Source organism: Streptomyces sp. ISL-96 (genome assembly GCF_018614035.1).
GTDB lineage: Bacteria > Actinomycetota > Actinomycetes > Streptomycetales > Streptomycetaceae > Streptomyces.
Window position 1 is genome coordinate 170,507 of the sequence record NZ_JAGGPA010000025.1, and the last position, 111,763, is coordinate 282,269.

The window sequence follows — 111,763 nt, forward strand, 5'->3', positions numbered from 1 at the left end:
GCCGGCCTGCGGGCGTACGCCGCGTCACACAGCGCCGACGGCCGACGGCGCGTCGCCGACGCGATCGGCGACGCGTCGGCGTCCGTCACCCTCTCCGGGCTGGTCGCCGGGTCCGAAGGCCCCGGCCGGGACGAGGACGGCACGCTCGCCCTCGATCTGCTGGTCGTGCTGGACGCCCCGCAGCTGGACGTCGAGACCGCCGCGATCCTCGTGGAGTCGCTTGCGGACGGCACCAGGCTCGTCCTCAGCGGCGACCCCGGCATCCTGTCGTCCGCCGGCGCGGGCCGGGTCTTCGCGGACCTGCTGGCCGCCCGCGCGTGCCCGCATGTCGTTTCGCGTACGCCCGATCCCGGGCCGATCGGCGAGCTGGTCTCCAGCATCGGGATCGGGGAGCTGAACCAGGTGGAGGCGCCCGGCAAGGAGGTGGTGATCGTCCCCGTCCGTGACGCGGGCGAGGCCGTGCACCGTACCGTCCAGCTGGTCGCCGACTCGGTGCCGCGCGCCTTCGGGGTCTCCCCCGCGCAGACCCAGGTGATCACCCCTGGCCACGGCGGCTCCGCGGGCACCCGCGCGCTGAACGCCGCGCTCAAGCAGCGGCTCAACCCCGGCCCGGGCCGGTTCGGCGGCTTCGACCCGGGAGACCGGGTCGCGTACGTCCCGGCGCCCGGCCGGACGCTGCCCGGCACGGTCGTGTCGGCAGACGCCGACGGACTGCACCTCGACTGCGAGGGCACGCCCGTCGTCGTACCCAAGGAGAGAGTGGAGAGCGCGGTGCGGCACGCCTGGGCGCTCACCGCGCACCAGGCGACCGGGATGCGGTGGCCCGCGGTCGTGGTCGTGCTGCCCGGCGACGCCGCCCCGGCGCTGAGCCGCCCGTGGATCTACACCGCGTTCAGCCGCGGCGAACGGCACCTGTCCGTGGTCCACGGAGTCGACCAGGCCCTGCCCCGCGCGGTGGCCGAAATCCCGGACCGGCCCCGCACCACGCGCCTGCGCACCCTGCTCCAGCCCCCGGCCGAGCAGCCGGCGACGTAGCGAACACCCGGCGCAGGCCGGCGGTCAGACCTGGTCGGGACCGTCGGCCTCGTCGAACTCGTCGTCGAAGACCGAGCTGACATCGAAGCGGCACACGACCCGCTGCGGATCGATCTGCTCGAAGGGGGCGCTCAGCCACTCCCCCGGCTCGGGCAGGTCTTCCGAAGCGGCCACCCACAGGGTGGAGTCGCCCTCCTCCAGGCCGAATTCCTTGTGCCGGGAAGCGATTTCATCCGGTTCGTACTCCCCGAAGAGCACTCCGAGGGCGGCATGAACGCTGCCGCCGACGATCGCCACCGCGTTGCCGCGCTCCTCGGCGCCGACCTCGGCATCGACCTCCACCTCGATCGGCGGGGCGTCGACGTCCGGGTCGAGATCGGCGATCCGCTGCGCCTGGGCGAGCAGCCGCTGCGTCTCCACCACCGCGTAGTCACGGCGGATCAGGACGCTGACCGCGTTGGGCTCCTCCGGCCCGGTGTAAGGCGGCAGGGAGTCGTCGGATCCCGGAATCTCGAAGGGCGTGACCTCGTCGTAGCGGTCGTAGAGCCGCTCGTCGTACGCCTCAGCGGCCGCGGCAAGCGCGTTGAACGCGTCATAGACGGCAGGGTCGTCGTCCCCGGTGCGGCGTTCGACCGCGTCGAGGTGACGGTCGAGCGCGACTTTGACCGCCTCGGCGGCGGCGCGTACCTCGGCAGCGGTGGGCTGCGCAGCATCAGACATAGTGCAGACGCTATCCGTACTCGGGCTCTGGACGCACAATAGATGCGATGCCGGAATACGAATTTGTCGACGTGTACGTGCCACGCGGGGTCTCCCGCAAGGATGCGACGCGCCTGCTGACCGACCATGCCGAGTACGGACACTGGGAGTTGGACCGACTGACTCTGCGCCGGGACGGCAGCCGCCGCGTGCGGCTGCGCAGGCGGATCATCCGCCAGCCGCGTCCCACCTGGTGAAGACGGAGCGGGCCGCCGCACTCGCGGGGCCCGCTCCGTCGCATGCCGGCCGTACCGGCACATTTCCTGCCTTACGTCGCCGACCGCGACCGGCGGTACAGCACCGCACCGGCCAGCAGCAGCCCCGCGCCTGCCGGGATCACCACGCCGAGCGGAGCGTCGGCGCCGGTCTGCGCGAGCACGTCGCTGCCCTTGGGCTGGGTGACGGTCTGGGTGTCCGGGCCGTTCTGGCCGGCCGGGTCGTCCGGGCTGCCGGGCGTCGCCGGCTCGTCCGGGTCCGCCGGCACACCGGGCTCCGTGGGTTCGCCGGGAGTCCCCGGCTTACCCGGCTTGCCCGGCTGCGTGGGCTCCGTCGGCTCTCCGGGCTTGCCCGGCTCACCCGGCTTTCCCGGCTTTCCCGGCTCACCCGGCTTGCCCGGAGGCTTCCCGGGGCCCTGACCCGGCGGGGTGCCGGTCGAGTCGTTGGCGCAGTCGTTGCCCGTGGCCGCGTTGCCGAGGCCGCCGACGGTGACCGTGTTCCCGCAGGCGTTCACGGGCACGTGGACCGGTGCCTGGACGTTGTTGCCCGAGCCGACACCGGGTGAGTCGCTCGTGCGCCCCTCGGCCGCCGATCCGCCGCCGTTGCCCTTGCCGGGCCGCGGGCTCTTCGAGCCGTTGGCGCAGCTGTTGCCCATCGCCGGATTGAGCACGCCGATGACGTTCACGGTGTTCCCGCACACGTTGACCGGGACATGCACGGGAGCCTGCACGGAATTCCCGGAGAGTACGCCCGGGGAGCCCGAGGCGGACCCTTCGGCCCCTGAGCCGGCGTGCGCGTTGCCGCCGCTCATGGCCAGCAGACCACTCGCGGCCGCCACGGTGATCAGGCTCTTTCTCGTTACCTGACGCATTGGTACGTTCCTCTGCCTTTTGCCTTCACCGAATGCCCGCGGAACGTTGTGCCGGCCGCGGGCCGAATTCCCAGGTGGCCCCGGAGTGCGTTGCAGCGCACTCCGGGGCCACCTGGGACTCAGACCCTTACGGGTTCACGCACAACGTCACTTGTTGACGCAGGTGTTGCCGAAGGCGGGGTTCAGCAGCCCGATCACGGAGACCGTGTTGCCGCACACGTTCACCGGCACGTGGATCGGGGCCTGAACGACGTTGCCCGAAAGCACACCGGGGGACCCGACAGCAGCACCCTGGGCACCCGAGTCAGCGACGGCCATACCCGCGCCGGCGAGAACCAGACCACCAGTAGCAGCCGCAGCAGCGACGACCTTCTTGATCATTACTTTTCCTCCTAGTTGGCAAATGCGATCCCAGCCGCGGACCGCACACCCTGTAACGAAGGGAAAGCAACGGAGCTACTAGCGTATGGTCTCATTCACTCTTTTCAGTCAAATAGCACGTCCGGCCGATTAGTTGGAAAGTCGTTTCAGCACTTGTCCAGGAAGCGGTCCAGGACGCGTACGCCGAACTTCAGCCCGTCCACCGGGACTCGCTCGTCGACGCCGTGGAACATCCCGGCGAAGTCGAGCTCGGGCGGCAGCTTCAGCGGCGCGAAGCCGAAGCAGCGGATCCCCAGGTCGTCGAAGGACTTGGCGTCGGTGCCGCCGGAGAGCATGTACGGGACGGCCCGCGCGATGGGGTCCTCGGCCCTCAGCGCCACCTGCATCGCTTCGACGAGGTCCCCGTCGAAGCTCGTCTCCAGGGCCTTGTCGCCGTGCACGTCCTCGCGCCGCACGCGCGGGCCGAGGATCCGGTCGAGGTCGGTGAGGAACTCGTCCTCGTAACCGGGCAGGAAGCGCCCGTCGACATGCGCCGTGGCCTGCCCCGGGATCACATTCACCTTGTAGCCCGCGCCGAGCATGGTCGGGGCGGCGGAGTTGCGCAGTGTGGCGCCGATCATCTTCGCGATGCCGCCGAGCTTGGCGAGCGTCGCGTCCATGTCCTCGGGGTCGAGCGGGGTGCCGAGCGCGTCCGATAGCTCGTCCAGGAAGGACCGTACGGTCTTGGTCATCCGCACCGGCCACTTGTGCCGCCCGAGCCGCCCCACGGCCTCGCACAGCTCCGTGATCGCGTTGTCGTTGTTGGTCATCGAGCCGTGCCCCGCCGTGCCGTCCACGGTGAGCTGCATCCAGTGCATGCCCTTCTGCGCCGTCTCGACGAGATACAGCCGCAGGTTCTCGTTGACGGTGAAGGAGAAGCCGCCGACCTCGCCGATCGCCTCCGTGACGCCCTCGAAGAGGCCGGGGTGCTTGTCGACGAGATGCCGCGCCCCGTACGTACCGCCCGCCTCCTCGTCGGCGAGGAAGGCCAGCACGATGTCGCGCGGGGGTTTGCGGCCGCTGCGCATCCTGTCGCGTACGACCGCGAGGGTCATCGCGTCCATGTCCTTCATGTCGACCGCGCCCCGGCCCCACACGCAGCCGTCCGCGATCTCGCCCGCGAAGGGGTGGTGCGTCCAGTCCTGGGCGTTGGCCGGTACGACGTCGGTGTGCCCGTGGATGAGCAGCGCCGGCTTCGACGGGTCCTCGCCCTCGATCCTGGCCACGGTGGAGGCCCGCCCCGGGTGGGACTCGAAGATCTGCGGTTCGAGCCCCACCTCGGCGAGCTTTTCGGCGATGTACTCCGCGGCGGCCCGCTCTCCGGGGCCCGAGTGGTCTCCGTAGTTGCTGGTGTCGATCCTGATCAAGTCACGACAGAGATCGACGACCTCGTCCTCGCCCGAGACCGTCCTGTCCTGGCCGGCCGTCTTCGACTCGCTCACGCTGCTTCCTCCCACTGGCGTTGCTGGTGGTCCCCCTCATCCTCCCGCTGCTGACCAGGGGGTGTGATCAGGGGGTCTGAATGTTTGCTATGGTTTTCCACGTCGGAACGGCCCAGGGCCGCAAGACAGACACCTTGTCCGGGTGGCGGAATGGCAGACGCGCTAGCTTGAGGTGCTAGTGCCCTTTATCGGGCGTGGGGGTTCAAGTCCCCCCTCGGACACCAGCGAAGAACCCCCAGCTCAGCTGGGGGTTCTTCTGTTTTCAGTGCCCCCTGGTGATCCACTCCTGGAGGTGCGGGGCCTCCGCGCCGATGGTGGTGGCGTCGCCGTGGCCGGTACGTACCTCCGTGTCCGGCGGGAGGGTGAGCAGCCGGTCACGGATCGAGTCGACGATCGTCGGGAAGTGGGAGAAGGACCGGCCGGTGGCACCGGGGCCGCCCTGGAAGAGGGTGTCGCCGGTGAAGACGGTGGCCAGCTCCGGCGCGTACAGGCAGACCGCGCCGGGTGCGTGGCCCGGGGTGTGCAGGACGGTCAGCGTGGTGCCTGCGACGGTGAGGGTCTGGCCGTCGGTGAGCTCGCCGTCGGGGGCGCGGTCGGGGTGGGTGTGCTTCCACAGGGGCAGGTCGTCGGGGTGGAGCAGGATGGGGGCGCCCGTGGCGGCGGCGAGGGCCGGGGCGGCGTCGATGTGGTCGTTGTGGGCGTGCGTGCAGACGATCGCGCGCAGGGTACGGCCGCCGAGTGCGGCGGCGATGGCGTCAGAGTCGTGGGCCGCGTCGATGACGATCGCCTCGGTGTCGTCGCCGACGATCCAGACGTTGTTGTCGACGTCCCAGGTGCCGCCGTCGAGGGAGAAGGTGCCCGAGGTGACCAGGTGGTCGATGCGTGCGGGTGCGTTCGTCATGCGAACTTCACCACCGAGCGCAGTACGTCGCCCTCGTGCATGCGCGCGAAGGCCTTCTCGATGTCGCCGAGGCCGATGGTCTCGGTGACGAAGGCCGCGAGGTCGATACGGCCCTGCTGGTGCAGGTCGACGAGCATCGGGAAGTCGCGGGAGGGCAGACAGTCGCCGTACCAGGACGACTTGAGGGCTCCACCGCGGCCGAAGACGTCGATGAGCGGCAGTTCGAGCCGCATGTCCGGGGTGGGGACGCCGACCAGGACCACGGTGCCGGCCAGGTCCCGGGCGTAGAACGCCTGCTTGTACGTCTCGGGGCGGCCCACCGCCTCGATGACGACGTCGGCGCCGAATCCGCCGGTGAGCTCGCGGATGGCTTCGACGGGGTCCGTGGTGCGGGAGTTGACGGTGTGGGTGGCGCCCATGGTGCGGGCGGTCTGAAGCTTGCGGTCGTCGATGTCGACGGCGATGATCTTCGCCGCGCCCGCGAGCCTGGCGCCCACGATCGCCGCGTCGCCGACGCCGCCGCAGCCGATGACGGCGACCGAGTCGCCGCGGGCGACCTGGCCGGTGTTGATGGCGGCGCCGATGCCGGCCATGACGCCGCAGCCGAGCAGGCCCGCGACGGCGGGCGAGACGGACGGGTCGACCTTGGTGCACTGGCCGGCCGCGACGAGGGTCTTCTCGGCGAACGCGCCGATGCCGAGCGCCGGGGACAGCTCGGTGCCGTCCAGCAGGGTCATCTTCTGCTGGGCGTTGTGGGTGTCGAAGCAGTACTGGGGACGTCCGCGCAGGCAGGCCCGGCACTGGCCGCACACCGCACGCCAGTTGAGGATGACGAAGTCGCCGGGGGCGACGTCGGTGACGCCTTCGCCGACCGACTCGACGATGCCCGCCGCCTCGTGGCCGAGGAGGAAGGGGAAGTCGTCGTTGATGCCGCCCTGCTTGTAGTGCAGGTCGGTGTGGCAGACGCCGCACGCCTGGATCCTGACGACGGCCTCACCCGGTCCCGGGTCCGGGACGAGGATGGTCTCCACCCGCACCGGCTCGTTCTTCCCCGGTGCGATTACGCCTTGGACCTGCTGTGTCATACGTGAACTTCCTTCCTCGCGCGACGAGTACGCCCCGTTTTCCCGACCGTACTCGCTCTACAGACCGGCGTCGTAGACCTGCTGCCCGCCGATGTAGGTGCGGGCGACGCGGGTCGCGGCGATTTCGCCGGGGGGCGCCGCGTACGGGTCGCGGTCCAGTACCACCAGGTCCGCGAGGGATCCGGCGCGGACGCTGCCGGTGTCGTCGAGGTGGTTCACGTGGGCGGAGCCCGCCGTGTACGCGGCGAGGGCGGCGGTCAGGCCGATGCGCTGCTCCGGGAGGAAGACGGGTCCGGTGCCGCCGGGTTCGACGCGGTTGACGGCGGTGTGGATGCCGTGCAGCGGGTCGGGGCTGCTGACCGGCCAGTCGCTGCCCGCGGCGAGGGTGGCGCCGGAGCGCAGCAGCGCCGCGAAGGGGTACTGGTGGCCGGCCCTCTCCGGCCCCAGGAAGGGGATGGTCAGTTCGTCCATCTGCGGTTCGTGCGCGGCCCACAGGGGCTGGATGTTGGCGGTGGCGCCGAGCTGCCGGAAGCGGCCGATGTCGTCGGGGTGGACGACTTGCAGGTGGGCGAGGTGGGGGCGGGTGTCGCGCCATCCGTTGGTGCTGCGGGCCGCTTCGACGGCGTCAAGGGCCTCGCGTACGGCGCGGTCGCCGAGGGCGTGGAAGTGGGCCTGGAAGCCGAGTGCGTCCAGCTCGGTGACGTACCGGCGCAGGTCGGCGGGGTCGATGAAGCTGGTGCCCCGGTTGGCGGTGGGGCAGCCGCAGCCGTCCAGGTACGGGGTGAGGAGGGCGGCGGTGCCCGTCTCGGCGACTCCGTCCACCATGATCTTCACCGATCCGGCGCGGAAGCGTCCGTCGCTCAACTCCTGGCGCCGGGCGACGAGTTCCGGGATCTGCTCGGCGCCGCGTTCGCGGTCCCACCAGAGGGCGCCGGTGACCCGGGCGGTGAGGGAGCCGTCGCGGGCGGCGGCGACGTAGGCGTCGGCGGGGTCTTCCATCGCACCGAACGTGCCGACGATGGCGTCCTGCCAGGCGGTGATGCCGTACGAGTGGAGCAGTCGCTGGGCGCGGAGCAGGGCGGCGAGCCGGTCGGCGGGCGTGGAGGGCGGGGTGAGGCGGGCCACCAGGTCCATGGCGCCCTCCTGGAGGAGGCCGGTGGGCTCGCCGTGGGCGTCCCGCTCGATCCGGCCGTCGGCGGGGTCGGGGGTGGTGCGGTCGATGCCGGCGAGGGCGAGGGCGCGACTGTTGGCCCAGGCTCCGTGGTGGTCACGGTTGGGGAGGTAGACGGGGCGGCCGGGGACGATCGCGTCGAGCAGGTCCTTGGTGGGGGCGCCTCCTGCGAAGGCCTCCATGGACCAGCCGCCGCCGGTGATCCACTCCTCTTCGGGGTGGGTTTCGGCGTACGCCCGTACCGCTGCGAGGGTTTCCGCGGCCGTACGGGCGGCCGTCAGGTCGCACCGGGCCATTTCCAGGCCGGCTGAGACTGGGTGGATGTGGGCGTCCTGGAAGCCGGGGATGAGCAGTTTCCCGGCGAGGTCGACGACTTCGGCCTTCGGGCCGATGAGGTCGCGTACCTCGTCGTGGCCGACTGCGGTGACGCGGTCGCCGGTGACGGCGACGGTGGTGGCGCGGGTGCGGGCGGCGTCGAGGGTGAGGACGGGGCCGCCGGTGAAGACGAGGTCGGCGGGGTGGGTTTTGCGCATGGGTGTGATTCCGATCGTGAGCGCTGGTGGCGGCGCGCACATCGAACTCTCCCGGCCCTCTACAGGTCAACGGTGTTGTCGTAAGGTCCGCGCATGGGTGAGCGAGTGGTGGCGGAGGAGGCGCGCCGACGCAGGAGGCCCACGAAGCAGGGCACGGTGCTGTCGGAGCAGCTGATCGTGGAGACCGCGCTGCGGCTGATCAGGGAGCACGGGGCGGCGGCACTGACAGTGCGGCGGCTCGGGGCGGCGCTTGGGGCCGATCCCAGTGCGCTCTACCGGTACTTCCGGGACACTGATGATCTGCTGCTCGCGGTCGCGGACGAGCTCATCGGGCGTACGCTGCGGCGGTTCCGGCCGAGTGGGGAGTGGCGGGCGGATCTGCGCACGCTGGGGCTGATGATGCACGCCGAGTACCAGGCGCATCCGCAGGCGGCGATGCTGACGTGTGCGCGGGTTACGGGGCGGGCGTATGAGATCCAGGCGGTGGAGACGATCCTCGGGATCCTGCGCGGGGCCGGGTTTCCGGACGCGGAGGCGGTACGGATCTACCACGTCTTCGTGGACCAGACGCTGTCGTTCGCGGCGCTGGACGCGGTGGCGCCGGCGCTGCCGGCGGGGGCGCGGGAGGCGGAGGAGCGGGCGTGGCGGGGGACGTACGCGCGGCTGCCGGCGGACAGCTGTCCGCACATCGCCGCGACTGCGGGGGTGCTGGTGGCGGAGAATTCTTTCCCCACCCCGCCCCGCCCCTTCCCGAAACTGGGGCTCCGCCCCCAGACCCCGGTCCTCAAACGCCGGACGGGCTGAAATCGGCGGGGGTGCTTCGGCGCAGGCGAAGCGGCTGCCTTCGCCGGACACGGCCGAGCTCGCCGAAGCGGCAGCATTGTGCGGCGCGGCCGCGGCGCGCGGCTGTTGTGGGGCTTGCCGACGCGGCTCTGGTTGAGCCGCGTCGGCCAATCGGGTCCCGGGCGGGAAATCAAGCCCGTCCGGCGATTGAGGACGCGCCCGTAGTGCGTCCGGGGGCGCGTCCTAGGCGCGGTCTGCTGCCAGCGCCGCGACCCGCTTGCGGACCACGAACCAGCCGCCCACCAGCGCCGCCGCGATCAGCGGGAGGCACATCACGGTCGTACGGCCGACTCCGCCGCCCCACCACATCAGGACGACGACGCTGGCGAGGAAGAACAGGGTGACGATCTGCGTGTACGGGGCCCAGGGGAGACGGTACGACGGGCGCGTGACCCGGCCGTCCTTGGAGCGGTGCCAGAAGAGCAGCGAGCAGAGCATGATCATGCCCCAGGTGCCGAGGATGCCGATCGACGCGAAGTTCAGGACGATCTCGAAGGCCTCGCCCGGCATCACGTAGTTCAGGCCGACGCCCAGGACACCGAAGCCGGCGGTGAGCAGGATGCCGCCGTACGGGACCTGGCCCTTGTTCATGCGGCCCGTGAACTTGGGCGCGGAGCCCGAGAGGGCCATGGAGCGCAGGATGCGGCCGGTGGAGTACAGGCCCGAGTTCAGGCTGGAGAGGGCCGCCGTCAGGACGACGAGGTTCATGACGTCCGCCGCGCCCGCTACGCCGAGCTTGTTCATGACGGTGACGAAGGGGCTCTCGTTGCCGGAGTACGACGTGTACGGGAGCAGCAGCGCCAGGAGGATGACCGAGCCGACGTAGAAGATGCCGACGCGCCACATGATCGAGTTGATCGCCTTCGGCATGATCTTCTCGGGGTTCTTCGTCTCGCCCGCCGCGACGCCGCACAGCTCCACCGAGGCGTACGCGAAGACGACACCCTGGATGACCAGGAGCATCGGCAGCATGCCGACCGGGAACAGGCCGCCGCCGTCGGTGATCGTGGAGAAGCCGGGGGTGTGGCCGTCGAGCTGGTGCTGGGTGGCGACCAGGTAGATGCCGATGGCCATGAAGACGACCAGCGCGGCGACCTTGACGATCGCGAACCAGAACTCCATCTCGCCGAAGTACTTCACCGAGATCAGGTTCGCGGTCAGGACCACGGCGAGGGCGATCAGGGCGAGCACCCACTGCGGTACGTCGCTGAACATGGCCCAGAAATGGGCGTACGTCGCGGCCGCTGTGATGTCTGCCACTGCCGTGGTCGACCAGTTGAGGAAGTACAGCCAGCCGGCGGCGAAGGCGCCCTTCTCCCCCATGAATTCACGGGCGTACGAGACGAAGGCGCCGGAGGAGGGGCGGTACAGGACCAGTTCGCCGAGCGCGCGCACGACGAAGAAGGCGAAGACGCCACAGACCGCGTAGGCGATGGCGAGGGACGGGCCCGCTCCGGCCATGCGGCCGCCGGCGCCCAGGAACAGGCCGGTGCCTATCGCCCCGCCGATCGCGATCATGTTGATGTGGCGGGACTTCAGGTCCTTGCTGTAACCCTCGTCACCCGCGTCGACATGTGGGGATGTCGATACGGGATCGGCGGGACCGGCGGGGGCCGCAGTCAGGGTGCGGTCACTCATGCTGTTTCTTCGCCTTCATCTGGGGGGGGTGCTGTGCGGTACCGGGCCGCACGATCGTGTTGAGCGTGATCTCGACGTGTTCGAGGTGCGCGGCCATGGCCTGCACCGCCGCTTCCTCGGAGCCGCCGACGATCGCCTCTACGAGCGCCCGGTGCTCAAGGTCCGACTGGCGTCGTCGGTCCCCGAGTTGGTTCAGGAGGGTGGACTGCCGGGCAAGGGCGTCCCTGATCTCTTCGATGATCTTGAGGAAGACAGGGTTGCCCGACGCCTGGGCGACGGAACTGTGGAAGAGCGTGTCGAGCGCCACCCAAGCGGTGGGGTCGGGCTCCTGCTCCATCTTCCCGATCAGGTGGGTCAGCAGGTCTACGTCGTCCTGCGTTCGCCGCGTAGCAGCGTAACCCGCCACGGGGATCTCGACGTGCCGTCGCACTTCGATCAGGTCCCGGGCCGAGTACGCACCGAAGACCGGGTTCTGGTCGGCGCCGCTGGCCGCGACGTACGTGCCCTTGCCGGCCCGGGACACCGTGAGGCCGAGCGCCTGGAGGGCGCGCAGGGCCTCGCGTACGACGGAGCGGCTGACCTCGAAGTGCTTTCCGAGCTCTGCCTCCGTCGGGAGCTTCTCGCCGACGACGAGTTCACCCCGCTCTATGGCGTCCCGGAGGTGGGTGAGGACGGCTTCCATCGCGCTGATGCGCCGGGGTGCGCCGCCACCTGTCCGGCTGTCTGACAAGACCATGCGGAGAATGCTCGGAGGTCGGACATACAAGCGTCAAGAGTGTTCGATGAGTTGATTTGAAGTGAATGGGAGGGTAATGAGGTGGACATTCCGGGCGAATTATGGGGCCAGTACGTCGAGCTCCTGGAGTGCCCCGACCGCGATCTCGCGGGTCAGCCGTTCCGCCCGTACCGCGTCGCCTTCCCTTACCGCTTCGGCGACTTGGACGTGCAGCGTGACGGCCGCGGGGTCCGGATCCTCGAACATCACCTGGTGCCTGGTGCGTCCGCTGAGCACCTCGGCCACCACATCGCCGAGCCGCGCGAACATTTCATTGCCCGATGCACGCAGTACGACGCGATGGAAGGCGATGTCATGCACGAGGTACGCGTCGAGCTGGCGGCCGCGTGAGGTCGCGACCATGCCCAGGGCGTGCTCGGTGAGCGCCGCGCACTGCTCCGGCGTCGCGAACTGCGCGGCGAGCCCGGCCGCCACCGGCTCCACGGCCGACCGCAGGACGGTGAGGGAGCGCAGCTGGCGGGGGCGGTCGGCGCCGGCCAGCCGCCACCGGATCACCTGCGGATCGTAGACATTCCACTCCTCGGTGGGGCGTACGGTCACGCCCACCCGGCGGCGGGACTCCACGAGGTGCATCGACTCCAGGACCCGGACCGCCTCGCGGATCACCGTGCGCGACACGTCGAAGCGCTGGGCGAGCTCGTCCGTACGCAACACGCTGCCGGGCGGATACTCACCGGCTGTGATCGCGGGACCGAGGCTTTCCAGCAGCTGGGCGTGCAGTCCCCGGGCCTGGTTGGTCATGGGGATCAGCCTACGGGGCGACCTTCGCCAAGAATAAGTACGACGTTTATGTCACGGGGCTTGAATACGTCGTACTAATGGGTTTCAGTAGCGCGACGGACCGATGTCGAAGAAGACAGCGAGGCACTCCACTCATGAACAGTCCCCACGTCGTCGTGGTGATGGGCGTGGCAGGGACCGGCAAGACCACCATCGGTCCCCTGCTCGCCGCCCGGCTCGGCGTCCCGTACGCCGAGGGAGACGACTTCCACCCGCCGGCCAACATCGCCAAGATGTCGGCCGGCACCCCGCTGGACGACTCGGACCGGTGGCCGTGGCTCGACGCGATCGGCCAGTGGGCACACAGCAGGGCCGGGCTCGGCGGCGTCGTGAGCAGCTCCGCGCTCAAGCGGGCCTACCGCGACCGGCTGCGCGCGGCCGCCCCCGACGCCCTATTCGTGCACCTCACGGGCGACCGGGAGCTGATCGAGGAGCGGATGCGGGAGCGCAGGGGCCACTTCATGCCGACCGCGCTGCTCGATTCGCAGTACGCCGCCCTGCAACCGCTCCAGGAGGACGAGGCGGGCGTCTCCGTGGACGTCTCGGGGTCTGTGGACGACATCATCGAACGAGCCGTCGCGGCCCTGCGCCGGCTCGACAGCCAAGACTCCCCAGACTCCCAAGATTTCAGAAAGTAGAGAGCCGTGACCAGTCTCAGCGTCGAGACGCTGGCAGCGGGCGCCGTCGAGCCGATCACCTCGGCGGGCAACGGCCAGCTGGGGATAGCCGTCCTCGCCGGCATCGCCGTCATCGTCCTGCTCATCACGAAGTTCAAGCTCCACGCCTTCCTGGCGCTGACCATCGGCTCGCTCGCGCTCGGAGCGTTCGCGGGCGCCCCGCTCGACAAGGCCATCACCAGCTTCTCGACCGGCCTCGGCAATACGGTCGCGGGCGTCGGCGTGCTCATCGCCCTCGGCGCGATCCTCGGCAAGCTGCTCGCCGACTCCGGCGGCGCGGACCAGATCGTCGACACGATTCTTGCCAAGGCGAGCGGCCGTGTGATGCCGTGGGCGATGGTGCTGATCGCGAGCATCATCGGTCTGCCGCTCTTCTTCGAGGTCGGCATCGTGCTGCTGATCCCGGTGGTGCTGCTCGTCGCCAAGCGCGGCGACTACTCGCTCATGCGGATCGGCATCCCGGCGCTGGCCGGCCTGTCCGTGATGCACGGGCTGATCCCGCCGCACCCCGGTCCGCTGGTCGCGATCGACGCGATCGACGCCAACCTGGGCCTCACGCTGGGGCTCGGTGTGCTCGTCGCCATCCCGACGGTGATCATCGCGGGGCCGGTCTTCTCGAAGTACGCCGCCCGCTGGGTCGACGTACCGGTGCCCGAGAAGATGGTTCTTCAGCGTCCGTCCGAGGACCTGGAGCGCCGTCCGGGCTTCGGCGCGACCGTGGCCACCGTGATGCTGCCGGTCGTGCTGATGCTGGCCAAGGCGCTGGTGGACATCGTGGTCGACAACCCCGAGAACGCCGTTCAGCGGGTTACGGACGTCATCGGCTCGCCGCTGATCGCGCTGCTCGCCGCCGTACTGGTGGGACTCTTCACGCTGGGCCGCGCCGCCGGGTTCACCAAGGAGCGGCTGTCCTCGACCGTCGAGAAGTCACTCGCGCCGATCGCGGGCGTGCTGATGATCGTCGGCGCGGGCGGCGGCTTCAAGCAGACGCTCATCGACGTGGGCGTCGGCCAGATGATCCTGGACTTCTCCGCGGACTGGGCGATTCCGACGCTGCTGCTGGCCTGGCTGATCGCCGTCGCCATCCGGCTCGCGACGGGCTCGGCGACCGTGGCCACCATCTCGGCCGCCGGTCTCGTCGCCCCGCTCGCGGCCGACATGTCGGCGTCGCACGCGGCGCTGCTGGTGCTCGCGGTCGGTGCGGGCTCGCTCTTCTTCAGCCACGTCAACGACGCGGGATTCTGGCTGGTGAAGGAATACTTCGGCATGGACGTCGGCCAGACGATCAAGACCTGGTCGGTGATGGAGACGATCATCTCGGTGGTCTCGCTGGGCTTCGTCCTGCTGTTGTCACTCGTCCTTTAGGTCTGGGGAGTGGCTGGGGGACTTTTTCAACTCCTCCGCCCACAGCGGGTGTTCCAGCTCCGCCCATTCGCGGTCGACAGTCCCGGTGCGCATGCCGCGCCGGGACTCCGGCCGCATCAGGGCCATCCCGATGTGCCCCGCGATCACGATGCCCATGGCGAGGGCGAGCCAGTCGTGGACGAAGGTGGCGCTCGTACGCCATACCAGCGGGGCCAGGTCGGTGAACCACATCAGCAGCCCGGTGCCGAGCATCACCAGCACCGCGCCCGCGATCCAGCCCGCGTAGAGCTTCTGGCCGGCGTTGGCACGGTGCACTCAGGGCTCGGAGCGGCTGAAGCGCCTGAGACGCGTGGGCGGTCCAGACCGTAGGAGCATCGTCGCGTCCGTTCGAACGGCCGACCCACGCGCCGACGTCATAGCCGCGCTGCTCCCAGTGGCCGGGCCGCACCTCGGGCGTGACGGTGATGCCGGAGAGCCATTTCGCCGACTTTTGAAGCTCTCTCCCGGCTGAAGCCGGGAGATTCCCTCCTGGATTGCTCCGGCGGGTTTGACGGCTCTTACGTCCGCCCGTACGACGATCCTCCCGACCGCCGGGCAGGTCGGTGACCTGCCGAGTTTCGCCAACTTGGTTATCGCTAGCGCTTATTCGTACCCTAGCAGGGACCTGCGGCGCTTCGTGCCTCCGGTGGCAAAGATGGCCTTCACCCCCGCCCTGAAGGTAAACGGCGGAGCACTGGCCAAGATCAGAGGTAGAAGTACATGGGCGCGACGTACAGCCGCACCGGGCCGCCGTGCGAGTGGCTGAGTGGCTTGTCCTGCATGCGCAGGGCGACCAGTACGTCTTTCCTGCGGGCCTGCTGGAGTGTGAGGCTCTCGCTGTATGTACCGTCGAAGCAGGTGAAGCGGATCGCCTTGGCTCGCGGCTTCACACCTGCGGCGGCCAGCAGCCGCGACAGCTGTACGCCCTCGAACGGCGTCTGGGGCACCCGCCATCCCGTGACGCACTGGACGTCACGCACGATGCGCGTCTGCTCCATCGCGCGCAGGTCGTCGAGGGTGTACGTGGTGGGCCTGTCGACCAGGCCGTCGACCTTCAGCCGGTAGTTCTCCGGGCCCTTGCGCGGCACGGAGGAGGCGACCGAGTAGTAAGCGGAAACCGCCGCCGTTCGGGAGGAGGCCGGTCAGGCCGGTGGGGTCCTTGTCGGCGGCGGAGCCGAGGACGGCTTCGAGGCCGTTCTGGAGGTACGGCGCGGTGGCCAGGCCCGCGGCACCGAGGCCGAGCATGCCGAGGACGACGCGGCGGCCGACGGGTGCGCCACCGCCGTCCGGGCCGGCGGCCGGTGGTTGAGGAGTCACAGAACAATTCGGACACCCGCGGCCGCCAAGAGCCAGCGACCACGGGTGTCCGTCAGACTTCCGTCAGACTTCCGTGGCCTGCTTCTCCAGCTGGAACGCCTCGTTGCCCAGCCCGATCCGGGCATGCACCTCGGGCTTCACCGAGCGCAGCACCGCGCCGTACACCAGGCCTCCGACGAGCGCGACGCCGATGATGCCCGGCAGGATCCAGCTGAGGGCGGAGCCGGGGCCCGCGCCCACCAGCACGTCGAAGTCCTTGACCGTGTAGAAGGCGATGACCAGCAGAGCGACTGCCGCGATGCCCGAGGCCACCAGGCGTCCCGCCTGCGCGCGGCCGGCCCCGCGGCGTACGAAGAAGGCGATGACCGCGAACGACGCGGCGGCCATCAGCAGGATGACGCCGAGCGCGCCGACGTTGCCCATCCACGTGAACAGGTGCAGCACGGGCACGGTCGGGTCGCCGGCCTGGGTGTCGTCGGTGAACGCGAAGGCGAGGACGATGACCACGGACACACCGGACTGGAGCAGGGAACCGGCGGCGGGTGCGCCGCTCGTCTTGTTCGTACGCCCGAAGGAGGCCGGCAGCAGGCCCTCGCGGCCCATGGCGAACGCGTACCGCGCGACGACGTTGTGGAAGCTGAGGAGAGCGGCGAACATGCCGGTCACGAAGAGGATGTGGAGTACGTCGGTGAAGGTGGAGCCGAGCCTGCTCTCGGTGAGGGTGAAGAGGAGTCCGGGCCCCTGCTCCCCCGCGACCTTGACGATCTGGCCGGGCCCGGTGGCGACACTGAGCGCCCACGCGCTGAGGGCGAGGAACAGCGCGGCGTACCCGACGGCGAGGAACATCACGCGCGAGACGACGATCTGCGGGCGGCTGGTCTCCTCGGCGTACACCGGGGCCTGCTCGAAGCCGACGAAGGCGGCGATGCAGAAGCAGAGCGCGGTGCCGAGTCCGGCGCCGGTCAGGGTCTCCGGGTTGAACGCCTGGAGGGACAGGCCCTCCTTGGCCGGATCGGCGATCGCGGCGACGTCGAAGATCACGACGAGCGCGCATTCGACGACCAGCAGGACGCCGAGCACCTTGGCGTTGAGGTCGATCTTGAGCCAGCCGAGCGCGCCGACGACCGCTACCGCGACGAGGGCGGGGATCCACCAGGCGATGGTGATGTCGAGGTAGGTGGCGAAGATCCCGGAGATCTCGAAGCCGAGGATGCCGTAGATGCCGACCTGCATGGCGCTGTACGCGACGAGGGCGACCAGGGAGGCTCCGGCGCCGGCGGTCGGGCCGAGGCCGCGGGCTATGTAGGCGTAGAAGGCGCCGGCGTTGTGGACGTGCCGGCTCATCTCGGCGTATCCGACGCTGAACAGCATCAGGACCACGCCGAGGATCACGAAGAGGAGGGGCTGGCCGACGACGCCCATCAGGCCGTATGTGGTGGGCATGACACCGGCGACGACCATGAGCGGGGCGCTCGCGGCCAGTACCGAGAGGAGGAGGCCCGTGGTGCCCAGACGGCCGGCTCGCAGGGCCCGCTCCTGACCCTTGTACGTACGGATCTCGCTGGTGCCGGTGTCTCTGCTTCTTTCGCTCGTGCTCGAACTGCCCGTCGACATGGCGGGATTGTCCCTTCGCTTCGGTGGGTGAGGTCGGACTGCTGGGTCCTGCGCTTGCGTCATGCGATCCCGAGCGCGGCGCTGCGCGCGGCGCGGAAGGCCTGCTGCGGGTCCCGGTCGGGGTACGACCACGGGGCCTCGGTGGCGTGCGGGCCTATGCGGTTGAGGAGGGCGGCCGCCTCGGCGGGCCTGCCCTCGCAGAGCTTCGCGTGGGCCAGGTAGTTGAGGTCGATGAGGCGGCGCGGGTGGCCCTCGTGCTCCCACTCCAGCCACCAGTCGAACGCCGCCTTCATCACCTGGCGGGCGCGGCGGCCGGACCAGTGGCCGGAGGCCGCGGGGTCCTTCGGCACCTGGCCCGCTACGGCGAGGGCGCGGTAGCGCTCGGCGTGGGCCACCACGGGGAGTACGGCGAGCGGGGAGTCGGCGGGGGCCTGTTCGGCGGCCCAGGCGGCGAAGTCGTACACCTCGTGGAGGGGGTCGCTGCCTATGTCCGGTCTGCGTTCGGCGAGGCGGGCGGCCATCAGGTGGTGGGCGTGGTGGTGCTCCGGGTGGCGCAGCCGCACCTGGTCGAAGAGCTGGGCGACCTCCTCCTCCGTACCGAGCCAGCGGGCCAGGAGCAGCAGGCCGAGCCACGGGGTCGGGTCTGCCGGTGAACACTCGGCGGCGCGGCGGCAGGCAGCGCGCGCCCGGTCCTCGGGTTCCTTGCGGCGCAGTGCGCCGAGGACGGTGGCGCAGGCGATGAGGGTGACGGCGTCGGCGCTCTCGGGTTCGGCGAGCAGCCAGTCACCGGCCCAGGCGGCGGCGCCGGTGGCCTGGGCGAGTACGACGAAACGGTGGCTCCGGCGGTCCCAGTCGTCGCCGGTCTCGGCGAGCAGGGAACGGGCTCTGGTCCAGCGGCCCTGGGCCAGCTGGGCGCGTACGGTGACGAGTTCGGCGTCGTCGAGGGCCGGGTCGAAGAAGCGGTCGGTACGGCGGCGTGAGCGGCCGAGGGGTGGCGGAGGTGGGGGCATCCGCGGGTCCTCCACGGCGCAGAGTGCGAGCGTTTGATCACGCACAGCAAAGCGGTAGGGGGTACTCCACGTCAAGGGCGGTCTAAACCAACTTTGCGCGGTGCCGGGGTAGTTGAAACGGCACTGACCTGCCGTAACCGCTTACCCGGCTCTCCGCAGGGCCTAGTCTTGGCCCATGACTCAGCACTCGTCGCTGCCACCGTGTCTGCTCGCCTTCCCCGGGCCGCTGCGGGACCGGCTGGTCGCAGCCGTACTGGACGGCGAGAAGGTCTCGACGACCGGTCTGCTCGCCGAGTACGAGGCGGAGAAGGAGGAGCTGCCGCCGGTCGGCGAGCGCTCCGTGGTGATCGACTCCGGCGGCCGCGAGGTGGCGGTGATCGAGCTGACCGAGGTGCGAGTGCTGGCCCTCGGCGACGTCGGTCTCCAGCACGCGCTGGACGAGGGCGAGGGTTACACGTCGGTGGCCGACTGGCGTGCGGGGCACGAGAGGTTCTGGCACGGCGAGGAGATGCGGGAGGCGCTGGGCGACCCGGAGTTCACGGTCGACGACACGACGATGATCGTCGCGGAGCGCTTCCGGGTCGTGGAGCGGCTGGACGGGGCGGCGGGGCCGGCGTAGGCGGGGCGACTGCGACGGGCTTCTTCCCGCTGGATGTCGCGCAGTACCTCAGGACGTGGGTGCCCGGCGGATCTCCCGCGTGAGGAAGCGGGAGGTGCCGGGGACGATGGCCCCGCCGCGTCCGGCGTTCACGCCACCGCCCTCGCCGCCGCACGGCCCGCCGTACGGCCGGAGAAGAGGCAGCCGCCCAGGAACGTGCCCTCCAGGGAGCGGTAGCCGTGGACGCCGCCGCCACCAAAGCCCGCCGCCTCCCCCGCCGCGTACACGCCCGGCAGTACGCCGCCGCCCTCCGTCAGCACCCGCGAGGACAGGTCGGTCTCCAGGCCGCCGAGCGACTTCCGGGTGAGGATGTGCAGGCGTACGGCGATGAGCGGGCCCGCCTTCGGGTCGAGGATGCGGTGTGGCGAGGCCGTACGGATGAGCTTGTCGCCCAGGTAGTTGCGCGCGCCCCGGATCGCCATCACCTGGAGGTCCTTGGTGAAGGTGTTGGTGACCTCCCGGTCGCGGGCGATGATTTCACGGCGCAGCTCCGCCTCGTCGATCAGCGGCTCCTCGGTGAGCGCGTTCATGCCGCGGACCAGCGCGGACAGGTCCTTCTCGACGACGAAGTCCGCGCCCTTGTCCATGAACGCCCTGACCGGGCCGGGGACATCGGCCCGTGCGCGGCCGATGACGTCGCGGACGGACTTGCCCGTGAGGTCCGGGTTCTGTTCGGAACCCGAGAGCGCGAACTCCTTGCCGATGATCTTCTGGTCGAGGACGAACCAGGTGTAGTCGTACCCCGTCTTCATGATGTGGTCGAGCGTGCCGAGGGTGTCGAAGCCGGGGAAGAGGGGTACCGGCAGCCGCTTGCCGCGGGCGTCGAACCAGAGGGAGGAGGGGCCGGGGAGGATGCGGATGCCGTGCTTGGCCCAGATCGGGTTCCAGTTCTGGATGCCCTCCGTGTAGTGCCACATCCGGTCGCGGTTGATCATGCGCCCGCCGGCCGCCTCCGTGACGCCGAGCATCAGGCCGTCGACGTGCGCGGGTACGCCGGAGAGCATCGAGGCGGGCGGGGTGCCCAGCCGCTGGGGCCAGTTGGCGCGTACGAGATCGTGGTTGCCGCCGATGCCGCCCGAGGTGACGATCACCGCCTGCGCCCTGAGCTCGAAGGACCCGGTCGCCTCGCGACTGCTGGCGGCCCCGCGCTCGGCGGCCGAGGGCTCCAGGATCTCGCCGGTGACGGTGTCCACGGACCCGGCGCTGCGCGCGAGGCCGGTGACGCGGTGGCGGAACCTCAACTGGACGAGGCCACGGGCCACCCCGTCGCGCACGCGGCGCTCGAAGGGGGCGACGATGCCGGGGCCCGTGCCCCAGGTGATGTGGAAGCGGGGTACGGAGTTCCCGTGCCCGGTGGCGTCGTAACCGCCGCGCTCGGCCCACCCCACCACCGGGAAGAAGCGCACGCCCTGCCCGTGCAGCCACGCCCGCTTCTCCCCGGCCGCGAAGTCGACGTACGCCTCGGCCCACTTGCGCGGCCAGTGGTCCTCCTCGCGGTCGAAGCCGGCCGTGCCGTGCCAGTCCTGGAGTGCGAGGTCGCGGCTGTCCTTGATGCGCATGCGGCGCTGCTCGGGCGAGTCGACGAAGAAAAGCCCGCCGAAGGACCAGTGCGCCTGACCGCCGATGGACTGCTCGGGCTCCTGGTCGAGCAGGATCACCTTGCGGCCCGCGTCGACGAGTTCCGCGGTGGCCGCCAGGCCTGCCAGGCCGGCCCCGATCACGATCACATCAGCGTCGTACGCCATGGTTTCCGTCCTTGCCGGGGCTAAGTGGAGTGAGAAGTTACTCGTGCGTCAGATCTTCGGCAGAGGCGGGCGGGGCGTCAACCGGTGGGTACATGGCGGTGAGGTTGGATGGGCCGTATGACTCCCGTGACTCCCGCTGACGAGATTCTGGACGTCGTCGACGCGAACGACGAAGTCGTCGGACAGGCCCCGCGCGGCGAGGTGTACGCCCGCGGCCTGCGCCATCGCTGCGTCTTCGTCCTGGCGCGGGACGGCGAGGGCCGGTACTTCGTGCACCGCAGGACGCCGGTGAAGCTGGTCTTCCCGTCGATGTACGACATGTTCGTGGGCGGGGTCGTCGGCGCGGGCGAGTCGTACGACGAGGCGGCGCTGCGGGAGGCGGAGGAGGAGCTGGGCGTGTCCGGGCTGCCAGCGCCCGTACCGCTGTTCAAGTTCCTTTACGAGAGCGCGGACGGCACGCAGACCTGGTGGTCGTACGTCTACGAGGTGCGGTGCGATCTCCCGGTGAATCCGCAGGCGGAGGAGGTCGCGTGGCACGGCTTCCTGACCCGAGCAGAGCTGGAGCGGCGGCTCGCCGAACCGGAGTCGGAGTGGGAGTGGGTGCCGGACGGTCTCGCGGCGTGGGAACGGCTGCGCGCGTACGCAGGCCCCGGTCCGCTGCCCTCGTCAGACCCCGGGCAGGCCTGACCGCACCTCCTCCGCCCGGTAAGGTGCGGCGCGTGATCGAGTTCGTGCGGAGTCTGCGGCTCTGGTTCGCGCCGCAGCGCATCCGGGAAGAGGGCGAGACCCCCGACTACCGCTTCTCGCTGGCCAACGAGCGCACCTTCCTCGCCTGGATCCGTACCGCGCTGGCTCTCATCGGCGGCGGCTTCGCGGTCGATCAGTTCCTGCCCGGACTCTCCTGGGGCGTGCGCGCCGGCATGGCGCTCGGACTGCTGGCGGCCGGTGTGCTGTGCGCGCTGCGGGCGGTCAATTACTGGGTGCGCTGCGAGCAGGCCATGCGGCGCGGTGACGACCTCCCGGTCACCCGCTTCCCGACCGTGCTGAGCCTCGTGGTGGCCCTCGTCGCCGTCGTCATGGTCGTGGTCGTCCTCTTCGGCCGGGACGGCCGCAATTGACCGGCCCCACCGACCCCGACTCCGCAGCGGGCCCCGCCAGGGACCCCGGTCTTCAGCCGGAGCGGACCCGGCTCGCCTGGCGCAGGACCACGCTGGCCTGCACGGTGGTGGCCGTACTGGCGGCGAAGCAGGCGGTCCATGACGAGATCGGCGCGGCCGGGGTAATCGCCACGGCGCTCTGCGCGCTGGTCTGGCTGGGCTTCCTGCGGGTCGCCCACCACCGCATCCAGGCCGTCGGCAGCACGGCCAGGCCGGCGCCGATGTCGGTGCGCGCCGCGATGACGGTGACTGCCTGCACGATCGCCCTCGCCGGGTTCGCCGTGGCGATCGTCGTCTGACGAGCCGGGCCGTAGCTCAAGGGGTCAGGCGGTGGCCGCCTCCAACGGCGGCAGCATCCGGCGCGGGTCCTCGCCGCTCACCCACAGCCCGATGAGGAAGGCCGTCGCGGTCTCGACGTACACCGCCCGGTCGAGGCCCCCCGCGGCCAGCGGCACGCAGCCCATGTCCCGGACGAGCGTCCGTACCGTCTCCAGCGCCCCCTCGTCGTCCCCGCACAGCGGCACAGCCAGCGGTCCGTCGGCGAAGGCGGGCGGGGTCAGCCGCCAGACGCTGTCCGCGCAGTGGTTGAAGGCCTTGACGACGTGCGCGCCGGTCGCGCCGGCGATACGTTCGGCCGCGCCTGGGCCGCCTTGTGTCGTCAGGACGAAGCCGGGACCGACCGCGTTGGTGCAGTCGATCAGGACGCGGCCGCGCAGTACGCCGCCGCCGCCGCTTTCGTTTGTGCCCGCCGCCTCCTTCAGGACCGCGGGCACACTGTCGTGCGGGACGGCGAGCAGCGTCGCGTCCCCGAAGGCGGCGGCCTCGCGCAGCGTGCCCGCCCGGCCGCCGATACGGCCGGCGAGTCCGGCCGCGCGGTCCGCCGAGCGGCCGCCGACCAGCACCTCGTGGCCCGCCCTGGACCACTGGGTGCCGAGTGCGTCCGCCATGCTGCCCGTACCGAGAATTCCGATGCGCATGTGTGTTCCTCTCCCGCGTAACGTGTCGGGACAGGACGCTAGGAGATCCGTTGGTTACCGATCGGTGCCCAACGGACCGTGCGGGGGGAGTGGTTGTGAACGGCTTGCTCGCGGACTGCCGGGCCAGGCTCGGCTTCGACCTGCTGGCGAACACCTGGAACGCCGTCGTCATCTACGCGCTCGGCGAGGGCCCGCGCCGCCCCGGCGAGCTGCGCGCCGAGATCGGCGGCATCAGCGCCAAGGTCCTCAACCAGACGCTGCGCCGCCTGGAGGGTTACGCCCTGGTGGAGCGCCGCGCCTACGCAGAGGCGCCGCCGCGTGTCGAGTACGGGCTGACCGAGCTCGGCGCCGGCCTCCTCGAACCGATCCGGGCGCTGGGCAAGTGGTCCGCGGAACACGGTGACGAATTCGCCGCGGCGCAGGGATGGGAGACGGATGAAGCGGTCGTCCGGGACTAGCCTGGAGCTATCGCAAAGTATCCGGAATCGCACCAGAGGTGAGCATAATGACCGCCCTTCATCAGGAGCACCCCACTCACGAGCACGTGCACGGTCCGGTCTGCGGGCACGTCGCGGTGCCGCACGGCGATCACACCGACTACGCGCACAACGGGCACATGCACCGCGAGCACTCCGGACACTGGGACGAATGCGAGTCCACGGATCACGTCACGCACGGCAGTCACACCCATGAGCACGGCAAGAACTGCGGGCACAGTGCCGTCACACACGGCGATCACGTCGACTACGTACACGACGGCCACCGCCACGCAGCTCACGACGGCCACTGGGACGATCACTGAGCGGGAGGCCCCTGACCCGGACGTCCCTTCCCCCGGGCGGGCACGAACTGGCAGGCTCTCCCTGGCCAGTTCGGCCATTGACCAACCCAACCCAGCCCAACCCGACCCGACCCGGGGGAACCTCAGTGCCTGCCACGGACCCGTACGTCGTTCAGCTCGCACCCGAAGTGCACGCGTACATCCAGCCGGACGGCGGCTGGTGCCTGAACAACGCCGGGTTCGTCAGCGACGGCACTTCGACCCTGCTCGTCGACACCGCGGCCACCGACCGCCGCGCGCACGCCCTGCGCGAAGCGCTCCTGGCGACCGGCGCGCCGCTCCCCCGCACCGTCGTCAACACGCACCACCACGGCGACCACACCTACGGCAACAGCGTCTTCGTACCCGAAGCCACGATCATCGGGCACGACACCTGCCGCGCCGAAGTCCTCGCCGCCGGGCTCCAGCTGCACCTGATGTGGCCGGACAACGACTTCGGTGACATCACCGTCACCGCCCCCGCCCTCACGTACAGCGAGCGGCTCACCGTTCGCGCGGGCGGGACAGAGGTGCGGCTGATCCACCCGGGCGTCGCGCACACCACCGGCGATTCGATCGTTCACCTGCCGGAGTACGGGATCGTCTTCACCGGTGATCTGATCTTCCAGGGCGGCACGCCGTTCGTCCCGATGGGATCGCTGAGCGGGTCGCTCCGTGCCCTCGATATGCTCCGCTCGCTCGGCGCCGAGACGGTCGTCCCCGGCCACGGCCCCGTGACGGACCCGTCGGCGTACGACGCGACGGAGAGCTATCTGCGGTACGTCGCCGAGCTCGCCGAGGCCGGGCACGCCAAGGGCCGTACGCCCCTGGAGACCGCCCAGGAGGCCGACCTCGGCGCCTTCGCCGAGCTCCGCGAGAGCGAGCGGCTCGTCGCCAATCTGCACCGCGCGTACGCCGAACTGGACGGCCTGCCGGAGGGCTCGCCGCTCGATCCGGTCGTCGTCTTCGGCGACATGGCGGCGATGAACGGCGGGAAGCCGGTCGCCTGCCACGCGTGATCCGCGTCTCGGGGTACGTCGGCACACTGGACGGCATACCGACTGGTCGGCATGATGAGTCGCGACGCTGTTCTATTCGCCCTCGGAGGTGCCCCCATGAGCGCAGTCCACCCGCCAGGTCTCGATCCCGAGCAGCTGCGCGGTCATCTCGACCGCGAGCGGCCGGGGCTGGTGAGCGGACCGCTCAGCGTCCGGCTCATCGAGGGCGGCCGGTCGAACCTGACGTACGCCGTCACGGACGGCACGTCCCGGTGGGTGGTGCGGCGGCCGCCGCTCGGCCATGTGCTGGCTACCGCGCACGACATGAAGCGCGAGTACCGGGTGATCAGCGCGCTGCACCCGACCGATGTGCCGGTGCCCGCGCCGCTGCTGCTGTGCGAGGACGAGTCGGTCATCGGGTCGCCGTTCTACGTCATGGAGTACGTCGAGGGCGTTCCGTACCGTACGGCCGACGAGCTCGCCGCGCTGGGCGCCGAACGTACCCGTGCCGCCGTACTCGGCCTGGTCGACACCCTCGTCGCCCTGCACGCCGTGGATCCGGAGGCGGTGGGTCTGGGCGACTTCGGCCGTCCCGAGGGCTTCCTCGACCGGCAGCTGCGCCGCTGGGGCAAGCAGCTCGACGCCTCCCGCAACCGCGAACTGCCCGGCATCGACGAGCTGCACGCGGCGCTCGGGCGCTCGCTGCCCGACTCCCCCGCACCCACGGTCGTACACGGCGACTACCGTCTCGACAACGTCCTGATCGGTGGCGCCGACGACCGGATCAACGCCATCCTCGACTGGGAGATGTCGACCCTCGGCGACCCGCTCACCGACCTCGGGCTGCTCGTGATGTACAGCCACGAGCTGGAGCTGCCCGACTCCCCCGTCTCCACGACGGCCGGCGCGCCCGGTCACCCGTCGGCCCGCGAGATCGTCGAGCGGTACGCCGCCGGGTCCGGCCGGGACACCTCAGCCATCGCCTGGTACACGGCGTTCGCCTGGTTCAAGCTCGCCGTGATCCTCGAAGGCATCCACTACCGCTACACGCTCGGGCAGACCGTCGGCGCCGGGTTCGACCGGATCGGCGACCTCGTGCCCGTCTTCATCGAGCACGGCCTGACCACCCTTCAGGAAGGCTGAGACACCACCATGGATTTCGCATACGACGCACGGACCGAAGAGCTCCGCGGCAAGCTCCTCGCCTTCATGGACGACTTCGTGTACCCGGCCGAGACGGTCGCGCACGAGCAGCGTGAGCTGCTCGCGTCGCCGTGGGACACGCCGCAGGTCGTGGAGGACCTCAAGGCGGAGGCGCGCAGGCAGGGCCTGTGGAACCTCTTCTTTGTAAACCAGCACAGCCTGCCGGACGCGGAGTACGGCGCCGGGCTCACCAACCTGCAGTACGCGCCGCTCGCCGAAATCACCGGCCGCAGCCCGCAACTGGCGCCCACGGCGCTGAACTGCGCGGCGCCGGACACGGGGAACATGGAGCTGCTGGCGCAATTCGCGTCCGACGAGCAGAAGAAGCAGTGGCTGGAGCCGCTGCTGTCGGGCGAGATCCGGTCGGCTTTCGCGATGACCGAGCCGGAGGTCGCCTCGTCGGACGCGACGAACATCGAGACGCGGATCGAGCGGGATGGCGATGAGTACGTCGTCACGGGGCGCAAGTGGTACATCTCCGGGGCGATGAACCCCGACTGCAAGATCTTCATCGTGATGGGCAAGACCGATCCGGACGGTTCGGACGTCCGCCGTCAGCAGTCGATGGTGCTGGTGCCGCGTGACACGCCTGGCGTCGAGATCCGGCGCGCGATGCAGGTGTACGGGTACGAGGACCACTACCACGGCGGCCACGCGGAGGTCGTCTTCGACGGGGCGCGGGTGCCTGCCTCTGCCCTGATCGGCGAGGAGGGCGGCGGCTTCGCCATCGCCCAGGCGCGGCTCGGCCCCGGCCGGATCCACCACTGCATGCGGCTGATCGGCATGGCCGAGCGGGCGATCGAGCTGATGTGCCGCCGGGCGGTGTCGCGCGAGGCCTTCGGCAAGCCGCTCGCCCAGCAGGGCGTCGTACACAACTGGATCGCGGACGCGCGGGTGAGCGTCGAGCAGCTGCGGCTGCTGGTGCTCAAGACGGCGTGGCTGATGGACACGGTCGGCAATCGCGGGGCGCACGCGGAGATCCAGGCGATCAAGATCGCTACGCCGCGGGCGGTCGTCGACATCATCGACAAGGCGGTGCAGCTGCACGGCGCGGGCGGAGTCAGCCAGGACTTCCCGCTCGCGGAACTCTGGGCGGGGGCGCGGACGCTGAAGCTGGCGGACGGGCCGGACGAAGTGCATCAGCGGTCGCTGGCGCGGCGGGAGCTGGGGCGGTACGTCTAGCCCCGGCCGGGGGTGGGGCGGGCCGGGTTGCGGTGCGCCTGCGGCGGGCTTCTTCCCCACCCCGCCCCTTCCCGAACTGGGGCGCTGCCCCAGACCCCGCTCCTCAAACGCAGGAGGGGCTGGATTTGGCTGAGCTGGATTTGAGGCCACGCCCGGGGAATGCCCCGCGGCGCCAGCCCCCTACGGCCGCAGCGCCCGCAGCAGCAGATCCGCCAAATGGTCCGCCACCTGCTGCGGCGTCAGCGGGCCGTCCGGCCGGTACCACGTCGACAGGTGGTGGACCGACCCGAAGTGGTAGTCCACCACCAGATCCGCCGGCGTCGCCGTCGAGAAGACCCCCGCCTGCTGCCCCTCCTCGACCAGCGCCCGGAACCGCTCGTGATACCGCCGCCGCTCCGCCCGCACCTGCTTGTCCTTCTCCGGGCTCAGGTGGTGCATGGACCGGAAGAAGATCGACGCGTCGTCGAGGTTCTCGATGGTCGTGACCACCACATCCGCCGCCGCGTCCCGCAGCCGCCGCTCCACCGGCGCGTCCGCGTCCGCGAACGCGTCGAGCCGCTCCTGCTGGAGCCGCAGGACACGGGCGTACACCTCGTGCAGCAGGTCGTCCTTGGACCCGAAGTAGTGGTAGAGGGCGCCCTTCGTGACGCCGGCCGCCTCGACGATCTCCTGCACCGACGTGCGGTCGTAGCCGCGCTCGGCGAACAGGCGGGTGGCGGCGGCCAGCAGCCGCTGGGGGACGGGGATGCCGCTTCCGTCCGTCGTCCTGGCCATGTGCCGCCACCTGCCTTTCGTCGAAACAACCGAAAAATGAGGGTTCAGGAACGGGAACGCAGTTCCCGCCTGAGGATCTTCCCACTCGTCGTCTTGGGAAGTTCCGGCAGGATCTCCACTTCGCGCGGGTACTTGTACGCCGCAAGCCGCTCCTCGCAGTACGCCGAGATCTCCGAGGGCGCGACCTCCGCTCCGGGGCGCAGACTGACGTACGCCTTCACGCTCTCCCCCCGGTAGGCGTCGGGAATGCCGACGACGGCCGCCTCGCGCACCGCCGGGTGGGTGTAGAGGACGTCCTCGACCTCGCGCGGCCAGACCTTGAAGCCGGACGCGTTGATCATGTCCTTCTTGCGGTCGACGACGTAGAGCCAGCCGTCCTCGTCCATGAACCCGATGTCACCGGTACGCAGTTCGCCGCCCGGAAAGGCCTCGGCGGTCGCCTCGGGGCGGCGCCAGTAGCCGGGGACGACCTGTGGGCCGCTGACGGCGATCTCGCCCTGCTCGCCGAAGGGCACGTCCGCACCCTTCTCGTCGACGATACGTACGACCGTGTCCGGGCCGGGCACGCCCACCGAAAGCGTCCCCGAGGCCGGGTCCACCGGGGCTTCCTTCTCCGGCGGCACGGACGCGCAGGGCGCGGTGCACTCGGTGAGGCCGTATCCGTTGCGGATGTAGGGGCCGAATCCCGCCCGGAACTTCTCCACCAGGGCCGGCGGCACCGGCGCGCCGCCCGACGAGATCACCTCGAAGGACTCGAAGTGCTCCCGTGTGACTCCGGGGGTCGCGGCGAGCGCCATGAAGGCGGTGGCGGGGCCCACGGTGTAGGCGGGGCGGTGCTCGGTGAACGCGTCGAGGACGACGCCCGGCTGGAAGCGGTAGGCGAGGACGAGCGTGCCGGCGTTGGCGACGCAGACGGCCAGTTGGCAGACCATGCCGGTGATGTGGAAGAGGGGCGCCAGTGCGAAGTACGCCGAACCCCCGGCGATGCGGTGTCCGATGCGCTGGCGCTCGGCGTTGTGCATGATCCCGCCGTGGACGTTCATGGCGCCCTTGGGGGTGCCGCTGGTGCCCGAGGTGTAGCTGATCAGCGCCACGTCGGTGGCCGTGAGCTCGCGGTCCGCCGGGGCCGTGAGGCCCTGGCGGGCGATGGTCAGCAGGTCGTCCGCGTCGGAAGCCGGAGCCGCCCGCTCGAAGTTCAGGACCCGGGTGTCGTTCCTGGTCTGGAGGTCGAGTTCGCAGGCGGTGAGGGCGATGCGTACGGAAGAGGCCGGCGCGGTCTCGCGCAGGTACGCCTCCCACGCGCGGTCCGAGCAGATCAGCGCGGTCGCCTCCGCGTCCCCGAGCGCGTGGCCGACCTCGGCCGACTTGTACATCGGGTTGAGCGGTACGACGACGGCGCCGGCCTTCCAGGCGCCGAGCAGCGCGATGACGAAGTGCGGGCTGTTCTGGAGCATGACCGCCACCCGGTCGCCGTGCCGCAGACCCTTGGCGGCCAGGTGGCCGGCGACGGAGTCCGAGAGCTCGTCGGTCTCGCGATAGGTGAGGCGGCCGTCGAAGTAGGTGAGGGCCGGGTGGTCCGGCGCGCGGTTCACCGCGTTCTTCAAGGCGTGCAGCAGGGTGGCCGGCGGATCCACGGGCGCCCGCTGGGCGTCGGTGAGCTGGGCGAGCCAGGGCTTGGCGGAATAGATCGACCGGCTCGTCGTCCCGCTCACCGGGCTGCCTCTTCCCACTTCTGCTGAAGGCGGTTCATGTTGCCCAGCCAGCGGTCCGGGTCCCCGGCACGTGCCTGGTAGTACCCGGCCACCTCGGCGTGCGGCAGGATCAGGAAGCGGTCGGCCGCCATGCCGTCGAAGAGCGCGTCGGCGACGTCCTCCGGCTCGATCGCCGTGGGCGCGAGGACCAGCTCGCCGGCCGAGCCCGCGGCGGTCAGCATGTCGGTGCGTACCCCCTGCGGGCAGATCGCGTGGACCTTGACGCCGCGGTGGCGGTAGGTCAGCGAGAGCCACTCGGCGAAGGCGAGCGCGCCGTGCTTGCTGACGCTGTACGGGGCCGCGCCGACCATGGTCAGCAGGCCGGCCGCCGAGACGGTGGAGACGAACCGGCCGCTGCCGCGCTCCAGCCAGTCGGGCAGCAGCGCCTTTGCCGCCCTCACGTGGGCCATGACGTTGACGTCCCAGGCCGCGGCCCAGACCGCCTCGTCGGCGAAGGCGTCGCCGGGCGAGGCGAGGCCCGCGTTGGCGCAGTACACGTCGACCTTGCCGCCGAGTGCCTCCCGGGCTTCTTCGACGATCGCGGAGGCGTCGCCCGCGACGGCGGTGGCGCCGGTCTCGTCGGCGATCGCCTTGATCTTCTGCGCGTCGAGGTCGTTGACGACGACCCGTGCCCCCTCGGCCGCGAATCTGCGCGCGAGGGCGGCTCCGATGCCGCCTCCCGCACCGGTGACGACGACTCCCGCGTCCTGGAACTGACTCAACTGGCTCATCCTTGAGGCCCACCTCTCCTGCCGACAGCCTCGGCAGACTAACCGGTCGGTATGGAGCAGCGGAAGGGGCCGGGCACCGCCAACCCGCCGTGCCAGCCTCGTTCCCCGGCGCCGCCGCGCGCGCTAGCGTGCGTGGCCATGACAGACGGCGCCGATCACGGAGGTCCTGGGATGAACCTGTCCAGACGCGGATTGCTGGCCGCCACGGGGGCGGCGGGAGCCGTGGGAGCTGCCGGAGCACTCGGCGCCGCGGCCCCGTCGGCCGCCGCCGGGCACCCCGGCCGCCCCGAGCACCTGCGGGTGCGTACCGGCTTCGACCGGCTGGCCGCCGACGGTTACGCGCTCCTGGCGGGGCAGAAGGTCGGCGTCGTCACCAATCCGACCGGCATCACCTCGGACGTACGCCACATCGTGGACGTCATGCACGCCGACGACCGGGTGAACCTGACCGCCGTCTTCGGACCCGAGCACGGCTTTCGCGGCACGGCGCAGGCGGGCGGCTCGGAGGGGCGTTACGACGATCCGGCGACCGGGCTTCCGGTGTACGACACGTACCTGAAGAGCGGGCAGCCGCTCGCGGACATCTTCACGGCGTCGGGCGTGGACACGATCGTTTTCGACATCCAGGACGTGGGCGCGCGCTTCTACACGTACATCTGGACGCTGTACGACTGCATGGTGGCGGCAGTCCTCGCGGGCAAGCGGTTCGTGGTGCTCGACCGGCCGAACCCGGTGACGGGGCGCGCCGCGCTCGGTCCGGTGCTCGACAAGAAGTTCGCGACGTTCGTGGGGCGCGAGCCGATCGCGCAGGCGCACGGGATGACGGTGTGCGAGCTGGCGCGGCTGTTCAACGGCGAGTTCCTGGCGCGGCCGGTGGCGCTGGAGACCGTGAGGATGACGGGCTGGCGGCGCGGCGACTTCTTCGATTCGACGGGGCTGCCGTGGGTGCCGCCGAGCCCCAACATGCCGACGCCCGACACCGCGCTCGTGTACGCGGGCACCTGCCTCTTCGAGGGCACCAACCTGTCGGAGGGGCGGGGCACGACGCGGCCGTTCGAGCTGCTGGGCGCGGACGGCGTCGACCGCCGGTGGGCGGAGACCGCGAACGCCGCCGGGCTGCCCGGTGTGCACTTCAGGGAGGCGTACTTCGCGCCGACGTTCTCCAAGTTCCAGGGGAAGACGATCGGCGGCGTACAGCTGCATGTGCACGACCGGGAGGCGTACGACCCGGTGCGCACCGGCATCGCGCTGCTGATCACCGCGAAGAAGAGCTGGAGCGGCTTCGCGTGGCGGGCCGACAACTGGATCGACAAGCTGACGGGCAATACGCGGGTCCGCACGATGATCAACGCGGGGGCGGGAACGGGCGAGGTGGTGGACGCGTGGCGGTCCGACCTCGCGGCGTTCAGCTCCGTACGCCGGGAGTATCTGCTGTACCGCTGAGGGTGCTACGACGCCGCCGATCTGCTCCGACGGGGCGTATGGCCAGTCCTGCGGTCCGGCGGGATGCTGAGCCTGCGGGTAGCAGGCCCGCACGGACCCGAGGGGTGCGCCATGGCGGGTGTGAGTGTGGAGCCGTACCGGGAGATCACGTTCGACGCGGACGGTGATGTGAATGCGCGTCAGCGCGAGCGGCTGGCGGAACTCGATGTCACCGACCTGGTGATGTTCGCGCACGGCTGGAACAGCAACCGCTCGGTGGCGACCAGGATGTACGACCGTTTCTACGCCCCCTTTCCCGGTCTGCTGGCGGACTCGCCCGGCGTACGGCTCGGCTATGCGGGCATCGTGTGGCCGTCGATCCGGTTCGCGGACGAACCGGTCCCGGACTTCGACCGGAGCGCCGTCCCGGCCGCCGACGCCGGTCCCGGTCCCGGACTCGACCAGCACACCCGGCAGGCGCTGGCCGAGGCCTTTCCCGGCCGCGGGCAGATCGTGGAGCGGCTGGCCCAACTGCTCGACGAGCGGCCGGAGGAAGCGGCGGCGTTCGAGGAATTCGGGATGCTCGTGCGCGAGTTGGCCGGGGTAACAACCCCAGCGGGAATCACGGCGGTGCACGCCTCCGACGCCTCCGACGCGTCCGACACGGAGTCGGAGGCGCTGCCGCGGATGCTGTACGACGACACGCTCACCGTGTGCCGCGACTTCACCGCCGCGCTGGCGGAGACCGGTGCCGCGGAGCCGGAGTCGGAGTCGGAGCCTGCGGCGCAGACCCTGTCGCTCGGCGGCGGCCTGAAGAAGTTCTGGAGCGGGGCGAAGGAACTGCTCCGCCAGGCGACGTACTACGAGATGAAGCGGCGGGCCGGGACGGTCGGCCGGCTGGGGCTCGGGCCGCTGCTCGGGCAGCTCGCCCGGTCGTCGCCGTCGACGCGGGTGCATCTGGTCGGGCACAGCCAGGGGGCGCGGCTGGTCGCCTTCGCGCTGCGGGGGCTGCCCGGCGACGTACGGAACGTGAAGTCCGTGACGTTGCTCCAAGGTGCCTTCTCGCACTACGCGTTTGCCGCGCGGCTGCCGCACGCGGTGCGCAGTGGTGGGGCGCTGCGGGGGATGGAACGGCGGGTGGACGGGCCCGTGGTGGCCTGTTACTCGCGCCACGACTCGGCGCTCGGCGTCATCTATCCGCTGGCGTCGCGGCTGGCGGGTGACTCGGCGGGGGTGGTCGGGCTGGGTGCCAAGTGGGGCGCGGTCGGCTTCGACGGGATACAGGCGGTCCGGGACACCCCGGTGCTCACGCTGGCGCGGGCGCTGCGGGACGGGGTTCCGGGCTCGGGGTGCGTGAATGTGGACGCTGCGGCGGTCGTACGGCGCGGGGGGCCGCCGTCGGGGGCGCACAGCGACATCCTGCACGCGGAGCTGGCCCGGGTGGTGTTGGCTGCGGGCCGGATCGGGGGCTAGCGCCGGAGGGGCCGAGTGCGGCCACAGTGCGGCCACACTCAGCCCGTCCGGGGTCCGGTGTGGGTTCCCTCAGCGGTGCGACGGGTACTCGATGACCATCTGGTAGGTCGGGCGGTTCTGCCAGTGCATCGCGGGGTGGGTGAGGCCACCCACCGCCCGGTGGACGATCGAGTCGGCGCACCACTGCTCCCCCGCCTTGCAGCTGTCGTCGCCGGGGTAGACCTCCGTCGCGGGCTTGGCGACGGCTTGTTTCAGGGTGGCGAGGAGCGTGTCGCGGCAGGCCGCGAGGTTCCCGTTGCCGCAGTACGTCTTCGCCAGCGGCCCCTTGACCTCCTGCCCGAGGACCTCGCGCAGGTCCTTGTCGACGTAACTCCACCAGCCGTACTGGAACGCGGAGCCCGCGTGCGCCCCCGTCGGGCCGTGCCCGGCCGACGGCGCCTCGTCGGTGGTGAGGCTCCTGGTGAGTTCGCCGTAGAGCTCGTCACCGAGGCCGGGCCTGAACTCGGCCTCGACGAGCAGCGGCCACCAGGCGTCCATGATCCGCACCGCGTCGGGATGGGTGTACGTGCGCGATCCCTGGGCCGTCTCCCTGCGCTGGGAACCGCCGGCGCGCCACGACTCCAGCTGCTGGATGCCCCTGGCCACGTCCGGGTCGGTGACCGGCTTCGAGCGCAGCACCTTCAACAGCTCCGGCAGTACGTCCTCGCCCCGCAGGTCCGTCACCGCCGCCTCGGCCATGGCGCGTGTGAGCGACGCACGCGTCACGCCGCCCTCGCCGACCAGCTTCCGCACCCGGTCGTCGAGGAGATCGCCGCGGTGTACGGAACCGTTGCCGAAGCCCGCGGCGGTGAAGTCCTTGGCCTGCTTGTTGTTCCAGGAGATGTAGTAGTCCTGGCCGGTGGACTGCGGGTGCTCGGCGGGCGGGGTGTAGGCAGCGGTGTTGAACCGGGGGTCGAAGTCCAGCCATTCGTACGCCTTCTCCGCCTTCACCGGCAGCGACGCGTCGACACCTTCCGCCCGCACCGGGTTCATGCCGCTGTTGTAGTACGCGGCGGTGCGTGAATCGGCGTAGAACCAGTTGAAGGCGTAGTCGATGTTCTGCGCGGCCCGCTGGAAGGACGCGGCGTCCTTCACGTACGACGGGTCGTTGAACATCTGGAAGCCGATGATCGAGTCGGCTTCGTGCCGGTAGGTCGAGCGCAGCGAGGTGTACGCGACGGGCTTGCCGCCGATCGTGGCGCGGTGGGTGACCGTGCCGTACTTCGTGCGCCAGACCTGCATCCGGTACGAGCCGGCCGCCGTGGAGTCGGCCAGGGTCGGCTTCCAGGCGTTGCGCTTCTCCAGCTTTTCCATGGGGGTGCAGGTGCCCCGGAAGAGGTAGTGGGCGGAGGATTTGGACGGCGCGCCGCCGCCCGGTTCGCACAGCTCCACCGCGTACGTGTCGGTGATGTCCTGTCCCGCGGAGGTGGCCGACCAGGCGTAGTCCTGGCCGCGGCCGAGCTGGACGTACATGCCGACGCCCGCGAAGGAGGCGCCGCGGGCGCTGATGCCGGGGCCCTGGAGCTCCTGGAGCATGAGCAGCTGCGGGGCGAAGTAGCCGGTCTGGGGGCCGAAGACGGCGACCGGGTTTCCGCTCGCGGTGTGCTCGCCGGAGACCAGCAGGGCGTTGGACATGCCGCGCTTCTTCGTGAAGTCGGCGCCGGGGAGCACACCGTCGTCGTACATGCCCTGGAGTGGCTTGAGCCTCTTCGGTGCCTTCACCGGGTCCTTCTCGCCCGCCCTGGCTGTCTTCGCGGCACCCTCGCGGTCGTAGACGAGCTGCTCGGGTGTCACGGAGCCGCGGTCGGGCATGGCCACCCCACGGGGGTTCTCCGGCTTGCCCGCGTACGGGAAGCTGGTGCCGTCGTGGACGGTGAGGACGGCCTCGGGGTCGTTGCGCTGGCGGAAGGACTCCCATACCTCGGTGCCTTCGGCGACGCCGTACTTCTGCTGCGCGGCGAGCAGCGAGATCGCGGACTGGACCTCGCCGCCTCCGCCGCCGCCGAAGAGGCCGCCGACGACGGAGGCGAGCGCGATCAGGTCGGTGACCTTGAAGGGTTTGATCTCTCCGATGTTGGTGACGGCGTCGACCTTGCCGGTGAGGACGTATTCGCCGGGGAAGTAGCGGCCGTTCTTGGCCTTCTCCCGGTAGGAGTTGATGCCGTCGACGTACGCCTGGGCGTCCGCCATGGCCTGCTCGCCGCGCGCGCCCTTCGTGGTCCGTATGCGGTCGATCTGGGCCTGGAGGTCTTCCTCGGTGTACGGGGCCTGCGGCCAGAACTGCTGCTCCAGGCCCTGATTGGCGAGGGCGCCGCCCGCGAACGAGGTCAGTTCGCCGCGGCCGATGTGACGGAAGAGGTCCATGAGCCAGAGCCGGTCCTGACCCGCCGCGTAACCGGCGCCGAATTCGGTGCCGTAGCGGGTGGTGCCCTTGATGTGCGGGACGCCGGTCGCCTTGTCGCGGGTGATCGTCACGTCGTCGCGGGGGCGGATCACGGAGCGGATCTGGTCGTCGGGGACGCCGAAGGAGGCGTCGTTGAAGAAGGTGGTGAGTTTGTCGTCGGTCAGGCCCTGGTGACCCGCGACCAGTGCGTCGTACTTGGCTATCTGGTCGGAGCTGTGCGCGGGGTGGGTGCCGAGGAGGCGGTGGGCGAGAATCTCGGCCAGAGTTGCGTTGCCGTTCTGACCGGGCGGCAGGATGTCGTCGCACTGGCTCTGGCAGTGATCGGTGACAGGGGCGGGGCTCTGGGCGGTGTCGGCCCTGGCCTGCGGCAGGGGGGAGAGCATGCCTGCGGCAAGTGCGATTACCGCTGCTGCCAGGGCTGTTCTGTGCTGGGCGGGACTGGGACGGCGTCGTCGTCGCATACGTGCTCCTTGGAGGGGAGGCCGGTGCGACGGACGTTACTGGCGGTACGTGTCCGCCGGAAAGTGAGCATGCGTCACCTTTTCGAAATCGCCACTGATGACGTCCATTCGATTTTCGATGGAGCCGAATGGGGCACCCGTACGTCCACTCTGTGACGCCGAAGTACCAGCGACGGAGGTGGCAAGTGCTATGGCCGGTTTCCGAAGTCTTGCGAGACAGGTGCGCGACCCGCGGTGTGACCTGGCACTGCGGCGGTATTCACTGCGCAAATGCCTTGAACGGTTTGCCCCTTATGGGCATCGGGCGACCTGGGATCATCTGTGCTCACGGCACAGGATCGAACCAGAGGACAGGGCGCCCGATCCGGCGCGGCTGGTGGCCGCGCTCGACGAGTTGGAAGAGGCGCGGGCTGTCTGGCTCGCGTACGAAGTGGAGTTCGCCCAGCGCCGCAAGCGCGAGAAGCACGACGGGCTGCGGCGCCCCGGCTCCTTCGACGACTGGCACCGCCGCACCTGGGGAGGGTGCGGAGTTGCCTGGTGCGACGATCCCGCCGTCCATCCGGTGGCGCCGCTCGGCGGCGTACTGCGCCGGCTGATAGCCGCCCTGGAATCCGAGCCCGGGGCGAACTGCCCGGTGTGCGGGGAGAGCAGGATCGTCTGGAAGCAGGAGCTGGCGCATGAGCCGTGGTTCGGCCCGGTCTGTACGGGCTGCGGCATTCTGGTGCCGCAGCCGGTTCTGACACCCGAGGCACTGGCGAAGGCCAAGAGGGCACGGCGCAGGGAGCTGGCGTCGGTGGCGTGAGCGCGCGGGGGCGCGGCGCTCCTTCCGCTGCCGTGCCTCCGCGTTGTCAGTGGTGGCTGGCACCATCGACTGCATGAGTCGGCTTCAGGGTCAGGATCACGTTCAAGTCTGTCTGAACGGCCCGCGCGGCGCCCGTGACGGTGCTGCCGTGCCGGTGTCGCCCGGTGCGATGGCCGAGGCCGCTGCCGCCGCTGTCGCCGCCGGGGCCTGTGACGTGCATGTGCACCCCAAGTCCCCTTGCGGGCAGGACACGTTGTCGCCACGTGCGGTGGCGGCGGCGCTCACCGCGATACGGGCCGCGCTTCCGGCTCGCGTGCCGGTCGGGGTGACCACGGGCGCCTGGGCGGAGCCCGATCCCGGGCGCCGGGTGGAGTACGTGCGTTCCTGGACGGTGCTGCCCGATCACGCGTCCGTGAACTGGCACGAGCCGGGCGCGGAAGAGCTCGCGGCCGCCCTGATGGAGCGGGGCGTCGGCGTGGAGGCGGGCCTCTGGTCGGGCACCGACGGCGTACGCCGCTTCCTCGGCTCGCCGCTCGCCGCCCGCGTCCTGCGCGTGCTCGCCGAGGTGACGGACACCGACCCGGCCACCGCGGAGGGATCGGCCCGCATGCTCCTGGCCGAGCTGGGCGATGCGCGGGGCAGGCCCGTACTCCTGCATGGCGAGGACGGCGGCGCCTGGCCGGTGCTGCGGCTGGCCCGCCGGCTCGGCCTGGCGACCAGGGCCGGTCTGGAGGACACCCTGCTGCTTCCCGACGGCCGGCCGGCGGCTTCGAACGCCGAACTGGTGCGCGAGGCCCTGCTGTAGCGGCCTGCCCGGTACGGAACGGCTCAGGCGCTCGGCTGCTTCTTGCGTTCCTGCGGGCTCCGGCCTTCCGGAAGCAGCCGGGAACCGGTCATGCGCTCGCCGAAGACGTCGTCCGGGTTGGACAGCACGCAGGTCTCCAGCGACAGGCAGCCGCAGCCGATGCAGTCGGTGAGGTGGTCGCGGAGGCGGCCGAGCTGTTTGATGCGCTCGTCCAGCTCCGAGCGCCACGCCTCGGAAAGCCGTGCCCAGTCCTCGTGGTTGGGCGTGCGCTCCTCGGGCAGTTCGGCCAGCGCGTTCCTGATCGTGGCGAGCGGGATGCCGACGCGCTGCGCCGCGCGTACGAAGGCGACGCGGCGCAGCGCGTCACGGCTGTAGCGTCGCTGATTGCCCGCAGTCCTGCGGCTGCTAATGAGGCCCTTGGACTCGTAGAAGTGAAGGGCGGACACGGCGGCGCCGCTGCGCGCGGACAGCTGGCCGACCGTGAGCTCGTGGATCTTCTCTGGTATCTGCGGCACCCCTCGAACCCTACTGGGCTCCGTCGACGGCTTCCGTCGACAGCTTCCGTTGACAGAACACAGCAGTGGAACCCATGCTGAGCAAGCGCTTAGACATGAGCTTCAGGAATGTAGCCGCACGAGAGGCAGGAGCCGGGACATGGCAGAGCCGAGGATCTTCACTTCCGCCGAGGAGCTGCGCGCCGGGGTCGGCGAGCAGTTGGGGCACAGCGAGTGGCTGGACGTCGACCAGAAGCGGATCGACCTCTTCGCCGAGGCGACCGGCGACCACCAGTGGATCCACGTGGACCCGGAGAAGGCCGCGGCGGGCCCGTTCAAGACGACCATCGCGCACGGTTATCTGACGCTGTCGCTGTTGCCGGCGCTCGTACCGCAGATCCTCCGGGTCGAGGGCATGAAGATGGGCATCAACTACGGCGCCAACAAGGTGCGCTTCCCGTCCCCCGTGCCGGTCGGCTCGCGGCTGCGGGCGACGGCGGTGCTCAAGGAGGTCACGGCGGCGGGCGGCGGCGTGCAGGTGACGGCCGTCGTCACGGTGGAGCGCGAGGGCGGCGACAAGCCGGCGTGCGTGGCGGAGTCGGTGTCCCGCTACTACTTCTGAACCACCGCGACTGTTCCGCGGCTGCTCCGCCACCACTCCCCGGCTACTTCTGGGCGGCGACCATCCGCAGCACGAGGTCGGCGTACAGCGCGCCGACCTCGTCGGGTGTCCTGCGGCCCTGGGCGTTGAACCAGCGCGCCACGTCGATGCACAGCGACAGCACGGCGAGGGTGGTGCCGGGGACGTCCGGGACGTCGAACTCCCCCGCTTTCACGCCGTCGTTCAGGATGTGGCGTACGGCGGCGTCAGTGCGCCTGCGCAGCTCGACGATCTCGGTGCGGTGCTCGTCGCTGAGCGCGTCGAGTTCGTACTGGACGACGCGCGCGGTGGTGTGCCGTTCCGCGTGCCAGCGGACGAAGGAGCGTACGGCGCGGTCGAGCCGCTCGGCGGCCGTGCCCGGCCCTTCCGCCGCGGCCAGCAGAATCTGCAGGGCCCTGTCGTGCCCGACGCGGCTGATCCGGTGGAGCAGCTCTTCCTTCGTCTTGTAGTGGATGTAGAGCGCCGCCGGGCTCATCCCCGCGCGGCCCGCGATGTCGCGGGTCGTGGTCGCGTGATAGCCCCGCTCGGCGAACGCCTCGACGGCGGCGACCAGCAGCTTCCTGGCCGCCTCGGGGGTGACCTCGCTCCACGGCTTGTCTGTGTCGTGATGGTTGTCGTGGTTGTCGCGTGGCTCGGCCATCTCGTCCGCCGTACTCATGGCTCGCCCCTTCCGTCCAACAGGAACGAACACCATACCCCGAAGGTGAGCAAGCGCTTAGAGCTTCTGGAACGGGTCGTGCTCGGCGAGCAGCTTCTCCAGGCGGGCCTGGTCGACGCGGCTCACGATCTGCCCGGCCTCCTGCCGGTCCCTGATCACCTTGGCGAGGGTGAACGCGGAGGTCACCAGGTACAGGATGCCGATGCCGAGGAAGGCGCGCACCCAGGCGTCGGCGTCCATGTAGAGGATGCCGAGGGTTACCGCGCCCAGGGCTGTGACGAAGGCGGCGACCGCCTGCCCGTAGTACGCCGTCGTGTTCTGTTGCTTTACCGGTGTGTCACTCATGACCGACAGCATGGGCGAATGCGACGCGGCTCACATCCGCTCACGTACTTACCTCACGTACTCAGATGTCAGGCGCTCAGAAGCCGGATCGGATTCCCCTCCAGGAACGCGGCGATGTCCTCCACAGCTTGGCAGCGAGCGGAACTCGTGTCCGTCGGGGAGCGGCTCCGTTTCGAACACGTCCACACCGGCGCCCGCGATCCACCCGTCACGCAGCGCCCGCGCGAGCGCCGCCTGGTCCACGATGGCGGCGCGCGAGGTGTTGATCAGGTACGCCGAGGGCCGCATCCGCTTCAACTCGTCCGGGCCGAGCAGCCCCCGGGTGCGGTCGCCGAGTACCAGATGGACCGAGACGAAGTCGCTGCTCTCGAGCAGCTCCTCCTTGGTGAGCGCGAGCCGGACGCCGGCGGCGTCCGCGCGCTCGGCGGTCAGGTTCTGGCTCCAGGCCATCACATCCATGCCGAAGGCCTGGCCGATCCGCGCGACCTTGCTGCCGGTCTTGCCGACGCCGAGCAGGCCGAAGCGGCCGGCCGTACAGGTCGGTGCCGACGGTGCTCTGCCAGGGCCCGTGCTCCCGCAGGGCACCGCTCTCCCGTACCACCTGCCGGGCCAGCCCGAGGATGAGCGCCCAGGTGAGCTCGACGGGCGGCTCGGAGTTGCTCGCCGTCCCGCACACCGTGACTCCGTGCCGCGCGGCGGCGCCGAGATCGATGGACGCGTTACGCATGCCCGAGGTGATCAGAAGCCTGAGGCGGGGCAGCCGGGCGAACAACTGGCCGCTGAACGGCGTGCGTTCCCTCATCACGACGGCGATCTCGCAGTCACCGATCGCTTCGACCAGTTCGTCCTCGCCGGTGAAGTGCTGTCGGTACGACGTCACTTCCACCGCGTCGGCCACCCGGGACCAGTCGGCGGTGGACAGCGCGACGTCCTGATAGTCGTCGAGTACGGCACAGCGCAGCTTCATCGTCACCCTCTGATTGTCCCCGCCGCTCAGAACGCGGAGACTCCTGTCAGTGCCCGGCCTATGACGAGCTTCTGGATCTGGCTGGTGCCTTCGTACAGTGTCATCACGCGGGCGTCGCGCAGCAGCTTGCCGGCCGGGTACTCGTCGATGTAGCCGTAGCCGCCGAAGACCTGGAGCGCGTTGTTCGCGGCGCGTACGGCGGCCTCGGAGGCGAAGAGTTTCGCCGTGGAGGCCTCGGTGACGAACGGTCGGCCGCGGTCGATGAGATCGGCGACGCGCCAGGTCAGCAGGCGGGCGGCGTCCACGTCGACCGCGATGTCGGTGATCAGTTCCTGTACGAGCTGGTGGTGGGCGATGGTCTTGCCGAACTGCTCGCGCTCGGTCGCGTACTTCACCGCCGCGTCCAGGGCGGCCTGGGCGATGCCCACACAGCCCGCCGCGACCGACATGCGACCCTTCGCGAGAGCCGACATGGCGACCGAGAACCCCTTGCCTTCCGGCGCCATCATCGCGGAGGCGGGGACCCGTACATCCTCCAGGAACAGCTCGGCGGTGGCCTGGCCGCGCAGGCCCAGCTTGCCGTGGATTTCGCGGCGGGTGAGGCCGGGGGTATCGGTGGGCACCAGAAAGGCCGAGACGCCCTTGTGGCCGGGCGCGTCCGTGGAACGGGCGAAGAGCAGCACGACATCAGCCCAGGTCCCGTTGGTGATGAACATCTTGGAGCCGTTGATGACGTACTCGTCACCGTCGCGGACGGCGCGGGTGGTGAGGTTGCCCGCGTCGGAACCCGTGCCCGGCTCGGTGAGGCCGAAGCAGCCGACCAGCTCGCCCGACGTGAGGCCGGGCAGCCACTGCCGCTTCTGCTCCTCGGTGCCCCAGTGCGCGGTGGTCTTCGCGACCAGACCGAGCGATACGGACACGATGCCGCGCACCGAGGAGTCGCCGCGGCCCAGTTCCTCGGTGACGAGGCAGTACGCGAGGTGGTCGCCGCCGGAGCCGCCGTACTCCTCGGGGATCGTCAGGCCGAGGAACCCGAGCGCGCCGAGCTTCTTCACGATGGCCCGATCGACACTCTCGGCGCGGTCCCACTCGACGACGTGCGGGGTGATCTCGCGGTTGGTGAAGTCCTTGGCGAGCTGCCGCACCGCGGTCTGCTCCTCGCTGAGCTCCAGATTCATCCCGGCACCCCACTTCTGGTCAGCTTTGATCAGCGTTAAATTAGCACTGCTAGTTTCTTGCTGCACGGCCTACTATGTGCCGCATGGCCCGACCGCGCAAGCCCCTCCTCAGCCGTGACCGCATCGTCGGGGCGGCGAGTGCGCTCGTCGACGCGGAAGGTCTCGACGCGGTGTCGACGAGGAGGCTCGCGGCCGAGCTCGGGGTCAGCGGGCCGTCCCTCTACAACCACTTCCACAACAAGGACGAGATCCTCGACGCGGTCGCCGACGGGGTGAGCGCGAAGGTCGACCTGTCGATGTTCGACCCGGCGGACGGCCGCGACTGGCGGACCGCGCTGCACGATTACGCCGTCTCCTACCGTGCGGCGCTCACGGAGCACCCCAACATCGTTCCGGTACTGGCGCGCGGGCCGGGGCGACGGCCGGCCGGCCTGCGGGTCGCCGACGCGGTGTTCGGTGGGATGGTCAGGGCGGGGTGGCCGCCGGCCCAGGCGACGTACATCGGCGCGCTGATGCGGTACTTCATCACCGGCTCGGCGCTCGGCTCGTTCGCGAGCGGCTTCGTCGACGACGAGACGGCGTACGATCCGGCGGACTATCCGCACCTCGGCCAGGCCCATCTGCTCGCGGAGCGGCGGCAGAAGGTCGACGAGGGCGCCTTCGAGACGGGGCTGCGGGCGCTGATCGACGGTTTGGCGCTCCAGTACGAGCAGTGGGGGGCGGTTCGGCGTACGCCGAACAATCCCTGACGCATTCTGGAAGGCATGGCGCAAGACAACTCCCACCACTCCTCCCCCGCGAGGCGCCTGGCGTCACTCGCCGCACTCCTCGCCGACGAGACCCGGGCCTCGTTCTGTCTGGCGCTGCTCGACGGGCGCGCCTGGACGGCCGGCGAACTGGCGCGCCACGCGGGGGTGGCCGCTTCGACCGCGAGCGAGCACCTCGGCAAGCTTGTCGCCGGGGGGCTGCTCGCGGAGGAGCGGCAGGGCAGGCACCGGTACGTCCGGCTGGCCGACGCGGGCACGGCGCACCTCGTCGAGGACCTCGCCGCACAGGTGGCGCCCGTGTCACCCCCGGAGCCTCCCCGTTCGCTGCGGGCGGCGAGTACGAGCAGCGCGATGGCGCGTGGCCGCACGTGTTACGACCACCTCGCCGGGCGGATCGGCATCGTGATCGCGGACGCGATGACGGCACGTGGCCTGCTGCGGCAGGACACCGGCTTCGCGCTCACGGAGGAGGGGCTGGGCTGGTTTGGCGCGCTGGGCATCGGCCTGGAACGCACGGGCCGGCGGCCGCTCGTACGCTCCTGCCTCGACTGGACCGAGCGCCGCCCGCATCTGGCGGGGGTGGCCGGGGCGGCGCTGTGCCGTCATGCGCTGGATGCGGGATGGTGCGTACGGATCGGCTCGGAGCGGGCGGTGAAGGTCACGGAGCCCGGGGAACGGGCGCTGCGCGAGGCGCTGGGCATCGAGCCCGGGACGCTGTAACCGGGCCTCCGCCCGACCTCCCGCATCCTTCGGCGGTGGCCGAACCGTCGCGGCGGTACGTTCAGCGGCATGACAACGCCCACTCCCGACGCCCGCACCGTGCTCTGCGACCCCCGCTTCCTCGTACCGGAAGCGCCCGCCGGCGGCGCACCCGAAACCATGCGATGGCTGCGCGGCGCCGTGGCCCGCTTCAGCAACGGCGCGGTGCACGCACGGCGCCGCGCCCTGGCCGAGGGCGAGTTAGGACGCCTCGACCCCAACCGGCTGCGGGAATCGGCCAGGATTCTGACCCGTCAGGCCGCATCACCCGACGCGGCGCCCTACATCCCGGTAGCCGTCCTCGGCACCGCGCTCGGCGCCCAAGCGGACGTCGTCCCCGCGACCCGCGCGGTCGCGGCGGCGTACCGGCCGGGCGCGGCGCCGGAGGTGATGGCGCGCGCGGACGAGGGCGTACGCACCCTGGTCGGCCTGCTGCCGGACGACGAGCCGGAGCGCGTCGCGAACCGGATCGGGTTGCTCGTGCAGACCTGCGACGCCACGGCCGCGCTGATCGCCAACGCCCTCGAAGCCGCCGCCGGGCAGCAATCCGCCCTCCCCGCCGACGAGTTGGTGGCCGAAACCCTCCGCCTGGCCCCACCCGTCCGCGCCACGCAGCGCGTCGCCGCAGCCCGGGCGGCGCTGCACGGCCGGCCCGTGCCCGAGGGCACCGACGTACCCCTGGACCTGGCGTCCGCCGACGCCCCCTTCGGCCACGGCATCCGCCCGTGCCCCGGATCCCGGCACGCCCTGGCGGCGTACTCGACGTACTACTGGAGGAGACGAACTCGTGAGCCGTTACGACGAATTCCGCGCCCTGCACCACCGCCCCGGCACGCCGCTCGTCCTCCCCAACGCCTGGGACCACGCCTCTGCCGCCGCCCTCGCCGAGGCCGGTTTCGCCGCCATCGGGACGACCAGCCTCGGCGTCGCGTCGGCCGCCGGCAAGCCGGACGCGACCGGCACCGCACGCGAGGAGACGCTCCACCTCGGACGCGGGCTCGCGCGACTGCCGGTCCCGGTCACCGTGGACATCGAGGGCGGGTTCAGCGCCGACCCGGCCGAGGTCGCCGCGCTGGCCGCCGATCTCGTACGGGCGGGGGTGGCCGGGGTGAACATCGAGGACGGCCGCACGGACGGCACGCTCGCGCCGCTGGCGCACCAGCGCGAGGTGATCCGTGCGGTGAAGGAAGCCGCGCCGGCTCTGTTCGTCAACGCGCGCACGGATACGCACTGGCTGCCGGGCCACGCGGACGAGACGGCGCACCGGCTGTCCGCCTACCAGGAGGCGGGCGCGGACGGCCTGTTCGTACCGGGCCTACAGGACGAGTCCGTCATCGCCGCCCTCACCACCGAGTACGAGACGCCGCTCAACATCCTTTACGCCCCGGGCCGGTTGACGGTCGCACGGCTGGCGGAGCTGGGGGTGGCCAGGGTCAGCACGGGCTCACTGCTGTTCCGGGCGGCTGTGCGGCATGCGGTGGATGTGGCGGCGGCGGTGGCTGGGGGCGGCGTGGTGGATATGGCGACCGTGCCGGCGTATGCGGTGGCGGCCGGGTGGGCGGACCTGTACGGGAAGTAGGGCAGCGCGGGTGCGGGCGGGCCATGGCTCACTGGCCGGACCATGTTGCTGGAACGGTGCCGACCAGCAAAGGCGTCCGGCGCTTCGTGAGGAGGTTGTCCGTCCAGCGGACGAGAGGGGGAAGGAGGGGTACCCACTCCTTGCCACTCTTAACTTATAGCGCACTGGGGGGCTTGCGGCAAGGCCCCGGTCGTGCCGCAGAATCACCGGCCTAAGCCAGAATCTGCGGAAGTGAGAGTCACTGCATGCGTGTGTTGTTGTCGACGTACGGGTCGCGTGGGGACGTCGAACCGCTGGTGGGACTCGCGGTGCGGTTGCGGGCACTCGGCGTGGAGGTGCGGGTGTGCGCGCCGCCGGACAAGGAGTTCGCGGAGCTGCTGGCCGGTGTCGGCGTGGAGCTGGTGCCGTTCGGCCAGTCGGTGCGCGAGCTGGTGACCGGGGTGACGCCGCCGTCGGCGGCGGACGTCCCCCGGATCGCGGCCGAGTTGGTCGCCGCGCGCTTCGACACGGTCGCCGCGGCCGCCGAGGGATGCGATGCGCTGTTGGCGACCGGCCTGATGCCGGCCGGCGCACGGTCGGCGGCCGAGAAGCTGGGCATCCGCTACGTGTACGCGTGCTTCCATCCGTTCGAACTCCCGTCGCGGAACTACCCGCCGCAGCAGCGGGCGGGCCGTCCGTTCCCACCGGGAGAGACCGACAACCGGGTGCTCTGGGACCTGGACGCCGAGAAAGTGAACGCGCTGTACGCTGCGCCGCTCAACACCCACCGGGCAGCGATCGGCCTGCCACCGGTGGACAACGTCCGCGACCACGTCTTCACCGACCGGCCGTGGCTCGCGGCGGACCCGACCCTGGGCCCGTGGCAGGATTCGACGGACCTCGACGTGGTGCAGACCGGCGCGTGGATCCTGCCGGACGAACGCCCGCTGCCGGCCGAGTTGGTGGCGTTCCTGGACGCCGGTACACCACCGGTGTACGTGGGCTTCGGCAGCATGCCCATGCGCGCCGCGAAGGACGCCGCCCGGGTGGCCGTCGAGGCGGTCCGCGCGCAGGGCCGCCGCGCGGTCGTCTCCCGCGGCTGGGCGGACCTGGCCCTGAGCGACGACCAGGACGACTGCTTCGCCCTCGGTGAGGTCAACCAGCAGGCACTGTTCCGCCGGGTGGCGGCCGTCGTGCACCACGGCGGCGCGGGCACCACGACGACCGCGGCCCGGGCCGGCGCGCCCCAGGTGGTGGTGCCCCAGATGGTAGACCAGCCGTACTGGGCGGCCCGGGTGGCCGTGTTGGGCATCGGCGCGGCACACGACGGTCCGACTCCGGCCTTCGAGTCCCTGTCGGCCGCCCTCAGCACGGCCCTGACCTCCGAGACCCGCGCACGAGCAACCGCCGTGGCCGGATCGATCCGCACCGACGGGGCGACGGTGGCCGCGAAACTGCTGCTCGACGCGATCAGTTGAGAAGGGCCGCCCGTGCCCGCTTGAACCACCAGGCCTTGCTGCGCGCGATCAATGGTTGCAAGCGGCCTCATACCGGAGCTCATGACGTGAACCCTTTGACTACCAGCGCTTTTGACCTTCCCGGCCGCCTCTCCCCCAAGGCCGACCCGACGCTGATCGCCGGCGACGAGCAGCATTTCGCGGCCATCGCGGAGTGCCTTGAGCAGTCGATCGCCGAACTGACCGACCAACTCGATGCCGAGCGCAGGCGGCCCGGAGGCACCGGTCGGCAGGCGATGGACCGGGACATGGAGATCCACCGGCTGACCGCCCGCCTGCGCGCACTGCGTCGCTTCGGTCTGGACCTGTGCCTCGGACACATGGTCGGCGCGGACCATCCCGAGCCCGTGTACGTCGGACGACTTGGCCTTACGGACAGCACGGGCCGACGGCTGCTGCTCGACTGGCGCTCCCCCGCCGCTGAGCCGTTCTTCGGAGCCACCCACGCCAACCCGATGGGGCTGGCAAGCCGCCGCAGGTATCGCTGGACCCGCGGCCGGATCAGCGACTACTGGGACGAGGTGTTCACCTCGGACGGGTTCGCCGGGCACGCCGCGCTCGACGACCAGTCCGCTTTCATCGCCAGCCTGGGCAGCAACCGGTCGCCCCGGATGCGAGACGTGCTCGGCACCATCCAGGCCGACCAGGACGCCATCATCCGCGCGGGATCGCGCGGCGCTCTCGTCGTCGACGGCGGTCCGGGTACGGGAAAGACCGTCGTCGCTCTGCACCGCTCCGCCTATCTCCTCTACTCCGACCCGCGCCTCGCACGCCGCCGGGGCGGCGTGCTGTTCGTCGGTCCGAGCCGGCCCTACCTGGGCTATGTCGCCGACGTACTCCCCAGCCTCGGAGAGGAGGGCGTGCAGACCTGCACCCTGCGGGACCTCGTCACCGAGGGAGCCGCGGCAGGGATCGAAGCCGACCCGGACGTGGCCCTCCTGAAGTCGTCCGCGAACCTGGTGAAGGCGATCGAGACGGCCGTCAGGTTCTACGAGGAGCCTCCCACCAAGGGGATGACGGTCACGACCCACTGGTCCGACATCTGGCTGAGCGCCGACGACTGGGCCGTGGCGTTCGAAGCGGCACCCGGTATTCCGCACAACGAGGCGCGCGACCAGATCTGGGAGGAACTGCTCAAGATCCTGGTGGACAAGCACGACGGCGACGTCTCGCCCGAGCTGCTCCGCAAGTCGCTGGGCCAGGACAGGGAACTGCTCACGACCTTCGACCGCGCGTGGCCGCTGCTCGAAGCGGCCGACCTCGTCGCAGACCTGTGGTCGGTACCCGCCTACCTGCGGAAGTGCGCTCCCTGGCTCAGCCCCGACGACGTACGGAAGCTGCAGCGCGTGGACCCCCAGGCCTGGACCGTGTCCGACCTGCCGCTCCTGGACGCGGCACGGCAGCGGCTCGGCGACCCGGAGACGGCCCGGCGGAAGCGCCGGCACGAGGCCATCCTCGCCACCCAGCGCGAGCGCATGGCGCAGGTCGTCGACCACCTGATCGAGGCCGCGGCCGACTCCGGCGCCGACGGTGACGACGGCGAAGGCCTGGTGACGATGCTGCGCGGCGAGGACGCCCGGGTCAGCCTGGTCGACGAGTCCGAACTGCCCACCGCCGACCCGGATCTGCTCGCCGGCCCGTTCGCGCACATCGTCGTGGACGAGGCTCAGGAACTGACCGACGCACAGTGGCAGATGTTGCTGCTCCGGTGCCCGTCCCGGAGCTTCACCATCGTCGGGGACCGCGCCCAGGCCAGGCACGGGTTCACGGAGTCGTGGCAGGAACGGCTGGAGCGGATCGGGCTCGACCGGATCAGTCTGGCCTCCCTGAGCATCAACTACCGGACGCCGGAAGAAATCATGGCGGAAGCCGAGCCGGTCATCCGGGCCGTGCTCCCGGACGGCAACGTGCCGACCTCCATCCGCAGCAGCGGCGTCCCCGTCGTACACGGGTCCGCTGCGGAGCTGAGCTCGATCCTCGACACCTGGCTCACCGCACATGCCGACGGGACCGCCTGCGTCATCGGAGACCCAACCTTCCGGACGACGTCCCGCGTCCGGTCACTGACCCCGGAGCTGACGAAGGGTCTGGAGTTCGACCTGGTCGTCCTCATCGACCCCGAGGCGTTCGGCAAGGGCATCGAAGGAGCGGTCGACCGCTATGTCGCGATGACCCGGGCGACCCAGCAACTCGTCATCCTCACGAGCGCTTGACGCCGGCCGGGCGAACGCCCGTGCCTGCCCCGGCCGACCGGACCGGGGCAGGCACAAACGCCCCGCCCTAGTCGGCCGCGGCGGCTGCGGCGGCTGCTGCGGCCGCCCGGTTCGACAGGATCTTGATGGAGATCAGGGCGATCACCGCCAGCCCGATGATGTACGCCGACACCGCCATCGACGTACCGGTCGCCTCAAGAAGCAGCACCATCATGAACGGCGCCAGCCCGCCCCCGAACACCGCCGCGATCTGGTACCCGAGCGACGCGCCCGTGTACCGCATCTCCGCCGTGAACAGCTCGGCGAACAGCGCCGCCTGCGGCCCGTACATGATGCTGAGGAAGCAGCTCGTCACGAACGTCCCGACCGCCAGCCACAGCAGCGACTTCGTGTCGATGAGCAGGAACATCGGCACCGCCCACACCAGCAGCCCCACCGCCCCCAGGGCGTAGATGCGCAGCCGGCCGATCCGGTCGGAGAGCGCCGCCGACGCGGGGATGAGAACCAGTTGGGTGAGGCTGACGCACAGCGAGACGGTGAGGACCGCGCTGCGCTCCATTTCCAGTTCGCGGGTCGCGTAGTCCAGGACCCCGGTGATGATGATGTAGAAGGTGGCAGTGTTGACCGCGAAGGAACCGCCGGCCAGGAAGACCGTGCCGAGGTGCTTCGTCAGGATCGTACGGAGCGGAGAGCGCGCCGCCCCCTTCTCCTGCTCGGCCAGCGCGCGCTCCGCCTCGCGGAACGCCGGAGTCTCCTCGACCCGCGTGTGGATGTACCAGGCGAGCACGAGCACCAGCACGCCGACGAAGAACGGCACCCGCCAGCCCCACGACGCGAACGCGCTCTCGCTGGTCGTGGCGCCCGCGATGAGAAAGACCGTGTTCGCGGTGACGACGCCGATGGGTACGCCGAGCTGCACCAGGCTGCCGTACAGCCCGCGCTTGCCCTCGGGGGCGTACTCGGTCGCCATCAGCATCGCGCCGCCCCACTGGGCGCCGACGGCGATGCCCTGGAGGACGCGGAGCAGGACGAGCAGGATGGGCGCTGCGATGCCGATCGTCTCGTACGTCGGCAGGAGACCGATGCCGGTGGTGGCCAGGCCCATCAGCGTCAGGGCGAGGACCAGCATCGGCTTGCGGCCGTGCTTGTCGCCGAAGTGGCCGGCGATGACGCCGCCGACCGGGCGGGCGAGGAAGCCGACGGCGAAGGTGGCGAAGGCGGCGAGTACGCCGGCGGACGAGTTGCCGGAGGGGAAGTATAGGTCGCCGAGGACGAGGGCCGCGGCGATACCGAAGACGAAGTAGTCGTACCACTCCACGGCGGAGGCGAGGGCGGCGGCAGTCGCCACCTTGCGCCGGTTGCGATCGGTGGCCGGCGCGTCCGGCGTGGTGTCCTTGAGCGGGGAAGCTGCCGTGTCCATGCGGTGCACACTCCGGTGGGTGCGGGGACGGAGAGGGGGGAGAGGGGGTGGCTCCGAGATGTGCCGGGAACGTACCGACCGGATGGTACGGAGGTCAACGGGTCTGGCGGCAGGACTTTCCGCCGCACCGGCTGGAGCCTGAGAGGGTGCCCCCGTGACGGATGACGAGATCGTCGAAGCAGTCCGCGACCACGCCAGGGCAAAACGCTTGCCGACCCCAGCAAGACCGGCGGCGGTCACCGAAGCCGAGCAGGCCATCGGCTTCCCGCTTCCGCCGCTACTGCGGCGCCTCTACCTTGACGTGGCGAACGGAGGCTTCGGCCCGGCCGAGGGCATCCTCGGCGTACGCGGAGGAGCTCCCCAGGGCGACTGGAGCGACCTCTCAGAGATCTACGACGACGGACCCGACCCCTCCAGTCGGATCCCCACCGGTCTCGTGCCGGTTTACGACTGGGGCTGCACCATCTGGTCCCTGGTGGACTTCCGCGATCCCGCCGGGCCGATGTGGTGCACCCACGACGGCGAGTGCCGGCCCCAAGGAATCAACTTGTCCCAATGGCTGGCCGAAACCATGGCGGGCACGCTCACCGTCGACAGCCTTCTCGCCGGCCAACCCGCGCATTGAGCAGCCAGCACCAGCACCCCGGACGCTCACTCGCAAGCGTCCGGGGTGCTGGAAGCGCGTGGTCCGGTTCGGTCCTAGACCCGTACTTCGCAGGTCACCCGATCGTGAAGATCAACTGGTCACGACCGATCGCCGCTCAGTCCGGTCCGCAACGGCGATCGCAATGCCGGTCCGATCCGGTCGGGTTCGGACGCCGAAGAGCCGCTGCGGCGAACCTTTTCAGCGACCCGCGAAGTCCGGGCCTAGAACACGACCAGGGCCCGGCCTCCCTTGCCCGCCAGCATGTTGTCGAAGGCGGCCGGAATGCCGTCGAGGCCGATCTCCTCGGTGACCATGCTGCTCAAGTCGAGGCGGCCGGCGCGGATGTGGTCCGCGAGTACGGGCAGGTCGCGCCCGGGGTCGGAATTCCCGTAGACGCAGCCCGAGAGCGTACGGCCGAAGTGGAAGAGCTCCAGGGCGTTGAACGTGACCTGCTGGTCCTTGCCGCCGATGCCCACGACCGTCGTGCGGCCGCCCCGGCGCGTGGAGTCCCAGGCGGTGCGGATGGTGACGGCCCGGCCCACGCACTCGACGGCGACGTCGACGCCCTGCGCACCGCCCGTGAGCTTGCGGATCTCCTTCGCGGTGGCGTCGGAAGCGACGACGAAGTCCGTCGCCCCGGCGGCCCGCGCCAGCTCCTCCTTCTCCGGCGAGACGTCGACGGCGACGATCTGTCCCGCCCCCGCGATACGCGCCGACTGGAGGACGGCGAGACCGACGCCGCCGACGCCGAAGACCGCGACCGACTCGCCCTCGCGGACCCGCGCGCTGTGGTGGACAGCGCCGTATCCCGTGAGGATCGCGCAGCCGAGCAGCGCGGCCTCCGTCAGTGGGATGCCCTCCGGGACCGGCAGCACGCAGTTGGCCGCGACGACGGTCTCCTCGGCGAACGCCGCGACGTTCAGGCCCGGGTGGAGGTCGGTGCCGTCCGCGGTACGGGCGTACACGCCGCCGGCGCCGGACAGCGCGTTGGCGCACAGCCACACCTCGCCGATGCCGCAGTGGTGGCAATTCCCGCAGGAAGGCGCCCAGTTGAGTACCACCGGGTCACCGGGGGCGACATGCGTGACGCCCTCCCCCACGGAGACGACCGTACCGGCGCCTTCGTGGCCGAGTACGGCGGGAACCGGCACGCGCATGGTGCCGTTCGAGAGGGAGAGGTCGGAGTGACAGACACCGGCGGCGGCGAGACGGACCCTCACCTGGCCGGGACCGGTATCGGGGAGCTCAATGTCGGTGATTTCCAGGGGAGCACCGACGGCGGACAGGACTGCGGCGCGGACTCGGTCGCGGGCCATGGTGGGTTGCTCCCGGATCAGAACTGGAGGGACTTGGTCTGGAGGTACTCGGAGAGGCCGTGCGACCCCAGCTCGCGCCCGACGCCCGACTGCTTGTAGCCGCCGAAGGGGGCGAGGGGGTTGAACCGGCCGCCGTTGATGTCGACCTGCCCGGTGTCCATGCGGCGCGCGAAGGCGACGGCCTCGGCGTCGTCCGCCGCCCAGACCGCGCCCGCGAGGCCGTAGACGGTGCCGTTGGCGATGCGCAGTGCGTCGGCCTCGTCGGCGTACTTGAGGAGGGAGACGACCGGGCCGAAGATCTCCTCCTGGGCGATGGTCATGTCCGGGGTGACGTCCGCGAAGACGGTCGGGGCGACGTAGTAGCCGGTGTCGGGGAGCGGGGTTTCGGGGCCGCCCGCGACGATGCGCGCGCCTTCCGCGACCCCCTTCTCGATGTAGCCGCGTACGCGCGCCTGCTGCTTGGCGTTGACCAGCGGGCCGACGCGTTCGCCGACGGTGTACTTCGCCACGGCGGCGGTGGCGACGGCCACCGCCTCGTCGTACTGGTCCTCGTGTACGAGCATCCGCGTCCACGCGCTGCACGTCTGGCCGGAGTTGCCCATGACGTTCGCGATGCCGACACTGACCGCCTTGGCCAGGTCCGCGCTCGGCAGGATGACGTTGGCGGACTTGCCGCCCAGCTCCAGGGCGACGCGCTTGACGGCGGCCCCGGCCGTCGCGCCGATCTGCTTGCCGACGGCGGTGGACCCGGTGAAGGACACCAGGTCCACACCCTCGTGCTCCGCGAGCGCCTGCCCGGCGACCGGGCCGAGGCCGGTGACGAGGTTGAAGACACCGGCGGGAATGCCGGCCTCGTCCACGGCCTCGGCGAAGAGCTGAGCGGTGAGCGGGGTGTCCTCGGCGGGCTTGAGGACGACGGTGCAGCCGGCGGCGAGGGCGGGGGCGACCTTGGCGACGATCTGGTGCAGCGGATAGTTCCACGGCGTGATGGCACCGACCACACCCACGGGTTCCAGGAGGACGGTGGAGTTCCCGACTTTCTCCTCGAAGGCGTACGTCGCGGCGAGCTCGGCGTACGACCCGGCGACCAGGATCGGCACACCCGCGTGCACCATCTGCGAGAAGCCGAGCGGCGCGCCCAGCTCGGCGGTGACGATGTCCGCGATCTCGTCCTTGCGGGCCACCAGCACGTCGCGGAGCGCGGCGATCTTCGCGGCGCGCTCGGCGGGCGGGGTCGCCGCCCAGCCCGGGAAGGCGTCGCGTGCGGCCCGTACAGCCGTGTCGACGTCTTCGGCGGTGCCGGCCGGGACGTGGCCGATGACCTGCTCGTCGGCCGGGTTCACGACCGCGATCGTGTCCTGACCTGCGGCGGGCCGCCACTGGCCGCCGATGTACATCGCGTCATGGGCCTTCATCGCAATCCTCCAGAGCGCCGAGCTGGGTGGTCTTCCCGAACCCCAAACTAGCGCTGTTAGTTTTTACGCGCCAGAGGCCCCCGCGAATGTGAGGAAGGCCGCCCAGGCGCGGGGCGGGAGGGCGAGGACGGGGCCGGACTTGTCTTTGGAGTCACGTACGTGGACGGTGCCGGGGCAGGCGGCTACCTCTACGCAATTGTCGCCCTGGGTCCCGCTGTGGCTGGACTTGTGCCAGGACAAAGCCACTTCGACGCAGTCATCGCCCTGCGTCCCGCTGTAACTGCTCTTGAACCAGGCCAGTCCAGTGCTGCTCATAGCGCTCCTCGCATCCGCTCCAGCAGCCCTCTGGAGTCCTTGGGCGAGAGGGCCTGCGAGCGCAGTGTTGCATACCGCCGATGGAGAAGGACGGCCTCTTTTGGGTCAGCGATCAACCGGCCGTTCTGCTGGCCCTCCGAGTAGGCAAGTCGCCGTCCGTCCGGGGTTCCAACAGCCGCACCGGCCCGTCCAGGCAAGCATGAAACTCGCTGTCCGTCGGCATGACTTGGAGTCCTACGTTCCGTGGCTCAGTACAGGCCAGCACATGGTCAATGAGCCCGCGCGTGACCTCCGTACCGCCCAAGCATCGCTGGAACACGTGCTCCTCCACGATGAAGCTGAACGACGTGTCAGGCCGCTCGCGAAGCATCCGCTGACGCTCCATACGAGCCGTGACCTGTGCTTCCAACTGCTCGTCGAGCAGCAGCGGAATGCTGTTCCCGAACACGGCGCGCGCATACGTCTCCGACTGCAACAGCCCCGGCACCAGCCTGCATTCGTACGTATCCAGGCTGACGGCCGTCTGCTCCAGCCGTGCCCACTTCCTGAACCACGCCGCCAAGCCCGGCTGCCGCGTCAGATGACCGAACGCCCTCCGCAGCGCGCCCGTACCCCCCAGCGCCAGCTCCGCCCGTTCCACGAAGTCCTTGTCCGGCATCCGCCTCCCCAGCTCGATCGACTCGATCGTGTGCTTGGAGAACTGCACCAGCTGCCCGAACTCCTCTCTCGTGAAGCCCGCGTGTTCCCGCAACCCCTGGACGAACGCCCCGAACGTCTTCAAGCTGTCTGACGATTCCGGCTCGTCGTGTTCCCAGTCCCCAGCCATGCCAGGCCACCTCCCGGTGAGTGAATCTCCCCGCACTCAGCTCACCCAGGGTTACGGCATGCGCCACCGTACTGTCCACTCCGTGTGTCCGTACGGTGGCGCAGCGTACGGACGTGTTCGCTGGTGAACCGCCAAAAGCCCACGTCACAGTTGCCCTCATGCCTACCCAACAGCCCGTTACCGTACGTGTGTTCCAGCAATGCTTCTCGTCCACCCGCAAAGCCGCCAGGCTGGCGAGACTGCTGGCGGTGCACCAGTTGCACGAGTGGGGCGTTCCGTACGGCAGCGACTCCTCCGACATCGCCGCGCTGATCGTCGCCGAGCTCGCCGCGAACGCCATCACCCACGGCCGCGTACCCGGCCGCGACTTCGAGCTGCGACTCGCGATCGACGCCCTCGGCCTCCTGCGCATCGAGGTCACCGACGCCCGCACGGAACGCCGTCTGCCCCCGCCACCGCCTCTCACCCCACCCACGGACCTGGAGACGGGCCGCGGTCTTCTCCTCGTCGAGGCGCTGGCCGAGACCTGGGGCGTAACCGAACGGCAGGTCGGCAAGAAGGTGTGGGCGACGCTCCGGACGGCGGCGACGGGGGCCGGGTGAGGTCAGAAGTCGGCGCGGATCGGGTCGTCGAGGCGGGCGACGGACTCCTGGGCGTACGTGCGCTCGTAGGCGTCGCGGATGCGCTCGATCTGCGGGTCGCGGGCCTTGGCCTGAGATGCGGGGTACAGCAGCGTCAGTTCGTACGAACGCTCGCGCTCGATCGTGCCGTTGGTGTCGCGCCACTGGCCTCGGCCGTTCTGCACGGTAAGCCCGTCCGGGAAGCTGCGTGTCACGTGCCGGTCGATGAAGCCCATGAATGTCTTGTCGGTGACGTCCGGACCGCCGTCCGGCCGCTCGGTCCCGAAGAGCAGCCGCGTTTCCACGTACATCGTTCCCCGCGCGGCGGCGGCCGGTTCGTCGCCGAGGGTGGCGTACGCGGCGGGGGCGCCGGCGGCGAGAAGTACGGTCGCGGTGGCGGTGACCAGGCGTCGCGGGGTGATCCGCAGAGGCATGGCGAAGTCCCTTCGGTGGAGGCTGCTCACGCGCGGAAGCCCCTCGACCGGACCGACGGCCTGGGCGAGGGGCGCTGTTACGCGTATTTCACGTCCGTGAGGTGGGCGAAAACGACGACGTTGGAGGCGTATCCGGTCTTCTTGTCGAAGGCGCCGCCGCACGTCAGGATCCGCAGTTCCGGGCGTCCGGCTTTGGCGCCGTACACCTCGGCGTCGGGGAATGCCTCCTTCTTGTACGTCCGCACGGCGTCGACGGTGAACACCGCGGTCCGGCGGTCCTCCCGTACGACGTGGACGACGTCGCCGGTGACGAGGGCGTTGAGGTTGAGGAAGATGGCCGGTCCGGTCCGGGTGTCCCGGTGGCCGACGAGGAGGGAGGTTCCCGCCTCTCCGGGGGTCGGGCCGTCCCGGTACCAGCCGACCAGGCGCGGGTTGTCGACCTGCGGGGCGGCCAGGTGGCCCGCCGGGTCCAGTCCGAGCCCGACGATGGGCGACTCGATGGTGATGGCCGGGACGGCCACACTCAGCGGTGGCGAGGCGGGCAGCGGCGGATACGTCGTCTGGACCGGCTTCGAAACCGGCTTGGGCACCGGCTTCCGAACCGGCTTGGGTACTGGTTTCGAAGCCGGCGTCGAAACCGGCGTCGGGACTGGCTTGGGCACCGGCGTCGGGACCGCCGTGGGCACCGGTTTCGGAGCCGGCTTCGGGACCTGCTCCGGCGCCGGTTTCGGGACCTGTTCCGGCGCCGGGTCCCGTACCTTCGCGGCATTCGCAGCAGGTTCCGGCGCCGGGTTCTTGGCCGCCGTATCGTGAGCTGCCGTGTCGTGGGCCGCGGTGACCGGTGCGTCGGGGGGCGAATCGCCGCACCCCCGGACGACACCGGTCACCAACGTCACCGTCACAGTCGCGGTCATAGCGAGGCGCACGCCCCGGCTCGGACCGCTCCGACGGCGGTAGCGGGTGTTACGCGGCGCCATTTGCGCGGCGGCGGGCCCGACGGACGAAGATCAGCCCGGCCACTCCCGCAGCACCCGCGACCAGGGCGGGCGCCATGCTCGACGACGAGCCGTCGTCGGTCTCGGCGCCGGTGCCCGTGCCGGTACCGATGTCCGCGGCCCCGCCGCCGCCCGCGGGTACGGCGCCGCGCGGAGCCGGCTTGTCGTCCTGCTTCTTCGCGCAGTTGACCTTGAAGATCTTCTGCTTCGGGACGCCACCCGGGAACGTCCAGCTGAGCTGGTAGTGACCGTCCGGGAGCGAGTAGTCCGCGGTGTTTCCCTTGCCGTTCATGAGGACGAGGCCGCCCGACAGGATGGGCTCGACGGGTGTCTTCGGCTGCGGGGGCGTGACCGTCCAGTTGACCAGCTTCACCGATTCGAAGTTGGACGCGGACAGCTTGAACGTACAGACCTCGTAGTGGTCGTTGGTGTCGGCGGCGCGGGTTCCGGACTTGTGGATCTTGATTTCACCGCTGTCGCCCTCCACGGCGAACGCCGCCGACGCGCCCCACAGGGACACCCCTGCGAGGGCCAGCGTGGCGAGGGCTGCCGTGCCCGAGCGGACACCGTGGGAGCGAAGAGATGTCGTGGTGGTCATGCGGGCTCCTTCAAGCCGAGATGATTGTCGTACTGATCACTCGATCGCCTGATTAGATGTCACATATCGGGCGTGAAGAAGCGTCGAATCGCTGAGAAAGCATCAGATATGACCTGACTGGCCCACAGGGGGTGTACGCCGCCGGAGCGAACGGTGCCCTGCGGGGCGGGGCCCCTGCCCACCACGCGGCTACTTCGTCCGCGCCCGGCGAGTCTCACGTGACGCGGCGCGGCCACCGGCGGCCCGCCTCGAACCGCCACCACGCCTCGAACCGGCCCCGCGCCCCGGATCCCGCAGCGCCAGCGCCGACGCCCCCAACAGCAGGACCCCGAGCATCGTGAACGGCGCCGCCGTGCCCGCCACTGCGGCCACCAGGCCCGCCGACGCCGGCGCGGCGACCTGCCCGAGGCGGTTGCCGGTCAGGCGCAGTGCGAGCGCCGTCGAACGTGCCTCCGGCGGCGCCGCCTGGACCACCGTCGTCATCGACAGCGGCTGGCCCACGCCGAGGCAGAAGCCGAGCACGGCCAGCATCACCGCGAGCGCCCACACCGGCACCGGCAGCGCGATCCCGGCGCACAGCAGCCCGGCCACAAGACACGTGACGGTCATCAGGGCCGTACGGCCGAGCACCCGGGTCATCGGCGTCATCACCAGCCGGCAGGCGATCGTCGCCGCGGCCCGCAGGCTCAGCAGCAGGCCGACGACCGAAGGGGCGATCCCCCGGTGTTCGCCGATGACCGGCAAGTACGCCGTGAGGACGTCCGTCGCGGAAAGGACGGCGAGGCTGATGAAGATCCCCGCCGGCACGCCCCGCGTCCGCAGGATGCGGTGAACCGGAACCTTCGCCACACCGGCCGTACGCACCGCACGCCCCGCCCGGTGCTCGATCCGCCACAGAGAGCTGAACGACACCGCCGCGACGCCCGCCGAGACGACCAGTGCGAGCGCACTGGTGCGGGCCATCGCACCGTCCTGGCCGGAGACCAACAGGCCTGCCGCGACCGGTCCGACGAGCTGGCCCAGAGACGCCCCGATGGTGAAGTGGCCGAAGTTACGGTCCTGTTCGGCCGGCGCGGACTGCCGGGCGACGATCGACTGGGCGCCGATGACGAAGCAGAGGTGCCCGAGACCCATCACCCCGCTCCAGGCAGCCATCGCGGCAAGGGAGTTCGCCGTACCGCTGAGGGCGCACCCGGCGGCGATCAGGACAACACCGGTAGGAAGCAGGGGTGCACACCGCCCGTGGTCCGTCCTGCGCCCCAGCGGTACGGCGGCGAACAGGGGAAGCAGCGCGTACACGCCCGCGATCACACCGACCGCGCGCTCGTCCGCGCCCAGGGCCATGGCCCGGTAGGAAACGGCCGGGCGCGCCATCGACACCGCCGCCTGCGCGAAGCCGAAGGCGATGACGAGGCGCACCAGCCAGCCCCTGCCCGGCATCATCAGATGATGCCGAAGGCGATTCCGGCGGCGAGCACCACCAGCGACGTGAGCGCGGCCCACTTCACGGTGAACTTCGTGTGGTCGCCGAACTCCACCTTGGCCATGCCGACCAGGACGTACACGGCGGGCACGAGCGGGCTCGACATGTGGAGGGCCTGCCCGACGAGCGACGCGCGGGCGATCTCCAGCGAGGACACACCGTGCGCCGCGCCTGCTTCCGCCAGCACCGGCAGGACACCGAAGTAGAAGCCGTCGTTCGACATGAAGTACGTCAGCGGGAGGCTCAGGAGGCCGGTGACGATCGCCATGTGCGGGCCCATGCCCTCGGGGATCGCGCCGACGAGCCAGTCCGCCATGTGCTTGACCATGCCGGTGCCGGTGAGGACGCCGGTGAAGACGGCGGCCGCGAAGACCATGCCGGCGACGTTGAGGACGTTGTCCGCGTGGGCGGCGATACGGGCCTTCTGGTCGGTCATCTTCGGGTAGTTGACCGTGAGGGCGAGCGCCGCGCCGAGGAGGAACAGAACCGGGATCGGCAGCAACTCCATGATCATGGCTGCGAGCAGCACGACGGTGAGCCCGGCGTTGAACCAGTAGAGCTTCGGACGAAGGGTCGCGCGGTTCGGGTCGAGCCCTTGGAAACCTTCCCCGTCAGCGGAGTACGCCGGTCCGGCCTCGGCACCGGCATCGGCGCCGCCGCCCACACTCTTGCGTGGCTCTCCGCCACCGCCACCTGCCGTGACGAGGACCTCAGCCTCCGTCTCGACCACCTCGTCCAGGGTGAGATACCCGAGCCTCTTGCGCTCCCGCCGGCCCAGCACGTACGCCAGCACGAAGACGAAGAGCAGGCCCACGGCCAGCGCCGGGATCATCGGCACGAAGATGTCCGCCGCGTCCAGCTTCAGTGCGGTGGCGGCGCGGGCGGTCGGCCCGCCCCAGGGCAGCGTGTTCATGACGCCGTTCGCGGTGGCGGCGATGCCGGTCATCACGACCAGGCTCATCCCGAGCCGCTTGTACAGCGGGTACATCGCCGAGACCGTGATCATGAAGGTGGTCGAGCCGTCGCCGTCGAGCGAGACGATCGCGGCGAGCACGGCCGTTCCGACCACGATCCGCAGCGGGTCCGCCTTGCAGAAGCGCAGGATGCCGCGCACGATCGGGTCGAAGAGACCCACGTCGATCATCACGCCGAAGTACACGATGGCGAACATCAGCATCGCGGCGGTCGGCGCGAGATTGCCCACACCTTCGAGGACGTAGTCGCCGAGCTTGGCGCCCTGTCCGACGAGCACACAGAACAGTGCCGGGATCAGTACGAGCGCCGCGATCGGCGACATCTTCTTCATCATGATCAGGACCAGGAAGGTCGCAATCATGACGAATCCGAGGATTGTCAGCATTTGGGGTACCTAACGTTCGCCCTTGAACTCCACCAGACCAGGCGGTGGCGTTGACGTTAGGTCGCGTCCCGACGCGTTAACAAGATGTTGACACGCGAGCAATAAGCGCAAAACCCCAGGTCACGATATGGGTGTTACCTCGACGGGGAATCCGTTGAGCACAGCTGTGCCCGACAGCGGGTCGAGTCGGCTCCCGTCGAGCAGCTGGTTGACGTTGACGCCGGGAGTGGCCGCGGCGACCCCCATCCGGACGCCTTCGCGGTCGTGCCCCCAGCCGTGCGGCAGGCTCACCACTCCGGCGCGTACCGCGTCCGTCACCTCCACCGGAACCTTCAGTTCCCCTCCCTCGGCGGCGATACGGGCGTCCCCGCCGTCCGTGAGGCCGAGCCGGGCCGCGTCGTCGGGGTGGACCTGGAGGGTGCAGCGGTTGCTGCCGCCGTTGAGCGAAGGGATGTTGTGCAGCCAGCTGTTGTTGGAGCGCAGGTGGCGGCGGCCCACGAGCACGAGGGCGGCGGGCCGTTCGTCCAGCGTGCGCCGCAGCCTCGGCAGGTCGGCGGCGATGGGTTCCGGCAGCAACTCGACCTTTCCGCTGCGGGTTTTGAGCACCTGCGCCAGGCGCGGCTTGAGCGGGCCGAGGTCGACGCCGTGCGGGTGCGCGAGCAGGTCGGCGAGGACCAGGTCGTACGGGCCGAGGCGCAGCATCATGTCCAGGCGCCGCTCGGGTCCGGTACTCCCGGTGAGTACGGCGGCGAGCTGCTCGGGGTCGCCGCCGTGGAGGGGCGAGTGCGGTTCGGCGACCGCCTTCGTGAGGGCGCGCTCGATGACGAGGTCGTCGACGGACGCCGGGTCGGCGCCGTGCATGCCACTCACCGCGAGGATCAGCCGGGCGTGGATCTCGCTCTCGTCCATCCGTCCGTCCTCCAGGGGGACGGCGGCCGGGCTGTAACGCGCCTGGTTGTGAACGGCGAAGCCGTTGAAGGCGAAGTCGAAGTGCGCGCTCTGGGACGGCGGCGGCGGGGGCAGCACGACGTCGGCATGCCGGGAAGTCTCGTTGAGGTACGGATCGACGCTGACCATGAAGTCGAGGTGCTCGCTCAGGGCGCGGTCGAGGCGGAGCCCGTCGGGCGCGGAGAGCACGGGGTTGGCGGCGATGGCGATGACCGCACGCACCCGCCCCTCCCCCGCGGTGTCGATCTCCTCGGCGAGCGCGGACAGCGGCAGTTCGCCCTTGGCCTCCGGGTGGCCGCTGACCCGGCTCTTCCAGCGGCCGAGCGCGAATCCCTTGCCGGGGCCGGCGGGGCGGGGCGAGGGCACGGTCGCGGAGAGCGGGAAGAGGGCGCCGCCGGGGCGGTCCAGGTTGCCGGTGAGGATGTTGAGTACGTCGACGAGCCAGTTGGCCAGGGTGCCGAACTCGACGGTGGAGCTGCCGACCCGGCCGTACACCGCGGCGGTCGGCGCGGCGGCGAGCCCACGGGCCAGAAGGCGGATTTCGTCGGCGGGGATGTCGCATGCGGCGGCGACGGCCTCCGGCGTGAAGTCCCTTACGATTTCCCGGACTTCGACCAGCCCGTCGACGTACTCCTCCAGTACGCCAGGGTCCGTCAGCTTCTCCTCGAAGAGGACCTGGGCGAGCGCGGCCAGCAGCAGCGCGTCCGTACCGGGCCTGATGGGGACGTGCCGGTCGGCGAGCTTCGCGGTGCGCGTGCGGCGCGGATCGACGACGACGAGCGTCCCGCCGCGGCGGCGCAGTGCCTTGAGTTTGCCGGGGAAGTCGGGGGCGGTGCAGAGGCTGCCGTTGGAATCCAGCGGGTTGGCGCCGAGGAGCAGGAGGTGGTCCGTACGGTCCAGGTCGGGCACCGGGATGGCGAACGGGTCGCCGAAGAGGAGCCCGCTGGAGACGTGCTTGGGCATCTGGTCGACGGTGCTGGCCGTGAAGAGGCTGCGGGTGCGCAGGAGGGAGAGGAGGACGGGTGGGTAGAGGGCGCCGGCCATGGTGTGGACGTTGGGGTTGCCGAGTACGACGCCGACGGAGTTCGGCCCGTGCTCGGCGACCATCGGCTGGATCCGGGCGGCGACGAGGTCGAAGGCTTCGGTCCAGGTCGCCTCCTGGAGGACGCCGTCCTTGCGGACGAGGGGCCCGGTCAGCCGGTCGGGGTCGCCGTCGACCTCTGCGAAGGAGGCGCCCTTGGGGCAGATGAACCCCTGGCTGAATATGTCGTCACGGTCGCCGCGTGCGCCGGTCAGCTTCGTGCCCTCGATGGTGAGGGTCAGACCGCAGGTGGCTTCGCAGAGGGGACAGATACGCAGGGCGGTGCGGGGTTCGGACATGAGCCCTCCAGCGGGCGGCGGCGACGGCGGCGGTGACGCGCGAGCACGCCGAGCATACCGACCGGTAGGCATGATGGGGAGGGGTGAGCGAAGAGGATCAGTCACTCAGGTCAGTCGAGCGTCCGGGCCAGGTAGGCGTGCAGCACGGCGCGCGTCTCGGTGATGAGGTCCGGGTCCCCCGACGGCCGTACCCGGAATGCCAGCTGGAGCACCGCGTCGGCCGCCTCGACGGCGACCAGGACCGTCCGGCGCAGGGCCGCGTCCGGGGTGCGGCCGAGGTGGGCCGAGAGGAGGTCGGTCAGGCGGTCGGTGACGCGGTAATTGATGTCGGCGTCGCCGGGGCCGCCCGCCCGCGTACCCATCGGGATCTGTACGCCGAAGTCGACGAGGCGGAAGCCGGGGACGGTGCGCTTCATGGCGATGTACTCGTCCAGTACGGCGTCGATGGCGCCGCGCCAGTCCTCGCCCGGCATCGCGGAGATGCGGCCGCTGATCCGTTCGGCGTAACGGTCGAGGTTGCGCTGGGCCAGGGCATCGGCCATGGCGCGCTTGTTGCCGAAGAAGCGGTAGACGGAGCCGATGGGCACGCCCGCGCGGGCGGCGACCGCCCGCGTACTCAGCTGCTCGTAGCCGGTTTCGTCCAGGAGTTGGGCGCAGGCGTCCAGTATCCGGGCCAGCCGCTCGGCACTGCGCTGCTGCACGGGGGCTCGGCGGAGTGAGTTCGTTGGGGGCACGGGCTCCATGATGCCGATACACCCCATGGGTGCGGCACCCCGTTGACGGCCGGGCTCGCGAATCCTACTGTCAACCATAGGATTGCACCTCAGGATTCCTTCGGCACCCCGGGAGCGGACGATGAACGGCATCGAGCAGGCGAGGAAAACGGCCGAGGGACTGGCCCATTCCCCGGGCTTCGGCAACGAACACAGCTCGGAGGCCGTCCCTGGCGCCCTGCCGCACGGCCGCAATTCGCCCCAGCGCGCGCCGCTCGGCCTGTACGCCGAGCAGCTGAGCGGCTCGGCCTTCACCGAACCGCGCGCTCACAACCGGCGCTCGTGGCTGTACCGGATCAGGCCGTCGGCCGCGCACCCCCCGTTCGTACGCACCGACAACGGCAACCTGCGCAGCGCGCCCTTCACGGAGACCGTCCCCGACCCGAACCGGCTGCGCTGGAACCCGCTGCCCGAGCCCGCGCCCGGCACCGACTTCCTGGCCGGCCTGTGGACGGTCGGCGGCAACGGCGACGCGACCCAGCGCACCGGGATGGCGATTCACCTCTACCACGCCAACTCCTCCATGACGGACCGCGTGTTCAGCGACGCCGACGGCGAGCTGCTGATCGTTCCGGAGCGCGGCGGCCTGCTGCTGCGCACCGAGTTCGGCCTGCTGCGCTGCGAGCCCGGCCACATCGCGCTGATCCCGCGCGGGGTGCGTTTTCGCGTGGAGCTGCTGGACACTGTGTCCGATGGCGGGCAGAGCCCGACGGCTCGCGGTTACATCTGCGAGAACTACGGGCAGCCCTTCCAGCTCCCCGACCTCGGCCCGATCGGCGCGAACGGCCTCGCCAACGCCCGCGACTTCCTCGCTCCGGTGGCGGCGTACGAGGACGTCGAGGGCCCGGTGGAGGTGGTGAACAAGTTCTGCGGCAACCTCTGGTCGGCGACGTACGACCACTCGCCCCTTGACGTCGTCGCCTGGCACGGCAATCACGTCCCGTACGTCTACGACCTGCACCGCTTCAACGTCATCGGGTCCATCAGCTACGACCACCCCGACCCGTCGATCTTCACCGTCCTCACGTCGCCGTCCGACACCCCGGGCCTGGCGGGCGTCGACTTCGTCGTCTTCGCGCCGCGCTGGCTGGTCGGCGAGGACACCTTCCGGCCGCCGTACTTCCACCGCAATGTGATGAGCGAGTACATGGGCCTGATCGAGGGCGCGTACGACGCGAAGGCCGAAGGCTTCGTTCCCGGCGGCGGTTCGCTCCACAACATGATGTCGGCGCACGGGCCCGACCGTGAGACGTTCGACAAGGCGAGCGCCGCCGAGCTGAAGCCGCAGAAGATCGACGACGGGCTTGCCTTCATGTTCGAGACGCGCTGGCCGGTCACGGCGACCGCGCAGGCGGCCTCCGCCGACCACCTGCAGCCGGCGTACGACGACGTGTGGCAAGGTCTGCAACGCCACTTCAGGTCGTAGTACGTACGTCGTACCGTGCCGACGGAGAAATGAAACCGTGACCGCATTCGCCCCCGACTCGCTGGTCCTGAACCGGAAGCTGCCGCTCTGGTACCAGGTCTCGCAGTCCCTGCGCGCTTCCATACTGGGCCGCACGCCCGACGCCTCGCTGCGGCTGCCCACCGAGGAGCAGCTCGCCACGCACTACGGCGTGAGCGTGCTCACCATGCGCCAGGCCCTCAAGGAGCTGGAGGCGGAGGGCCTGATCAGCAGGCACCGGCGGCGCGGCACGTTCATCGAGCCGGGCGCCAGGCGCGGTGCGCCGCGCCGGCTGCTCGGCTCGATCGACGCGATCGTGGCCCAGCAGTCCGGGGAGCTGACGACGATCCTCGGGCACGGGCCGACCCCCGTCCCCGGCGAACTCGTCGAGTACTTCCCGGACGAGGAAGTGGTCGTCACGTACAGGCGGCTGCGCTGCGACGGCGAGAGCGGCGAGCCGACGAACTGGGCGGAGAACGCGGTTCGGCCGGATGTCGCCGCCGGTCTCGACGTGGCCGATCTCGAACGCTGGCCGATGACGAAGGTGCTGCGGGACGTGGTGGGCGTACGCATCAGCAAGATCACGGACACGGTCGAGGCGCGGCTGGCCGATCCGGCGACGGCGGACCTGTTGAAGGTGCCGCTGCTCAGCCCGATCCTGCACTACACGGGTGTGACGTACGACCGGGAGGGGCGGGTCGTGGACGTGGCGCGCATACGCTACCGGGGCGACCGCTTCTCCTTCTCGGTGACGGTGGACGCGCACTGACTTTCGGCCGGGTGGCGTGGCTACGATGCCCGCATGGTTGCCCCGGACTCCCCGCTGCTCGACGAACTGATGCCCTGGTCGGTGGCGCCGCTGCGGCTGGGACGGGGCTGGGTGCTCGCGTCGGACAGACGTACGCTGCGGGCCCGTTGGGACGCGCTGGTACGGGCCGAGGGAGCCGACCGCGAGGAGCTGTTCGGGGCCACGCGGGCGCGTACGACGCGCACTGCGGTGGCCGCGCTGCCGGGCCGGTCGACGGGCACGGGGCGCCTGGCACGGGAGACCGGCCCCTGCCCTGACCCGGTCCGCATCCTCCACGGCCCCTTCGACGAACAGTGGCTGATCCCGGACCACCGGCTGATCGACGCCGCCCGGCCGGAGCTGTGGCGGGTGGCCGACGGTTCGGACCAGCTCTTCGCGGTGGAGCAGGCGTACGTGCCCGGCGCGGCCGCCGGACCCGCGCTGCTGGTCAGCGCCCTGCTACCGGACGGCCGCTCCCCCGCCGGCCGCCCCGGACGCATCCGGCCGCTGTACCGCCGCCCCGGCGGCCGCGAACCGAATCTGGCGCCGGGGCTGCTGCCGCTGCTGAGTGATCGTTACGGACACGAGGTCGCTGCCGGGGACGTACTGGCGTGGGCGGTCGCGGCTGCGGAGCCCTCATCGTCGGGGGCGGTGATTCCGCTGCCGACGGGGCCGGAGGTGTGGGCAGCGGGCGTGGAGCTGGGCCACCGGATGGTTGCGGTGCAGGTGCGGGGTGCGCGGGGCGGGGAGCGCCCCAGGCTGCCGGGCGGGCGCCGCCCCTATGTCCGGGCCGCCGTCCCGGCGTGGCCTTCGGTACTGCGGTACGACGCGGAGGAGGAGGTCCTGCACATCGGGGAGGGCCGCGTCTCGCCCGTACCGGCTGCGGCCTGGGACTTCCACGTGGGCGGGGTCCGGGTGCTGGATCTGTGGTTCGAGCGGCGTACGGCGCGGGGCGAGCCGGGGACCCTGGAGGCGATCCGCCCTTCGGCGTGGCCGCAGGAGTGGACGTCGGACCTGCTGGAGCTCATCACGGTGCTGGCGCTGCTGGCCGAGCTGGACGCGGGCCGGGAGGAGCTGCGGGGCGGGAAGCGGATCAGCCGGGCGGAGCTGACGGAGGCGGGCGTACTCCCGGTGCCGGATGCGATGCGACGCCCGGCGTCGGTCCTGGACCACCAGGAGGAGGGCCCGGAGGGCCAGTTCGCGCTGCTGTAGCCCCCCGGCCCTGGTGCCCTGCGGGGCTTTACGACGGCACCGCCATGCTCGGCCGTCACCTCCAGCGCATCAAGCACGCCCCCGGCGTGCTGATCCTGATGCAGACCATGCCGATCACCATGCTGCTGTTCTTCGGCTACGTCTTCGGCAGCGCGCTCGCCGTGCCCGGCCAGGAGTACCGCGCCTTCCCGGTGCCGGGGCTGCTGGCCGCGACCGCCGCCAACGGCATCATGGCCGGCATGTTCCAGGCCGCCCAGGACTCCCACCGCGGCGTCATGGACCGCTTCCGTACGATGCCGCTGAGCCGGGCCGCGGTGCCACTCGGCCAGACCGCCGCCGACCTGCTGACGACGGCCGTCGGCATGGTGCCGCTGATGCTGGTGGGACTGGCGGTCGGATGGCGCATCGAGAGCGGCGTGCTCGAAGCACTCGGCGCCTTCGGCCTCCTCGTCCTCTTCCGCTTCGCCACCGCCTGGGTCGGCTGCTACCTGGGCCTGCTCATCCACAACGAGGAGGCGGCCGGCCGGCTCGGCAGCGCCACCTTCATCCTGCCGCTGCTCTCCAGTGCGTACATCCCCACCGACAACCTGCCCGGCTGGCTGCGTACGGTCGCCGAGTGGAACCCGATCAGCGCCGTCGCCGGCGCGGTGCGCGAGCTTTGCGGGAACGCCGCACCGGCCGCCGACGCCGCCTGGCCCGTCGCCCACCCGGTGGCGGGGACGCTCGCCTGGTCGCTGGTGCTGCTGGCGGTCTTCGTGCCGCTCGCCGTCCGCAAGTACGCGAACGGCGGAAAGTGAACAGCTTCTCCGCCACCATGTCCGGGTGACAAAGGTGTGACGTACACGATAGTCAGTGGGCATGAGCACTCAGCCCCTGCCTCTGCCCCTGGACGGCATCACCGTCGTCGCCGTCGAACAGGCCGTTTCGGCGCCGTTCGCCACCCGCCAGCTCGCCGATCTCGGTGCCCGCGTCATCAAGATCGAGCGACCGGACGGCGGCGACTTCGCCCGTGGCTACGACACCGCCGCGCGCGGCCTCGCCTCGCACTTCGTGTGGTGCAACCGCGGCAAGGAGTCGCTCGCGGTGGATCTGAAGGACCCGCGTGGTCTGGCGGCGGTACGGCAACTCGTCGCCGGGGCCGATGTGTTCATGCAGAACCTCGCCAACGGGGCGGCAGCACGGCTCGGGCTCGACGCCGCCACCCTGTGCGCCGCGCACCCGCGCCTGGTCGCCGTCGACATCTCGGGTTACGGCGCCGACGGGCCGTACGCCGACAAGCGGGCGTACGACATGCTCGTCCAGTGCGAGGCGGGGCTCGTGTCCGTAACCGGCACGCCCGAGCAGCCCGTCAAGGCCGGCATTCCGGCGGCCGACATCGCCGCTGCGATGTACGCCTTCTCCGGGGTCCTGGCGGCGCTGCTGCGGCGCGCGACGACCGGGCTCGGCGGGCCGATCGAGGTGTCCATGCTGGAGGCGCTCGGTGAGTGGATGGGGCATCCCCTGCACCACGGGATGCATGGAGGTGAGGCCCCGGTGCGCACCGGCGTCGCGCACGCCGTCATCTCGCCGTACAACGCCTACCCGACGGCGGACGGCGGTCAGGTGATGCTGTCGGTGCAGAACGACCGGGAGTGGCGGCGCCTCGCCGGGCAGGTGCTCCGGCGGCCGGAACTCGCGGACGATCCCGCCTTCGCCACGAACACCGCCCGCACGGACAACCGGGTCAAGACGGACGCGGTGGTCGCGGAGGCGCTGGGAGTGATGAGTGCGCCGCAGGCGATCGCGGCGCTGGAGGCGGCCGGTATCGCCTGCGCCCGGCTGAACACGGTGGCCGATGTGGCGGCGCATCCACAGCTGGCGGCGCGCAGCCGTTGGCGGGAGATCGATTCACCGGCGGGGCCCCTGCGGGCGATGCTGCCGCCGATCACTATGCCGGGTGGAAGGGACCTGCTGATGGGTCCGGTTCCCGCACTCGGCGAGCACACCGACGCGCTGCTGCACGGCCTGGGGATGACGGACGTACAGATATCAGCGCTGCGCCGGGACGGTGTGATCGCCTGAGCGCGGTCGCACTGCCGATCCGCCGCGTCAGTGGCGGCTGCCGAAGAGCGATCGACGCAGTCGCCGCAGCGGGGCGAAGAGCGAGACGCGCGCGCTCCTGCTCGCCCGCGAGTGCGCCACATCACGTGACGTGAGCTCGCGCATCAGCAGGGTCGCCTCTGCCGTCTCACCGAGCGGCACGGCTGGTCCGCCGAGCACCGCGAGATGGCGGTCTAGGCGCGAGCTGGTCGCGCCGCTCCTGCATGTGATCGCAGGCACTCGAGGCCTGCTGCGCACCGTTATCTGTTCCATGTCACTCCCCACCCGTACGAGGGCACCCGGCCCGGGCAGGTTAACCCTATCGCCCCGTCGAGACACTCGTGTATCCCGCCGGTGTGATTCACCACCCCAGTACGGGGGTTGACGACCACGTGACGATTACTCTCCGAATACGACTGATCCCAGGGTGAGTTGGACAGTTTACGCGCGAAGGATCGTCAGGCGTGCGGATTGGTGTTCAAGGGGGCTTCAGCAGGCCGGAGTTGAGCTAACTTTGAGTGGTTTCTTCCGTGATGCCACTCTGCTGCGGACAGGAGGCTCGCCAGTGAGCGAACAGCCGGGAAATGAGCAGCGGGTGATCGCCGGCCGTTACCGCCTGCTGGCACCGCTGGGCGAGGGCGGCATGGGCGTCGTGTGGCGCGCCCGCGACGACGTCCTGGGCCGCGAGGTCGCGGTCAAGGAGGTCCGGGCGCCCTCGGGGCTCGGCGCCACGGACGGAGAGCGGCTGTACGCACGGCTGGAGCGCGAGGCGTGGGCGGCCGCCCGTATCTCGCACCGCAATGTGATCACCGTGTACGACGTGGCGACCGAGGAGGGCCGCCCGTGGATCGTGATGGAGCTGGTGCGCGGGCTTTCACTCTCCGACGTACTGGACGGGGAGGGTCCGCTGAGCCCGCAGCATGCCGCGCGGATCGGCACCGAGGTCCTGGCGGCCCTGCGCGCGGCACACGAGGCGGGCGTACTGCACCGTGACGTGAAGCCCGGCAACGTCCTGATCGCCAATGACGGCCGCGTCGTACTGACGGACTTCGGCATCGCGATGGTCGAGGGGAGCTCGGCGCTCACGATGACCGGCGAGCTGATCGGGTCGCCGGAATTCCTGGCGCCGGAGCGGGCGATGGGGCGTACGCCGGGGCCGGAGTCGGATCTGTGGTCGCTCGGGGTGCTGCTGTACGCCGCGGTCGAGGGCAACTCACCGTTCCGTCAGAACACGCCGCTGTCCACCCTGCGCGCGGTGGTCGACGAGGAGCTGCCGCGCCCGGTGCGGGCGGGCGCGCTGGCGCCGGTGATCGAGGGGCTGTTGCGCAAGGACCCGGCCGAGCGGATGTCCGCCGGGGAGGCGGAGCGTCTGCTGCGGATCGTGGGGGGCGGGGGTACGCCGCGTACCGGGGCCGTGCCGGTCGCGTCCGGTCTGTACAGTCCGGCCGTCACGGGTTCCACGCCGGTCGCGGGGTCTTCGCCGTACGGCGGCCACACTCCTCTTCCTACGCCCCAGCCCCTGCCCAGCGCGACGACCTCCACCACGACGCGGGACCGGCCCCGGCGGGGTGCCGTGGTGCTGGCGGCGGGGGTGGTCGCGCTGCTGCTCGCCGTCGGGGGCATCACCTGGGCGCTGGTGAACGCCAACGCCGACAGCACTGACGACCCGGGGACGGCTTCGGGCGGCGCTTCGTCCGGCGCGACCGGCGGCGACGACGGGGGCAGCAACGGCTCCGGTTCCGGCGGAGGCGGTGACAGTGACAGTGACAGTGGCGGCAAGAACGGCGGCGGCACGGACGGCGCGGATACGAGCACCGGCACGACCGGGGGCGACACGGACGACAACGGCGGCAACGGCGGCGGCGACACCGGGGGCAACGGCGGTACCGGAGCCAACGGCGGTGGCAACGGCGGTGGCAACGGCGGTACGACCGCCCCGCCGCACCAGTCCGTCAGGGTCACCGTCACGACGGTGACCGGCAGTTACTCCGGCACCTGCCCGCCGCCCGAGGGGCAAGCGCCGTCGTTCACCGCGACCTTCACGGTGGGGCGCGTCCCCGCCGAGGTCGGCTACCGGTGGGTGACCGGCAGCGGCGAGTCCTCGGACTCCGGGTGGAAGACGCTGAGTTTCGGCGCGGGCGAGGAGAAGTCGAAGCAGGTGAACCACACCGAGCTGACGTACAAGGAGGGCGAGACGCACCACGACGAGATCAGCGTCGAGGTCAAGAGTCCCGTGCGGGCCACGTCCAACTCCGTGTCGTTCTCGGTTACCTGCGAGCAGGAGACCCCGACGGGCGGGGCCTCCTACACCGCCGGGAGTCCGGCGGCCGCGCAGATCAGGCAGCGGAGGTGAAGACGGGCAGGTAGCCGCCCGACTGGCCGGCCGCGGTCGGGTGGTACGACTCGCCGATGTTGGTCCACTTCACGCTGTGCAGCCACGGCGCCGACGAGCAGATCTCGTGGCCGGTGAAGGCCGGAGTGACCTCCGCGAAGGTGTAACCGTGGTCCGCCGCGCGCTTGGCGGTGGCGGCGTTGAGGTAGTCGGAGGCGTCGTTGATCGCGGCGCGCTCCTTCTCGGTGAGCCCGGCGATGCAGCCGCCGCCGAGCTTGTAGAAGCGGGGGTAGCCGAGTACGACGACGTGCGCCGTGGTGGCCTTCGCTCTGATCGCCGCGTACACGGAGTCGAGCTTGCCGGGCAGGGTGGAGTCGACGTAGGCGCGCGCTTCGGCGATCCGGGCCAGGCACGCGGCCTCCGACTGGAGGACGCACGTCGTCATGACGTCCGCGAAGCCGGCGTCGTTGCCGCCGATGGTGAGGGAGACGAGGTCGGTCGAGGCGTTGAGGGGCGCAAGCTGACTGGCTGTCACGTCACCCGTACGAGCGCCCGCACAAGCGGTGAACGCGAACGTCGAGGGTGAATGGGATGCCGCCCACAGGACGGGGTAGGCACGCGCGCTGCGCTTGCAGTTGCCGCTCGCACTGTCGTAACTGCCGGCGCCGACTCCCGAGGAATAGGAGTCACCGAGGGCCACATAGTCCGGGGATTCGGCCTGTTGGGCTGCTTGCGCCGCGCTCGCCCCGGTGAGGGCGAGGGCTGCGGTGAGCAGGAGTGAGGATGAGAATGCCGCGATTCGGGACAGTTTCATGGAACCTCCCTTAGCAGGAATTCCGCCTCAACTGTCGTAGCAGTCCCCTTACATCACCGGAAGTGTCCATGCCAAGAACTTTCCCTGGGATCTTCCGCACACTCTCTTCGCATCCTTGACGCGCCCAAGTGGGCTGAGCGACATTGAAGCCCGGCATCCGGCGCTTCAGGGGGAAAAGTCGCCAATGCAGACCATCGGTAACAAGCCATCAGCAGCTGTCGCGGATGCGCTGCCCGTTCTCGCGGGCGCGGCGCTCGCCGTGTCGGGGTTCGGCGCCGTACTGGCGCTCGCGGACCTCGCGTCGCCACTTCGCGCGCCGCTGACTCTCTTCTTCCTGATCGTGGCGCCGGCCTGCGCCGTGGCCGCCGGCCTTCGGGGCCTGGAGCCGCTGGGCCGCCTGGTGGCATCGGCAGCGGGAGCCGTCGCGCTCAACCTGCTGGTGGCCCAGGCGATGCTGGCCACGCGGACCTGGTCGGTCAGGGGCGGGGTCGCGGCGATCGCCGGAATCAGCGCCCTGCTCTTCCTCTTGGCGCTGGTACGGCGTCCCGGCGGCCCTACGGCGAGAAGGAAGACGTACTGACATGGATGACATCAGCGTGCTCCGCCCCGGCGAACTCAGCGCCGCCGACCGGGCGGCCTGGACCTCCATGCAGTCCGAGGCTCACCTGCACGGTGCGCCGGAGCTGGCGAACCCTTTCCTCTCCCCCGAGTTCACGCTGGCCCTCGGCCGGTACCGGCGCGGGGTGCGCATCGCGGTCGTACGCGAAGGCGGTGAGCCCGCGGCGTTCTTCCCGCACCAGAGATCCGCCACCGGCGTGGGCCGGGCCATCGGTCTGGGCGTCTCCGACAGTCAGGGCCTGGTGCACAGACCGGGTTTCGACTGGGACGCGCGGGACTTGCTGCGGGCGTGCGGGCTCGCGGTGTGGGAATTCGATCACCTGACACACGGGCAGGGGCAGGGGCAGGGGCCGTTCCAGGCCGGCGTCACCGGGTCGTTCGCCTCACCCGTGATCGACACCCAGGACGGTTACGAGGCGTACCTCACCTACCTGCGGAAGAACTCGCCGAAGTTCGTCAAGTCGACGTTCGCCAAGGAGCGCAGGCTGACCCGCTCGGTCGGCGAGCTGAGTTACGTGCACGACGAGCGCGACCCGGCGGCGCTGCGGACGCTGATGCGCTGGAAGTCCGCGCAGTACCGCAGGACCGGACGCAGCGACCGTTTCACCCAGCCGTGGATCACCGGGCTCGTCGAGCATCTGTTCCACACCAGGACGGCATCGTTCAGCGGCCTGCTGTCGGTGCTCTACGCCGACGGCAAGCCCGTCGCCGCGCATTTCGGGCCGCGTTCGGAAAGGATCATCAGCTGCTGGTTTCCGGCCTATGATCCGGAGTTCGCGAAATTCTCTCCCGGCCTGCTCTTGCACCTGCGTATCGCTGAGGCCGCCGCCGCCGACGGTATCGCGTACATCGATCTCGGCCGGGGCCAGAAACAGTACAAAGACTCCCTCAAGACCCGCGAAATCATGGTGTCGGAGGGGTGGATGATGCGACGTCATCCCATCGCACTCGGACACTGGGCGCACCGCGCTCCGGTCCGGGCGCTGCGCAATACGGTCGTCGAACGGCCGGAATTGTTCGAACCCGCCGATAGGCTGCTCAAGCGGATCGGTGAATTCCGATCGGGACGGTTCCGTATGTGATCGCCCAGGTAACCGTCCAGGTAATACCTAAAGACACAAAAGCGGGGCCATGTTCCAGGTCTTGCCATACAGTCCCAATCATCAATACCGTCGTACATCCACCCGCATCGGTCCATCATGCAAAGCGGCTCCAGGGGAGGGCTCAGGCGTCGCGATGGGGTCCGGGGCGGGGCGCGGTAGGGGGGTCGTGCTCGGCGATCAGTACTGTGCCGAGTCGCGTGCCGCGCGGGAAAGCTGTGCCAGCTCGCCCGTCCAGTACGGAGTGGCATGCCGTCATGGGCAGGGTGAGAACCCCCCTTTCGAACCGGAAACTCATCCGGACCGCCCGGGGGCGGGCGGTCCACCGGTGGAGAGGGAAAAGACTCATGAGCTCATTCCTCCGCCCTGCGATCGAGGGCCAAGATCCGTTAATATCCGGTCACGCTTACCGGCCGGTCTCCTCACATCTCGCCATAGCACCGCCGGTGAGTGTCGTGATCCCCGCCATGAACGAGGCGGAAAATCTCCCGTACGTCTTCAAGACCCTTCCCGCCTGGATCCATGAAGTGATCCTGGTCGACGGGAATTCGACCGACGACACCATCCAGGTGGCCCGTGATCTCTGGCCGGGAATCAAGGTCGTCAAGCAGCGCGGAAAAGGCAAGGGCGACGCACTGATCAGCGGATTCGCCGCCTGCACCGGCGAGATCATTGTGATGGTCGACGCGGACGGATCGGCCGACGGTCACGAGATCGTCAGTTACGTGTCGGCGCTCGTCTCGGGGGCCGATTTCGCCAAGGGCTCCCGCTTCGCCAACGGCGGCGGCACGGACGACATGACGCCGGTCCGCAAGCTCGGGAACCGGGTGCTGTGCGCCGTGGTCAACGCCAAGTTCGGCGCGCGCTACACGGACCTGTGCTACGGCTACAACGCCTTCTGGCGGCACTGCCTCGACAAGATCGACCTCGACTGCACGGGCTTCGAGGTCGAGACCCTGATGAACATCCGGGTCGTCAAGGCCGGCCTGCGGGTCCAGGAGATCCCCAGCCACGAGTACGTCCGCATCCACGGCATGAGCAATCTCAGTGCCGTGCGGGACGGTTTGCGTGTGCTCAGAGTGATTCTGAAAGAGCAGGGCAGGCGGCGTACCGGACGCCGCAGGCCGCCGGCCTTCGCGCCGGGCGCCAGCCGGGGAGAGGTGTCTTGAGCCACCTGGACATCTCGGTGGTGATCTGCGTGTACACCGAGGACCGCTGGGAGGACATCCTCGCGGCGGTCGGCTCGGTGGGCCGCCAGTCACGGCCCGCCGCCGAGACACTGCTGGTCGTCGACCACAATCCGGCACTGCTGGAGCGGCTCGGCAAGGAGTACAAGAACGATCGTCAGGAGGTGCGGGTGCTCGCCAACGCGGGCCCCCGCGGCCTCTCCGCGGGCCGCAACACCGGTATCGCCGCGGCCCGCGGTGAGATCGTCGCCTTCCTCGACGACGACGCCGTGGCCGAGCGCGACTGGCTGCGGTACTTCGCCGAGGGGTACGCCGATCCACGGGTGATGGCCGTCGGGGGCAGAACCCTGCCCGCCTGGGCGTCCGGCCGCCGCCCGGACTGGTTCCCCGAGGAGTTCGACTGGGTCGTCGGCTGTACGTACAAGGGCCTGCCGCCGGGGCGGGTCCGGGTCCGTAACGTCCTGGGCGGGAACGCCTCCTTCCGCAAGTCGGCGTTCGACGCGGCGGGCGGCTTCGCCACGGGCATCGGCAGGGACGGCGACAAGCGGCCGCTGGGCTGCGAGGAGACGGAGCTGTGCATCAGGCTCACCCGGGCGCTGCCGGACGCGGTGCTGCTGATCGACGACCGCTCGGTGATCCACCACAAGGTCCCGGCCGTCCGGGAGCGCTTCGGCTACTTCCGTACGCGGGCGTACGCCGAGGGATTGTCGAAGGCGCTCGTGGCGCGAAGTGTGGGTGCGGGCAAGGGACTCGAGTCCGAACGCCGCTACACGACACGGATCCTTCCGGCCGGTGTCGCCCGAGGACTGCGCGACGCGGCCCTCGGGCGGCCTGGCGGCGCGGGGCGGGCCGGGGCCATTGTGGCCGGAGTGGCGGCAGCGGCGGGCGGGTACGTCCTCGGGAGCGTCCGGGCGCGGAGGGGCGGGGGCGCGTTCTCGGTCCCGGTACCGGTCCTGATCCCGGCCCGGGCTTCGGTGCCCGGCCCGCGCCCGGCCTCCGGAAGACCGCCCGTACGAGGTGAGACGCGGTGACCGGACCAGTACCGATCCTGATGTACCACGCGGTGGGGCACCGGCCCGCGAAGGCGGCGTACGGCCTCTCGGTCTCCCCGGAGGCTTTCGCCGAGCAGATGGAACTGCTCGGCGAGCGCGGCTTCACCCCGCTCACCACGGCGCAACTGGGCGCGGCCTGGCGGGGTGGCGGCAAGCTGCCGGGGCGGCCGGTGCTGATCACCTTCGACGACGGTTACGAGGGCGTGCACCGGCACGCCCTCCCCGCCCTCGCCAAGCACGGTTTCGCGTCGACCCTGTTCGTCTCGACGGGCTGGCTGCGCGGCCCGTACGACGGCGGGGGCGCCCCGGACACCATGCTCGACTGGGACCAGGTGCGGGAACTGGCGGCCGCCGGCACCGAGATCGGCGGCCACAGCCACACCCACCCGCAGATGGACCAGCTCCCGGACGACGAGTTGTGGTTCGAGACGCTGCGCTGCCGCGAGATCATCACGGAGGAGCTCGGCGTCCGGCCCGTCTCCTTCGCCTACCCGTACGGCTACTCCAGTCGCCGCGTGCGCCGCACGGTGCGCGAGACCGGGTTCGCGCAGTCACTCGCCGTGGGGAACGCGCTCGCGGCGCGGTGCCAGGGGCCGTACGCCCTGGAGCGGGTGACCGTACGGCGCAAGACCGGTATCGAGGAGTTCGAGCGACTGGTGGAGGGCCGGCCGCTCGCCCGTGACTTCGCCGGGGGCCGGATGCTCACCAAGGGGTACGCCATGGTCCGCAGAGCCCGGGCGGCCGGCCGGAAGGTAAGCAGGAGCCGTGTCTGACACGACCACCAGCGCCCAGGCCGGGAGTCCGGCGACGGCGCGGCGGCCGTCGTCCGGGCGCCGCTTGCGTCTGCCGGGCAAGGGCGGTGGGAATCCGCTCTTCCGCAACGCGTACGCGCTGATGCTCAACACGGGCATCAGCGCGCTCCTCGGCCTGAGCTTCTGGCTGGCCGCGGCCCGGTACTACTCCGAGTCCGCGGTCGGCCAGGGTTCGGCGGCCATCGCCGCGATGAAGCTGCTGGCCGGCCTCACCGCGCTGACGCTCACCGGGGCGCTGGCGCGCTTCATACCGGTGGCGGGGCGGAGAACCGGGCGGCTGGTGCTGCGGACGTACGCGGGCAGCTCTGTCGTGGTCGCGGTGGCCGCACTGGTCTTCCTGTCCACGCTGGACCTGTGGGGCCCGTCGTACAGCTTCCTGCGCGGCCCGGTCAACGGCCTCGGCTTCGTACTCGCCGTCGTGGCCTGGTCGTTGCTCACGCTCCAGGACGGGGTCCTGACGGGCCTGCGCAGCGCGCTGTGGGTGCCGGTCGGCAATACCGTCTTTTCGGCGGTCAAGCTGGTGCTGCTGATCGTGATCGCGGCCTCCATCCCGACGGCGGGCGTCTTCGTCTCGTGGGTCGCGGCGATCGCCGTGTCAGTGATCCCGCTGGGCTGGCTGGTTTTCCGCCGCCTTGTGCCGCGTCACGTCATGGCAACCGAGGACCGCGCCCCGCCGACGCTGCGGCAGATGGGCCGGTTCCTGGCCGGCGACTACACCGGTTCGCTCTTCTCGCTGGCCGTCGTCTACGCGGTGCCGGTGATCGTCGCGTCGCAGGTCAGCTCCGAGGACAACGCGTACTTCTACATCACCACGACCATCGGCGGCACGGTCAACCTGCTCGCCATCAACATGGGCGCCTCCCTGACGGTGGAAGGCGCGCACGACCCCAGCACCCTCGCCCAGAACTGCCGGGCCGCACTGCGCCGCATGGCGCGCATCATGGTGCCGGTGGCGGCCGTGCTGTTCTTCGGCGCGCCGTACATCCTGGGCGTGTTCGGCGAGGGGTACGCGGACGCCGCGGCGCCACTGCTGCGCTGGTTCGCCGTAGGCGCGCTGCTGCGCGTCGTCATAGAGGTGTACTTCGCGGTCCTGCGCGCCCAGAGCCGCACGTCCCCTCTCGCCTGGCTCCAGGGCGGGCTGTGCGTCCTGGTGCTCGGCCTGACGCTGTTGCTGCTGCCGCGCATGGGGCTCGTCGGGGCGGGGATCGCGGAGATCTCCAGCCTGGCGGTCGTGGCCTCGGTCGCGGGCGCGATGCTGTTCCGGGTGGTGAGGCCGGCGCCGCCGGCTAGGTCCAAGGGCGCGGAAGCGGCGGCCCCGGACGGTGACCTGGCGGACCTGGCGGTCGACGGCGACCGCGGCGACTCGGCCTACTCGGCCGGCTCGCTGAGTGAGGAAAGGCCGCCCGGCGGCGAGTTCGGAACGCGCTGGGCGCTGCGCTCGGCGCTCGACGCGCCCACCATGCCGCTCGGGGCGCGGCTGGACTTCGACCACCCGGAGCGCAGACCCGATGTGCGACGGGGACCGGAGACTCCGGCCGCGGGTACGCCTGCGGCGGGGAGCGGCGGGGCGGGCGGGGGTGATGACCACAGGCCGACGTGGGCGCTCAAGTCGCCGGTGCCGAGGATGATTCCGGCACCCCGCTCCATCTCGTCCGTACCGGCTCCCGCTTCCTCTCCCGCCGAGGCGAGCGTGGCGAACGAGGCGCTCCCGCAGCGCAACGACGCGCCGCCCGCGCCCCGCCGCACGCCCCTGCGCCTGCGCGTTCCCGAACTCGGGGTCGGGCTGCTGCTCCTGGCCGCGCTCGCGCTCTACTGGCTTCCGGTGCGGGGCATCGGAGAGGCCGGGCTGGAACGTATCGGCGGGCTTGGGCTGATCTCCGTACTCCCGGCGACGACGCTGCTCGGCGCCGGGCTGCTCGCCCTGTCGTTCGCCTCGCTGCTGTGGCTGGACCGGCCGAGGACCGTACTCCTGACAGTGGCGCTGGTGGCGACGGTCGTGTCGCTGCACGCGCTGCCCGCCGTGCTGGAGGGCGAGCCGCGCTTCCCGACCGCCTGGCAGCACCTCGGCTTCATGGACTACATCGACAGGACCGGCACGGCGGTGCCCGACCTCGACGCCCGCTGGAGCTGGCCCGGCTTCTTCGCCCTGGCGACCTTCGTCGCCGAGGCGTGCGGCGTCGAGGACATGTCCTCCGTAATCCGCTGGTGGCCGATGGTCATGCAGCTGCTCTACCTCCCGCCGCTGTTCCTGCTGGTGCGCTCGATGCGGGCGAGCTGGCGCGCCAAGTGGGCCGGGGCGTGGATCTTCGTACTGAGTGGCTGGGTCGGCCAGGACTACTTCTCGCCACAGGGCTTCACGTACGGCATGTACATCGCGTTCGTCGCAGTCCTCCTCGTCTGGTTCCGTGAGCCGCGCGTGCTGTGGACGAAGCGGCGTCCGGGCGAGGCGGAGGTCCGGCCGGCCGGCCGGCGCGAGAAGGCGGTGCTGCTGCTGGTGCTCGTCGGGCTCTTCGCCGCCACCGTCCCCGCCCACCAGCTCACGCCGTTCGTGATGCTCGGCGTCCTCGCCGTCCTGGTGATGACCGGCCGTTCGACCCTGCGCGGCCTGCCGATGCTGTTCGCCGTACTGGTCGCGGTCTGGATCGGTTTCTTCGCCGAGCCGTACTGGTCCGGCCACTTCGACGAGCTGTTCGGCGGCCTGGGCGGCGTGGGCGGCAACGTGACCTCCTCCGTCTCCGGCCGTATCGAGGGCGGCAGTTCGACGCACAAACTGGTGCTGTACGTCCGCGTGGCCATGGCCGGCGGTGTGATGGCCTTCGCGTGCTGGGGCTGGTGGCGGCGGCGCTTCGCCGGCTACAGCGAGCGCTCGCTGCTTGTCCTGGCCTTCGTGCCGTTCCTGGGCTTCGGCATGCAGTCGTACGGCGGCGAAATGGCCCTGCGCGTCTTCATGTTCGCGCTGCCCGGCGCCGCCCTGCTGGCCGGGCTCGCGCTCTTCCCCCGTACCGGCGTCACCGTCGCCGAGCGGGAGGCGGACCGCAAGAGCCTCGCGCCGCTGGCCGCGCTGCTGACGGGCCTGATCCTGATGGGCGGCTTCCTGGTCTCCCGCTGGGGCAACGAGTCCTTCGAGCGGACCAGGTCCGGCGAGGTCGCGGCGATGGAGTTCGTGTACGCGCACGACGATCCGTCGGTGCGGCTGCTGTGGATGAGCAACGACACCGTGGACAACGTCACGCCCGCGATCCCGTGGGGCGCGCGAGACATGGAGAAGGTCACCTACGTGCCGACGCTCGCGCCCGTCGATCCGGTGCTGGTGGCAGGTCTGGTCAAGTCGCTGAAGGACGCGGGCCCGAACTCGTACCTCATGATCAACCGCAGTCAGTCGACATACCTGCGGCTCGACGCGGGCTACTCACCCACCTGGGAGAAGCGGCTGACCGCGAATCTCGACAAGCGGCCGGAGCTCAAGAAGGTCCTGTCGAACGCGGACGTGTCGATGTACGCGCTGCGCGAGCAGCCCGACGGCCCGGTCGCGAAGCCGGACCCCGGCCCGGCGGGCCCGAAGATCACCTGGACGCCGTGGTCGGTCGTGGGCGCGCTGGCCGCGCTGGCGCTGATCGTGCTGCTGGCGGCGCGGGAGGTCGTACGGGTGGCGGTGGCGCCCGGCGTGCGACAGTTGCAGTGGCTGCAGAGCACGTTCTGGTTCTCGCTGCCGCTGCTGGCGGTGCTGCTGGCGTCGCTGGTGCAGCGCTTCCTGACGATGTCGTGAGGGGCCGGCGCGGCTTCAGCGCGTCAGCCACTTCACCTCGTACCCCTGCATGCCGAAGGATTTCCCGTCGACCTCGGCCCTGATGGCCCGGTCGAGGGTGTTCACGACGAGGACGGTCTTGTCGTCGGCGAGGACGCGGACATGGGGCACGTCGTCGGCGGCGACCCGCACGCTCTCGTCGTACCGGGTCCCCGGCGGGAACTCCTTCGCGAACCGCGACAGCAGCTTCATCATCGGCAGGGGCCCGCCGCCGTCGGCGAGCCGGGTGGACCGCCACAGACATCCGGCGCACTCAGGCCCTGTGTTCTGCGGATTCCAGTAGAAGGCTGTGGCGGCGCCGCCGCGGGCCATCGCCATGAGCCCGGAGGCGTGCACGGCGACGCGGTGCGGTTCGCTCCAGCCGTCGCGGTCGTCATCGTCGTCGCCCGGTTCGACGTAGTACTCGGCCCACCACACCGGCAGTCCCCCGGACCGCTGACGGATCCACTCACTCACCGCGGTGAGCTTGTCGGTGGCCCGGAACTCGTCGGGCAGCAGCTCGTCGTCGCGGGTGTAACTGGCGCCGTCGACGACGACGAAGTCCGCGCCCTTCTTGTTCTTGTTCCAGTAGGTGTAGGCGTCGAGGACGCGCTGGTCGATGCTGCCCCAGGGCCCCTTGAGACTGGAGGCGTACGTCGTGTCGCGAGGCTCGTAACTGTCCATGACGAGGTAGGGGCCCCCGACGAGATTCTCCTTGTTGACCTTCTTCAGCTCGGCGTACACGAGGTTGTAGAGGCGGGTGTAGCCCTCGTAGTTCCAGCGCCGGCTGCCGTCGTCGAAGAAGCCCTTGAGCTCGTTCCAGACGATGAAGTGGCGTACGTCGGGATAGCGCCTGGCGACGGTCCCGGCGAGCTTCGCGAAGTCCTTGTAGTGCTCGGGGCGCGGAGCGGTCTCCAGGGACTTCTTGCTCCAGTCGGTGTTTCCGGCCCCCGCCTTGCCGCCCTTCATCCAGTCGGGCGCGCAGCACAGCGTGATGACCGGTGTGCCGCCCGTCTTGCGGATCAGGTCGACGCGGCTGTCGAGCGCGTCGAACTGGTACCGGCCGGGAGAGGGCTCCGGGTTCTCGGCGCCCCACCCCATGATGTGCTGGATCTGCGGCAGCGACTGCGCGGACAGCGTGTCCTCGGCCCGGCGCAGGGCGCCGGCGTCGCCCTCGTCGGCGCTGTACTGGGTGTGCGTGAAGCCCCAGCCGAGCGCGGGCTCCGGCGCGCCGGACGGCGGCACGGGGGTGCCGTGCGCTTTGTCACCGTCGGTGGTGGTTCCGGCATCGCCGCCGCCGCGGCCGTTTCCGCCGGGAAGAGTCGCGAACATCGTCAGTACGAGGGCGATCACGGCCACGCCCACGCCGATCAGTGCGGTGAACCGCCACCGCCCTGCCCCGGAGTCCCACCCATGGCGTCCCATCACCGGCCAGGGTATCGGCGGGGGTTGGCATTCCGGCAGGTATCACAGGAACAGGCACGTAACGGCACGCTGCTCCGTGGAAGGGACGAACGTATGAAACCTGGGTGCACGGGGCGGCCCGGTGCCGGATCATGGGCGCCATGTCCGCAAACCCTGAGGCCGCTCTGCCGATCCGGCTGAACGTCGACGACAGCGATTCCCCGTCGGACGTCGTCGACGCGCTGTTTCTCGGCCGTTTCGCCACGGGCGAGCAGCCGTACTCCCACAGCCGGTCGATCGACCGCGTCAAATCCGGCGCCACGCTCCTCCCGCCGTCCGCGACCGTTCTGCGCGCCGCCCGCGACGACGACCGCAGCGCGACCCTCGCCGAGGGCGAGGGCTGGACGCTGCTGGTCTCGCGCTGGAGCCACGGTGCGGACGTGACTGTCACCGCCGTGACCTCCGACCTCGCCGAGAAGGTCCTGAAGCAGGCCACGGACGGCGTGCAGGACGAACCCGAACCGCAGCCCGACAACGTCACGATGGGCTTCTGGTACGTCTCCCCGCGCCGAGGCCCGCACCGCACCACCCGGCAGATCGCGGCCGGTACGTGGGACGAGGTACGGCCGAACTACACGGCGCCGGTGGCCGAAGCGATGGACCGGCTGATGAAGGTGACGCCGGACGACATCGCGGGCCGCCTGCTCCTGCTGCACGGCCCTCCGGGTACGGGCAAGACGTCCGCGCTGCGCACGCTGGCCCGCTCCTGGCGGGACTGGTGCCAGGTCGACTGCGTACTGGACCCGGAGCGGCTCTTCAACGACGTCGGCTATCTGATGGACATCGCGATCGGTGAGGACGACGGCTCGGCGAAGGGCCGCTGGCGGCTGCTCCTCCTGGAGGACTGCGACGAGCTGATCAGGGGCGAGGCCAAGCACACGGCGGGCCAGGCCCTTTCCCGCCTCCTGAACCTGACGGACGGTCTGCTGGGCCAGGGCCGCAACGTCCTGGTCGGCGTCACCACCAACGAGGACCTGGAGCGCCTGCATCCGGCGGTGGTGCGGCCGGGGCGCTGCATGGCGCGCATCGAGGTGGGGTCGCTGAACCGGGCGGAGGCGGTGAGCTGGCTCGGTACGGACGAGGGCGTCGGCCGCGAGGGCGCGACGCTGGCGGAGCTGTACGCACTGCGTCGGGGCACGGGCCCGGCGTCGGTCCCGGCCCAGCCGGACGGCTCGGACGCGGGACTGTACCTCTAGCGTCTCTGATTGGCTTAGTGATCCCCAGTGCTGCTCGGGGATGCGAGCCGATCGCCTTCGTGCCCTGGTACTGAACGGCGGGACCGCCAGCCCTCGTGGCACGTCCCTCCGGACGCTGGTCGATGCGGTCTTGCGACCTCATCGAGGAGGGTGCCCGACGTCGCCTGGGCGTCGGGCGTGCGCGTGACACTCTGCCACAGGATCACTACGTTTCGCTAATCAGACTGGTGAGCCTCCGGCGGCTTTTTCCCCTACCCGCCCCTTCCCGAACTGGGGGCAGGCCCCCAGACCCCCGGACGGGCCGAAAAGGGGGGTGGGGAAAGGCCCCGCCGCGGGCAACGCGCACCGCTACGCCCCGTACGCCGCCCGCAGCGCATCCTCGACCGCCGCCAGCGCCTCCGCATGCCCGAGGCCGAGACGCTGGGCACGCTCCGCGTACCCCTTGGCGGCGGCCGCGGCCTGCCGCTCCGCCGCATCACCCGCCGCCGCGACGAACGTCCCGTTCCGCCCCCGCGTCTCGATCACCCCGTCGCTCTCCAGCGCCCGGTAGGCCTTCGCCACCGTGTTCGCGGCGAGACCGAGATCCTCGGCGAGGCCGCGTACGGTCGGCAGCTTGTAGCCCACCGGCAGCGCACCGGCGCGGGCCTGCTCCGAGATCTGGGCGCGCAGTTGCTCGTACGGCGCGATACCGGCGTCCACGTCAATGTCGATCTTCAAGGTCACGCCTCGATTGTCCCCCACGGCCGGAGAAAAATGGGAGGCACCGGGGCACGTTCCGCCCGTAACGTCCGCCCCATGACGCTGATCGTTCGCGACCTCGTGCCCACCGACACCGCCGACACCGATGGCTGGATCCGGGTACGCCGCGCCGCCGTCCCCTTCATGGTGACGACCCCGGAGTCAGTCGCCTACTGGTCCGGCATGACCGGCACCGTGCGCGCCCACCGGGGCCGCGGTTTCGCGAAGCTCGCCAAGACCGACTCCCTGCTCCGCGCTCGCGCCGCCGGCTATACGGACGCGTACACGAGCAACGACGCGGACAACCAGCCCATGCTCGCCGTCAACACATGGTTCGGATACGAGATCTGTGCCTCGGAGGTACGCCATGTCCGCGCAATCGGTTGAGATCGCCCTCGTCAAGGCCGGCCGTACGAAGATCCGCTACCCGGCGTCCGTGGTCTGCGACGACGGCACGCATTTGGTGGTGCGCGCGCCGTGGGCGGCGCCGGGCGTACGGGACTTCGGCTTCGTACGGTTCGAGCCCGGCGACGTCTTCACGGAGCACTACTGGCGCGACCGGTGGTACGCCGTGAAGGAGGTCACGGCGGCCGACGGGACGCTGAAGGGCTGGTACTGCGACGTGACCCGCCCGGCGGTGGTCGCCGACGGCCGGGTAGAGGTCGAGGACCTGGACCTCGACCTGTGGGTGTCGGCGGACGGCGCCACCGTCCTGCGGCTGGACGAGGACGAGTTCGAGGCGAGCGGCCTCGCGGACCGGCACCCGGAGGCGGCGGCCGAAGCCCGCCGCTCCCTGGACACGCTGGAGGATCTGGCCCGTACCTCCGAGGCCTTCACCACCCTGCTGCGCGTCTGAGGGCGCGGCGCGCGGCGGGGCGCTGCTGATGCCGACCCCGGCGGACGTCGGCAGCGCTCTCGCCTCGGCTACGGGCGGACCTGACCGAACCGGACAGACCCACCATGGTTCTCGTCGTCCGTGCCCCAGATCCTGGGGAGCCCGTGCTTCCATACGCCCAACCTCACACAATCCACCCGTGTCGGGGATGAATTCCCGGGGCGCACCGGCCTAGACCCGCTTGCGGTAGTGGAAGCGGTCGTAGACGCCCTCCACCCGCCGCTCCACCAGCTCGTACCCGAAGTGGGTGTACAGCTTCTGGTTCTCCCACATCTTGGCGTTCGTATAGAGACGCACCTCCGGCAGCCCCAGCGAGCGCGCGTACTCCTCGACGTACTCCAGCAGGCGGCGGCCCACCGTTCCTAAGGACTGAGCGGGAGTGAGTCCTGTTGCCAGGCCCCGTGCTCAGCCGAACGCCCCGAACGGTTTTGGGCGTTCTGGTCTCCCGCGTTCGCTCCGCGTCCGGGCGGCACGGATCGTGTCCGTGGTCCGGGAATGCGGGGGCGGGTTTCCTCACGCCCAAGAGCACGCCGGCCGGCCTGGACGGTCCGATGCCCACGACGATCACTCTGGTCGTCATGGGGCGGTGCCGTCCGTCGCCGGATCGGGTGCCCTTGGGCGCGCCTTCCGATCGCCACGGCGGCAGCGTCGTGGCGGGTCGTCCTACGGGTGGTGCTGGTGAGGGGCTTCTGCCAGTGCTGCGCGCCCCACTTGCTCGTGTAGGCCGGGTCAACGGCGATGATCGCGATGCCGGTGGCGTCGGCCATGGAGGTGAGGCGGGCGCGGAGTTTGCCGGTGGGCATGCCGGAGATGAGCTGCCGGAAGTGGCGCTTGCGGCCGTGTTTCTCGCGGGTCTTCTCCGCCTGGAAGTCCAGGTCCTCCACCGCGATCGCGGCCACACCGCAGGTCTTCGCCCAGTTCAGCAGCCGGGACAGGGCGTGGCGTACCTGGGCGTCACGGCGGTCGGCGGTGCCGGAGAGGTCGTAGAAGAAGCGGCGGGGCCGGCCGATGGGGTTGCCGTGCGGGTCGAGGCGCCAGGCGGCGAGGTGGTCGGCGTTCGTATCGACGCCGATCACCCCATGCGCCAACGCTGCTTCGATGGGGACGCTCTGGGTGACCGGGCGAGTCCAGGAGGCGGTCAGGTACCAGCGCCCGCGCCGGGTGTCGTAGTGGATGCGGTACGCGACCGCCCGGTTCACCTCGACGCGATCGGCCCATTCGGTGGCCCGGTGAGCGAACCGCACCCGTGAGGCGAGGACGTACCGGCCGTGTGGGGCGTTCGCCAGCCCGGCCAGCGCCACCGGCAGCTTGATCGACACCTGCCCGTCCGGGCTGACACGGATCGTCTCGTTGCCATACCGCTTCCCCGACTCACCATCAGCCGACAGGAACCACCGCTCCGCCTCCCACCGCTCCCGCCACTGCGCCTGCGTGAGCTGAGCGTCGGCGAGATGGTGGCGGGTGTTCAGCAGGCGCTTGCCGCCCCGGACCACCCGCACCCGGCCCGCACGCCAGTCGGCGACAGCCGCCGTGTGCCGGGCCTCCAGAGCGGCCAGCCGCCGCGACTTCGCATGCCACTCCCGCCGCGACCGGTAACCACCCGGCGCCTTCTTCGAGCCGCGCTCACCGACCGGCAGCGACAGGCGGTGCCGGAGCATCCCGATCCCCGCCTCAAGACCCCGGATGTGAGCGGCCTGACAACGCCGCCCCAGCGCCCACTGATCATGCGACGCCTTCGTCACCGCACCCGCCCACCGCGACGACGACACCCCCGTCAGCGCCCGCTTGCGCCCCGCCCACGAGTCCGCAGAATGCTCCAGACCGTCCGCGCAGCGCACCCTGAGGTCTCGGGAGGCCAGCGCGCCCATGTGCGCGCCCACCAACCGCAGCACCTCCACATCCCCGGCCGTCAGCTGCTTCAACCGGTCACGCACAGCGACACCAGTAGGCCCCGGAACGACGAACGGCGCAGCCGCCACCCGCAGACCAGAAACCGACCGCTGCACCACAACCACCCCCGCTCACGGTCCATTGCCCCTCACGCCGGACTGGTCAACGAACCACACCGCGAAAGGTCACCCGTTCCCACCCCGAACACCCAACCGCCCCGAACACCGCAACCCAACGGACACACACCTACACGCACGAATGCAGTAATACGCAGAAAACAGCCAGCCGTTGAACACCCCCCGCCCGTGGGCGTCGGGGTGGACCGCGATGCTGTCGAGGAAGAGGTGGTCCGCCTCGGGGACCAGGACCAGGACGCCGCTCACCGGGTCGCCCGTCACGAACACCCGCCCCGCCGCGACGTTCGCGCCGTGATCGGCCTCCATCGGGACCGGCACGACGCCGATCCGTTCGATGTAGTGGTGATAGGCCGCGTCGGTCACGGCCTTCACCCTCGGTACGTCGGCGGCCGTGGCAGGGCGGATGCTCATGTCGTCGGTCATGCCGAGACGTTACGACGACCGCGCAGCACCGCCTTCTTCAGCCAGGGCCACGCCAGCAGGATCACGATCACGGCGTAAACCGTCACCGAGAAGGGGGTGTTGAAGAGCCCCGCCGCGCTGCCGTCGCTGATCTGGAGCGCGCGTCGCAGCTGCTGCTCCGCCGCCGGGCCGAGGATTACGCCGATGACCGCCGGCAGCACCGGCAGCCCGTACCGCCGCATGCCGAACCCGATCAGGCCGATGACCAGCAGGATCACCAGGTCCAGCGCCTCACCGCCCACCGCGTACGCGCCGACCGCCGCGAAGAACAGGATCCCCGCGTAGAGGTACGGGCGCGGGATGCGCAGCAGCTTCACCCAGAGCGGCGCCAGCGGCAGGTTGAGCAGGAGCAGCAGCACCATGCCGACGAAGAGCGAGGCGATCAGGCCCCACACCAGGTCCGGTTCGCGCTCGAAGAGCAGCGGGCCGGGCTGGATGCCGTACTGCTGGAACGCGGCCAGCATGACGGCGGCGACGGCCGTCGTCGGCAGGCCCAGGGTCAGCATCGAGACGAGGGTGCCGGCCGCGGAGGCAGATGCCGCCGATTCCGGGCCCGCCACGCCCTCGATGGCGCCCTTGCCGAACTCCTCCTTGTGCTTGGAGAGGCGCTTCTCGGTGACGTACGAGAGGAACGTCGGGATCTCCGCGCCGCCGGCCGGGATCGCGCCGAACGGGAAGCCGATCAGCGGGCCGCGCAGCCAGGACTTCCAGGTGCGCTTGACGTCCGCCTTGCCGAGCCACGGCCGGCCGACCGGAATCGGCTCGGCCACCGCGCGCCGCAGGTGTGCGGCGACCCACAGTGCCTCGCCGATCGCGAAGAGACCCACCGCGACGATGACGACATCGATGCCGTCGGCCAGTTGGAGCGAGCCGAAGGTCAGACGCTGCTGGCCGGTCATCTGGTCCAGGCCGACCAGGCCGATGGTGAGGCCGATGAGCAGCGACGCCGCGCCCCTGATCCGCGAGGAGCCGAGTACGGACGTCACCGCGATGAACGCCAGCACCATGATGGCGAAGTAGTCCGGCGCGCCGATGTCCACCGCCAGGGAGGCTACCGTCGGGGCCAGCGCCACCAGCAGGATCGTGCCGATCATGCCGCCCGCGAAGTGACCGATGGCGGCGGCCGCGAGCGCCTGCGCGCCGCGTCCCGCCTTCGCCATCGGGTTGCCTTCGATGGCCGCGACCACGGCGGCGCTCTCACCCGGGGTGTTGAGCAGGATCGAGGTCGTGGAGCCGCCGAACATCGCGCCGTAGTAGATGCCCGCGAACATGATGAAGGCGCCGGTGGGTTCGAGACCGTACGTCACCGGCAACAGCAGGGCCACCGCCATCGCTGGGCCGATTCCCGGCAGTACGCCGATGGCCGTGCCCAGCAGGACGCCTATCGCCGCCCAGAGCAGGTTGATCGGGGTGAGGGCCGTACCGAAGCCGTCGAGTAGGGAGTTGAGGGAGTCCATGACTCAGAGCACCTCCATCAGGGGGCCACCGGGGAGCGGGACTCCGAGCAGGTTGTTGAAGAGGAAGAAGGTGAGGAGGGAGAGGCCGGCGGCGATGAGCGGGTCGCGGTGGTAGTGGCGGCTGCCCAGCGCGTACGCCGATCCCCAGAAGAGCAGGGCCCCGGAGATGGGGAAGCCGAGCGGGTCGATGAGGACCGCGTTGGCGAGGAAGACTCCGGCGAGGAGCAGGACCGTACGCCAGTCGCTGGGCTCACTCAGGTCGATGTCCTCGCCGCCCTCGGCCTCGCCCCGGCCGCCGCGCAGGACGTCGACGGCGAGGAGTACGGCGACGAGCAGCAGGGCGATTCCGACGACGACCGGGACGGTCCTGGGGCCGACGGGGCCGCGCTGGGTGATGTCGACGTCCATGGTGAGGGCGTCGGTGAGGACGAGAACGCCGAGCAGCAACAGCAGCACGCTGACGCCGATCTCGGAGTACTCGCGCAGCCAGGAGCGGGGCGCCGGGACGGGGGTTCCGGTTTCGGTGGTCACAGCCCCAGCTCCTTCAGCACCGAGTTCACGCGCTTGTCCTGCGCGTCCAGGAAGTCGCCGAATTTGTCGCCGGTCAGGAACGCGTCGTCCCAGCCGTTCTTCTTCATCGACGCCCGCCACTCGGGCGAGTCGTGCAGTTTCTCGACGAGCGTGACGAGCTTGTCGCGCTCGGCGTCGGTGAGGCCGGGCGGTGCGACGATGCCGCGCCAGTTGGTGAAGTCCGTGTCGAGGCCCGACTCGCGCAGGGTCGGGGCGTCGAGGCCCTTCACGCGCTGGGGCCCGGTGACGGCGAGGAGCCGCAGCTCGCCCGACTTGATCTGGTCGAGGTATTCGCCGACGCCCGAGACGCCGAAGGCGACCTTGTTTCCGAGGATGGAGGCGAGCAGCTCGCCGCCGCCGTCGAAGGGGATGTAGTTGACGGACTTCGGCTCGATGCCGGCGGCCTTCGCCATCAGCATCGGGGCGAGGTGGTCGGGCCCGCCGGGTGAGGAGCCGCCGCCGACGGGGAGTTTGGCGGGTTGCTTCCTCCAGGCGGCGACGAGGTCGTCGATGGTTTTGTACGGGGAGTCCTTGCTGACGACGACGATGTCCTGCTCTTCGGTGAGCCGGGCGATCGGGGTCGTGTCACCGAGGGTCTTGGGCGACTTGTTGGTGTGTACGGCGCCGACGACGCCGAGGCCCATCGACATGGCGAGCTTGCCGTTGCCGTGCTCGCCGACGAGCCGGGTGAGGCCGACGGTGCCGCCGGCGCCCGGCAGGTTGAAGACCTCGATGTTGTGGGTGAGCCCGGCGTCCTCAGCGTTCTTCGCGGCCGTACGGGCCGTGATGTCGTAACCGCCGCCGGGCGTATTGGGAACCATGAAGCGCAGGCCGGGGATCTGCGTGCCGGTGTCGGCGCCGCTGCCTGTTGTGAGCAGCGGCGGCCCCACCAGTACCAGCAGTGCCGCCCCGAGCAGGGCGAGGGGAGTGCGCATGCGCACCTGGGCCACCACCTGTCGTTTGAACTGGGGATTCACGAAAACTTGTGAAGTGGCCCACATGTTGCCCGCGCGTTAACAAGCTGTCTCCCTTCCGCAATCAACGGACGTTGTGGTCGTTGTGGTCGAGACCTAGCCTGGCGCGGTGACCAAGGTGCTGGTGGTGGACGACGACTTCATGGTCGCCAAGCTGCACAGCCGCTGCGTGTCCGCGATGGACGGTTTCACGGTCGTCGGGGTGGCGCACAGTGGCGCCGAGGCGCTGCGCGCCGCGGAGCGGCTTCGTCCCGATCTGGTGCTGCTCGACGTGTATCTGCCCGATATGGACGGGATCAGCGTGCTGCGCGAACTGCGTGCGGCGGAGGAGCGGGGCGAGGACGGGCACACCGTGGACGCGCTGTTCATCACGGCGGCACGCGATGCGGAGATCATCAGGGCGGCGCTGCGGGCGGGCGCCCTGCACTATCTGATCAAGCCGTTCAATCAGGCGGCTCTTCAGGAGCAGCTGCGGCATGTGGCGTCGATGCGCACCCGCTTCGACGAGCTCGCCGAGCAGGGCGAGGCGCGCCAGGCGGACGTCGACCAGATCTTCGGCACCCGTCCGCCGGGCTCGCGCGAGCTCCCGAAGGGCCTCGCGGCGCACACGGCGGAGCTGGTGGAGCGCACCTTGCGCCGGCACCCGGCGGGCCTTTCCGCCACCGAGTGCGCCGAGTCCGGATCGCTGTCCCGCGTGAGCGCGCGCCGCTACCTGGAGTACTTCGCGGATACGGGCCGCGCCGAGGTGACGCTGCGGTACGGCGGGACGGGGCGCCCGGAGCGCCGCTACCGGTGGGTCGGCTGAGCGCCGCGCCCACCGAGGCTTCTGCGCTCCCCTCGTCTTCCTGAGGCCCTTCTTAGTCTCGCCTTAAAGCCAGCATAAAGATCGCCGTACACCGCCTTCAGCAGCGGTTTTCGCCGGTTCTTGGGGCTAGCGTGCTGATCGCCGGGGCGGGGTTCAGTCCGTCGGTGCCGCTGGTTTCGGGGGGCTGCGCCGCCGGACTCGATCTCCGCCCCGTACCCCCACACGCTCCCCCATCGCAAGGAGAACGTCCCGATGACCGCTCGTCGCCGTCGTACCGCAGCCTCCGTCGCCGCCCTCGGCATCGCGCCGCTCGCCCTGACCGCGCTGTCCGCCGCTCCGGCTTCCGCCCACGGTTCGATGACGGACCCGGTCTCCCGCGTGTCGGCCTGTTTCGCGGAGGGTCCGGAGAGCCCCGACTCGGCGGCGTGCAAGGCGGCGGTCGCGGCCAGTGGTGTGCAGGCGTTCTACGACTGGAACGCGGTCAACATCGCGAACGCCGCCGGGAACCACAAGCAGCTGATCCCGGACGGCAAGCTGTGCAGCGCCGGCAACGACAAGTACAAGGGCCTGGACCTGCCGCGCGCCGACTGGCCGTCGTCGAAGCTCGCCGCCGGCAAGCACACCTTCCGCTACAAGGGCACCGCCCCGCACAAGGGCTCGTTCGAGCTGTACATCACGAAGGACGGTTACGACCCGACGAAGCCGCTGAAGTGGTCGGACCTGGAAGCGAAGCCCTTCGCCGGCGTCACGGACCCGAAGATGGAGAACGGCGACTACGTCTTCGACGGCACCCTCCCGAACAAGACGGGCCGTCACCTCGTCTACAGCGTCTGGCAGCGCTCGGACAGCCCGGAGGCCTTCTACACCTGCTCCGACGTGGTCTTCGGCAAGGACACCGGCGGCTCGGGCAGCGTTCCGGCTCCGGTCGCGTCGGCGCCCACCGAGGACGAGATCGCGGACGGGGCCGGCGAGTCGACCGTGGAGCACAACGGCCATGGCGACAGCGACAACAAGACCGGCGCCGAGGCGACCGCCCCAGCCACCGGCCAGGACGACGAGACGGCGCAGGACGACGGCCAAGCGGCCGCCGAAGAGCCCGCCGCCAACGCGCCGGAGGCCAACAGCGACGCCGCGCGGCCCGTCACCGCTGCCGCCGCCGGCGAGAACCTGGCCGACACCGGTGGCAGCGGCAGCACCCGGTACCTCGCCATCGGCGGCGCCGGCGCGCTCGCGATCGGTGCCGCGGTGATGTTCGGCTCGGTCCGCCGCAAGGCCGCCCGCCGCTGACCCGAGCCGGCCCCTGAGACCGCTGCCGCCCCCACCTCGTTTCCCGGGTGGGGGCGGCAGCCCATTTCCGGCCGACCGGTTGTTACGCCGGCACTCCTCGGGCGTACCGGACACGGTTCAGCCGGCGGCTGACGCGCACGTCGTCGGGGTGGCCCGGCCCGGATCGAGGGCGTTGGCCACCTCGTGGAACGCGATCCGGTCGATCAGGCCTGTCGCCACATGCTCGGAGAGATCAATGGGGCACAGATCCTGGAGGAGTACGTTCCGTACGCCCGGACCGTCCAGGAACTGCGAGCGGTACGGGGTGACCACCTGGTCGTACCGGGTCGCGATGACCGTGTAGCGCACGCCGGGAACGGTGTCGCCGCCCTCGTTGAGCCGGGTGAGGAAAGGGGACCCGGCGATCTGATCGGCAAGACCCGGGGTCTTGGCGGTCAGCAGGTCACCGGCGCCAGGGAAGTAGGGCAGGAGCTCGGTGAGCCCGAGCAGGGTGGTTCCGTGGTTGTCGGGCGCGAGGCCGATGAGGGCGTTCACCTCGTCGGCTCCGCCGAGGAACTTGAGGTAGTGGCGCGGCATCATGCCGCCCTGGGAGTGGCCCACGAGATCGGCCTCGGCGGCGCCGGTGGTGGCGAGCACGTTGTCGACGAAGGTGTCGAGCTGGACCGCCGACTTGTCGATCGGGCCCAGGCCGTGGAAGAACGGCACGCCGGGGAGCTGCCCGTAGTCGAGGGAGAAGACGCAGTAGCCGCGCCCGACCAGGTACGGGGCGAGGCCGAGCCAGTTGTCGACGGAGTTCCCGAAGGTGCCGTGGACGAGGACGACCGGCCGGGGGTGGGCGGCGGACGGCTTGCAGGAGTAGTCGTTCCACCCGCTGGTGGGCGCGGAAGCAGCGGCGCTCGCGGCGGGGGTGAGGGTGGCCGCGATGGCCAGGAGCAGGGCGGCGGCAGGTCTGAGTGCGCGTTTCCAGGGCAGCATCGGGTGATCTCCTCGCGGCTCAAGGGGAGTTGCGATGGGGGGTGCGCCCTGTGACCCGGATCACAAAGATGGCGTGCTCACGCCAAATTACGCGCCAGTAGTCGAAGAGTGAAGTGACGCGTCGGTAAAAATTGACGGAGAGTCAATTAGTGGGTCGTGGCTGCTGGTTGAGCCAGCGATAAGCGCCGGTCGGACAGCGATCCGGGCACGACCGCCCCCGGGCCGAACTTCGCCCGCGCCCGGTCCGCCACCGCCTCGATCCGGCGCGCCTTGTCGTCCGCCGGGTCGAAGGTGAGCTGGTGCGCGGCCTGTTCCGCCGGGGTCAGCCCTTCCGCGCGCAGCGCGATGGCGCGCACCCTGGCCCGTTGCAGGCCGAGCGATGCGTAGATCCCGTACGCGGTGGCGGTGAGCGCGGCCGAGTGGGCCGTCGGCTCCGCCATGGCCCGGGTGCGGGTGGTGGTGGAACGGTCGGCGTACCGCACGGTCAGCGCCAGCGAACGGCACACCTGCCCCTCGCCGCGCAGCCTGACCCCCACCTCCTCCGAGAGGGAGAGCAGCGCGCGGCGGTGGCGGACCGGGTCCAGCTCGTCGCGGTCGAAGCGCCGTTCGGAGGCGAGTGAGCGGGAGGCCGCGTTGGGGACGACCGGCGTACGGTCGATGCCGCGCGCCCTCTCCTGGAGTTCGCGCCCCGCCCGTACGCCGACGATCCGCTGGAGGGTGGCGAGCGGTGCGGCGGCGACCTTGCCGACGGTGTCGAGACCGTACGAGCAGAGGGCACGGGCCGTCGCGGGCCCGACTCCGTACAGGGAGGCGACCGGTTTGCAGCCGAGGTACGCGGCGACGGCTTCCGGGTCGCCGGGTACGGCCAGGGTCCTCCCCGGCGGCGCGTCCCGCGCGGCGGTCCTGGCCAGCAGAGGGTTGGCGCCCACGCCGATCGTGCAGTCGACGCCGCAGTGCGCGAGCGCGCGCACCCGCAGCAGCGCGGCGAGCCCGGCAGCGTCCCGCCCGAAGTACCGCTCGGCGCCCCGGACATCGACGAGCGCGCCGTCGGGCGGCAGCGCCTGGACGGTGGGGGCGATGTCCTCGATCAGCCCGAGCAGGGTGGGGAGCGCGGCCTCGGACAGCTCGGCCCCCGCGGCATGGAAGCGTACGTAAAGGATCATCCCGCGCTCCCCGGGCTCGAATGCCACAGCTTGCGGCCGGTCGGTACGCCTTCGCCCGCGGGCTGGAGGTCGGCCCAGGGGTTCATCTCATAGCCGGTGGGGAGGTGGATGCGGCGCCCGTCGCCCTCGCCCGTCCCCGGCGCCTCCTCCACCGGCTCGGCAGGCGCCGCCAGCCGCGCCGCGACCGCGTCGAGTCCGCCCGTACGCCGCAACTCCGCCAGCTCCGCCAGGTTCCAGGCCGCCGAGCCGACCACGCTGAGGCTGCGCGGTCCGCGCCGCTGCACCACTCCGCGCACCAGCAGCAGCCAGGAGTGGAAGACGGTGTGCGCGCAGGCGGCGTGGCTGTCGTCGAAGAAGGCGAGGTCGACCAGGCCCGTACCGTCGTCGAGGGTCGTGAAGATGACCCGTCGCCCCGAGCGGACCGGAGGTGTCTGGGTGGCGGCCTTGGCGCCCGCGACCAGGACGGTCTGCCCGTGTTCGGCCATCCGCAGCCGCTTGGCGGAGGTCGCGCCCAGCTCCTTGAGGAAGGTGTAGTGGTCCGTCATCAGGTGGCGGGAGGCGTCCATGCCGAGTACGCCGAGCTCGGCGCTGAGGCGTTCCGCGTCGCTGAGGTCGGGAAGCCCGGCCGACGCGGCCTTCTGCCCCTCGCCGAAGGAGAGCTGTCCGCCGGTCGCCCCGGAGGTCCGCTGTCCCGCGCGGAGTTCGGACAGGTGGAGCAGCAGGTCGCGGCGGTTGGCGCCGAACGAGTCCAGCGCGCCCACCTGCGCGAGCCGTTCGGCGAGCGGCCGGCTCGGGTGGGCCCGCTGCCACAGGTCGAGCAGTGAGGAGTACGGCTGCCCCGCCACGATCCGCGCGGTCTCGGCCTCACTGATGCCGTAGACGTCCGCGAGCCCGAGCCGTATCCCCCACATCCCCTCGGACCCTTTAGTACCCTTCATTCCCTTTCCGCCAGACACCAGTTCGATCCGATGGGCGGCCGCGGACCGGTTCACGTCCAGCGGCAGCACCGGCACTCCGCGCCGCCGCGCGTCCGCGAGGAGCAGCCGCTTCGGGTACATGCCGGGGTCGTGCGTGAGCAGTCCGGCGTAAAAAGCGGCGGGGTGGTGCGCCTTGAGCCACGCCGACTGATACGTCGGCACGGCGAAGGCCACCGCGTGCGCCTTGCAGAAGCCGTACGAGCCGAACGCCTCGACGATCTCCCAGGTACGGGCGGTCACTTCGGGCGTGTACCCGCGCTGCCGCGTCCGCTCCGCGAACCACGCCCGGATCTGCCCCTGCGCGTCGGGATCGGACAGTCCCCGCCGCATCTGGTCCGCCTCGCCCCGGTCGCAGCCGGTCATGATCCGCAGAATCTCGATGATCTGCTCGTGGAAGACCACCACGCCGTACGTCTCGCGCAGCGCGTCCTCCAGGTCCGGGTGCGGGTAGCGGGCGGGCGCGCGGCCGTGCCTGGCCTCGATGAAGGGCCGCACCATGTCGGCGGCGACGGGCCCCGGCCTGAAGAGCGAGATGTCGACGACCAGATCGCCGAAAGTCGCGGGCTGGAGCCTGCCGACCAGATCACGCTGGCCCGGCGACTCGATCTGGAAGCAGCCGAGCGTCTCGGTGGAGCGGATCAGGTCGTACGTCGCCGGGTCGCCCTGCGGCACCTGCTTCGGGTCGTCGAGGTCGAGCGTCACGTCCGCCGCGCGTCGCAGCTCCGCGACGGCGTGTGCCATGGCCGACTGCATCCGTACGCCCAGCACGTCGAGCTTGAGCAGCCCGAGCTCCTCCACGTCGTCCTTGTCGAACTGGGACATGGGGAAGCCCTCGCCGCTGGTGGGCATGACGGGCGTACGCCGCAAAAGCGAGGCGTCGGAGAGCAGCACGCCGCACGGGTGCATGGCGATTCCGCGCGGCAGCGCGTCGAGCGCCTCGACGAGCTCCCACATCCGCCCGTGCCGGCTCTGCTCGGCAGCCACCTCGCGCAGCTCCGGCAGCTCCTCCATCGCGGCGCGGGCGTCGCGCGCCCGGATGTGGGGGAACGCCTTGGCGATACGGTCCACCTCGGCCGGGTCCATGGACAGTGCGGCGCCCACGTCCCGTACGGCATGACGCACCCGGTACGTCTCGGGCATGGCGACGGTAGCGACCCGCTCGGCGCCGAAGCGGCCGATGATCGCGCGGTAGACCTCCAGGCGGCGGGCGGACTCGACGTCGATGTCGATGTCGGGCAGTACGGACCGCCGTTTGGAGAGGAAGCGTTCCATCAGGAGGTGGTGCTCGACGGGGTCGGCGTGGGCGATCCCGATGAGGTGGTTGACGAGGGAGCCCGCGCCGGACCCGCGCGCGGCAACCCGGATCCCCATCCTCTTCACGTCGTCGACGACCCCGGCGACGGTCAGGAAGTAGGAGGCGAATCCGTGGTGGGCGATGATGTCGAGCTCGTGGTGCATCCGCTGCCAGTACTCGCGGGCGCGCGGCCCGCGGTCGTATCCGCGCAGCACCATGCCCGCCGCGGCCCGTGACTCCAGTACGCGCTGCGCGGTGCGGCGGCCGGCGCCGACGAGGTGCGGCTCGGGGAAGTGGACGGTGCCGAGCCCGAGGTCGTCCTCGGGGTCGACGCGGCAGGCGGCGGCGGTCTCCTCGGTCAGGGCGAGCAGCCGGTGAGCGGCTCCCTGCCGGAACCCGGCGGCCTCCGCGACCAGCTCGGCGATCCGCGCCATCTCGTCCGCACTCTTGAGTGAACGCTCACCGCTGTCGAGGGGCCCGCGCGGGTCGATGGGTACGAGCCTGCGGGCGGCGTCGAGTACGTCGGCGACCGGCCCGAGCCCGGGATCGGCGTACCGCACGGCATTGGTAAGCACGGGCGGGACACCCTGTTCGGCGGCGAGGCCGAGGGTGCGGGCGGCGAGCCGCAGCGAGCCGGGACCTGTGCCCGTAAGCCCGTGATGGACGACTTCGAGGCGCAGGGCGTCGCCGTAGATCTCACGCCAGGGCGCGAGGAGAGTGGCGGCGCGGTCGGGGCGGCCGGCGGCCAGTGCCCGGCCTACGTCGGAGCCGGGGCCGAGCAGGACGGTGAGTCCGTCGCCGTGATTCCGCTCCCAGTCGAGGACGGGGTTACGTCCGCCGCCCTCGTGGGCGGCGCTGATGAGCCGGCAGAGATCGGCCCATCCAACGGCGCCGTCGCGGGCGAGGAAGGTGGCACGGGGTGCGGACTCGTCGACGAACGCTCCGCCGCGCACCGGCGTGCGCTGCCGCTGCGTACGCCCTTCTGCGCGGCCTTCTTCGCGGGTACGCTCGCCCGGCGTCAGCGCCAGCTCCGCGCCGAAGAGCGGTCGTACGCCCGCCTTGGCGCAGGCCTTGGCGAAGCGGACCGTACCGGCGACGGTGTCCCGGTCGGTGAGGGCGAGGGCGTCCATGCCGTGCTCGGCGGCACGCTCGGCCAGCCGCTCGGGGTGAGAGGCGCCGTAACGCAGAGAGAACCCCGAAACGGTGTGCAGATGCGTGAACGCGGGCATCGCACCTCCTGAGTCCCCTGAATCAATCCTGCTCTCACCTCCCCCATCTCCACCATAGACCAAGTTTCGAACGTGCGTGCGATACCCGTGGCCTCAGCCATTCGGCCCGGCCCCACCTGCGCAAACGCCGTGGGCCACGGAGCGTGGGGGCATGACTTTCGTGGACGAGGTGAAGAACGCCGTCACGCCACGGGCCGCGCTGCTCGTCATCGGCGTACTGGCGTTGCAGCTGTTGTTCATCGCGTCCTATGTGGGAGCGCTGCACAATCCGAAGCCGAGGGACGTTCCCTTCGCCGTCGTCGCGCCCGGGCAGTCCGCCGCGCGGCTCGTCGAGCAGCTCCGGAGCCTGCCCGGCGAGCCGCTGGACCCCCGCGCGCTCCCGGACGAGGCGACGGCCCGGCGGCAGATCTTGAACCGGGACATCGACGGCGCCCTGATCGTCGACCCGGCCTCGAAGACCGACACCCTGCTGGTCGCCTCCGGCGGAGGCACGGTGCTGTCGTCGGCCCTGACCACGCTCACCACAAGGGTCGAGGCGTCCCAGCAGCGGGAGGTACGCACCGTCGACGTGGCCCCGGCGTCCCCCGCGGACTTCGACGGCCTCTCCGCCTTCTACCTGGTGGTGGGGTGGTGCGTAGGCGGCTACCTCTGTGCCTCGATCCTGGCGATCAGCGCAGGCTCCCGGCCCGCGAACAGGCAGCGCGCCGTGATCAGGCTCGGCGTGATGGCGCTGTACTCGATCGCGGGCGGGATCGGCGGCGCGATCATCGTCGGCCCGATTCTCGGCGCCCTGCCGGGCAGCGTCATGGCGCTGTGGGGCCTGGGGGCGCTGGTGGTCTTCGCGGTCGGCGCGATCACACTCGCGCTCCAGGCGCTCACCGGCATCGTGGGCATCGGCCTGGCGGTGCTGCTGGTGGTGATCGCGGGCAACCCGAGCGCGGGCGGCGCGTTTCCGCTGCCGATGCTGCCGCCCTTCTGGGAGGCGATCGGCCCGGCCCTGCCGCCGGGCGCGGGCACATGGGTGGCCCGCTCGATCGCGTACTTCAAGGGCAATGCGATCACCGGACCACTCCTGGTACTCGCCGCCTGGGCAGTCGCGGGCGCGGCCATCACCCTGGCCATGGCATCCCTGCGCCGCACACCGGACACGTCCGACTCCCACCCGGCCGAATCCAGCCCGTCCGGCGTTTGAGGACCGGGGTGCGGGGCGGAGCCCCGAAGGATGCGGTGCAGCCGCGAAAGGCCCCGTCCGGTGCGCACGCACGCGCACCGGACGGGGCCGCCGGTCAGCCGACCGGGCCAGGACCAGGGGCCAGGGCCCCAGAAGGTCAGCCGATTTCCGCGCCCAGCGCGGCCAGCGCCGCCGGCACCGGCTGGAAGAACGTCTCGCCGCCCGACGTGCAGTCGCCACTGCCGCCCGACGTGAGTCCGATCGCCGCGTCGCCCGCGAAGAGCGAGCCGCCACTGTCACCGGGCTCGGCGCAGACCGTGGTCTGGATGAGCCCGTTCACGATGTCGCCGTTGCCGTAGTTGACGGTCGCGTCGAGCGCGGTGACCTCACCGTCGCTCACCTGCGTGGTGGACCCGCTGCGCGTCACCGCCATGCCGACGGTCGCCTCGGCCGCCTGGGTGATCGGCTGCGTACTGCCGTTGTAGAGGTTGACCTCGCTCGGGTGCTCGACCCCGTCGTCGTACTTCACGAGCGCGAAGTCGTTGCCGGGGAAGGTGGACGCGGCCATCGTGCCGAGCGAGCCACCCGTGGAGTCTGTCCACTGGCTGCCGGCCTGCCCGCAGTGACCCGCCGTGATGAAGTGCGGGGCGCCGTCCTTGACGACGTTGAAGCCGAGCGAACACCGCCCGCCGCCATTGAGAATCGCGTCGCCACCGGCGATCAGCGGCTTGAACTCCCCGGCCGACTTCTTCAGTTCGGCCTTCCCGCCCATCGCCCCGACGACCTTCTCCAGCTTCGCCCACGCGGCGCCCTTGACCGTACGGTCGGCCGTCACGACGACCTTGTTCGTCACCGGGTCGGTGGCCCACGCGGTGCCGGGGATGGTGGCCTTGTCGGTCAGGGTGCTCCGTACGGCCGTCAGTTCCGCCAGCGAGTTCTCTACGATTCTGGCCTTGCCGCCCGCCTTCCGTACGCCCTGGGCCGCCGCCTCGTCCACGACATTGACCACGAGCGCCTTGGACTCGCTGTCGTAGTACGCCCCGGCAGCGTCACCGCCCAGGACCGAGTTGAGGTCCGAGGCAAGCTTCCCTGCCCCCGTGGCCGACAGCGTCTTGACGGTGTACTGAGGGGTTTCCTCGCTGGCGTTCGCAGTCTGGAGGGTAACTCCCGCTGCTACCAAGGCCGCGATGCCGGCTCCGGCAATTGCCACACGCCGCTTGGGTATGCGTCGGTGCTTCACGTAATGACCTCCTGTGGGGGGTTCGGACCCGCGAGGTGGGGGGCAGGTCCGGAGTACGCCCACTATTCCGATGATGATCGGTAGCACACAAGGTCGACTTCAGGACGCGCACACGACAACCTCTATGCGCTCCCCGGGTCTTTACAAGCCGGTCACCGCCTGCACGCGTCACGTTCGCGAACACCGCCTGCGACCACCCGGACAGCAGCGGGTGAGGACTAGTCCTGTCCGGTACTCGCCCCTCGCGGACCGGATTCCGTCAACATCCGCTGCGAGGCGGCCGGTTGGAGGAACTCTGGGGATGGCCACACAACGGTGAGTCCCCGTCCGGTCGTCCGGACGGGGACTCACCTGCTGCTGGCCGCAGTCTTCGGACTCAGTAGACGCTGACGCCGTACGCGCTCAGCGCTTCGGTGACCGGCTGGAAGAAGGTCGTACCGCCGGAGGAGCAGTTGCCGCTGCCGCCCGAGGTCAGACCGATGGCGCGGGTGCCGGAGTAGAGCGGGCCGCCGCTGTCGCCGGGCTCGGCGCAGACGTTGGTGCGGATCATGCCGTAGACGATGTCGCCGCCGCCGTAGTTCACCGTGGCGTTGAGGCCGGTGACGGAACCGCTGTGGGTGCCGGTGGTCGAGCCGCGACGGGTGACGGACATGCCGACGGTGGCGTTGGCCGCGCTGGTGATGTCCTGGTTGCCGACGGTGCCGGGGTGCGCGAGCGAGGTGTTGGCGTACCGCACCAGGCCGTAGTCGTTGCCCGGGAAGCTGGATCCGGCCGTGGGGCCGATGCTCGTGGTGCGGGAGGAGTTGGTGTACCAGGGCGGGTTGCCGTCGGTGCAGTGGCCGGCGGTCACGAAGAAGTACGTACCCGCGCTGTTGCGGACGTTGAAGCCCGCCGAGCAGCGCCAGCTGGTGGCGTAGATCGCGTCGCCGCCGGCGAGAAGCTTGGAGAACTTGCCGGGGGTGCGCTCGACGCGGATGGCGCCTGCGTTCGTCCCGGCTTCGCGCTTGATCTTGGCGATCTCGGCGGCGGAGACGGTGCTGTCGGCCGTGACGACCAGCGCGTTCGTCGCCTTGTCGATGTGCCAGGCGGTGCCGGGGACATCGGCCTCGAGGACCGCGTCACTCGCGGAGGTGAGCTGGTTGGCGCTGTACGTACTGGCCGTGTCGGCACTGGCGCTCGGTACGGTGAGTGCGGCCGCGGCGACGAGTCCTGCCGTGATGGCTATGAGGCGGGATCGTCTCGCTGTGCCGCTGCGGGGGGTGGTGCGCTTGATCCTCACGTTTCGTTCCTCCCAAGGGGAAGTTAGGGGGCCCACTCGTGGGGTGAGACGGGCCCGTGAGGCGCAGTCAGTGAACCGGACCGGTCACGGTCCGGATTCCGGACAGGTCGTGCCCCTGACAAGCGCTCCTCGGGAGTATTCGTGGCGCCAACTGCCCGCGCAAGGGCGCCTTTCGGCCGACGGTCCCGGACGCGACAGCCGGGACGGGCCGGGCCGGTTCCAGTTCCGACGGGTCAGCGGCCGCCCGCCGGCGACAGCCGCCGCTCCCCCGCCGGAACGGGAACCGAAAGGGTGTTGCCCGGCGGCGGGAACGGGCAGATGAAGTGGTCGGCGAAGGCGCACGGCGGCAGCAGGGCCCGGTTGAAGTCGACGGCCACCGTGCCGTCGGCCGCCGGCGCGGGCGGCCGCAGGAAGCGGAAGCGGTACGTACTGTCCGGGCTGGTCGCGTCGGAGAAAACCGCCCAGAGGGAGCCGTCGTCCTCGACAGCGACCTGGAGCGTGTGCTCGGCGCCGTCGATGTCGAACGCGATCTCCCCGGCGAGGCCGAGCCCGCGCTCGCGCCCGTCCGCGTTCTCGACCTGGATGGTGGTGCGCCCTTCGCCGTACGGACGGAAGCGGCCCGCCAGCACCCATTCCGGGTCGTACGGCGTCACTTCCATTCCCGCGAAAGCACGCCGCGCCGGCGACTCGGGGTCGAAGACCCGGACCGCCCACAGTCCTTCCCGGCGCAGCACGACCAGCCGCCGCCCGGCGGCCTCGACGCGGGACTCCGGGATGGGCCCGGTGTCCGCGCTCAGCCCGGCCTCGCCGGTCAGCGGCTCCCCGTCGACAGTGATCCGGTCCTCGGGCGAGGCGGCCAGAACCACCTCGTCACCGTCGGCCGTCCACTGGCCCGGCACCTCCGGAATTCGACCTTCCGGGTAGTCGGAGAGCCAGTGGGTGCCGGTGAGCGAGAGCGGACCGTACGGCGCCAGGACCGTCTCGGTGCGCTGCTCGTGCCAGTGCTGCCAGTCCTGCTGAGGATCTGTGCTCATGCGCGCAACCTTTCCACACGGGCGCTACGGGCACGGGAAGCCCAAGGTGCTCACGCGGCGTCGGCTTCAGCAGTCGCAGCCGCAGCACTCACAGCACCCGCAGCAGCCTTCACCGCAGCTCCCGCACTCCCCGCAGCATCCGCAGCAGTCCCCACAGCTCTGGAAGGGCGCCTGGCGGTTCTCGCGGGACCACGGGTCCTGATAGGTGCCGCAGCACATCTGGCACGTACAGGCGAGGCCGAGCCACACGGCGCAGCCGACGAGAGCGCCGCGCCGGTCACGCCGCGGCGGCTCCGGAGGAGGCGGGCCATGGGGACCCGGTCCACCCGGACCCGGGGCGTACGGATTCGGGGCGTGGGGATTCGGGCCGTACGGACTCGGGTTGTACGGACCGGGCGGGCCGTAGGGCCCCGGCTGGTGGGCGCACGTCCCGCCGAACACCCGGTCCACCGACCGCCCCAGCTCGTGCGCCAGCAGTACGTGCGCCAGCTCGCCATTCGTGAATTCCGCGTCCCGCAGCGCCAGCCGCACCCCACGCACCGCGTCGTCGCACAGCCGGCGCGCCTCCGCCAGGCCGGTGCCCGTCGCGGTCAGCGGGTTCCACGCACCCGACGCCGCGTCAGCTTCCAGGTCTTCCACGGCATCCAGCAGATGCGCGAGCCGCCCGAAGAGCCGGCCCGCCTCCGCGAGCGGCGCCGCGTTCTGCGGCCTGCCCGCGAGTACGGCGGTGTGCGCGAAGGCAGCGGCGGTCGCCGTCTCGGCCGGCTCGGTGACCGTGAGGACGGACGTGCCCAGCCCCGCCAGCGCCTCGATCCCGGCCTGCCGGTCCACGGCGTCGACCAGCAGCGCGGTGTCGAAGCCCAGCGACGCGCCCGTCCGCGCGCCCGCCCTGTCCCACCCGGCGGCGAGCCGCCGCGCGGCCGCGGCCACCGGTCTGCGGGCCAACACCCCGTCCCGGTCGGCGACGTGGTCCCGTATCTTCGCCGAGGCCAGGACGAGCGAGACGGCCGCGGCCAGCCTGGCCCCCTCGCCCCGGGCCACGGGCGCGGTACGCATCGCGCGCAGTGGACAGGGCCCCGCCGCACGCCGCCATCCCGTGACGCGCTCGGACTGAGCCTCCGTCAGAACCGAAACGATCAGGCCGTCGTAGTTCGTCACGACCCTCGCGAGCTGCCCGTGGTCACCGCGAAGTGCCAGGCAGAGCCCGCACAGATGGGCCATCCACTCCGTCCTGAGCCCCGCCGAGAGCCGGTGACCGCAGGGCCTGACTATTCCGAACAAGGCGCTCCCCCAGGAGGCGTGAGACGGTGCGGCCCGCATCGTATCGAGGCCGTTTCAGCGTCCCGCGTTCACCCGTCCGTCCCCCTCGTCACCCATGTGGCCCGACGGTCGTATTTTTCACTCTGTCAGCAGCCTGACACAGCAGGGACCTTGACGAACCGCCACAAGTTCTGCACCAGTACCGTCACGAATCCCCTGCGCGGCGACTATCCACTTGGCGCGTAATCCGCATGATGGACGACCATAGGGGGAGCGGTACACAGACCGACCGCGGTGAAAGGAGGCGTCCCATGGGATCGGTGCGCAAGGCCAGTGCCTGGCTCGGGCTCGTCGAGGACAGCGACGACGACCGCTACTACGACGACGAGTACGCCGAGGGAAACAACGAGAGCGCCGAGCCCTGGGTCACGGACCCGCGGGTCAAGGCGGTCTCGGAGCCGTCCGACGACAAGGCCCCCAGAATCGCCACGGTCACCCCGGACGGCTTCCGGGACGCGCGTGGCATCGGGGAGCTTTTCCGGGACGGTGTCCCGGTCATCATGAACCTCACGTCCATGGAGCCCTCCGACGCCAAGCGCATCGTCGACTTCGCAGCCGGCCTGACCTTCGGCCTGCGCGGTTCGATCGAGCGCGTCGCGAACCGGGTGTTCCTGCTGAGCCCCGCCGACACCGAGGTCGTCAGCGGTGAGGCCGCGGGCCGCGACACGAACGGTTTCTTCAACCAGAGCTGATGGGCAGGGCCGCTCACCGTTACCGGAGTTACCGGCATTACCGGGGTTACCGGAAGGCATCCAGGCCGGTGAGCGCCTTGCCCAGCACGAGCTGATGCATTTCGACGGTGCCCTCGTAGGTGAGCACCGATTCGAGGTTCGTCGCGTGCCGCATCACGGGGTACTCCAGCGAGATGCCGTTCGCGCCGAGGATCGTCCTGCTCGTACGGCAGATCTCGATCGCCTCCCGCACATTGTTCAGCTTGCCGAAGCTGACCTGCTCGGGCCGCAGCCGCCCCGCGTCCATACGCTGCCCCAGGTGGTGGGCCAGCAGGATGCCCTTGTGGAGTTCGACCGCCATGTCGGCGAGCTTGGCCTGGGTGAGCTGGAAGCCGCCGATCGGCTTCCCGAACTGCTCGCGGGTCTTCGCGTAGTCGACCGCCGCCTCGAAGCTGGCGCGGGCGGCGCCCATCGCGCCCCACACGATTCCGTACCGCGCGTGACTCAGACAGCTCAGCGGCCCCTTGAGCCCCGTGACGTCGGGCAGTACGGCGTCGGCGGGCAGCCGCACCTCGCCCATGACCAGCTCGCTGGTGACGGAGGCGCGCAGTGACCACTTGTGCTTGATCTCGGGCGCCGAGAAGCCGGGGGCGTCGGTCGGCACGACGAAGCCGCGAATCCCGTCGTCCGTCTGCGCCCACACGACGGCGACACCCGCCACGGACCCATTCGTGATCCACATCTTGCGGCCCGTCAGCACCCAGTCGGTGCCGTCCTTCTTGGCGTACGTCCGCATCCCGGCCGGGTCGGAGCCGTGGTCGGGCTCGGTCAGGCCGAAGCAGCCGATGATCGCGCCGGCGGCCATGCCGGGCAGCCAGCGCTGCTTCTGCTCCTCGGAGCCGAAGCGGTGGATGGCGTACATGGCGAGCGAGCCCTGTACGGAGACCAGGGAGCGGATGCCGGAGTCGGCGGCCTCCAGCTCCAGGCAGGCCAGACCGTACTGGACGGCGGACGCGCCCGCGCAGCCGTAGCCCTCCAGGGACATGCCGAGCGCGCCGATCGAGCCGAGCTCGCGGGCCAGTTCGCGGATGTTGGGCAGTTCCCCGCGCTCGTACCAGTCGGCGATGTACGGCATGACGCGGTCGGCGGCCCAGGTCCGTACGGTCTCGCGGATCGCGAGGTCCTCGGGCGCCAGCAGATCGTCGATGCCGATCGGGTCGCTGGGGTCGAACGGCGGAAGCTTCGAATTTGCGGACATTCCTGGCCCTCCGGCGGCTGCTCGGCTCACGGTGTGCTGCGTCACGTGATGCGTAAAACTAGCAGTGGTAGTTACTGCTCACGGCCGACGTTACGGCTCAGCGCGCGACCCGTCCAGACCCGGCCCGCTCAGCGGGCTCCCGACGCGCCGGGACCTTCACCTGCGGCGAAGGCTCCTGCTTCTTCTCTTCCCGCGCACCGCAGTCCATCAGCCGCGGCAGTCTCAGCGCGGCCAGCGCGCCGAGCAGCAGCAGGCCCGCGCTGACGAAGAGCGTCACATGGAGGCCGTGGACGAAGGCGTGCCGCGCGGTGGAGCGCAGCGCGTCACCGGCGGGTCCGCCGATCCGGTCCGCGATCGTGTACGCCTCGCCGAGCGAGTTCGCCGCGCCCGCGCTCTCCGCCGAGGAGACCCCGGGGACCGAGGCGACGCCGGGCGCGTAGGCGGCGTTCATGACGCTGCCGAGCAGGGCGATGCCCATGCCGGCGCCGAGCTGGTAGGACGTCTCGCCGATGGCGGCGGCGCCGCCCGCGTGCTCGGCCGGGGCCTCGCTCAGCATCGACTCGTACGCCCCGAAGAGCGTGGTCTGGAGCCCGAAGCCGAGCAGCACGAACCCGGTGGTCAGCAGCGCGGGCCGGTCGTGCTGTCCCATCAGGGTCAGTACGAGCACGGCCGCGGCGGTCAGCGCGAAGCCGGAGGAGACCATGACGCGCGGGCCGAGGCGCTGGAGGGTGTACGAGCCGGTGGCGCCGGCCGCCATCGCGGCGAAGGTCAGCGGCAGCAGCCGCAGTCCGGTCTCCAGCGGGCCCAGTTCGAGCACCAGCTGGAGGTACTGGACGGCGATCAGCTGCAGGCCGACGAGCGCCAGCATCGCCAGGACGATGCATCCGACGGAGGTGGAGAAGGCCGCCCTGGCGAACATCGTCACGTCGATGAGCGGCTGCGTCCGCGTCCTCTGCCGCCGTACGAAGAGAACGAGCAGCGCCGAGCCGACGAGCAGCGGCAGCAGCGTCTTCGCGTCGGCGATGCCCTCGCCGCTGCCGATCCGCTTCACCCCGAGGACGACGCCGAGCACGCCGGCCGCGGCCATGAGCGCGCCGAGCACGTCCCATGGGCCCTGTCCGCTCCCCCGGGATTCGGGCAGCAGCCAGCGGCCGGCCGGCAGTATCAGTGCCATCAGCGGGATGTTGATGAGGAAGACCGAGCCCCACCAGAAGTGCTGGATGAGGAAGCCGCCAAGTACCGGGCCGGTGGCGGCGCCTATGGCCGCGACCGCGGTCCAGATGCCGATGGCGACGGCGCGCTCGCGCCGGTCGGGGAAGACCTGGCGGAGGATCGACAGCGTGGCGGGCATGATCATCGCGCCGCCGATGCCGAGCAGGGCGCGGGCCGCGATGAGGACGTGCGGGCTGTCGGCGAAGGCGGCGAGCGCGGACGCGGCGCCGAAGAGTCCGTAACCGAGCAGCAGGATGCGGCGGCGCCCGACGCGGTCGCCGAGCGTGCCGAAGAGGATCAGCAGCGAGGCGCAGACCAGCGGGTAGGCGTCGACGATCCAGAGCAGTTCCATCGCGCCGGGACGCAGGTCCTCGGAGACGGCCGGGACGGCGATGTGCAGGACCGTCGCGTCGAGGGCGACCAGCAGGAGGCTGACGCACAGGACGACCAGCACGGCCCAGCGATTGCCGGCGATCCTCGCGGTCTTCACGGTCTTTGCGTGCGGCCGGTGCCCGGGGGCGCCCGCCGACCGCTGTGTTCCGGCCGTGGTCGTCCCTGACATGTGCGTCCCTCCCAGTGACATCCCTCGCGCTCGGCGGACCGGCGGGACGGCGTTGTCCTACGTCCCTGCGGGCCCGGCATCGACGGGCGAGTGAGCCGTCAGAGTACGCGAGTTCACACGCGTGTCGCGTGGTGCACCTCTCACCAGGGCGGGAGGCGGGTGTGGCGTGCGCCACGTCCGGAGCGGATCGGCCGCGGAGCCGTCGGCGATCTTGAGCGGCTCATGTTGGAGCGGGAAATTCCATGCTGAGTTCCGGTGAACGGAATTCATCGACGCGCATTCACTCTTACGAGCGGCCTCCGAATTAATTGAGCATGAGGGCGCCCCGCTTTCCCGAACGGCCGGGAATTACCCACTCGGTGAGACACACCCCACATCACATCGTCATCACAAAGATGCCGGATGGGCCGGGCTTGTCACTCACTCGCTGTAACGTCGATTCAGTGCGTACCGACCAACTCTTTGCCCGGCTGGACCGGGAAGCGGAGCCGCCCAAGATAGAGATCCCCGGGATGAGCCGTACCCGTACGGCCCTCTTCGGTTCGACGCTGGCGTTCTACATCGCCATCGTCTGGGCTGTGCTGATCACGTCCTGGCTGGTGGCCCTCGACTGGAAGGTCATGCTGTTCCGGCCGTACGAGCAGTGGCCCGAAGTCCATCCCTTCCTGGACTACTTCGTGGTGCTCGGGCAGCGCGGCCCCACCTCCGTCATGGTGGCGGCCTGGCTCGGCTGGCGCTCCTGGCGGCAGCACACGCTGCGCCCCCTGCTGACGCTGGGCGCCTCGCTCCTCCTGCTGAACGTGACGGTGGGCTCGGTCAAGCTCGGCCTCGGCCGCCTCGGCCCGCACTACGCGACGGAGATCGGCTCGGCCGAGATGTTCGCGGGCGGCGATATATTTCCTTCCGGTCACACCGCCAACGCCGTGGTGACGTGGGGAATCCTGGCCTACCTGGCCACCACCCCGCGGGCCAGGCGCTGGCTTTCGGTGCTCTCGGCCCTCGTCGCGCTGGGCGTCGGCGCGACCACCGTCTACCTGGGCACCCACTGGCTGAGCGATGTGCTCCTCGGCTGGGCCGCCGGCCTGCTGATCCTGCTGAGCCTGCCGTGGTTCGAGCCGCTGATCGGGCGCACCGAAGCCTGGATCTTCGCGGTGCGCGAGGCCTGGCGTGCCCGTCGCAAGCTCGGCGCCGCGCAGCCCGCGCCGGCCGGCGGCCGACTGTCCCCGGCCCTCTTCCCGCAGCGCCACCCCACCGCCCCGTACTCGGCCCAGGCCGACACGCCGGCCCGCGAGCCGGTGGGCGCGGGCAGCGGCGGCCGTTCCACGGGCAGCACCAGGACGGCCGGTCACCTCACGCAGCGGCTGACCACCGGGGCGAAGGGCGTCCGCTCGGAGCGGGCGTCGGTCACTCCGGCGGGCAGCCGCCGGGGTCCGCACGCCGACCGTACGGGCGCGGCGCGTCCCGGGACATCGCCCCGGCCGGTGGCCGGCGGCTGACCGCCCGCTGGGCCGCGGGGACGGTACGCACAGGCCTCTCCCCGCAGGCGAAGGCCCCGGTGAACTCCCATGGAGCCGCCGGGGCCTTCGCCGTGTGCGGTCAGCCCTTCCAGCAGCGGATGACGGTGCCGTCCTTGACCTCGAAGTTGAGGCGGCCCTCCAGGTACTCCATGGTGATGATCGAGCCCGGCGGAAGCGCCCTGACGGTGCTCCAGCCTCGCTCGCGGGCCAGCCGCTCCGCGTCGGCGGCGTCGAGTCCGACGTACGCCTCGGGAGCGTCGTCGGGCTGTGCGGAAGGGGTCGGTAGGGATGCCATGAGACTCACCGTAGGCCGCCCGGAACGCGGAAGGAAGTACCGGGGGCCGGAGCTGAGTGTCACCGCCCCAGATACCTCAGCGGTCACACTTGTGTCACAGGATCACGACGGGCGTTTGGCATGAACGCCTTCACCCGAAAGGACAGTTCCGTGCCGCCGGGACCTGAATTGAACAACCTTCGAATGATCACGCAATAACAGGTTCCGAATTCATTCCCGGCTCCCCGCGGGGACGGCCCGCAATTCACCTCGCCCGGCCCCCACGAAATCTGACGCCCCGTAGTCGAATTCACGGTTCCCCCACATAATCCGCGTATGCCCCCTGCCTGCGGGCCACCCAGGTCAAGCCGGCGCCCCTCGGTCCAGAGCACGCGCGAGGAGATCACGGGCCGAACTGATCCCGTCGGTGAGCTCCGGCGGCTCGACGACCTCGAAGTCGAAGCCCATCAGCAGGATGTGAATGACGAGCACATCGAGGCTCGCCGCCCCGGTGCGCAGCAGACAGCTGTGCTCGTCGACGGCTTCCAGTACGCCCGCACTGGGCGAGACCGCCCGCCGCGCCTCCTCCAGAGGCACCAGCAGCCGGACCACAGCCGTCGCGGCGTACGCCCCGGTGGAGACGCCCTTCGAGACGTACGCCGCCAAGTCCTCGGCCGGGGGATCGCGCGGGACGAAGCGCGGGCCGTGCGGGGGCGTCGGGGTGATCCGGTCCGCCCGGAACGTACGCCAGTCGGAGCGGTCCAGGTCCCAGGCGACGAGGTACCAGCGGCGCTCGGTGCACACCAGGCGGTGCGGCTCGACGGTCCGTCGGGAGGAACTGCCGCCGTGGTCGCGGTACTCGAAGCGCAGCCGCTCGCTGTCCCGGCAGGCGTTGGCCAGCTCGGTCAGGACCGAGGCGTCGACGGTGGACGCCTCGGGGCCGCGCAGCATGGGGACGGTGAAGGCGTTGAGCGTGCCGACGCGGCGGCGCAGCCGGTTCGGCAGCACCTGTTCGAGCTTGGCCAGCGCGCGTACGGACGTCTCGCCGATGCCCTCGATGCCCTGTCCGGCGGCGGTACGCAGGCCGACCGCGACGGCGACGGCCTCCTCGTCGTCGAGCAGCAGCGGCGGCAGTTCGGCTCCCGCGCCGAGCTGGTAGCCGCCGCCGGTGCCGGGGCTGGCGTTGACGGGGTAGCCGAGTTCGCGCAGCCGGTCGACGTCGCGGCGCACGGTGCGCGGGGTGACGCCGAGCCGCTGGGCCAGGTCGGGCCCGGACCATTCGCGGTGGGCCTGGAGCAGCGAGAGCAGGCGCAGCAGACGTGCGGAGGTCTCCAACATGGGGGCGAGTCTGCCAGGGCTTGAGGACAGGTACGGTCCTCAAGCCCTGGCGGCCCTCCTCATTTATTTAAGGGTGTCGAGCCGCACGCTGAGGTCGTTGTCGACGGTGAAGTACGGGTACGCCGTCGTCGGCCGGGTCACCCTCGGCCCCTCTACCGGCCGCACCGGATAGCGGAAGACGCCCTTCTTGTCCCAGACGTCGTCCAGGATGCGCCCCACCCGTATCCCGGCCGCCTGCCCCGGCTCCGCCTCCGCCGGGCACAGCCACAGGTCCCACAGCCGCTGCTCGTCGCCGCGCCCCTCGGCCAGCGGCTCGTACTCCAGCGTGAAGGTGAACGTGCCGTCCTCCCGGAGGGTCACCGGTACCCGGTGCACGTCCTTCTTCGCGCCGCGCAGCCTGGCCTCGAGGACCGCGCCCCCACCGAGCCCGGTCCCGGCCCCGTACAGCCGCCCCTCCAGCGTCATCGCCCCCTGCGCGAACGTGATGGTCCCGGCCTCCGCGTGCGGCGCGCGCAGCCAGCTGCGCACCGCGAGCTTGCCGTCGGCCGTCGGATAGGGGATGCGTACGGCGACCTGCGCGCGCCCGGGGTCCG

The 111,763-nt window shown here is 70.7% G+C and carries 99 protein-coding genes, 1 tRNA gene and 8 pseudogenes (2 of these 108 cut by a window edge); 47 read left to right on the forward strand and 61 right to left on the reverse strand.

Features of this window, described 5'->3' with window-relative positions; translation table 11 throughout:
- Window positions 1-1,035: the end of an ATP-dependent RecD-like DNA helicase gene (locus J7E96_RS17350; protein WP_215132529.1), read on the forward strand. The gene continues 1,332 nt to the left of window position 1, outside the view; 1,035 of the gene's 2,367 nt are visible here — the last part of the coding sequence; its start codon lies beyond the left edge, outside the window; its stop codon occupies window positions 1,033-1,035.
- A gap of 24 nt (window positions 1,036-1,059) precedes the next feature.
- Here J7E96_RS17350 and J7E96_RS17355 read toward each other — a convergent pair whose 3' ends face one another.
- Window positions 1,060-1,755 (reverse strand): hypothetical protein, encoded by a 696-nt coding sequence (locus J7E96_RS17355; protein WP_215132530.1) that lies wholly within the window; start codon window positions 1,753-1,755, stop codon window positions 1,060-1,062.
- Between the two features lie 47 nt (window positions 1,756-1,802).
- On the opposite strand from J7E96_RS17355, the gene J7E96_RS17360 reads away from it, so the two are divergent.
- On the forward strand, window positions 1,803-1,991 hold the full coding sequence (locus J7E96_RS17360) for a DUF5703 family protein (protein ID WP_215132531.1): 189 nt from the start codon (window positions 1,803-1,805) through the stop codon (window positions 1,989-1,991).
- 71 nt (window positions 1,992-2,062) lie between these two features.
- Here J7E96_RS17360 and J7E96_RS17365 read toward each other — a convergent pair whose 3' ends face one another.
- The 3 genes from J7E96_RS17365 to J7E96_RS17375 all read right to left on the reverse strand — a co-directional run bounded on the left by J7E96_RS17365 (window position 2,063) and on the right by J7E96_RS17375 (window position 4,743).
- On the reverse strand, window positions 2,063-2,881 hold the full coding sequence (locus J7E96_RS17365; RefSeq protein WP_215132532.1) for a chaplin: 819 nt from the start codon (window positions 2,879-2,881) through the stop codon (window positions 2,063-2,065).
- 147 nt (window positions 2,882-3,028) lie between these two features.
- Window positions 3,029-3,262, reverse strand: coding sequence for a chaplin ChpH (chpH, locus tag J7E96_RS17370; protein ID WP_214976507.1), 234 nt, complete (start codon window positions 3,260-3,262; stop codon window positions 3,029-3,031).
- 146 nt (window positions 3,263-3,408) lie between these two features.
- Window positions 3,409-4,743: a M20/M25/M40 family metallo-hydrolase gene (locus J7E96_RS17375; protein WP_215132533.1), complete on the reverse strand. Its 1,335-nt coding sequence runs from the start codon at window positions 4,741-4,743 to the stop codon at window positions 3,409-3,411.
- A gap of 136 nt (window positions 4,744-4,879) precedes the next feature.
- On the opposite strand from J7E96_RS17375, the gene J7E96_RS17380 reads away from it, so the two are divergent.
- A tRNA-Leu gene (locus tag J7E96_RS17380) sits at window positions 4,880-4,967 on the forward strand.
- A gap of 38 nt (window positions 4,968-5,005) precedes the next feature.
- On the opposite strand, the gene J7E96_RS17385 is transcribed toward J7E96_RS17380, so the two are convergent.
- The 3 genes from J7E96_RS17385 to J7E96_RS17395 are packed head-to-tail and all read right to left on the reverse strand — an operon-like array spanning window position 5,006 to window position 8,433.
- Window positions 5,006-5,644 carry an MBL fold metallo-hydrolase gene (locus tag J7E96_RS17385; protein ID WP_215132534.1) on the reverse strand — a complete coding sequence of 213 codons (639 nt, stop codon included), beginning with the start codon at window positions 5,642-5,644 and terminating at the stop codon, window positions 5,006-5,008.
- Window positions 5,641-6,729, reverse strand: a complete 1,089-nt coding sequence (locus J7E96_RS17390) for an S-(hydroxymethyl)mycothiol dehydrogenase (protein ID WP_215132535.1) — start codon at window positions 6,727-6,729, stop codon at window positions 5,641-5,643. The genes J7E96_RS17385 and J7E96_RS17390 overlap by 4 nt, the downstream gene beginning before the upstream one ends.
- Before the next feature lie 57 nt (window positions 6,730-6,786).
- Window positions 6,787-8,433: an amidohydrolase gene (locus tag J7E96_RS17395; protein ID WP_215132536.1), complete on the reverse strand. Its 1,647-nt coding sequence runs from the start codon at window positions 8,431-8,433 to the stop codon at window positions 6,787-6,789.
- Between the two features lie 93 nt (window positions 8,434-8,526).
- Here J7E96_RS17395 and J7E96_RS17400 point away from each other — a divergent pair, with 93 nt between their 5' ends.
- On the forward strand, window positions 8,527-9,237 hold the full coding sequence (locus tag J7E96_RS17400) for a TetR/AcrR family transcriptional regulator (protein WP_215132537.1): 711 nt from the start codon (window positions 8,527-8,529) through the stop codon (window positions 9,235-9,237).
- Between the two features lie 222 nt (window positions 9,238-9,459).
- Here J7E96_RS17400 and J7E96_RS17405 read toward each other — a convergent pair whose 3' ends face one another.
- From J7E96_RS17405 to J7E96_RS17415, 3 genes are all read right to left on the reverse strand, one after another.
- A complete protein-coding gene (locus tag J7E96_RS17405) occupies window positions 9,460-10,914 on the reverse strand; it encodes an amino acid permease (RefSeq protein WP_215132538.1) in 1,455 nt (484 codons plus the stop codon).
- Entirely contained in the window at window positions 10,907-11,650 is a 744-nt protein-coding gene (locus tag J7E96_RS17410; protein ID WP_215132539.1) for a FadR/GntR family transcriptional regulator, read from the reverse strand. Before J7E96_RS17410 ends, J7E96_RS17405 begins: the two co-directional genes overlap by 8 nt.
- Before the next feature lie 99 nt (window positions 11,651-11,749).
- On the reverse strand, window positions 11,750-12,451 hold the full coding sequence (locus J7E96_RS17415) for a FadR/GntR family transcriptional regulator (protein WP_215132540.1): 702 nt from the start codon (window positions 12,449-12,451) through the stop codon (window positions 11,750-11,752).
- Between the two features lie 134 nt (window positions 12,452-12,585).
- Between J7E96_RS17415 and J7E96_RS17420 the strand changes: the two genes are divergently transcribed.
- Both J7E96_RS17420 and J7E96_RS17425 read left to right on the forward strand, forming a co-directional pair.
- Complete coding sequence (locus J7E96_RS17420) at window positions 12,586-13,128, forward strand: gluconokinase (protein ID WP_215132541.1); 543 nt, start codon at window positions 12,586-12,588, stop codon at window positions 13,126-13,128.
- Between the two features lie 6 nt (window positions 13,129-13,134).
- Window positions 13,135-14,532 (forward strand): gluconate:H+ symporter, encoded by a 1,398-nt coding sequence (locus J7E96_RS17425; protein WP_215132542.1) that lies wholly within the window; start codon window positions 13,135-13,137, stop codon window positions 14,530-14,532.
- Here J7E96_RS17425 and J7E96_RS17430 read toward each other — a convergent pair.
- The 5 genes and pseudogenes from J7E96_RS17430 to J7E96_RS17445 form a co-directional block, all read right to left on the reverse strand.
- Window positions 14,518-14,835, reverse strand: a pseudogene (locus tag J7E96_RS17430) (cytochrome b/b6 domain-containing protein); the annotation flags it as partial. The gene J7E96_RS17425 and the pseudogene J7E96_RS17430 overlap by 15 nt on opposite strands.
- A gap of 58 nt (window positions 14,836-14,893) precedes the next feature.
- Window positions 14,894-15,022, reverse strand: a pseudogene (locus J7E96_RS37480) (oxidoreductase); the annotation flags it as partial.
- Between the two features lie 259 nt (window positions 15,023-15,281).
- Window positions 15,282-15,816, reverse strand: a pseudogene (locus J7E96_RS17435) (molybdopterin-dependent oxidoreductase); the annotation flags it as partial.
- Window positions 15,817-15,951: 135 nt separating this feature from the next.
- Entirely contained in the window at window positions 15,952-17,502 is a 1,551-nt protein-coding gene (locus J7E96_RS17440; protein WP_215132543.1) for an APC family permease, read from the reverse strand.
- Between the two features lie 59 nt (window positions 17,503-17,561).
- Window positions 17,562-18,512 (reverse strand): hypothetical protein, encoded by a 951-nt coding sequence (locus J7E96_RS17445; RefSeq protein ID WP_215132544.1) that lies wholly within the window; start codon window positions 18,510-18,512, stop codon window positions 17,562-17,564.
- 175 nt (window positions 18,513-18,687) lie between these two features.
- On the opposite strand from J7E96_RS17445, the gene J7E96_RS17450 reads away from it, so the two are divergent.
- Complete coding sequence (locus J7E96_RS17450) at window positions 18,688-19,131, forward strand: ASCH domain-containing protein (RefSeq protein WP_215132545.1); 444 nt, start codon at window positions 18,688-18,690, stop codon at window positions 19,129-19,131.
- A 128-nt stretch (window positions 19,132-19,259) separates the two neighbouring features.
- Here the strand turns inward: J7E96_RS17450 and J7E96_RS17455 are convergent, their stop codons facing one another.
- Window positions 19,260-20,915 carry an FAD-binding dehydrogenase gene (locus J7E96_RS17455; protein ID WP_215132546.1) on the reverse strand — a complete coding sequence of 552 codons (1,656 nt, stop codon included), beginning with the start codon at window positions 20,913-20,915 and terminating at the stop codon, window positions 19,260-19,262.
- 126 nt (window positions 20,916-21,041) lie between these two features.
- Here J7E96_RS17455 and J7E96_RS17460 point away from each other — a divergent pair, with 126 nt between their 5' ends.
- Genes J7E96_RS17460 through J7E96_RS17470 form a run of 3 tightly spaced genes read left to right on the forward strand, consistent with a single transcriptional unit; the run spans window position 21,042 to window position 22,371 of the window.
- Window positions 21,042-21,602 (forward strand): NUDIX domain-containing protein, encoded by a 561-nt coding sequence (locus tag J7E96_RS17460; protein WP_215132668.1) that lies wholly within the window; start codon window positions 21,042-21,044, stop codon window positions 21,600-21,602.
- A gap of 32 nt (window positions 21,603-21,634) precedes the next feature.
- A complete protein-coding gene (locus tag J7E96_RS17465; RefSeq protein ID WP_215132547.1) occupies window positions 21,635-22,033 on the forward strand; it encodes a DUF202 domain-containing protein in 399 nt (132 codons plus the stop codon).
- The gene (locus J7E96_RS17470; RefSeq protein WP_215132548.1) at window positions 22,030-22,371 is read left to right on the forward strand and encodes a DUF202 domain-containing protein; all 342 of its coding nucleotides are present in this window, start codon (window positions 22,030-22,032) and stop codon (window positions 22,369-22,371) included. The genes J7E96_RS17465 and J7E96_RS17470 overlap by 4 nt, the downstream gene beginning before the upstream one ends.
- Before the next feature lie 24 nt (window positions 22,372-22,395).
- Here J7E96_RS17470 and J7E96_RS17475 read toward each other — a convergent pair whose 3' ends face one another.
- Window positions 22,396-23,049 (reverse strand): NADPH-dependent F420 reductase, encoded by a 654-nt coding sequence (locus J7E96_RS17475; RefSeq protein ID WP_215132549.1) that lies wholly within the window; start codon window positions 23,047-23,049, stop codon window positions 22,396-22,398.
- Between the two features lie 95 nt (window positions 23,050-23,144).
- Here J7E96_RS17475 and J7E96_RS17480 point away from each other — a divergent pair, with 95 nt between their 5' ends.
- The 5 genes from J7E96_RS17480 to J7E96_RS17500 all read left to right on the forward strand — a co-directional run bounded on the left by J7E96_RS17480 (window position 23,145) and on the right by J7E96_RS17500 (window position 27,252).
- Window positions 23,145-23,507, forward strand: coding sequence for a helix-turn-helix domain-containing protein (locus J7E96_RS17480; RefSeq protein ID WP_308296005.1), 363 nt, complete (start codon window positions 23,145-23,147; stop codon window positions 23,505-23,507).
- Between the two features lie 47 nt (window positions 23,508-23,554).
- Window positions 23,555-23,851: a hypothetical protein gene (locus tag J7E96_RS17485; protein WP_215132551.1), complete on the forward strand. Its 297-nt coding sequence runs from the start codon at window positions 23,555-23,557 to the stop codon at window positions 23,849-23,851.
- Between the two features lie 125 nt (window positions 23,852-23,976).
- The gene (locus tag J7E96_RS17490; RefSeq protein WP_215132552.1) at window positions 23,977-24,888 is read left to right on the forward strand and encodes an MBL fold metallo-hydrolase; all 912 of its coding nucleotides are present in this window, start codon (window positions 23,977-23,979) and stop codon (window positions 24,886-24,888) included.
- Window positions 24,889-24,984: 96 nt separating this feature from the next.
- Window positions 24,985-26,010 (forward strand): phosphotransferase family protein, encoded by a 1,026-nt coding sequence (locus J7E96_RS17495; protein ID WP_215132553.1) that lies wholly within the window; start codon window positions 24,985-24,987, stop codon window positions 26,008-26,010.
- A 9-nt stretch (window positions 26,011-26,019) separates the two neighbouring features.
- Window positions 26,020-27,252 (forward strand): acyl-CoA dehydrogenase family protein, encoded by a 1,233-nt coding sequence (locus J7E96_RS17500; RefSeq protein ID WP_215132554.1) that lies wholly within the window; start codon window positions 26,020-26,022, stop codon window positions 27,250-27,252.
- Between the two features lie 180 nt (window positions 27,253-27,432).
- On the opposite strand, the gene J7E96_RS17505 is transcribed toward J7E96_RS17500, so the two are convergent.
- The 3 genes from J7E96_RS17505 to J7E96_RS17515 are packed head-to-tail and all read right to left on the reverse strand — an operon-like array spanning window position 27,433 to window position 30,508.
- Complete coding sequence (locus J7E96_RS17505; protein ID WP_215132555.1) at window positions 27,433-28,026, reverse strand: TetR/AcrR family transcriptional regulator; 594 nt, start codon at window positions 28,024-28,026, stop codon at window positions 27,433-27,435.
- Window positions 28,027-28,070: 44 nt separating this feature from the next.
- Window positions 28,071-29,756 carry an AMP-binding protein gene (locus tag J7E96_RS17510; RefSeq protein WP_215132556.1) on the reverse strand — a complete coding sequence of 562 codons (1,686 nt, stop codon included), beginning with the start codon at window positions 29,754-29,756 and terminating at the stop codon, window positions 28,071-28,073.
- Window positions 29,735-30,508, reverse strand: coding sequence for an SDR family oxidoreductase (locus tag J7E96_RS17515; protein WP_215132557.1), 774 nt, complete (start codon window positions 30,506-30,508; stop codon window positions 29,735-29,737). Before J7E96_RS17515 ends, J7E96_RS17510 begins: the two co-directional genes overlap by 22 nt.
- 171 nt (window positions 30,509-30,679) lie before the next feature.
- Here J7E96_RS17515 and J7E96_RS17520 point away from each other — a divergent pair, with 171 nt between their 5' ends.
- Window positions 30,680-31,951: an exo-beta-N-acetylmuramidase NamZ domain-containing protein gene (locus tag J7E96_RS17520; protein WP_215132558.1), complete on the forward strand. Its 1,272-nt coding sequence runs from the start codon at window positions 30,680-30,682 to the stop codon at window positions 31,949-31,951.
- A 111-nt stretch (window positions 31,952-32,062) separates the two neighbouring features.
- Window positions 32,063-33,403 carry a serine-threonine protein kinase gene (locus J7E96_RS17525; protein WP_215132559.1) on the forward strand — a complete coding sequence of 447 codons (1,341 nt, stop codon included), beginning with the start codon at window positions 32,063-32,065 and terminating at the stop codon, window positions 33,401-33,403.
- A 69-nt stretch (window positions 33,404-33,472) separates the two neighbouring features.
- Here the strand turns inward: J7E96_RS17525 and J7E96_RS17530 are convergent, their stop codons facing one another.
- The gene (locus tag J7E96_RS17530; protein ID WP_215132560.1) at window positions 33,473-36,307 is read right to left on the reverse strand and encodes a penicillin acylase family protein; all 2,835 of its coding nucleotides are present in this window, start codon (window positions 36,305-36,307) and stop codon (window positions 33,473-33,475) included.
- 190 nt (window positions 36,308-36,497) lie between these two features.
- On the opposite strand from J7E96_RS17530, the gene J7E96_RS17535 reads away from it, so the two are divergent.
- Window positions 36,498-37,109, forward strand: coding sequence for a hypothetical protein (locus J7E96_RS17535; protein WP_215132561.1), 612 nt, complete (start codon window positions 36,498-36,500; stop codon window positions 37,107-37,109).
- A 73-nt stretch (window positions 37,110-37,182) separates the two neighbouring features.
- Entirely contained in the window at window positions 37,183-37,914 is a 732-nt protein-coding gene (locus J7E96_RS17540; RefSeq protein WP_215132562.1) for a 3-keto-5-aminohexanoate cleavage protein, read from the forward strand.
- A gap of 23 nt (window positions 37,915-37,937) precedes the next feature.
- Here J7E96_RS17540 and soxR read toward each other — a convergent pair whose 3' ends face one another.
- Entirely contained in the window at window positions 37,938-38,429 is a 492-nt protein-coding gene (gene soxR, locus J7E96_RS17545; RefSeq protein WP_215132563.1) for a redox-sensitive transcriptional activator SoxR, read from the reverse strand.
- Between the two features lie 139 nt (window positions 38,430-38,568).
- On the opposite strand from soxR, the gene J7E96_RS17550 reads away from it, so the two are divergent.
- Window positions 38,569-39,030, forward strand: coding sequence for a MaoC family dehydratase (locus J7E96_RS17550; RefSeq protein WP_215132564.1), 462 nt, complete (start codon window positions 38,569-38,571; stop codon window positions 39,028-39,030).
- A 43-nt stretch (window positions 39,031-39,073) separates the two neighbouring features.
- Here the strand turns inward: J7E96_RS17550 and J7E96_RS17555 are convergent, their stop codons facing one another.
- The 4 genes and pseudogenes from J7E96_RS17555 to J7E96_RS17570 form a co-directional block, all read right to left on the reverse strand.
- On the reverse strand, window positions 39,074-39,727 hold the full coding sequence (locus J7E96_RS17555) for a TetR/AcrR family transcriptional regulator (RefSeq protein ID WP_215132565.1): 654 nt from the start codon (window positions 39,725-39,727) through the stop codon (window positions 39,074-39,076).
- A 57-nt stretch (window positions 39,728-39,784) separates the two neighbouring features.
- Window positions 39,785-40,072: a YiaA/YiaB family inner membrane protein gene (locus J7E96_RS17560; RefSeq protein WP_215132566.1), complete on the reverse strand. Its 288-nt coding sequence runs from the start codon at window positions 40,070-40,072 to the stop codon at window positions 39,785-39,787.
- A gap of 68 nt (window positions 40,073-40,140) precedes the next feature.
- Window positions 40,141-41,039, reverse strand: a pseudogene (locus tag J7E96_RS17565) (D-2-hydroxyacid dehydrogenase family protein).
- A 26-nt stretch (window positions 41,040-41,065) separates the two neighbouring features.
- Window positions 41,066-42,217, reverse strand: a complete 1,152-nt coding sequence (locus J7E96_RS17570) for an acyl-CoA dehydrogenase family protein (protein ID WP_215132567.1) — start codon at window positions 42,215-42,217, stop codon at window positions 41,066-41,068.
- An 83-nt stretch (window positions 42,218-42,300) separates the two neighbouring features.
- Here J7E96_RS17570 and J7E96_RS17575 point away from each other — a divergent pair, with 83 nt between their 5' ends.
- Window positions 42,301-42,966 carry a TetR/AcrR family transcriptional regulator gene (locus J7E96_RS17575; RefSeq protein WP_215132568.1) on the forward strand — a complete coding sequence of 222 codons (666 nt, stop codon included), beginning with the start codon at window positions 42,301-42,303 and terminating at the stop codon, window positions 42,964-42,966.
- 15 nt (window positions 42,967-42,981) lie between these two features.
- Window positions 42,982-43,704 carry a helix-turn-helix transcriptional regulator gene (locus J7E96_RS17580; RefSeq protein ID WP_215132569.1) on the forward strand — a complete coding sequence of 241 codons (723 nt, stop codon included), beginning with the start codon at window positions 42,982-42,984 and terminating at the stop codon, window positions 43,702-43,704.
- A 303-nt stretch (window positions 43,705-44,007) separates the two neighbouring features.
- On the opposite strand, the gene J7E96_RS17585 is transcribed toward J7E96_RS17580, so the two are convergent.
- On the reverse strand, window positions 44,008-44,457 hold the full coding sequence (locus tag J7E96_RS17585; protein ID WP_215132570.1) for a hypothetical protein: 450 nt from the start codon (window positions 44,455-44,457) through the stop codon (window positions 44,008-44,010).
- 73 nt (window positions 44,458-44,530) lie between these two features.
- On the opposite strand from J7E96_RS17585, the gene J7E96_RS17590 reads away from it, so the two are divergent.
- From J7E96_RS17590 to helR, 3 genes are all read left to right on the forward strand, one after another.
- Complete coding sequence (locus J7E96_RS17590; protein WP_215132571.1) at window positions 44,531-45,322, forward strand: isocitrate lyase/phosphoenolpyruvate mutase family protein; 792 nt, start codon at window positions 44,531-44,533, stop codon at window positions 45,320-45,322.
- Window positions 45,323-45,567: 245 nt separating this feature from the next.
- On the forward strand, window positions 45,568-46,779 hold the full coding sequence (locus J7E96_RS17595; RefSeq protein WP_215132572.1) for a glycosyltransferase: 1,212 nt from the start codon (window positions 45,568-45,570) through the stop codon (window positions 46,777-46,779).
- Between the two features lie 86 nt (window positions 46,780-46,865).
- Window positions 46,866-49,031 carry an RNA polymerase recycling motor ATPase HelR gene (gene helR / locus J7E96_RS17600; RefSeq protein WP_215132573.1) on the forward strand — a complete coding sequence of 722 codons (2,166 nt, stop codon included), beginning with the start codon at window positions 46,866-46,868 and terminating at the stop codon, window positions 49,029-49,031.
- Window positions 49,032-49,098: 67 nt separating this feature from the next.
- On the opposite strand, the gene J7E96_RS17605 is transcribed toward helR, so the two are convergent.
- Entirely contained in the window at window positions 49,099-50,451 is a 1,353-nt protein-coding gene (locus tag J7E96_RS17605) for an MFS transporter (protein ID WP_215132574.1), read from the reverse strand.
- Window positions 50,452-50,605: 154 nt separating this feature from the next.
- On the opposite strand from J7E96_RS17605, the gene J7E96_RS17610 reads away from it, so the two are divergent.
- A complete protein-coding gene (locus J7E96_RS17610; RefSeq protein WP_215132575.1) occupies window positions 50,606-51,076 on the forward strand; it encodes an SMI1/KNR4 family protein in 471 nt (156 codons plus the stop codon).
- Between the two features lie 242 nt (window positions 51,077-51,318).
- Here J7E96_RS17610 and J7E96_RS17615 read toward each other — a convergent pair whose 3' ends face one another.
- The 4 genes and pseudogenes from J7E96_RS17615 to J7E96_RS17630 form a co-directional block, all read right to left on the reverse strand.
- A complete protein-coding gene (locus J7E96_RS17615) occupies window positions 51,319-52,413 on the reverse strand; it encodes a Zn-dependent alcohol dehydrogenase (RefSeq protein ID WP_215132576.1) in 1,095 nt (364 codons plus the stop codon).
- A 17-nt stretch (window positions 52,414-52,430) separates the two neighbouring features.
- Window positions 52,431-53,828, reverse strand: coding sequence for an aldehyde dehydrogenase family protein (locus J7E96_RS17620; RefSeq protein WP_215132577.1), 1,398 nt, complete (start codon window positions 53,826-53,828; stop codon window positions 52,431-52,433).
- A 63-nt stretch (window positions 53,829-53,891) separates the two neighbouring features.
- Complete coding sequence (locus J7E96_RS17625; RefSeq protein ID WP_215132578.1) at window positions 53,892-54,143, reverse strand: DUF397 domain-containing protein; 252 nt, start codon at window positions 54,141-54,143, stop codon at window positions 53,892-53,894.
- Window positions 54,140-54,969, reverse strand: a pseudogene (locus J7E96_RS17630) (helix-turn-helix domain-containing protein). Before J7E96_RS17630 ends, J7E96_RS17625 begins: the two are co-directional and overlap by 4 nt.
- A 158-nt stretch (window positions 54,970-55,127) precedes the next feature.
- On the opposite strand from J7E96_RS17630, the gene J7E96_RS17635 reads away from it, so the two are divergent.
- Window positions 55,128-55,571: an ATP-binding protein gene (locus J7E96_RS17635; protein ID WP_215132579.1), complete on the forward strand. Its 444-nt coding sequence runs from the start codon at window positions 55,128-55,130 to the stop codon at window positions 55,569-55,571.
- A 2-nt stretch (window positions 55,572-55,573) separates the two neighbouring features.
- Here the strand turns inward: J7E96_RS17635 and J7E96_RS17640 are convergent, their stop codons facing one another.
- The 7 genes from J7E96_RS17640 to J7E96_RS17670 form a co-directional block, all read right to left on the reverse strand.
- Complete coding sequence (locus J7E96_RS17640) at window positions 55,574-56,023, reverse strand: DUF3574 domain-containing protein (RefSeq protein ID WP_215132669.1); 450 nt, start codon at window positions 56,021-56,023, stop codon at window positions 55,574-55,576.
- Between the two features lie 77 nt (window positions 56,024-56,100).
- Complete coding sequence (locus tag J7E96_RS37485; RefSeq protein WP_374196692.1) at window positions 56,101-56,685, reverse strand: class F sortase; 585 nt, start codon at window positions 56,683-56,685, stop codon at window positions 56,101-56,103.
- A gap of 301 nt (window positions 56,686-56,986) precedes the next feature.
- Complete coding sequence (locus tag J7E96_RS17650; RefSeq protein ID WP_215132581.1) at window positions 56,987-57,616, reverse strand: hypothetical protein; 630 nt, start codon at window positions 57,614-57,616, stop codon at window positions 56,987-56,989.
- Window positions 57,617-57,805: 189 nt separating this feature from the next.
- A complete protein-coding gene (locus tag J7E96_RS17655) occupies window positions 57,806-59,059 on the reverse strand; it encodes an MFS transporter (RefSeq protein ID WP_215132582.1) in 1,254 nt (417 codons plus the stop codon).
- Window positions 59,059-60,459: a CitMHS family transporter gene (locus J7E96_RS17660; RefSeq protein ID WP_215132583.1), complete on the reverse strand. Its 1,401-nt coding sequence runs from the start codon at window positions 60,457-60,459 to the stop codon at window positions 59,059-59,061. Before J7E96_RS17660 ends, J7E96_RS17655 begins: the two co-directional genes overlap by 1 nt.
- 120 nt (window positions 60,460-60,579) lie before the next feature.
- On the reverse strand, window positions 60,580-62,787 hold the full coding sequence (locus J7E96_RS17665) for a molybdopterin oxidoreductase family protein (RefSeq protein ID WP_215132584.1): 2,208 nt from the start codon (window positions 62,785-62,787) through the stop codon (window positions 60,580-60,582).
- Between the two features lie 110 nt (window positions 62,788-62,897).
- The gene (locus J7E96_RS17670) at window positions 62,898-63,530 is read right to left on the reverse strand and encodes a TetR/AcrR family transcriptional regulator (RefSeq protein WP_215132670.1); all 633 of its coding nucleotides are present in this window, start codon (window positions 63,528-63,530) and stop codon (window positions 62,898-62,900) included.
- 112 nt (window positions 63,531-63,642) lie between these two features.
- Between J7E96_RS17670 and hmgA the strand changes: the two genes are divergently transcribed.
- From hmgA to J7E96_RS17695, 5 genes are all read left to right on the forward strand, one after another.
- Window positions 63,643-64,986, forward strand: coding sequence for a homogentisate 1,2-dioxygenase (hmgA, locus tag J7E96_RS17675; RefSeq protein ID WP_215132585.1), 1,344 nt, complete (start codon window positions 63,643-63,645; stop codon window positions 64,984-64,986).
- Between the two features lie 37 nt (window positions 64,987-65,023).
- On the forward strand, window positions 65,024-65,773 hold the full coding sequence (locus J7E96_RS17680; RefSeq protein WP_215132586.1) for a GntR family transcriptional regulator: 750 nt from the start codon (window positions 65,024-65,026) through the stop codon (window positions 65,771-65,773).
- A gap of 33 nt (window positions 65,774-65,806) precedes the next feature.
- Complete coding sequence (locus J7E96_RS17685; protein WP_215132587.1) at window positions 65,807-67,003, forward strand: type ISP restriction/modification enzyme; 1,197 nt, start codon at window positions 65,807-65,809, stop codon at window positions 67,001-67,003.
- 44 nt (window positions 67,004-67,047) lie between these two features.
- Window positions 67,048-67,800: an ABC transporter permease gene (locus J7E96_RS17690; RefSeq protein ID WP_215132588.1), complete on the forward strand. Its 753-nt coding sequence runs from the start codon at window positions 67,048-67,050 to the stop codon at window positions 67,798-67,800.
- A 61-nt stretch (window positions 67,801-67,861) separates the two neighbouring features.
- On the forward strand, window positions 67,862-69,064 hold the full coding sequence (locus tag J7E96_RS17695) for a CaiB/BaiF CoA-transferase family protein (protein WP_215132589.1): 1,203 nt from the start codon (window positions 67,862-67,864) through the stop codon (window positions 69,062-69,064).
- Window positions 69,065-69,091: 27 nt separating this feature from the next.
- On the opposite strand, the gene J7E96_RS17700 is transcribed toward J7E96_RS17695, so the two are convergent.
- The gene (locus tag J7E96_RS17700; protein ID WP_215132590.1) at window positions 69,092-69,355 is read right to left on the reverse strand and encodes a hypothetical protein; all 264 of its coding nucleotides are present in this window, start codon (window positions 69,353-69,355) and stop codon (window positions 69,092-69,094) included.
- A gap of 292 nt (window positions 69,356-69,647) precedes the next feature.
- Here J7E96_RS17700 and J7E96_RS17705 point away from each other — a divergent pair, with 292 nt between their 5' ends.
- Window positions 69,648-71,435 carry a serine/threonine-protein kinase gene (locus J7E96_RS17705; protein ID WP_215132591.1) on the forward strand — a complete coding sequence of 596 codons (1,788 nt, stop codon included), beginning with the start codon at window positions 69,648-69,650 and terminating at the stop codon, window positions 71,433-71,435.
- On the opposite strand, the gene J7E96_RS17710 is transcribed toward J7E96_RS17705, so the two are convergent.
- On the reverse strand, window positions 71,419-72,228 hold the full coding sequence (locus tag J7E96_RS17710) for an SGNH/GDSL hydrolase family protein (RefSeq protein WP_215132592.1): 810 nt from the start codon (window positions 72,226-72,228) through the stop codon (window positions 71,419-71,421). The genes J7E96_RS17705 and J7E96_RS17710 overlap by 17 nt on opposite strands.
- A 184-nt stretch (window positions 72,229-72,412) precedes the next feature.
- Here J7E96_RS17710 and J7E96_RS17715 point away from each other — a divergent pair, with 184 nt between their 5' ends.
- The 6 genes from J7E96_RS17715 to J7E96_RS17740 all read left to right on the forward strand — a co-directional run bounded on the left by J7E96_RS17715 (window position 72,413) and on the right by J7E96_RS17740 (window position 80,763).
- Window positions 72,413-72,808: a hypothetical protein gene (locus tag J7E96_RS17715; protein WP_215132593.1), complete on the forward strand. Its 396-nt coding sequence runs from the start codon at window positions 72,413-72,415 to the stop codon at window positions 72,806-72,808.
- 1 nt (window position 72,809) lies between these two features.
- Window positions 72,810-73,928, forward strand: a complete 1,119-nt coding sequence (locus J7E96_RS17720) for a GNAT family N-acetyltransferase (protein WP_215132594.1) — start codon at window positions 72,810-72,812, stop codon at window positions 73,926-73,928.
- 365 nt (window positions 73,929-74,293) lie between these two features.
- Entirely contained in the window at window positions 74,294-75,115 is an 822-nt protein-coding gene (locus tag J7E96_RS17725; RefSeq protein ID WP_215132595.1) for a glycosyltransferase family 2 protein, read from the forward strand.
- Window positions 75,112-76,164: a glycosyltransferase family 2 protein gene (locus J7E96_RS17730; RefSeq protein ID WP_215132596.1), complete on the forward strand. Its 1,053-nt coding sequence runs from the start codon at window positions 75,112-75,114 to the stop codon at window positions 76,162-76,164. Before J7E96_RS17725 ends, J7E96_RS17730 begins: the two co-directional genes overlap by 4 nt.
- 20 nt (window positions 76,165-76,184) lie before the next feature.
- Entirely contained in the window at window positions 76,185-76,958 is a 774-nt protein-coding gene (locus tag J7E96_RS17735) for a polysaccharide deacetylase family protein (protein ID WP_215132671.1), read from the forward strand.
- Window positions 76,951-80,763, forward strand: coding sequence for a lipopolysaccharide biosynthesis protein (locus J7E96_RS17740; RefSeq protein ID WP_215132597.1), 3,813 nt, complete (start codon window positions 76,951-76,953; stop codon window positions 80,761-80,763). Before J7E96_RS17735 ends, J7E96_RS17740 begins: the two co-directional genes overlap by 8 nt.
- Before the next feature lie 15 nt (window positions 80,764-80,778).
- Here the strand turns inward: J7E96_RS17740 and J7E96_RS17745 are convergent, their stop codons facing one another.
- The gene (locus J7E96_RS17745) at window positions 80,779-82,206 is read right to left on the reverse strand and encodes a xylan 1,4-beta-xylosidase (RefSeq protein ID WP_215132598.1); all 1,428 of its coding nucleotides are present in this window, start codon (window positions 82,204-82,206) and stop codon (window positions 80,779-80,781) included.
- A 140-nt stretch (window positions 82,207-82,346) separates the two neighbouring features.
- Here J7E96_RS17745 and J7E96_RS17750 point away from each other — a divergent pair, with 140 nt between their 5' ends.
- Window positions 82,347-83,441, forward strand: a complete 1,095-nt coding sequence (locus tag J7E96_RS17750) for a DUF5925 domain-containing protein (RefSeq protein ID WP_215132599.1) — start codon at window positions 82,347-82,349, stop codon at window positions 83,439-83,441.
- A 348-nt stretch (window positions 83,442-83,789) separates the two neighbouring features.
- Here the strand turns inward: J7E96_RS17750 and J7E96_RS17755 are convergent, their stop codons facing one another.
- A complete protein-coding gene (locus J7E96_RS17755; RefSeq protein WP_215132600.1) occupies window positions 83,790-84,164 on the reverse strand; it encodes a GntR family transcriptional regulator in 375 nt (124 codons plus the stop codon).
- 186 nt (window positions 84,165-84,350) lie between these two features.
- On the opposite strand from J7E96_RS17755, the pseudogene J7E96_RS17760 reads away from it, so the two are divergent.
- Window positions 84,351-84,566 (forward strand): annotated as a pseudogene (locus J7E96_RS17760) (GNAT family N-acetyltransferase); the annotation flags it as partial.
- Complete coding sequence (locus tag J7E96_RS17765) at window positions 84,547-85,035, forward strand: DUF402 domain-containing protein (protein ID WP_215132601.1); 489 nt, start codon at window positions 84,547-84,549, stop codon at window positions 85,033-85,035. The pseudogene J7E96_RS17760 and the gene J7E96_RS17765, both read left to right, overlap by 20 nt.
- 210 nt (window positions 85,036-85,245) lie before the next feature.
- Here the strand turns inward: J7E96_RS17765 and J7E96_RS17770 are convergent.
- The 6 genes and pseudogenes from J7E96_RS17770 to J7E96_RS17795 all read right to left on the reverse strand — a co-directional run.
- Window positions 85,246-85,431, reverse strand: a pseudogene (locus J7E96_RS17770) (GNAT family N-acetyltransferase); the annotation flags it as partial.
- A gap of 5 nt (window positions 85,432-85,436) precedes the next feature.
- Window positions 85,437-87,080 (reverse strand): annotated as a pseudogene (locus J7E96_RS17775) (IS200/IS605 family accessory protein TnpB-related protein).
- A gap of 69 nt (window positions 87,081-87,149) precedes the next feature.
- A complete protein-coding gene (locus J7E96_RS17780) occupies window positions 87,150-87,524 on the reverse strand; it encodes a GNAT family N-acetyltransferase (protein ID WP_251070027.1) in 375 nt (124 codons plus the stop codon).
- Window positions 87,521-89,020 (reverse strand): tripartite tricarboxylate transporter permease, encoded by a 1,500-nt coding sequence (locus J7E96_RS17785; RefSeq protein WP_215132603.1) that lies wholly within the window; start codon window positions 89,018-89,020, stop codon window positions 87,521-87,523. Before J7E96_RS17785 ends, J7E96_RS17780 begins: the two co-directional genes overlap by 4 nt.
- Window positions 89,021-89,023: 3 nt before the next feature.
- A complete protein-coding gene (locus J7E96_RS17790) occupies window positions 89,024-89,551 on the reverse strand; it encodes a tripartite tricarboxylate transporter TctB family protein (RefSeq protein WP_215132604.1) in 528 nt (175 codons plus the stop codon).
- Window positions 89,548-90,531 (reverse strand): tripartite tricarboxylate transporter substrate binding protein, encoded by a 984-nt coding sequence (locus J7E96_RS17795; protein ID WP_215132672.1) that lies wholly within the window; start codon window positions 90,529-90,531, stop codon window positions 89,548-89,550. The genes J7E96_RS17790 and J7E96_RS17795 overlap by 4 nt, the downstream gene beginning before the upstream one ends.
- Before the next feature lie 142 nt (window positions 90,532-90,673).
- Here J7E96_RS17795 and J7E96_RS17800 point away from each other — a divergent pair, with 142 nt between their 5' ends.
- Window positions 90,674-91,369, forward strand: coding sequence for a response regulator (locus tag J7E96_RS17800; RefSeq protein WP_215132605.1), 696 nt, complete (start codon window positions 90,674-90,676; stop codon window positions 91,367-91,369).
- Between the two features lie 252 nt (window positions 91,370-91,621).
- Complete coding sequence (locus J7E96_RS17805; protein WP_215132606.1) at window positions 91,622-92,656, forward strand: lytic polysaccharide monooxygenase; 1,035 nt, start codon at window positions 91,622-91,624, stop codon at window positions 92,654-92,656.
- 117 nt (window positions 92,657-92,773) lie between these two features.
- On the opposite strand, the gene J7E96_RS17810 is transcribed toward J7E96_RS17805, so the two are convergent.
- The 3 genes from J7E96_RS17810 to J7E96_RS17820 form a co-directional block, all read right to left on the reverse strand.
- Entirely contained in the window at window positions 92,774-93,631 is an 858-nt protein-coding gene (locus J7E96_RS17810; RefSeq protein ID WP_215132607.1) for a triacylglycerol lipase, read from the reverse strand.
- Between the two features lie 146 nt (window positions 93,632-93,777).
- Entirely contained in the window at window positions 93,778-94,794 is a 1,017-nt protein-coding gene (locus J7E96_RS17815) for a helix-hairpin-helix domain-containing protein (protein ID WP_215132608.1), read from the reverse strand.
- Window positions 94,791-98,294 carry a DNA polymerase III subunit alpha gene (locus tag J7E96_RS17820; protein ID WP_215132609.1) on the reverse strand — a complete coding sequence of 1,168 codons (3,504 nt, stop codon included), beginning with the start codon at window positions 98,292-98,294 and terminating at the stop codon, window positions 94,791-94,793. The genes J7E96_RS17815 and J7E96_RS17820 overlap by 4 nt, the downstream gene beginning before the upstream one ends.
- 151 nt (window positions 98,295-98,445) lie before the next feature.
- Between J7E96_RS17820 and J7E96_RS17825 the strand changes: the two genes are divergently transcribed.
- Window positions 98,446-99,486: a DUF3533 domain-containing protein gene (locus J7E96_RS17825; RefSeq protein ID WP_215132610.1), complete on the forward strand. Its 1,041-nt coding sequence runs from the start codon at window positions 98,446-98,448 to the stop codon at window positions 99,484-99,486.
- Between the two features lie 136 nt (window positions 99,487-99,622).
- Here the strand turns inward: J7E96_RS17825 and J7E96_RS17830 are convergent, their stop codons facing one another.
- The 4 genes from J7E96_RS17830 to J7E96_RS17845 form a co-directional block, all read right to left on the reverse strand.
- Window positions 99,623-100,705: a S1 family peptidase gene (locus J7E96_RS17830; protein ID WP_215132611.1), complete on the reverse strand. Its 1,083-nt coding sequence runs from the start codon at window positions 100,703-100,705 to the stop codon at window positions 99,623-99,625.
- A gap of 376 nt (window positions 100,706-101,081) precedes the next feature.
- A complete protein-coding gene (locus J7E96_RS17835; protein ID WP_215132612.1) occupies window positions 101,082-101,984 on the reverse strand; it encodes a S1 family peptidase in 903 nt (300 codons plus the stop codon).
- Between the two features lie 233 nt (window positions 101,985-102,217).
- Complete coding sequence (locus J7E96_RS17840; protein WP_215132613.1) at window positions 102,218-103,018, reverse strand: DUF1684 domain-containing protein; 801 nt, start codon at window positions 103,016-103,018, stop codon at window positions 102,218-102,220.
- 66 nt (window positions 103,019-103,084) lie between these two features.
- Window positions 103,085-104,299, reverse strand: a complete 1,215-nt coding sequence (locus J7E96_RS17845; protein WP_215132614.1) for a DUF5685 family protein — start codon at window positions 104,297-104,299, stop codon at window positions 103,085-103,087.
- Between the two features lie 290 nt (window positions 104,300-104,589).
- Between J7E96_RS17845 and J7E96_RS17850 the strand changes: the two genes are divergently transcribed.
- A complete protein-coding gene (locus J7E96_RS17850; RefSeq protein ID WP_215132615.1) occupies window positions 104,590-105,030 on the forward strand; it encodes a cell division protein SepF in 441 nt (146 codons plus the stop codon).
- Between the two features lie 46 nt (window positions 105,031-105,076).
- Here the strand turns inward: J7E96_RS17850 and J7E96_RS17855 are convergent, their stop codons facing one another.
- Together J7E96_RS17855 and J7E96_RS17860 are read right to left on the reverse strand one after the other, a co-directional pair.
- Entirely contained in the window at window positions 105,077-106,267 is a 1,191-nt protein-coding gene (locus tag J7E96_RS17855; protein WP_215132616.1) for an acyl-CoA dehydrogenase family protein, read from the reverse strand.
- A gap of 97 nt (window positions 106,268-106,364) precedes the next feature.
- Complete coding sequence (locus tag J7E96_RS17860; RefSeq protein ID WP_215132617.1) at window positions 106,365-108,041, reverse strand: MFS transporter; 1,677 nt, start codon at window positions 108,039-108,041, stop codon at window positions 106,365-106,367.
- Window positions 108,042-108,484: 443 nt separating this feature from the next.
- Between J7E96_RS17860 and J7E96_RS17865 the strand changes: the two genes are divergently transcribed.
- Window positions 108,485-109,537: a phosphatase PAP2 family protein gene (locus tag J7E96_RS17865; RefSeq protein ID WP_215132618.1), complete on the forward strand. Its 1,053-nt coding sequence runs from the start codon at window positions 108,485-108,487 to the stop codon at window positions 109,535-109,537.
- Window positions 109,538-109,637: 100 nt separating this feature from the next.
- On the opposite strand, the gene J7E96_RS17870 is transcribed toward J7E96_RS17865, so the two are convergent.
- The 3 genes from J7E96_RS17870 to J7E96_RS17880 form a co-directional block, all read right to left on the reverse strand.
- Window positions 109,638-109,853 carry an I78 family peptidase inhibitor gene (locus J7E96_RS17870; RefSeq protein WP_215132619.1) on the reverse strand — a complete coding sequence of 72 codons (216 nt, stop codon included), beginning with the start codon at window positions 109,851-109,853 and terminating at the stop codon, window positions 109,638-109,640.
- Between the two features lie 342 nt (window positions 109,854-110,195).
- Entirely contained in the window at window positions 110,196-111,170 is a 975-nt protein-coding gene (locus J7E96_RS17875) for a YafY family protein (RefSeq protein WP_215132620.1), read from the reverse strand.
- 63 nt (window positions 111,171-111,233) lie between these two features.
- Window positions 111,234-111,763, reverse strand: the 3' portion of a protein-coding gene (locus J7E96_RS17880) for a hypothetical protein (RefSeq protein WP_215132621.1). It continues 322 nt past the right edge of the window; 530 of the gene's 852 nt are visible here — the last part of the coding sequence; its start codon lies off the right edge, out of view; the stop codon is at window positions 111,234-111,236.

What these genes read in the sequence shown, in the direction of transcription:
- J7E96_RS17455 (WP_215132546.1), bottom strand. Translation starts at nt 20,915, where the DNA reads ATGGCGTACGACGCTGATGTGATCGTGATCGGGGCCGGCCTGGCAGGC.
- hmgA (WP_215132585.1), top strand. Translation starts at nt 63,643, where the DNA reads ATGAACGGCATCGAGCAGGCGAGGAAAACGGCCGAGGGACTGGCCCAT.
- J7E96_RS17695 (WP_215132589.1), top strand. Translation starts at nt 67,862, where the DNA reads ATGAGCACTCAGCCCCTGCCTCTGCCCCTGGACGGCATCACCGTCGTC.
- J7E96_RS17685 (WP_215132587.1), top strand. Translation starts at nt 65,807, where the DNA reads ATGGTTGCCCCGGACTCCCCGCTGCTCGACGAACTGATGCCCTGGTCG.
- J7E96_RS17575 (WP_215132568.1), top strand. Translation starts at nt 42,301, where the DNA reads ATGGCCCGACCGCGCAAGCCCCTCCTCAGCCGTGACCGCATCGTCGGG.
- J7E96_RS17735 (WP_215132671.1), top strand. Translation starts at nt 76,185, where the DNA reads ATGTACCACGCGGTGGGGCACCGGCCCGCGAAGGCGGCGTACGGCCTC.
- J7E96_RS17365 (WP_215132532.1), bottom strand. Translation starts at nt 2,881, where the DNA reads ATGCGTCAGGTAACGAGAAAGAGCCTGATCACCGTGGCGGCCGCGAGT.
- J7E96_RS17855 (WP_215132616.1), bottom strand. Translation starts at nt 106,267, where the DNA reads ATGTCCGCAAATTCGAAGCTTCCGCCGTTCGACCCCAGCGACCCGATC.
- J7E96_RS17640 (WP_215132669.1), bottom strand. Translation starts at nt 56,023, where the DNA reads ATGCCTCTGCGGATCACCCCGCGACGCCTGGTCACCGCCACCGCGACC.
- J7E96_RS17700 (WP_215132590.1), bottom strand. Translation starts at nt 69,355, where the DNA reads ATGGAACAGATAACGGTGCGCAGCAGGCCTCGAGTGCCTGCGATCACA.
- J7E96_RS17485 (WP_215132551.1), top strand. Translation starts at nt 23,555, where the DNA reads ATGACCGCCCTTCATCAGGAGCACCCCACTCACGAGCACGTGCACGGT.
- J7E96_RS17805 (WP_215132606.1), top strand. Translation starts at nt 91,622, where the DNA reads ATGACCGCTCGTCGCCGTCGTACCGCAGCCTCCGTCGCCGCCCTCGGC.
- J7E96_RS17725 (WP_215132595.1), top strand. Translation starts at nt 74,294, where the DNA reads ATGAGCTCATTCCTCCGCCCTGCGATCGAGGGCCAAGATCCGTTAATA.
- J7E96_RS17715 (WP_215132593.1), top strand. Translation starts at nt 72,413, where the DNA reads ATGCAGACCATCGGTAACAAGCCATCAGCAGCTGTCGCGGATGCGCTG.
- J7E96_RS17810 (WP_215132607.1), bottom strand. Translation starts at nt 93,631, where the DNA reads ATGCTGCCCTGGAAACGCGCACTCAGACCTGCCGCCGCCCTGCTCCTG.
- J7E96_RS17540 (WP_215132562.1), top strand. Translation starts at nt 37,183, where the DNA reads ATGAGTCGGCTTCAGGGTCAGGATCACGTTCAAGTCTGTCTGAACGGC.
- J7E96_RS17780 (WP_251070027.1), bottom strand. Translation starts at nt 87,524, where the DNA reads ATGACCGACGACATGAGCATCCGCCCTGCCACGGCCGCCGACGTACCG.
- J7E96_RS17495 (WP_215132553.1), top strand. Translation starts at nt 24,985, where the DNA reads ATGAGCGCAGTCCACCCGCCAGGTCTCGATCCCGAGCAGCTGCGCGGT.
- J7E96_RS17720 (WP_215132594.1), top strand. Translation starts at nt 72,810, where the DNA reads ATGGATGACATCAGCGTGCTCCGCCCCGGCGAACTCAGCGCCGCCGAC.
- J7E96_RS17655 (WP_215132582.1), bottom strand. Translation starts at nt 59,059, where the DNA reads ATGATGCCGGGCAGGGGCTGGCTGGTGCGCCTCGTCATCGCCTTCGGC.
- J7E96_RS17525 (WP_215132559.1), top strand. Translation starts at nt 32,063, where the DNA reads ATGGCGGGTGTGAGTGTGGAGCCGTACCGGGAGATCACGTTCGACGCG.
- J7E96_RS17870 (WP_215132619.1), bottom strand. Translation starts at nt 109,853, where the DNA reads ATGGCATCCCTACCGACCCCTTCCGCACAGCCCGACGACGCTCCCGAG.
- J7E96_RS17445 (WP_215132544.1), bottom strand. Translation starts at nt 18,512, where the DNA reads ATGCCCCCACCTCCGCCACCCCTCGGCCGCTCACGCCGCCGTACCGAC.
- chpH (WP_214976507.1), bottom strand. Translation starts at nt 3,262, where the DNA reads ATGATCAAGAAGGTCGTCGCTGCTGCGGCTGCTACTGGTGGTCTGGTT.
- J7E96_RS17620 (WP_215132577.1), bottom strand. Translation starts at nt 53,828, where the DNA reads ATGAAGGCCCATGACGCGATGTACATCGGCGGCCAGTGGCGGCCCGCC.
- J7E96_RS17710 (WP_215132592.1), bottom strand. Translation starts at nt 72,228, where the DNA reads ATGAAACTGTCCCGAATCGCGGCATTCTCATCCTCACTCCTGCTCACC.
- J7E96_RS17535 (WP_215132561.1), top strand. Translation starts at nt 36,498, where the DNA reads ATGGCCGGTTTCCGAAGTCTTGCGAGACAGGTGCGCGACCCGCGGTGT.
- J7E96_RS17385 (WP_215132534.1), bottom strand. Translation starts at nt 5,644, where the DNA reads ATGACGAACGCACCCGCACGCATCGACCACCTGGTCACCTCGGGCACC.
- J7E96_RS17520 (WP_215132558.1), top strand. Translation starts at nt 30,680, where the DNA reads ATGAACCTGTCCAGACGCGGATTGCTGGCCGCCACGGGGGCGGCGGGA.
- J7E96_RS17765 (WP_215132601.1), top strand. Translation starts at nt 84,547, where the DNA reads ATGTCCGCGCAATCGGTTGAGATCGCCCTCGTCAAGGCCGGCCGTACG.
- J7E96_RS17785 (WP_215132603.1), bottom strand. Translation starts at nt 89,020, where the DNA reads ATGGACTCCCTCAACTCCCTACTCGACGGCTTCGGTACGGCCCTCACC.
- J7E96_RS17440 (WP_215132543.1), bottom strand. Translation starts at nt 17,502, where the DNA reads ATGTCGACGGGCAGTTCGAGCACGAGCGAAAGAAGCAGAGACACCGGC.
- J7E96_RS17665 (WP_215132584.1), bottom strand. Translation starts at nt 62,787, where the DNA reads ATGTCCGAACCCCGCACCGCCCTGCGTATCTGTCCCCTCTGCGAAGCC.
- J7E96_RS17475 (WP_215132549.1), bottom strand. Translation starts at nt 23,049, where the DNA reads ATGCGCATCGGAATTCTCGGTACGGGCAGCATGGCGGACGCACTCGGC.
- J7E96_RS17750 (WP_215132599.1), top strand. Translation starts at nt 82,347, where the DNA reads ATGTCCGCAAACCCTGAGGCCGCTCTGCCGATCCGGCTGAACGTCGAC.
- J7E96_RS17860 (WP_215132617.1), bottom strand. Translation starts at nt 108,041, where the DNA reads ATGTCAGGGACGACCACGGCCGGAACACAGCGGTCGGCGGGCGCCCCC.
- J7E96_RS17850 (WP_215132615.1), top strand. Translation starts at nt 104,590, where the DNA reads ATGGGATCGGTGCGCAAGGCCAGTGCCTGGCTCGGGCTCGTCGAGGAC.
- J7E96_RS17815 (WP_215132608.1), bottom strand. Translation starts at nt 94,794, where the DNA reads ATGATCCTTTACGTACGCTTCCATGCCGCGGGGGCCGAGCTGTCCGAG.
- J7E96_RS17415 (WP_215132540.1), bottom strand. Translation starts at nt 12,451, where the DNA reads ATGACCAACCAGGCCCGGGGACTGCACGCCCAGCTGCTGGAAAGCCTC.
- J7E96_RS17840 (WP_215132613.1), bottom strand. Translation starts at nt 103,018, where the DNA reads ATGAGCACAGATCCTCAGCAGGACTGGCAGCACTGGCACGAGCAGCGC.
- J7E96_RS17410 (WP_215132539.1), bottom strand. Translation starts at nt 11,650, where the DNA reads ATGGTCTTGTCAGACAGCCGGACAGGTGGCGGCGCACCCCGGCGCATC.
- J7E96_RS17505 (WP_215132555.1), bottom strand. Translation starts at nt 28,026, where the DNA reads ATGGCCAGGACGACGGACGGAAGCGGCATCCCCGTCCCCCAGCGGCTG.
- J7E96_RS17670 (WP_215132670.1), bottom strand. Translation starts at nt 63,530, where the DNA reads ATGGAGCCCGTGCCCCCAACGAACTCACTCCGCCGAGCCCCCGTGCAG.
- J7E96_RS17390 (WP_215132535.1), bottom strand. Translation starts at nt 6,729, where the DNA reads ATGACACAGCAGGTCCAAGGCGTAATCGCACCGGGGAAGAACGAGCCG.
- J7E96_RS17515 (WP_215132557.1), bottom strand. Translation starts at nt 30,508, where the DNA reads ATGAGCCAGTTGAGTCAGTTCCAGGACGCGGGAGTCGTCGTCACCGGT.
- J7E96_RS17450 (WP_215132545.1), top strand. Translation starts at nt 18,688, where the DNA reads ATGACTCAGCACTCGTCGCTGCCACCGTGTCTGCTCGCCTTCCCCGGG.
- J7E96_RS17820 (WP_215132609.1), bottom strand. Translation starts at nt 98,294, where the DNA reads ATGCCCGCGTTCACGCATCTGCACACCGTTTCGGGGTTCTCTCTGCGT.
- J7E96_RS17580 (WP_215132569.1), top strand. Translation starts at nt 42,982, where the DNA reads ATGGCGCAAGACAACTCCCACCACTCCTCCCCCGCGAGGCGCCTGGCG.
- J7E96_RS17355 (WP_215132530.1), bottom strand. Translation starts at nt 1,755, where the DNA reads ATGTCTGATGCTGCGCAGCCCACCGCTGCCGAGGTACGCGCCGCCGCC.
- J7E96_RS17395 (WP_215132536.1), bottom strand. Translation starts at nt 8,433, where the DNA reads ATGCGCAAAACCCACCCCGCCGACCTCGTCTTCACCGGCGGCCCCGTC.
- J7E96_RS17660 (WP_215132583.1), bottom strand. Translation starts at nt 60,459, where the DNA reads ATGCTGACAATCCTCGGATTCGTCATGATTGCGACCTTCCTGGTCCTG.
- J7E96_RS17560 (WP_215132566.1), bottom strand. Translation starts at nt 40,072, where the DNA reads ATGAGTGACACACCGGTAAAGCAACAGAACACGACGGCGTACTACGGG.
- J7E96_RS17635 (WP_215132579.1), top strand. Translation starts at nt 55,128, where the DNA reads ATGCCTACCCAACAGCCCGTTACCGTACGTGTGTTCCAGCAATGCTTC.
- J7E96_RS17530 (WP_215132560.1), bottom strand. Translation starts at nt 36,307, where the DNA reads ATGCGACGACGACGCCGTCCCAGTCCCGCCCAGCACAGAACAGCCCTG.
- J7E96_RS17615 (WP_215132576.1), bottom strand. Translation starts at nt 52,413, where the DNA reads ATGGCCCGCGACCGAGTCCGCGCCGCAGTCCTGTCCGCCGTCGGTGCT.
- J7E96_RS17405 (WP_215132538.1), bottom strand. Translation starts at nt 10,914, where the DNA reads ATGAGTGACCGCACCCTGACTGCGGCCCCCGCCGGTCCCGCCGATCCC.
- J7E96_RS17595 (WP_215132572.1), top strand. Translation starts at nt 45,568, where the DNA reads ATGCGTGTGTTGTTGTCGACGTACGGGTCGCGTGGGGACGTCGAACCG.
- J7E96_RS17500 (WP_215132554.1), top strand. Translation starts at nt 26,020, where the DNA reads ATGGATTTCGCATACGACGCACGGACCGAAGAGCTCCGCGGCAAGCTC.
- J7E96_RS17625 (WP_215132578.1), bottom strand. Translation starts at nt 54,143, where the DNA reads ATGAGCAGCACTGGACTGGCCTGGTTCAAGAGCAGTTACAGCGGGACG.
- J7E96_RS17360 (WP_215132531.1), top strand. Translation starts at nt 1,803, where the DNA reads ATGCCGGAATACGAATTTGTCGACGTGTACGTGCCACGCGGGGTCTCC.
- J7E96_RS17825 (WP_215132610.1), top strand. Translation starts at nt 98,446, where the DNA reads ATGACTTTCGTGGACGAGGTGAAGAACGCCGTCACGCCACGGGCCGCG.
- J7E96_RS17605 (WP_215132574.1), bottom strand. Translation starts at nt 50,451, where the DNA reads ATGGACACGGCAGCTTCCCCGCTCAAGGACACCACGCCGGACGCGCCG.
- J7E96_RS17650 (WP_215132581.1), bottom strand. Translation starts at nt 57,616, where the DNA reads ATGACCACCACGACATCTCTTCGCTCCCACGGTGTCCGCTCGGGCACG.
- J7E96_RS17690 (WP_215132588.1), top strand. Translation starts at nt 67,048, where the DNA reads ATGCTCGGCCGTCACCTCCAGCGCATCAAGCACGCCCCCGGCGTGCTG.
- J7E96_RS17400 (WP_215132537.1), top strand. Translation starts at nt 8,527, where the DNA reads ATGGGTGAGCGAGTGGTGGCGGAGGAGGCGCGCCGACGCAGGAGGCCC.
- J7E96_RS17420 (WP_215132541.1), top strand. Translation starts at nt 12,586, where the DNA reads ATGAACAGTCCCCACGTCGTCGTGGTGATGGGCGTGGCAGGGACCGGC.
- J7E96_RS17555 (WP_215132565.1), bottom strand. Translation starts at nt 39,727, where the DNA reads ATGAGTACGGCGGACGAGATGGCCGAGCCACGCGACAACCACGACAAC.
- J7E96_RS17570 (WP_215132567.1), bottom strand. Translation starts at nt 42,217, where the DNA reads ATGAATCTGGAGCTCAGCGAGGAGCAGACCGCGGTGCGGCAGCTCGCC.
- J7E96_RS17550 (WP_215132564.1), top strand. Translation starts at nt 38,569, where the DNA reads ATGGCAGAGCCGAGGATCTTCACTTCCGCCGAGGAGCTGCGCGCCGGG.
- J7E96_RS17745 (WP_215132598.1), bottom strand. Translation starts at nt 82,206, where the DNA reads ATGGGACGCCATGGGTGGGACTCCGGGGCAGGGCGGTGGCGGTTCACC.
- J7E96_RS17875 (WP_215132620.1), bottom strand. Translation starts at nt 111,170, where the DNA reads ATGTTGGAGACCTCCGCACGTCTGCTGCGCCTGCTCTCGCTGCTCCAG.